This window comes from Flavobacteriales bacterium, from assembly GCA_030584065.1.
GTDB lineage: Bacteria > Bacteroidota > Bacteroidia > Flavobacteriales_F > PHOS-HE28 > PHOS-HE28.
Window position 1 is genome coordinate 3,733,656 of sequence record CP129489.1, and the last position, 112,576, is coordinate 3,846,231.

The window sequence follows — 112,576 nt, forward strand, 5'->3', positions numbered from 1 at the left end:
GGGCGAGGCACAGTCCTCGGGCAAGAAGAACGTGATCAAGACCTGGTCGCGTGCCAGCACCATCACCCCCGAGTTCGTGGGCCTCACCATCGCGGTGCACAACGGCAACAAGTTCATCCCGGTGTACGTGACCGAGAACATGGTGGGCCACAAGCTGGGCGAATTCGCCCCCACCCGCACCTTCCGCGGCCACTCCGGTAACAAGAGCAACTGAGCAAGCCCATGGGAGCCCGTAAGAAACTAGCAGCGGACAAGCGCAAGGAGGTCATGAAGACCGTGGCCATCGCGCACCTGCGCAATGTGCCCACCTCGCCGCGCCGCATGCGCCAGGTGGCGGACCTGATCCGTGGCCAGCAGGTGGACAAGGCGCTGGGCATCCTGCGCTTCAGCACCCGCCACAGCAGCCGCGACCTGGAGAAGCTGCTGATGAGCGCCATCGCGAACTGGGAGGCCAAGAACGAGGGCCGCAAGGCCGACGAGGCCGGCCTGGTGGTGAAGAGCGTGCAGGTGAACGAGGCCCGCGGCCTCAAGCGCATGCTGCCCGCGCCGCAGGGCCGTGCCTACCGCATGAAGAAGCGCAGCAACCACGTGAGCCTCATCGTCGACAGCACCCAGGCCTAAGCCGAGAACAACGCACTATGGGACAGAAAGCACATCCGATCGGAACGCGCCTCGGCTTCATCAAGGGCTGGGACAGCAACTGGTACGGCGGGAACGACTACACCGAGAAACTGGTGGAGGACGAGAAGATCCGCCAGTACCTCATGGCGCGCCTGAAGAAGGCCAGCGTGAGCAAGATCGTCATCGAGCGCACGCTGAAGCTCGTTACCGTCACCATCAATACGGCACGTCCGGGGGTGATCATCGGCAAGGGCGGCGCCGAGGTGGACAAGCTGCGCGAGGAGCTCAAGAAGCTCACGGGCAAGGACGTCCAGATCAACATCTTCGAGATCAAGCGCCCCGAGCTCGACGCCCGCCTGGTGGCCGACAGCATCGCCCGCCAGCTCGAGGGCCGCATCAGCTTCCGCCGCGCCATGAAGATGGCCGTGGCCAGCACCATGCGCATGGGCGCCGAGGGCATCAAGCTCACCGTTGCAGGACGCCTCAACGGGGCGGAGATCGCCCGAACCGAGAGCTACCGTGAGGGCCGTGTGCCCCTGCACACCCTGCGCGCCGATATCGACTTCGCGATCACCGAGGCGCACACCAAGATGGGCCGCATCGGGGTGAAGTGCTGGATCATGCGCGGCGAGGTTTACGGCAAGCGCGACCTGAGCCCCAACGTGGGCCAGCCCAAAGGCGGCCCGGCAGGTCCCCGCATGGGCGGCGACCGTCCGGAGCGCCGCGAGCGCCGCGGGCCCGGTGCCGGTGAGCGCCGTGGTGGAGGAGGAGAGCGCCGTGGCGGGGATCGCCGTGGCGGAAACAACCGTAACAGCTAAGAGCCATGTTGCAACCGAAGCGCAGCAAGCGCCGCAATATGCACAAGGGCCGCATGAAGGGCACGGCCCAGCGCGGCCACCGTGTCACCCTCGGATCCTTCGGCCTCAAGGCCATGGAGAGCGTTTGGCTCACCAGCCGCCAGATCGAGGCCGCCCGTGTGGCGCTCACCCGCCATATGAAGCGTGAAGGCCAGGTGTGGATCAAGGTGTTCCCCGATAAGCCCGTGACCAGCAAGCCCGCCGAGGTGCGAATGGGCAAGGGCAAAGGCTCGCTCGACCACTGGGTGGCGGTGTGCCATGCGGGCCGCATCATCTTCGAGGTGGACGGCGTGCCGATGGGCACCGCGCAGGAGGCCCTGCGCCTGGCGGCCCAGAAACTGCCCATCCCCACCAAGTTCGTGGTGCGCGAGGATTACGACGGCCAATAAGCGAGAGCCATGAAGAAGAAAGGACTGGAACTGAATGACCTCACCGTGCAGGAACTGCAGGACAAGCTGCAGGAGGAGCGCAGCGGATTGACCAAGCTGCGGTTCAACCACACCGTGAGCCCCATCGAGAACCCGATGCAGCTGCGCTCCAAGCGCAAGGAGGTGGCCCGCATCCTCACCGAGCTCCGCAAGCGCGAGCTCGCCAATACCGCCGGCAAATGAGCACCGAGACGAGCACCACCGACCGCAACCTGCGCAAGGAGCGCATCGGCGTGGTCACCAGCGACAAGATGAGCAAGAGCATCACCGTCACCGTTGAGCGGCGCGTGATGCACAAGAAGTACGGGAAGTTCGTGAAGCTCTCCAGCAAGTTCATGGCGCACGACGAGAAGGGCGAGGCGCATGTGGGCGACACGGTGCGCATCATGGAGACTCGCCCGGTGAGCAAGCTCAAGCGCTGGCGCCTGGTGGAGATCATCGAACGAGCCAAGTAATCCAAGCACAGCCATGATCCAACAGGAATCCCGGCTCAATGTGGCCGACAACAGCGGCGCCAAGGAGGTGCTGTGCATCCGGGTGCTCGGCGGCAGCGGCCGTCGCTACGCCCGCATCGGGGACACCATCGTGGTGAGCATCAAGGACGCCATGCCAAACGGGCAGGCCAAGAAGGGCACCGTGCACAAGGCGGTGGTGGTGCGCACCAGGAAGGAGACCCGCCGCAAGGACGGCAGCTACATCCGCTTCGACGACAACGCCGTGGTGATCCTCGACGCCGCCGGCGAGATGAAGGGCACCCGCATCTTCGGCCCCGTGGCGAAGGAGCTGCGCGAGAAGAAGTTCATGAAGATCATCTCCCTGGCCCCCGAAGTACTGTAAGCCATGCAGAAGAAGACGCACATCAAGAAGGGCGACATGGTGAAGGTGCTCGCCGGCGAGGACCGCTCCAAGCAGGGGCGCGTGCTCGAGGTGGACCGTGACCGCATGGTCGCCATCGTCGAGGGCCTCAACATCAACAAGAAGCACAGCAAGCCCACCACGGCCAACCCCCAGGGCGGCATCGTGGAGAAGGAGGGCCCCATCCACATCAGCAACCTCATGCTGATCGATGCCAAGACGGGTGAACCGGGCCGCGTAGGCCGCCGGCTCGCCAAGGAGGGCAAGCTGGAGCGCTACGTCAAGACCAAGAAATCCAAGGCCTAAGCCATGAGCTACGTTCCCAGGCTCCGCGCCAAATACACCGAAGAGGTGGCCCCCAAGCTCCAGAAGGAGTTCGGGTACAAGAGCCCCATGCAGGTGCCCCGCATCGTCAAGATCAGCCTCAACCAGGGCCTTGGCAGCGCCGTGGGCGACAAGAAGGTGGTGGAGAACGCCGTGGCCGAGATGACCACCATCGCGGGCCAGAAGGCGGTTGCCACCACCTCCAAGAAGGACATCAGCAACTTCAAGCTGCGGAAGGGCATGCCCATTGGCGCGCGCGTGACGCTGCGCGGCGATCGGATGTACGAGTTCCTGGATCGCCTGATCGCAGTGAGCCTGCCCCGTACGCGCGACTTCCGCGGAGTGAAGCCCGGAGGCTTCGACGGCCGTGGCAACTTCACCTTCGGGGTGAAGGAGCAGATCATCTTCCCGGAGATCGACATCGATAAGGTGACGAAGATCCAGGGGATGGACATCACCTTCGTGACCACCGCCAAGACCGATGAGGAGGCCAAGAGCCTGCTCACCGCCTTCGGCTTCCCCTTCGCAGACAAGAAATAACACAAGAGACCATGGCCAAGGAATCCATGAAGGCCCGCGAGCGCAAGCGCGCCAAGATGGTGGAGAAGTTCGCCGCCAAGCGCGCTGCCCTGAAGAAGGCCGGCGAGTGGGAGAAGCTGCAGCAGCTGCCCGCGAACGGCAGCAAGGTGCGCATGCACAACCGCTGCCAGATCAGCGGCCGTCCCCGGGGCTACATGCGCCTGTTCGGCATCTCCCGCAACATGTTCCGCCAGATGGCGCTGGAGGGCAAGATCCCCGGCGTGACCAAAGGCAGCTGGTAAACCTGGAACCGCATTACGACCATGACCACCGATCCCATCGCCGATTACCTCACCCGACTGCGCAACGCCATCCAGGCGCGCAAGAAGGTCGTCACGGTGCCCGCGAGCAACCTGAAGAAGGACATCACGCGCATCCTGTACGACAAGGGCTACATCCTCTCCTGGAAGGCCGAGGAGGACGGCAAGCAGGGCCTGATCAAGATCGCCCTGAAGTACGACCCGCAGACCCGCCAGAGCGCCATCCGCGAGCTGAGCCGCGTGAGCACGCCGGGCCTGCGCAAATACGCCCACGTGGAGCAGCTGCCCCGCGTGATGAACGGCCTGGGCGTGGCCATCATCTCCACCAGCAAGGGCGTGGTCACCGACAAGGAGGCGCGCGCGCTGAACGTGGGCGGTGAAGTGCTGTGCTACGTGAGCTAAGAACGAAAGGAACATGAGCCGCATCGGAAAAGCGCCGATCGAACTGCCCAAGGGGGTGGAGATCAGCATCAGCGATAAGAACCTGGTTACCGTGAAGGGCCCGAAAGGCACCTTGGAGCAGGCCGTCGACCCGGCCATCAGCCTGAAGAAGGACGGCGCCGCGGTGACCGTGGAGCGCCCCAGCGACGCCAAGCCGCACCGTGCCAAGCACGGGCTCTACCGCGCACTCATCGCCAACATGGTGAAGGGCGTGAGCGAGGGCTTCGTGATCGAGCAGGAGCTCGTGGGCGTGGGCTATCGCGCCACCGCCAAGGGCCAGCAGCTGCAGCTCGCGCTCGGCTTCTCGCACACCGTCACCCTGGTGCTTCCCCCGCAGATCAAGGTGGCGGCGGCCCAGGAGAAAGGGAAGAACCCCATCATCCGCCTGGAGAGCGCGGACAAGCAACTCATCGGCCAGGTGGCCGCCAAGCTGCGCGCGCTGCGCAAGCCGGAGCCTTACAAGGGCAAGGGCGTGCGGTTCGTGGGCGAGGCAGTGCGTCGCAAGGCCGGCAAAGCGGCAGGCAAATAATCCGAGGAGCCATGGCATTCAGCAGGGAATCACGCAGACTCAAGATCAAGCAACGGGTGCGCAAGAGCGTATCCGGAACGCCGGAGCGCCCGCGCCTCTCGGTCTACCGCAGCAACACGGGCATGTACGCCCAGATCATCGACGACGAGGCTGGCCGCACGCTGGTGAGCGCCTCCTCGCACAAGGACAAGAAGGCCCAGGGCGTGCCCAAGATCGAGCAGGCCAAGCTGGTGGGCCAGGCCATCGCCGAGAAGGCGAAGGCGGCGGGCATCGAGAAGGTGGTGTTCGACCGCAATGGCTACCTCTACCATGGCCGCGTGAAGGCGCTGGCCGAAGCCGCCCGCGAAGCAGGCCTCAACTTCTGATCACACCGAACCCATGTCCGATACGAACGTCAAGAAGGTCAAGAGCAGCGATCTGGAGCTGAAGGATAAGCTCGTCGCCCTCAACCGTGTTACCAAGGTGACCAAGGGCGGCCGCACCTTCACCTTCGCCGCCATCGTGGTGGTGGGCAATGAGAACGGTGTGGTGGGCCATGGCCTGGGCAAGGCCAAGGAGGTGCAGGAGGCCATCGCCAAGGGCATCGACGACGCCAAGAAGAACCTGGTGAAGGTGCCGGTGCTGAAGGGCACCATCCCGCACCCGCAGGAGGGCAAGTTCGCCGGGGCCCAGGTGTTCCTGAAGCCTGCCGCGCACGGCACGGGCGTGATCGCCGGCGGCGCCATGCGCGCCGTGCTCGAGAGCGTCGGGGTCACCGACGTGCTCGCCAAGAGCAAGGGCAGCAGCAACCCGCACAACGTGGTGAAGGCGACCATCGAGGCCCTTACGAGCATGCGCGACGCCAACATGGTGTCCCGCCAGCGCGGCGTGAAACTGGAGCGCGTATTCAACGGATAAAGACCCCGCCCGCCAAGGCTATGGCGGACGAACCATGAGCAAGATCATCATCACCCAGACCAGCAGCCAGATCAAGTGCCCGAAGCGCCAGAAGGCGACCCTGAAGGCCTTGGGCCTGGGCCGCATCGGCAAGAGCACCGTGCTCGAAGGCACCCCCCAGGTGCTGGGCATGGTGCGCAAGGTGGAGCACCTGGTGAACGTGAAGCAGGCCTGAACCCTTAGCACCGAACGACAATGGACCTGAGCAGACTGAAACCGGCCGAAGGGGCCACCAAGAAGAACAAGCGCCTGGGCCGTGGCCAGGGCAGCGGCCGTGGCGGCACCTCCACCAAGGGGCACAAGGGCCAGAAGGCCATCAGCGGCTACAACCGCAAGCGCGGCTTCGAGGGCGGCCAGATGCCTCTGGTGCGCCGTGTGCCGAAGTTCGGCTTCACGAACCCCACCCGCGTGGAGTACAAGGGCATCAACCTGGATGCGATCCAGGCGCTGGCCGATGCCAAGAAGCTCACGGCGATCGACCCCGAGGTGCTTCGGGCCAACGGCATCATCGCCAAGAACGACAAGCTGAAGGTGCTGGGCCGCGGCGAGCTCACCGGCGCCCTCACCATCACCGCGCACGCTTTCAGCGCCACCGCCAAGGCCGCCATCGAGGCCAAAGGCGGCAAGGCGGAGACCATCGCCACCGTAGCCCCCAAGGCCTAAGGCATGAAGAACCTGATCGAAACGGTCAAGAACATCTGGCGCATCGAGGAGCTGCGCAACCGCATCCTCATCACGCTGGGCCTGCTGCTGGTGTACCGGATCGGCAGCTTCATCGTCCTCCCCGGGGTGGACAGCACCAAGATGTCCGATGCCTCGTCGGCGGCCGGGGGTATCGCAGAGATCCTCTCGATCTTCACCGGCGGCGCCTTCACGCGCGCCAGCATCTTCGCCTTGGGCATCATGCCCTACATCTCGGCGTCCATCATCATGCAGTTGGCCGGCATCGCCATCCCGGCCGTGCAGAAGAAACAGAAGGAGGAGAGCGGCAGGCGCCAGCTGAACCAATGGACGCGCTACCTCACCATCGCCATCTGCGTGGCACAGGCGCCGGGCTACATCTACACCAGCATCGAGCCCGACGCTGCCCCGCTGGACAGCTGGGGCTGGGTCTGGTCGAGCGTCGTGATCCTCACCGCCAGCACGCTGTTCGTGATGTGGCTCGGTGAGCGGATCACGGAGCGGGGCCTTGGGAACGGCATCTCCCTCATCATCATGATCGGCATTCTGGCTCAGTTCCCGCAGAGCTTCGCCCAGGAGGTGGTGGGCCGCATGGGCCCCGGTGGCGGCGGCTTGGTGCTGCTGCTGGTGGAGGTGGTGATCTGGGTGCTCATCATCGCCGGCTGCATCCTGCTGGTGCAGGGCACGCGGCGTATCCCGGTTCAATTCGCCAAGCGCGTCGTTGGCAACAAGCAGTACGGCGGCGTTCGGAACTACATCCCGCTTAAGGTGAACGCCGCAGGGGTCATGCCGATCATCTTCGCCCAAGCCATCGTTCTGGTGCCGATGTACATCGCCCAGGCGCCCTTCCTAAGCGAGTCGGTGCGCAACTGGATGAACACGGCGGCCAGCAGCCAGGGCTGGGGCTACAACATCGCGCTCTTCCTCATGGTGGTGGCCTTCACCTATTTCTATACCGCCATCACCGTGAACCCGAACCAGCTTGCAGATGACATGAAGCGGAACGGCGGCTTCATCCCCGGCGTCAAGCCCGGGAAGGCCACGGCATCGCACATCGATGAGCTGCTCTCGCGGATCACCTTGCCCGGTGCCATCTTCCTCGGCATCGTGGCCATCCTGCCGACGTTCGCCGGCATGATGGGCATCAAGCAGGGCTTCGCTCAGTTCTTCGGCGGGACTTCATTGCTGATCATGGTGGGCGTGCTCTTGGACACGCTCCAGCAGATCGAGAGCCACCTACTGATGCGTCATTATGACGGTCTGATGAAGAGCGGGCGCATCAAGGGGCGGAGTCAGGGAGCGGCCTACGGCATGGCCGGATAGACCATGGGGAGCAAGCCCCTGGTCCATCTGAGCGATGACGAGATCGCAGTGCTGAGAGAGAGTTCTTTGCTTGTTGGGAAGACCTTGGCCGAAGTGGCGAAGCGCATCGCGCCCGGCGTCACCACCGGTGAGCTCGACCGCCTTGCGGAGGAGTTCATCCGCGACAATGGCGCGGTGCCCGGCTTCAAGGGCCTGTACGACTGCCCGAGCACGCTGTTGATCAGCGTGAACGAGGAGGTGGTGCATGGCCTCCCGGGCCAGCGCACGCTGCGCGATGGCGATGTGGCCAGCGTGGACTGCGGCGTGCTGATGAACGGGTTCTACGGCGACAGCGCCTTCACCTTCACGGTGGGCGAAGTGGCCGAGCCGGTGCGGCGCCTGTTGCAGGTGACGCGCGAGTGCCTGGAAAGGGGCATCGAGGCGGCGATCGAGAACAACCGCACGGGTGACATCGGGCACGCCATCCAGCAGCACGCGGAAGCCAATGGCTACAGCGTGGTGCGGGAGCTGGTGGGGCACGGCGTGGGCCGCAGGCTCCACGAGGCGCCGGAAGTGCCGAACTACGGCCGCCGCGGGCACGGCGTGAGGCTGCGCACCGGCATGGTGCTCGCCATCGAGCCCATGATCAACATGGGCGTGAAGGAGGTGAAGCAGCTGGGCGACGGATGGACGGTGGTGACGCGCGATGGCAAGCCCAGCGCGCACTACGAGCACAACGTGGCGGTGCGCCCGGGAAAGGCAGAGGTCTTGTCAACATTCAGCTACATCGAGGATGTGCTGAAGTCGAAAGGTGAATCGATCACCGCATAAGGGCGCAAGAAGGCGCCATGATGCGGGGAGCGGAAACGGAGAGGAAACGAACAAGAGAACGAACGGAAGGATGAGCAAGACGGGGACCATAGAGCAGGACGGCGTCATCAAGGAGGCGCTGAGCAATGCCATGTTCCGTGTCGAGCTGGAGAACGGTCACGTGATCATCGCACACATCAGCGGGAAGATGCGGATGCACTACATCCGGATCCTGCCCGGCGACAAGGTGAAGGTGGAGATGAGCCCGTATGACCTGAGCAAAGGCCGCATCACCTTCCGATACAAGAGCTAAGAACACAGGAAACCATGAAGGTCAGGGCCTCCCTCAAGAAGCGCTCGGCGGACTGCAAGATCGTCCGCCGCAAAGGGCGCCTGTACATCATCAACAAGAAGAACCCTAAGTTCAAGCAGCGTCAGGGCTGATAAACGCACGAGCATGGCACGTATCGCAGGCATCGACCTACCCAAGAGCAAACGGGGCTGCATCGGCCTCACCTACATCTACGGCATCGGCCGCAGCACAGCGCTGGACATCCTCCAGAAGAGCGGTGTGGATCCCGACACCAAGGTGGAGGACTGGACCGATGAGGAGCAGGCCCGCATCCGCCAGCACATCAACGAGCATGTGAAGGTGGAGGGCGCGCTGCGCAGCGAAGTGCAGCTCAGCATCAAGCGCTTGGTGGACATCGGCAGCTGGCGCGGCCAGCGGCACCGCAGCGGTTTGCCCGTGCGTGGACAGCGCACCCGCACCAACAGCCGGACCCGCAAGGGCAAGCGCAAGACCGTGGCCAACAAGAAGAAGGCGACCAAGTAAGAATCAGCCGCCCGTTGTCAGCCGTCGGCAGCTGCTGACCGCCGGCAACGGACACCGACAACTGAACAGACATGGCAAAGCAGCAAGAGAAAGGCGCCGCTTCCGGCAAGAAGAAGAAGAAGAACGTGGTGGTGGAGGCCTTCGGCCAGGCCCACATCCAAGCCTCGTTCAACAACCTCATCATCAGCCTCACCAACAACAAGGGCGAGGTGATCAGCTGGTCGTCCTCCGGCAAGCAGGGCTTCCGCGGCAGCAAGAAGAACACGCCGTACGCGGGCCAGGTGAGCGCCGAAGAGGCGGCACGCGAGGCCTTCGAACTGGGCCTCCGCAAGGTCAAGGTGTTCGTGAAGGGCCCCGGGAGCGGGCGCGAGAGCGCCATCCGCGCCCTGCACAACAACGGCGTGGAGGTCACCGAGATCGTCGACATAACCCCTATGCCCCACAACGGCTGCCGTCCGCCCAAGAAGCGCCGCGTTTAACCATAAATCAACCTGTAGGAGCGTGATTGACGCACGCTCCGCTGTCGGTGCGGGAAACGAAGGCCGCACCCAAAACGAAGACCATGGCACGTTACACTGGACCCAAGACCCGCATCGCCCGCAAATTCAGCGAGGCCATCCTCGGCCCCGACAAGTGGATGGAGCGCAAGCCCCATGCCCCCGGCCAGCACGGCCCGAGCAAGCGGCGCAAGAAGGACAGCGAGTACTCCACCCAGCTGCGCGAGAAGCAGAAGGCCAAGTACACCTACGGCATCCTTGAGCGGCAGTTCGAGAAGATGTTCCACACGGCCGCCAGCAAGAAGGGCATCACCGGTGAGGTGCTGCTTCAGCTCTGCGAGGCCCGGCTCGATAATACGGTGTTCCGCCTGGGGGTTGCGCCCACCCGGCGTGCTGCCCGTCAGCTGGTGAGCCATGGCCACATCACGGTGGACGGCCAGGTGGTGAACGTGCCCAGCTATACGCTCAGGCCCGGACAGAGCGTGGCCGTGCGCGAGAAGAGCCGCTCGCTTGAGACCATCACCAACAGCGTGAACGTGAGCAGCAGGCGCTTCGACTGGCTCGAGTGGAACCCTGCGAGCATGACCGGCAAGGTGATCGCCATGCCCGAGCGTGCGCAGATCCCCGAGAACATCCGCGAGCAGCTCATCGTGGAACTGTACTCGAAGTAATCCGCCCTTGGGGCACGAACGAGGCGGAGGAGCATCCACTGACGAACGAACACACGAACAACCCAACCATGCCCATTCTCGAATTCCAGCGGCCCGACAAGGTCACGATGATCGAATCCGATGACAAGCGCGGCACCTTCGAGTTCCGGCCGCTTGAGCCCGGCTATGGCATCACCATCGGCAACTCCCTGCGCCGCATCCTGCTCTCCAGCCTGGAGGGCTACGCCATCACCAGCGTGCGGATCGACGGCGTGGACCATGAGTTCACCACCATCAAGGGAGTGATCGAGGACATGACCGAGATCGTGCTCAACCTGAAGCAGGTGCGCTTCCGCCGCCAGCTGGAGGACAGCAGCACCGAGCGGGTGAGCCTCACCATCACCGGCAAGGACATCTTCACCGCCGGTGATATCGGTCGCCAGACCACCGGATTCCAAGTGCTTAACCCTGAACTGGTGATCTGCCACATGGAGCCGGGCGTGAAGCTGCACGTTGAGCTCGCCATCGGGAAGGGTCGCGGTTACGTCCCTGCTGACGAGAACAAGACCAACGCCCCGGTGGGCACCATTTTCATCGACTCCATCTTCACGCCCATCAAGAACGTGAAGTACACGGTGGAGAACACCCGCGTGGAGGAGAAGACCGACTACGAGAAGCTCACCATCGAGGTGGTCACGGACGGCAGCATCACGCCGAAGAACGCCCTGCAGGAGGCTGCCAAGATCCTGATCCATCACTTCATGCTCTTCAGCGATGAGCGCATCAGCCTTGAGGTCGAGGAGCGCGTGCAGGAGGAGGGCTTCGACGAGGACAGCTTGCACATGCGCCAGCTGCTGAAGACCAAGCTGGTGGACATGGACCTGAGCGTGCGCGCGCTGAACTGCTTGAAGGCCGCCGATATCGAGACCCTCGGCGACCTGGTGAGCTACAATAAGAACGACCTGTTGAAGTTCCGCAACTTCGGCAAGAAGAGCCTCACCGAGCTGGAGGACCTGGTGGAGAACAAAGGCCTGAGCTTCGGGATGAACCTGAGCAAGTACAAGCTGGATAAAGAGTGAGCGCAGTGGCGACGCGTGCGTCGCCACTTACGCGAGCGAAAGTCAACGACCATGAGACACGGAAACAAGAACAACGCCTTGGGCCGCAAGAAGGCCCACCGCGACGCCCTGCTGAGCAACCTGGCCGTCTCGCTGATCGAGCACAAGCGCATCGAGACCACGCTGGCCAAGGCCCGCGCGCTGCGCCGGTTCGTGGAGCCCATCATCACCCGCAGCAAGGACGACAGCACGAACAGCCGCCGCATGGTCTTCGCCGACCTGCAGAACAAGTCGGCAACGGCGGTCCTCTTCCGCGATGTGGCCCCCAAGGTGGCGGAGCGTCCCGGTGGATACACCCGCATCATCAAGCTGGGCAATCGCCTAGGCGATGCGGCTGAGATGGCCATGATCGAACTGGTGGACTTCAACACCGTTTACGTGAAGGAGAAGGCCGGCGCCGAGGCGAAGAAGACGCGCCGCAGCCGCCGCAGCACCGGCAAGAAGGCCGAGGGCGGCGCTGAGGCCAAGGCTGAGGGCGGTGCCGAGGAGGCCAAGGGCGAGTGATCGCCGCAATGAGATTCGCGGGGAGGCGCTCGAGAGGGCGCCTCTTTGCGTTGGGCTGTATTCGTTCATGGTCAACCCAAGGGAGTGTCATCCGTCCGCGTCCAGCGATGCGGCTCGGCCCTTCCATCCGGTACGCTGCACTCCTTGCGCTCGCGGCGATGTGCGCCATGCCGCTGCATGATCAGCCTGGGCGCCATCACCAGCTCATCCTGAAAGGGCGCATCACCGATGGCATCATCGGCGAGCCCGCCCCATTCACATGGATCGAAGCGGCTGGAGGCAATGCAAGTCCGCGCACCGCAGACATCATTGGGGCTGCCTGCTCCGGCCGGATCTGCCTCCTGGGCGTTGAGCGGTTCTGCGCCAAGGGCGATGGGCCCCGCACCGAAACCGTGGAGCTCCGCCGCGACCGGGCAGTGAATCTCGACAAGAGGCTTTCCCTTATCCGCGCTGACCTTTTCAACAGCTGTGGAAGATCCCTCCCGCCCGCATGCGAAGGGCCGGGTATCTTCGCGCCCGCTGCCCGTCATGCTCATCAGCCAACGCCCCGAAGCCGTCCTGCTCCTCGCCGACGGTACGCTGTTCAGGGGCCGCGCCATTGGCGCCCCTGGCATCGCGGTGGGAGAGGTCTGCTTCAATACCGGAATGACCGGCTATCAGGAGGTATTCACGGACCCCAGTTACACCGGGCAGATCATGACGATGGCCTCGCCGCACATCGGCAACTACGGGGTCAAGGCGGGCGAGGAGGAGAGCGGAAAGGTCACCATCGCGGGCCTGGTGGTGAAGAAGTTCAGCAACGTGTGGAGCCGTCCAGGTGGCACCGGGTCGCTGGATGATTACCTTAAGGCCGCAGGCGTGGTCGGAATCAGCGACATCGATACGCGCCGCCTTGTGCGCCACATCCGTGATCACGGGCACCAGAATGCCCTGATCAGCAGCAGCAGCATGGACCTCGATGCGCTCCGGCAGCGCTTGGCTGAGGCCCCCTCGATGGAGGGCCTGGAATTGAGCAGCCGGGTGAGCACGCGGGTTCCTTACGAGACTGGCCCAGCGGATGCGGAGTTCCGTGTGGCGCTTGTGGATTTCGGCGTGAAGCGCAACATCGAACGATGCCTCGGCGAGCGCAGCTGCCGGGTGCGCGTGTTCCCCATGGTGGCATCGTTGGCGGAGATGCTCGATTGGCGGCCGCATGGCTTCCTCCTGAGCAATGGCCCGGGCGATCCGGCTGCGATGCCGGCAAGCGTAGCGCTGGTTAAGGAGGTAGTGGCAACCGGCCTGCCCATCTTCGGCATCTGTCTGGGGCACCAGTTGCTTGCGGAGAGCCTGGGCATGCGCACCGGAAAGATGCACCATGGCCACAGGGGCATCAACCATCCGGTCAAGGACCTCACCACGGGACGTGACGAGATCACCTCGCAGAACCATGGTTTCGTGGTGAAGCCCTCGGATGCAGAGGCCCATGCCGATGTGCAGATCACGCATGTGCACCTGAATGATGGCAGCGTGGCGGGCATCCGGCTCAAGGGCCGCCCCGTATTCAGCGTGCAGTACCACCCGGAGGCTGGCCCGGGCCCTTACGACAGCCGTTACCTATTCGACCGCTTCGTGGAGCACATGAGGTCAAGCGTGCTCGCGGACCGGTCACCACAGAACGCCTAATCCTGCATCCATGAGCTTGATCGCCAAGATCCAGGCCCGCGAGATCCTCGACTCCCGCGGCAATCCGACCATTGAAGTGGACGTGTGGACCGATGCGGGGCACATGGGTCGCGCCGCGGTGCCAAGCGGAGCCAGCACGGGTGCCCATGAAGCCTCAGAGCTGCGGGACGGTGACAAGAAGCGGTACCTCGGCAAGGGTGTGAGGAAAGCCGTGGAGAATGTCAACGGGACGCTGAACAATGAGCTGCATGGAGCGCTGGTGACCGATCAAGCGATGATCGACCAGGCCATGATCGCGTTGGACGGCACCCCGAACAAGGGCAATCTCGGAGCCAATGCCATCCTCGGGGTCAGCCTCGCGGTGGCCAAGGCCGCCGCCAGCGAAGCCGGGCTTCCGCTCTATCGGTATGTGGGCGGGGTGAACGCCAGCCTGCTCCCTGTGCCGTTGATGAATATCCTCAACGGCGGGGCGCATGCCGACAACAAGGTGGATGTTCAGGAGTTCATGATCATGCCCGTCGGAGCCAAGCACTTCGCCGAGGGCCTCCGCATGGGGGCCGAGGTCTTTCATGCGCTGAAGGGCGTGCTGAAGAAGAAGGGGTTGAGCACCAACGTGGGCGATGAGGGCGGATTCGCGCCCGACCTGCCCAGCAACGAGGATGCGCTGAAGCTGGTGATGCAGGCCATCGAGCATGCGGGTTTCAAGCCCGGCGAGGACATCGTGCTGGCGCTGGACTGCGCGAGCACCGAGTTCTATGACGCCAAGAAGAAGCGCTACACCCTGGAAAGCACCGGGGATTCCCTGTCGAGCGCAGAGATGGCGGCCATGTGGGCCGATTGGGCGAAACGCTACCCCATCGTGAGCATCGAGGATGGCATGGCCGAGGATGACTGGGCGGGCTGGAAGTCGCTCACCGAGGCCATCGGCGACCGGGTGCAGCTGGTGGGCGATGATCTCTTCGTGACCAACACGAAGCGCCTGAGCGAAGGCATGGACAAGGGCATCGCCAACAGCATCCTGGTGAAGGTGAACCAGATCGGCACGCTGACCGAGACCATCGAAGCGGTGGAGATGGCGCATCGCGGCGGGTACACCAGCATCATGAGCCACCGCAGCGGTGAGACCGAGGACAGCACCATCGCCGACCTTGCCGTGGCCCTGAATTGCGGCATGATCAAGACGGGAAGCGCCAGCCGCAGCGATCGGATCGCCAAGTACAATCAGCTGATCCGGATCGAGGAGCAGCTCGGCACCGCTGCGCGGTATCCGGGCCGTGGACTCCGCTACGTTGGCTGAGGGCCCCGTTCTTGTCCTGCGCACGGATCACCCGGTGGCATGCGTTGTTACCGGGAATGAAGTCGCATTGGATCGTGATGGCAGGGCTTGCAGCGATGCCTGCCGGGCCTGTGAGCGGAGTCCCAAGGGAGCTGCTCGATTCCCTCCTGCGCTCGGGCCTTGTGGAGTTGCGCGCCTTCGGCTCAGGTGGCCATGCGGGCGAGGTGCTGTCGGTGGAGGCCTTCAACCCACAGGCGCGGTCCCTTCGTCTGGTGATACCGCCGGGCTGGCGCTTCGCGAGCCAGGACAGTGCCGTGCAGGACCTGCTGGTGGTGGAGGAGTCGGTGCTGGTGCTGGCCCCGCGTGCCAGCGGTGCGGTGCGGTGCCGGGTGTTCTGCTGCGAGGCTTCCAAGTCAGGCCCTCAAGCGGGGAGCGTGTATCTGGCGGGAGGCCCAGCTGATGGCCGTCTTGTGCAGCTGGCGAGGCACCTCAGCGCGCACCGTTATCCCGACCAAGCGGTGCAGCAGGCCGTTTGGTCGGTGAGCGACGGCCATCCGATCAGTGCCATCGATGGCGGGGATGCGGGCTCAACCCTTGCGCTGCGGCGCCTCGTGGCCGATGTTACCGGCCAGTCGGTGCCGTGGTACACCACAGCGTACGCTGTGCCGGAGCCGGGCAGGCTGTTCAGCAACGAGCCGGTGAGCGTGTCCGGCACGGTGGAGTTCCAGCAGCGGCATCCGGGGCTCCTGAGCATCGTTGTGAAGGATGCCGCAGGCCGCACGGTGCGCGTGATCGAGGATGGCCGCGTGCTTGAGAAGGGCCGCTTCACCATCGAGGTGGCGATGACGGTGCGCGGCTGGCCCAAGGGACGGTACAGCCTGCTCTTCGCCACGGATGGCGTTTTGCGTGAACGCCAGTCGTTCGATCTGTAGGGCCCGGCTCAGTCAACCAGCACCCTGCCCACAGCGGAGGGGGCGCCCATCGCCGGTGAGAACAGGAGCTGGTAGTTCCCGCGTGCCAGTCCCCCGAGGCCGAGCACGGCGGAGTCGCCATTCATCGGCAGCCAGCGCACAAGGCGGCCGCGTCCATCATAGAGTTCGAGGACGCCTTGCTGCTGCATCCCTCCTGTGCTTACCGTGGTAGAGTGCGCCGCAGGGTTGGGATGGATGTTCCAAGCGGTGATGCCTCCGGTCGTCTCCACGACGTTCACCGGGCTCTTGCGCCACGCCAGGCAGTACTCGCCCGCACGCAGGCCATTGATGTCGATCCGTCCGGAGCGATCGGTGGCATTGCCCACCGTATTCAGCGTCTGGTCCGGGTGCCTGACCCAGGGCCAGCGCGCATCGGGCCGGTATAGCAGCACCAGGCTGTCCTCCCGGAAGGCGAGCCCGTTGAACGGCTGCATAAGTCCGCTGTCGAACGATACCGCGGGTGCGGGCCTCCCGTCATAGGTGAAGCGAGCACTGATGCTGGCCCCCTCCGGCATGCTGCCCAGGATGCGCCAGTACCGATCGGGCGAGACCACATAGGCGAACGACTCCTCCGCCTCGGGGTCTGCGGCCACCCAGTATTCCTCCACGCGGAGCGCGAACGGGTGGGGGGTGCTGTTGACCGTTACGCGAAGGTCGGCGTTGGCATAGACCCGCGTGGCCGGCCCGGTGATGGAATCGGCATCGAAGGTCTGCGCCAGGCTGATGCGCTCATCGCCGTTGAGGATGGCCCAGCGCGGCATGAAGGGCGGTGCGGAAGCGGCCATGCTCTGCGGGCCGCCGAGCAGCTTGGGCTCAGGGTCAGTCCATGTGGTGCCATCGGCAGCCATGAAGGAGAGGGTGACGGGAACGTTCTGGTAGGGCTGGGAAGGCCCTCGTTGCTTCTGCTGCACATGGACAGTGGTGGGGAAGGTGCCGTCAGGCAGCGGTATCGCGGCCACGTCCATGGAGTCTACCTCGAAGGCGGCCCAGCCCGGTTGCAGTATCCAGTCGTTGAAGTAGTCGGTGAGGTCGAGGCCGGTGGCCTGGTTGAGATGGTCGCGCAGCATCACCGTGTTCACATGCTGCAGGGCATGGGCATCCAGGAAGCTCGTAAGGCCCCCCCGAAAGAGGCTGTCGCCCATGTAACTCCGCAGGGTATGGAGCACATCCGCGCCCTTGTTGTAGGAGTGCTCGCCGTAGGTCCATTCCTGCGGTACATCGGCCAGTGCCCACCAGCCTTCGTCGTCGAGGTGGGCGCGGAGCAGCATGGTGCGGTGGTTGGCACGCACACGGTCCCGGTAGGCGGCTTCCCCCTCCACGGCCTCGATGAAGAGGAAGCTCAGGTATTCGGCGAAGCCCTCATTGATGTACATCTCCTCGGCGCGCTCGCAGGTCACGAGGTTGCCGAACCAGCTGTGCGCCAGCTCATGGGCCATGATGTCCTGGTAGGAAAGCGACCCATTGGCGATGCTCTGCGGGTAATGGATGCTGGTGGCGTGCTCCATCGCGCCCAGCGGTGTGAGCACGTACCCGATCCGTTCCCACCTGTAGGCCCCGAACCACTCCTCGAATCGCGCCAAGGCGATGGGGAGGTTGACGAAGGAGCTCTTCATGGCGGTGGTGTCCCCGGGTTTGGCCACAAGGTCAACGGGCACCGGCTCGCCCGCAAGGCTGGGCAGGGTGTCGCGCACCACCACGTAGTCGGAGGCGGCTACTGCGGCGAGGTAAGCGGGAATCGCCGTGTCCAGCCGCCAGTGCCGCGTGCGCTTGCCGGCTGCCGGCATCCATTCGCCCAGCAGCGTTCCGTTGCACCATGCATTCCAGGCCGAGTTCGTGGTGATGATGAATTCATAGGTGCTGCGCTCCGTGAAGTTGTCGGCGCAGGGGAACCACGCTCGTCCGTAGCTGTGCGGGACGCTCTGGAAGGCCACGCCCAGGTTGTAGGTGTACTGGCTGGTGGTGTAGAGGCCACCGAATCCGCTCGGGTCCAATGCAGGGTCGCCTCGGTAATGGACTGTGACCGTGATGGTGTCCTGCATGCCGATCGGCCCCGGGAGGTCGATCATCAGGTCCTCGCCATCGTGCACGAATGGGAGCGGTATGCCTGCCAGCACCACCGAGTCGACGTTCAGCGCCAGCAGCTGAAGGGGCAACTGGGTGGCGCCTTCGGTGCGCGGGGTCGCTGTCAAGGCGCACTGGCCGGAGATCACGCTGCCCTGGCTCAGGTCCAGTTCGATTCGGTGATGAAGCAGGTCCCACGGCCATGGCGCAGGCCCGCCACCTTTCACCGCGCCGGCGTGTGCATGTCCCTTCTGCGCCTTGCAATCGTGCTGGGCGAGCGTTGCATCGGGATCGAGGAAAGCGGTGAAGAGCGCGACGAGCATAGGAATCGGCCCGATGAGCCGAATGGGAGGGCAAGCCATGTGACAAATGTACCGTTGCAAACCCTGGAGAGCGCGAAATTCGAAGGCTGTTGGGAGTCCTACATTTGGATTGTCCCTTTGGATTCGTAACCGCGTAGCCGATGAAGCCGAGCACCGAACTGCATGATCTAATCAAGTCGCTGACAAAGTCGGAGAAGCGCTTCTTCAAGCTGCACAGCGCACTCCAGAGCGGCCCGAAGAACTACCTGCGGATCTTCGACGCCATCGACAAGCAGGCCGTATACGATGAGGATGCGATCAAGAAGCAGTTCGCCAAGGAGACCTTCATCAAGCACCTGCCGTCGGAGAAGAATCACCTGTACAAGCTCATCCTCAAGGCCCTGCGGGCATTCCACGCAGAGAGCTCGGTGAGCGGCATCCTGAAGCAGGAGATCAAGAACATCGAGATCCTTTACCAGAAGGCCCTCTATTCGGAGTGCAACAAGCTGCTGCACCGTGCGAAGCGCATCGCCCGCGAGAATGAGCGGTTCTACTATTGGTTCGAGCTCCTCAGCTGGGAGAAGATGCTGCTCGAGGAGGCCTACGAGAGCGGCGAATTCACCAAGGACCTGGATGCGCTCATCGAGGAGGAGCGCGAGGTGATCGAGAAGCTCAGGAACCTTGCCGCCTACCAGATCCTCTATTCGAAGATCAACTATGTGTTCCGGAGCGGCGGCTATGTGCGCACCGAGGAGGAGCATGCGATGGTGGAGGAGATCAGCGACCACCCGCTGATCAAGGGCCGGAACACCGCCCTCAGCCGCCGTGCCGCGACCATCTGCTACTACACCCAGGGCTTCTGCCACTGGGCCAAGCGCGATTGGCGCACGAGCCTCGAGAAGTTCATGCGGGTGAAGCAGATCCTCGATGAGAATCCCTCGATCAAGGCTGATCTCGCGGAGCGCTACATCCGCACGCTGCATTACATCATCAACGCTCAGGTGGAACTGCACGACCTTGATGGTGCGCGGCAGAATACGAGGCTCATGCGGTCGCTCACGGAGGAGCCCGGCTTCGGCGGCATCAACATCGAGACGCAGGTCTTCGTGACGAGCTACCTGAGCGAGCTGCGCTTGTTGGACCGTGCCGGCGATCATGCCAAGGCCGTGGCGATGTCAGGGGAGGTCATCGAGGGCATGGAGCGCCTCGGCGACCGACTGCACAAGGAGCAGGCCCTGGAGTTCCAATGGAGCATGGCCTGCGTGCATTTCGGCGCCGGACAGATGAACAAGGCGCTGTTCTGGCTGAACAAGGTGCTCAACGACAATGAGCCCACCCTGCGCCAGGACATCTTCACCTACGCCCGCCTATTCAATCTGGTGGTGCATTATGAGCTTGGCAATTTCGACCTGCTCGGCTACATCGTCCGCTCCACGCAGCGCTTCCTTGGGAAGCGCCAGCGGGCGCACCAGGTGGAGACCCTGCTCATGGACCAGATCAAGAAGCTTGCACGCGCTGGTGAGGCAACGCAGCGGCGAGAGCTCTTCAAGTCCCTGCACGAGCAGCTGCTCGTGCAGCTCAAGGATCCGAACGAGAGCCTTGTGCTCAAGTACTTCGATGTGCTGGCTTGGGCGGAGAGCCATGTCCTCGGCCTTCCTTTCAGCGAGGTGGTGCGCCGGAGGGCCGTGCAGAAGGCCTAGTGCGCGCTGTGCTCCTCGGTGAGCATGGGCTGCACCTTCACCACCTTGAATTCGGTCCGACGGTTGGCCTGGTGCTCCTCCTCCGTGCATTCCACCCCGTCCACGCAGCGATTCACGGGCCTGCCCTCCCCATAGCCCTTCGCGCTGAGACGTTCGGGGGGCACGCCCTTGCGGATCAGGTAGTCCACGGCGCTATTGGCGCGGGCATCACTGAGCACCAGGTTGTAGGCCGTGCTCGCGCGGCTGTCGGTGTGCGACCCCAGCTCGAAGCTCAGCGACGGATTGTCGAGGAACAGACGCGCCACCTTGTCGAGCTCCTGGGCCGCATCGGGCCTGATCTCCCATCGGTCGTAATCATAGTAGATGTTCTCGATCACGATGGGCTTGTCGACCACCACGCGCCTCATGCGGAACTCCTCCTCATAGGTCCTGCTGGTGCGCTGCCCCTTGGTGCTCACCGTTCGGCTCTCCGTGAAGACGCCATCCTTGCTCGCCATCACCTCGTACAGGCGATCCACCGTCAGGGGCAGCGTGATGTGGCCGTCATCGCCGGTGAAGAGCACCACGGGCTCGGGCTCTGTGGGCTCCAGCATCCTCACCTCCACGCCAGCCATGGGCGAGCCGTCCTCCTCGTCGAGGAATGCGGCATGCAGGCTCAGTGACGGGTCATGCGAGGTGATCCGATGGATCGCATCCCTGCCGGTGCGATTGCTGCTGAGGTAGCCGCTGCGGCCGTCGCCGAGCATCACCAGCGCGAAGTCGTCGTGCTGCGTGTTGATCGGATAGTTCATGTTCTCCGGCACGGACCATTCGCCGTCCCTCAGCATGGTGCGGAAGATGTCCAGCCCGCCGATCGCACGATGGCCGTTGGAGGAGAAGTACATGGTGTCGCCCTTGATGGTGGGGAACATCTCGTTCGCTGCGGTGTTGATCGCAGGGCCCAGGTTCCGCGGATATCCCCAGCCCTCCGGCGTGCGCTGGCAGGCATAGATGTCCGTTCCGCCGAGGCCCCCGGGCATGTCGCTGATGTAGTAGAGGGTGTTCCCATCCGCACTCAGGGCGGCGTGGCCGGCGGAGAAGTCCAGGCCGTTGTAGGCGAATGAGCTCACGGCTCCCCAACTGCCATCGGGCTGTTTCTCGGCGCGGAACAGCATGAGGTGGCTGGTGCCGCTCTCGTCCTTGTTGAGCCGGAACCGGTAGTAGTCGCTTCGGGTGAAGTACATGGTGCTTCCATCAGCGCTCAGCACGGCGGGACCGTCATGGAACCGTCCGTTCACCGCTCCGGCCAGCGGAACGGCAGCGGTGGCGCCGCCGCCTGAGAGGTCTGCGGTGTACAGGTCGAGGAACGATGCACCGTTCCAGGGGTTGGCGCGGCCGGAGCCCGCTGCGCGGTCCGCGGCGAAGAGGATGCCGTTGCCGAAGGGCACTGCGCCGAACGCGCTGTGCACGCCGGGGATGTGCACCGGTGCCACGGTGAACAGCGTGGTGTCCTCGTAGAAGGCCTCCTGGTCGGCGATGGAAAGGCCCATCTCGCGCGCAACCGCGTCCTCGGGGCGCTCGGCAAGCACCTGCTCGAGGAGCCGGGCCGCCTCTCCGGTGCGGCCCAGGGACTGCAGCGCCCGGCCGAAGGCAAGGGCTTCCTCGGAGGAGAGCGGCGCCATGCGTTCCGCATACGCGTACCAATCGGCGGCCTTTGCGTACTGGTTCAGGCGGGCATAGGCATCCGCAGTTCGGAGCGCCAGCGCGCGGTCGTTGATGCGCGCAAGGGCCTTTTCATAGTGGCAGGCGGCGTCGGCATAGGCCATACGGCCATGGGCCTTGTCCCCTTGCAGGGCATGGTGCTGCGCGCACCCGGCCAAGGCGATTGCGAGGAGGGGGAGTGCGAGCTTGTTCATGGCCATGCGCTTAGAAGTACCGCGGCGACTTGATGCGGACGAGTTCCTTTCCGAAGTCGAGCCCCAGCATCACCTCGTGGCTGCCCGTGGTGTAGCTGCGCAGACGCGAAGTGGTCATGTCGTAGGCATAGCCGATGCGCAGCTGCGGGCTCACCTGGTACTCGGCCATGGCCACCAGGGCATCACCGGTCCGGTAGCCCAGGCCCAGCCAGATGCGTTCCCGGTAGAGTACGTTGCAGTTCACATCGGCCTCCATCGGTGCACCCGGTGAGTACTTGATGAGCGTGCTGGGCTTGATGTCCAGCGATTCGCCCAAGGGGAAGACCTTTCCCGCGTTCAGGTAGTAGTGCTGCGTGAAGTAGTGCTGCATGGCATGAGGCGCGTCGAGGGTGATGCGCCCGTCCGCCGCGTAGATGGTGGGTACGCTGAGGCCGACGTAGCTGCTGGCGTCATACCAGTAGATGCCGAAGCCGAACTTGCCCACGGGGGCATTCGCGATGTCGGACTGGTACATCGGGTCGTTCGCGTCCCAGTACCGCAGGTCACTGAGGCGCGCGCTGTAGAGCGAAAGGCCGCCGCGCAGCCCAAGCGCGATGCGGCTGCTCGGGCCCACGCGGAGGTGGTAGGCATAGTGCGCGCTGATGTCGAGGTCGCGGCTGATGCCGATCTGGTCATGCACCAATGAGAAGCCGACGCCCATCCGGTTGCCCATGAGCGGGCCGTCGATGGCGAGCATGCTGGTGCGCGGTGCGCCCTCCATCTGCATCCACTGGCTCCGGTGCAGCAGGCTGGAGGTGGCGTATCCGTGGCTGCCCGCATAGGCCGGATTGAGGAAGAGCCCGTTGAACATGTATTGGCTCACCATCACCTCCTGCTGCGCGGAAGCGGCCAGCCCGGCCAGGATCATCCCGGCCGATAGGATTCGCCGCACTGGATTCTTCATGTGGCTGCTGGATCAGCGGCGGAGGTCGACGTACCCCTGCAGGGTGCGCTCGCCGTTGTTGATGTTGAGGATGACGAAGTAGGTGCCGTTGGGCAGCGCATCCCCGGTGCTGCTGTCCCCGCTCCAGTCGTTGCGGTAGTTCAGCTGTTCGAAGACCACGTTGCCCCAGCGGTTGAGCACGGTGAGCAGGTTGGCCGGATGGGCATCGAGCCCTTGGACGATGAAGGCGTCGTTGAATCCGTCCTGATTCGGCGTGAATCCCGTGGGCATGATGAGGTCCTCGGGCGCAGTCAGTTCGATGGTGAGCTGCGCACTGCAGCCGTTCGCATCGGTCACCGTTACCGTGTAGATGCCGGCCCCGAGCGCGTTCGCAGCGCTCCCTGAGGCGCCATTCGACCAGCTGTACGCATAGGGCGGGGCACCACCGCTAACGGAAAGATCGATGCTGCCATCCTGGCCTTGATGCGTGCTCACCTCATATCCGCCGGAGTAGTTGCTGGTCACGGCATCGATGATCAGCTCGGGGCGCTCCTCGATGGTCCAGGCCTGGCTCCAGGTACAGCCATTGGAATCCGTGATCATGATCGCATAGGTGCCAGCGGAAAGGCCCATGGCATCGCTGGTGGCGAGCCCGTGGCTCCACGCATAGGCGAATGGAGCGGCGCCGGAGGTGACGTTCACGGTGATGCTGCCGTCGGTGCCGCCGTGGCAGATCGCGTCGGAGGCGGTCCCTTCCGCGACCAGCGGGGGAGTGGACCCAACGAGGGCCTCAGCGGTGGCGGTGCAGCCATTGGCGTCGGTGACGACCACGGAATAGGAGCCGCCCGCCAAGCCATCGAGGTTCTGCATGGTGCTGCCTTGGCTCCAGGCGTAGATGTAGGGAGCGGTACCGCCCGACACCGCCAGATCGGCCGTGCCCGTGCTTTCTCCGCACGAGGCATCGCTTGCGGTCGTTGATGCGGTGAGGGCCTCGGGGCCCGTCAGGGTTACGCACTGCTGCGCTGCGCAGCCATTGGCATCGGTTGCCGCAAGGCAATAGGCGCCGGGCGCAAGGCTGCCGATGGCGGCGCCGGAGGCCGCGAAGCCGCCTGGTCCCGACCATTGGAAGCTGATGCTGCCGGCACCGCCGCTGATTTCGGCGACGATGCTCCCATCGTCAGCGCCGGCGCAGGAGATGTTCACGCCCCCATTGAACAGCCCGGGGACCAGTTCGGTCACGATGGCGTCCGGAGCGGAGAGGAGGAGGTCATGCGTCGCCGTGCAGCCGTTGATGTCCGTGACCGTTAGCGTGTATGCACCGGGTGAGAGGCCCGCCAGCGCAGCGAGGTCGCTGCTGAAGCCTGCGGGTCCGCTCCAGTTGATGGTGTACCCTCCGCTGCCGCCGGAGAAGAGGGCCTCCAGCGTGCCGTCGGCGGCGCCCGGGCAGCTGATGCCGTAGCCATTGTAGGCACTGGCGATGGCACCTGCTTCCAGCGCACTATCGGGCTCGGTGAGGGTCACTTCCGTCGCGAACGCGCATTGGTTCGCATCGATCACGACGAGCTCGTAGGCATAGGTACCGGCAGGCAGGCCGGTGATATCCTCACTGCTGAAGGCGAGGCTGTCCGGACCGCGCCAATCGAACGTGTAGGGTCCTGAGCCGCCGCTCACGGTGGCGTCGATCCAGCCGTCACTGGCGCCATGGCAACTCACATTGGAGCCGCTGGGATAGTTGCTGACCTGCAGGCTGGCGCCGATCTGTGAGGGCGGCTCGGTGAGCGCGATCAGCGTATCCAGCTGGCAGCCATTGCCATCGGTGATGCTCACGCTGTAGGTGCCTGCAACGAGGCCATTGTTCAAGGGGGTATTCGAGGCGAATCCACCCGGCCCTGCGATCATCACCGTCCATGGCGCGGTTCCGCCCACGGGTTCCAGCTCGATGACGCCGCTGCTGTCCCCTTGACACTGCAGGTTGTAGCTGCCGTAGAAGGATACGTATGCTCCAGTGCCCAGCGGGAGCGGGCTGTCCACGGCGGCGGTGAGCGTGGCGGTGCAGCCGAGGGCGTCGGTGATGGCCACCGTATAGTCTCCGTTTGAGAGGCCTGTGATATCCTCGACCGCGCTGGCGAATCCTCCGGGACCGCTCCATGCGAAGGAGTAAGGTGCAGCGCCGCCCACCACCGTGAGGTCGATCAGTCCTGCGGCCCCTGTCGGGCAGTTGTTCGCGGTGCTTGAGAACGTCACCTCCAGCGGCGGAGGGGCGGTGAGCGTAATGGTTGCCACGGCCTGGCAGCCGTTGGCATCGTTGATGACCAGTGCATAATTTCCGGCTGCAAGCCCGCTGATCGAGGCTTGCGTGCTGGTGAATCCACCGGGGCCGCTCCAAGCGATGCCATAGGGTTGCGTTCCGCCGGCGATGTTCACCGAGGCGCTCCCATCGTTCCCTTGGCAGCTGACGCCGTACCCGTTGAGGTCGGTGACCGAGGGCGTGGCAGCCAGCGGCTGCGGCGCTTGCAGCGTGATGGAGGCAGCCCCGGTGCAGCCGTTGGAATCGGTCACGGTCACGGAGTAGTCACCGGAGGCCAAGCCGGTGATGGAGGGCGCTTGACTGCTGTATCCATCAGGGCCGCTCCATGCATAGCTGTGGCTGCCTGTTCCGCCTGTTGCATTGGCCACCGCGCTTCCATTGCTCAATCCGGCGCAGGGGATCGCATGGCCGCCGTTGTAGCTGCTGGCAGTGATGGTGACTGAGATGCCCGATGGTTCGGCGATCGACAGCTCGGCATTGCCGATGCACCCGCTGGCATCGGTCACGGTGAGCGCATAGGTGCCGGCCCCGAGCCCGTCGATGCTGGCGCTTGCCGCTGCAAAGCCATCCGGTCCGCTCCATAGCAACGTGTAAGGGGCGCTGCCGCCAGTGATTCCGGAAGCGATTGCACCGTCGGCGGCTCCGGGGCAGGTCACTGCCGCCTGTTCCGCATTGAGTGAGATGGCCAGCGCATCGGGCGCGACGAGGTCGTAGGTGGCCGTGGCGGAGCAGCCGTTGGCATCGCTCACCTGCACCGAATAGGCGCCGGCACCTATTCCGCTGAGGTCTTCCGTGGCATCACCCGTGCTCCAGTCGAAGAGATAGGGCCCGGTGCCGCCGGAAGCGGTGAGGTTGATGCTGCCATCGGTGGCATCGGAGCAGCTCACATGGCTGCCATTCGCACCGGAAAGGATGGCGGTGAGGCCGATGGGCGCGGGCGCTTCAAGCACCGCCAGCACCGAAGTGCTGCACCCGTTGGCGTCCGTAACCGTGGCTTGGTAGCCGCCCGCTTCAAGTCCGCTGATATCCTCTTCAATGCTGGCGTACCCTAGGCCATTGCTCCAGACGATGGAATAGGGAGGGGCTCCGCCGAGCACGGCAAGGTCGATGGCGCCGTCCGCAGCGCCGGCGCAGGAGATCGCTGAGCCGCCCGGGTGGAAGAAGGGTGTGGCGGTCGCGGTGAGTGCCGGGGGAGCGGTGATGGTCGCGGATGCCGTGGCGGTGCATCCGTTCGCATCCGTGGCGGTAACGGTATAGCCGCCCACTGCGAGGTCCTGGATCGTCGCTCCGCTTGCCACGAATGCATCGGGCCCGCTCCAGGCGAAGGTGATGGGCGCGATGCCGCCGGAAACGGATGCGGAAAGGACACCATCGGATGCGCCGGCGCAGCTTGTGCCATAGCCATTGTAAAGCGCTGCGGTAATCGAGGTGGTCAGCGTGTCCGGCGCCGTGACCTCGATCTGGGCCGATTCCCGGCATCCGTTGCTGTCCGTCACGGTGAGCAAGTAGGTGCCGGCCCCAAGGCCGCTGATATCCGCATCAGCGCTGGTGTACCCACCCGGTCCTGACCAGGATACCGTGAGCGGTGCCGTGCCGCCTGAGATCGTGGCATCGATCGCCCCGTCCATTGCATCGGGGCAGCTCACGCCTGCGCCGTTGTGATCGGCCACGGTGAGCGATATGACGATATCGCCCGGCTGGGTCACGGTGTAGGTGGCGGATGCGGTGCAGCCGTTGGCATCGGTGGCGACGAGCTGGTAACTCCCGCTCGCCAATGCGCTGATGTCTTCCGTCGTAGCGGCGAATCCCTCAGGCCCGCTCCATGCAAAGCTCAACGCCCCTGTGCCGCCTGAGGCTGCTGCATCGATGGCGCCGCTCGCCAGGCCGGAGCACTCGGCAGGGCTCACCGATGCGGTGACGGCGATCGCTGGGGGTTCGGTCAGCGTGAATGCGGTGTCGTAGACGCACCCGAGCGCGTCGAAGGCATGCAGGTAGTAGACGGCCGGCCCGAGGCCCGTGAGGTCCTCGATGCCGGTGGCGTTGCCGAAGCTGTCGCTCCACTGATGCGTGTAGGGCGCAAGGCCTCCGCTCATCTGCAGGTCCACGGCAGCATTCTCGGCCCCGTTGCAGCTGATCGGCGTTACCGCCAGGGTGACCGCCAGCGGACCCGCGGGACCAAGGATCGTGAGCGGCACGTACTTCGTTTCGTCACAGCCGTTGTTGTCCGACACGGCCACGAGGTAGTCGCCCGGGGCGAGCCCGGTGGCGGTGAGGCCGGTCTGTGGCGGAGCCGTGTTCCAGAGGATGCTGTAGGAGCCGCTGCCGCCGCTCACATCAAGCGTGGCGGTGCCATCGGCCTCGCCGAAGCAGGTGACGTGCGTGACGGATTCGAAGTAGGCCCAGAGCTCGGCGGAAGCGCCGCCCACGATCGCTGCCGCAGCCGTTTCGCAGCCGAGCGCATCGGTGACCGTCACGGTGTAGCTGCCCGCAAGGAGGCCTGTGGCGCTCGGACCGCCCTGTGCAGGGCTGGTGTTCCATGCAAAGGCATAAGGTGCGGTGCCTCCGGTGGCAGCAGCCTGTGCGCTGCCCGTGGCCGCATCGAAACACAGTGCATCGGTCGTGCCCGTGATTACGGCTTGGAGCGGCTGGAGCGGCTGGCCGATAACGGCTTCCGCGATTGCGGTGCAGCCATAGGCGTCCGTGATGGTGCAGGTGTAGGTGCCCGCGGCCAATCCGTCGGCCACCGTGCCGTCCTGACCGGGACTGGTGGACCATGCGTAGCTATAGGGTGCATTACCGCCCGCTGCCAGGATGGATGCCGAACCATCGTTGCCGCCATGGCAGCTGGCATCCGCAATGGAGGCCACGGTGCCCGTCAAGGGTGGTGGCTCAACCAGCATATACGTTGCCGTAGCGCTGCAGCCATGAGCGTCCGTCGCCGTCAGCTGATAGTTGCCGGCAGCGAGGCCGCTGAGGTTCTGCTGCACGGCTGAGAATCCGTTGGGGCCGGACCAGGCAAAGCCATAGGGCCCGGTCCCGCCATCGATGTTCGCACTCAGCGCACCGGTGCTTTCGCCGCCACAGGCGATGTTCTGCCCGAAAGGGAGGATGGAAGGGGTGAGTGCGATGGAGAGCGGCGCCGGGCTGCCCACGTTGAATGCCCGCGTGTGGTTGCATCCATTCGCATCGGTGATGGTTACGGCATAGTCGCCGGTTCCGATCCCCACCAGGTCCTCGGTGGCGGCGGTGAATCCGTCGGGCCCCGTCCAAGCGAAGGAGTACGGCGCTTGGCCACCACCGATCGTCAAGCCGATCGCGCCGTTGGATGCACCATGGCAGAGGGGTTGGACGATGGTGCCGGTGATCACCGGGTCGCTCACCTCCACCATGCGACTGACCGTGCGGGTGCAGGCTCCCGAGGCAACGGTGAGCGAATAGGCTGTGGTTGAGGTCGGAGAGGCGATAGGATTCGGGCAATCGCTGCAGCTGAGTCCTGCTGCCGGGCTCCAGCTGTAGGTGGACCCTCCCGTCACGCTGATTGGCACGGATCCCCCCGGGCAGATGGTGGCATCGGGCGAAACCGCTACGGTGAGCGAGTCGGAGAGCGGCACGGTCAAGGAGTCGAGCACGGCACCCGCGCAATAGGGATTGCCCAAGAGGAACAGCAGCGTCTCAGCAGGCTCTTGCAGCCCGTCCACGATTGGTGTGATGGGGACATCCGCATGCGCAGCACCCGCGGGGATGACGATGGTTTTCGCCATGTCCGGGTCGGGGTCGCCGATGACGGCATAGTCCACACCGTTGATGGCCGAGCCTTGCAGGTAATAGGTCAATGTCACCGGGGTGGGCAGCACGGGATCGCGCGTGAACCGCACGAAGCCCGGGTTGCAGCCCTCCACGAGCTCGGCCCCGCCATTGGCGGTGACTGCGCTCAAGGTGATGCTGGGACTCTGGATGCGCTCGATGAAGACCCAGCTGTCGAACTTGCGGTCGCTGGCATCCGCCACGATCAACTTGAGGTGGTAGGTCTGGCAGGGCTGAACCGGGGAGCGCGCCACCAGATTGCGCGTGAAGCCATCCATCTGCAGCTGCTGTCCGCCCGGGTTGTGCTGGAAGTGCGCGCTGTTCTGCCCTGCGTTCACATTGTTGATGGCCACGGCGGTGCTCGTGCTGGGGATGAGCGCGATGTTCCGGTCGTTGCCGATGCCCGGGTCGCCGGTGATGCCTGGCCCGCTGATGAAGAACCCGAAAACGTCGTTGTATTGCGAGCCCACCCACTCGTTGTACTCCTCGCTGCCGAAGACGAAATTGAAGCTGAGGCTGTCGCCGCTGGGAATCACGTCGAATTCGAAGCGGCATGCATCATAAGTGGTGCGGCCGGTGACGGCATTGAGGATGGAGCTGCCCGGCGTGCCTTGCTGGAAGGTGCGGTTCTCCGCGTTGTTGGGGCCGATAGCGTCCGTGATGCGGCCGCTCGTCAGCACCACCCCGGCATCGAGCCCGAGCAGTCCGCCGCTGTTGGTGAATGAGCCGTAGCCCTCCCCATGGCAGGTGATGGTCGGGTTCAGGATCTGAACGCCGTTGCCGGTGATCGTCTGGGCCAGCGCCTGCAGATCGGTCTGGGGCGCAACGCTCAGCTGAGCCCGTAGGCCTGAGGCGATGAGCACGACGCTGCTCGCCAGTGCCGCGCGGCGAAGCGCTTGGCGGATGCCGGGTTGCGCCTGCCGGATCATCGGTTGCGTTGTTGGGCGCAGGCCTCCTCGGCCTCCGACAGTCCATGGTCGACTTCGGTGATCCGTGCCGCGTGGATGCGCGCGCGCATCACCGGCAGGGAGCGTTCCTTCGCCATCGACCGGGGGCCGCCCTCGGTGGCCTCGAAGACCAGCAGCCCTGCAGGGACGCAGGCGAAGACCAGCTTCAATCCCGGCTCTGCGGCCAGTGAACGGGTCAGCGCATCGCGGTCCTGTGTCGTAAGCCCTTCCACCTGAACGGCATAGGTGCGGTGGCCTTGTGACCCGGATTGTCCTTGGGCCTCTATGGAGGAGAGCAGGATGGCGGCCGCTACTGCAAGCATCCATCCGAAGCATGTGGTCTGCTTCATCGTCCTGATGTTCGGGGCTCTGCGGGGAGTGGTCCGCCGTAGCCGGTCAGTTCTGGACGCGTTATACCGCCGGAGGACCTTTAAGGTTCCTGTGGGGGGAGCGGGTGCAGGATCGGCACCCTGTCCAACGGCCGTTGAACAGGTCAGGCAGGGCGTCGGCTGAGGGCGGCATGCAGCGCGATGCCTGCCGCCACGCTCACGTTCAAGGAGCCTATGGCTCCGGCCATGGGGATGCGGGTCAGCTCATCGGCCATGCGGAGCACCGCCTCGGAGAGCCCTTCACCCTCCGCGCCCAGCACCAGAACGAGTGGTCCGCCAAGGTCGGCTTTCTCCAGCGGAGTGGTGCCCTTCTCGGTGAGGGCGACGATCCGAAGGCCATGCGCTCGCGCGCGGTTCAGCCCGTCGGTGAGGCGTCCCACGCGGCACACGGGTTTGCGCACCAAGGCCCCTGCGCTGCTCTTCACGGCATCGCTGCCCAATCGTGCCGTGCCCTGCTTGGGCACCAGCAGGGCATGCGCGCCGAAGCACTCCGCACTGCGCGCGATGGCACCGAGGTTGCGCACATCCGTCACCTGGTCGAGCGCCACGATCAACGGGGTTTCGCCGCGCTCATAGGCCATGGCGATCACCTCGTCGAGGTCCTGTTCTTCCACCTGGCTCAGCAGGCCGATGACGCCCTGATGCTCCGTACGGGTGAGCCGATCGAGCTTCTCAACGGGCACGGGCTGCCAGGGGATGCCCCGCTCCAGGGCCAGCGCCCTGATCTCCCGTATGCCATCGCCTCCGGCTTCCCGGCGCAGGAGGATCTTCTCCACGTTCTTGCCCGCGCGGATCGCTTCGATCACGGGCCATATCCCGCAGATGAGTTCCTTGTCAGCCATGGTCGGTTTGCGCTGCCCGCATCGGTTCGGAGCCTGCCGGGCGCAGTGGATTTGGGGCGTGGGGCATGGTGCGGACGGGCTCAGTTCTGGTGGACGCGGCCGTTTCGCCAGCTCTCCACATTGCGGTACCAAGCGCCCTTGAACATCGGATCGCGGTCCAGCCGGTAATCGTTGTCGCTGAGTGCGCTCGGGCGCTTCACGAAGTTGAAGGAAAGGCTCATGATGTTGTTCTCCTCCCCGTAGGTCCAGGTCTCGCCCGTTTCGCTCCGGTAGATGGAGGTCGGCGTGCCGAAGATGATGTGCACGAGGCCACGATCGGTTCGCCAGCCCTCCACCACGGAGCTGAAATGCCGGTTGGCATTCTCCACGCGTCCGTAGTATATGCGGATGGCCTCCCTGGCGCGCTCGCGGTCACCGGCCGCGTCAAGCCAGAATCGCTCCATCGCCTTGCGTGCATCGGGTTCATTCGTCATCCGCTCGTATTCCTGTGTGCTGGTGATGTAGCGCAAGGGGCGCAGCAGGTCGTGCGGCTCATCAACGTATGGAAAGGCGGTTTCCAGCACTGTGAGGACGTAGCAGTCCCCTTGGCCGGTAGCCGAATCCGCGCAGAACCGGTAGGCCCCCGGCCGCAAGCCGCCCAGGATGGCCTTGCCGGCAGAGTCGAGCGGCACCGTGAAGGCGGAATCCGCAGCGACATCGTCGTTATTGCGCGTATCCTGGCTGAACACGGGCATCGGTAACGCGGCATCCAAGGGGTGCCGTGTGACGCTGATCGGACGCCCGGCCATCGCTTCATTCCTCAGCGCCACGGGCCTTCCGAGGGGCAGGTGGTCCTCGAAGAGCGGCAGCCCCGTCGCCGGGTCGATCGGCATGAAGTACTGCTGCGACCCGGGTGCTCCGTCGTGCACGCGCAGCATAACCACCGTTTCATTGTCTCGGTTGAGGTCGCGCGCGGCCACCTTCACCACGAAGCTGCTGCCCGGGCGCCGGCGCAGCTGCATGCTGCCGATCAGCTCGCGCTCTTCGCCAGGCGCATCGCTGCGGTCCTGTACCAGGGTGCTGGCGCTGTCGATCACCTGGCGCGACGACCATGCGGCGAAGGCCCCGTAGGTGATGCGCACGCGGGCTTTGAACGGACCGCCCTCCCCATCGCCTTTGTAGAGCAGGTCGGCGGTGTTCAACTTGAAGTAAAGGGTCGTGAGTCCGGCGTCCGAGTGATGCACGCGCGCATCCAGTCGTATGGAGGCCGGTCCCCTGCCATAGACGTGGACCAGGTTGTCGCGCTGGAGCAGGGGGGGCCGCGAGCCGCAGCCCGCTGCGAGCAGTGCCAGGAGCACGAGGATGGTCGGTGCGGTCCGCATGGCTATTCCTCCAGGGACCGGGCCAGCAACTTCTCGTTGATGCTCTTGTTGGTCTTCGCGCCGAGCTCCTTGAGCATCTCTGCCTGCCGCACAAGGTTGCCCGCGCCGGTGGAGAGCTTCTTCATGGATTCCTGGTAGGTCTGCTGTGCGCTGCCGATCGCCGCGCCTACGGCGATCAAGTCGTTCGTGAAGCCGGTGAACTTGTCGTAGAGCAGGCCCGCGCGCTCAGCGATCTCCATGTGGTTGCGCGCGATGCGCTCGTTCTTCCAGATGCCGTGGATGGTCCGCAGTGTGGCCATCAGCGTGGAGTGGGTCACCATCACCACCTGCCGGTCATAGGCTTCCTGGAAGATCTCCGGCCGCTCGCGCAAGGCGAGGAGGAAGGCTGGCTCAATGGGCACGAACATGAGCACGAAGTCCACGCTCCGAACCCCGTATAGCTTGGTGTAGTCCTTCTCGGATAGCCCCTTGGCGTGCGCGCGCAGGCTCTCCACGTGCAGCTTCAGCAGCCGGCCGCGCTCGGCCTCGTCGGAGGCCGCGGCGAACCGTTCGTAGTGCAGCAGCGAGACCTTGCTGTCGATCACCAGGTGCTTGTCCTCCGGGAGCATCACCACGGCATCGGGCCGCAGCCGCGAGCCATCGTGGAGCGTGGTGCTCTCCTGCATGCTGTACTCCTGGCCTTTCATCAGCCCTGAGGATTCGAGCAGCTTCTCCAGGATCATCTCGCCCCAAGCGCCCTGGGCCTGGGTGTCGCCCTTGAGCGCCTTGGTAAGGTCGTTGGCCTCCTGGCTCAGCTTCTGGTTCTGCTCCACCAAGCGGCCGATCTCCGCCTTCAGCGCGAATCGCTCGCGCCCCTCGGCCTCGTATGCCTTGCGAACCTGCTCCTCGAATTCTCTGATGCGCTGCTGGAGCGGCTGCAGAAGGGTGCCGAGCTTCTCCTGATGCTGGGCGTTGAGCGCTTTGCCCCGGTCCTCGAGCAACCGGTTGGCGATGAGCTCGAACTCCTTCGTCATGCGCTCCTGCAGCTGCTCGATCTCGGCCTTCTGCTCCTGGAGCCGCTGCTGGGCGTGCGCGCTGCGCTGCTGCTCGGCTGCCAGTTGGGCGCCGATGCCGGCGGCTTCACGGGCCCGCGCATCGCCGCGCTCCTGTGCTTGGGCGAGCTGCTCCTGCAGGGAGGCCTTCTCATCCTGGTGCGTCGCGCGAAGGCCGGCCACTGCCTCCTCCAGTGCCCCTTTGGAGCGCCAGGCCTGCACGCCGAATCCCGCGAGGATCCCGAGCAGGAGGCCGATGAGGATGCCGGTGAGCATGGTGCCACGAAGGTAGCGCGGGCCGGGTCCTCAATTGTCCAGCACCACCACCAGCGCGCCCACGGGCACCTCGTCGTACAGGGCGATGACATCCGTGTTGCGCATGCGGATGCAGCCCATGGAGCTGGGCGTGCCCACCGTGCACTCGCTGGCCGTGCCATGGATGTAGATGTAGCGGCCCCGGCTGTCCACGCCAGGGCCTTGGTTCACGCCGGGCTCAAGTCCGTCCAGCCAGAGGATCCGCGATGTGATCCAGTCCTTGTCCGTGCCCTCGGGGTCCGGGTCGGCCAGCCGGCCGGTGTAGACGCGGTCCTTCAGGATGCCCATGGGCGGCACATCGTCGCCGATCTTCTCCGCCACGCGGTGCAGGCCGGTCGGCGTGCGGTAGCTGTCCACGGCCGTGCCGAGGCCATTGCGGGCCGTGGCGATGGGGAAATCGGCCACCAAGCGGCCCTCGCGGACATGGAAGAGCCGCTGCCGGTGCACGGAGATGTACAGCACATCGCTGGTGGCCGGCTGTTGCGGGTAGCGCACCGACAGGTATTCGAGCAGCATATCCGCAAGGCCCTGCTGCGGGTGCGGGTCCAAGGCCCGTACCTGCCCGAGCGACCAAGCCGCTACCGCCAGGAAGGCCAGCACAAAGGCGCTCCGCATGCCTGCGAAGTTCGGCGCTATTCCAGCACCACCGGCATCTCCTTCGGGTGGCGCACGGAGTAGCTGAATCCCACCTTCCTCGTGGCCTTGGGCTCCAGGCGCAGGTTCCATGTCAGTGCGCCGCGGTTGTCGTCGCGTGCGGCTCCGGTGGCATCCTCCAGCTTCACTTCGATTTCGCTCTGCGGGCTCAGGGGCCATTGGTCGCGCAGCTCCAGGTCGACCATTGCGCCCTTGGTGTTGCGCACCGTGATGTCCCAGCCGACTGTGACCGTGCGCTTGCCGCTCACGATGGCCTTCTCGTTGGTCGATTTGCGCCGCACGCGTTCGATCGCTACGCCCTTGTCCCGGCCCAGGCTGATGTCGAGGGTGTCCTTGGGCTCGTCGAGGTTCAGGTAGCTCTCCCCCACGAAGGTGCCCTCGAAGAACACATTGGCGGCGCCGGGCAGTAGGTTGAGGTCCTCCCAGCCCGTGGTGCGCGCATAGAGGAAAGCATCCTTGTCCAGCTTGGGCGTGGCGAAGTGCTTATAGGTCGCCGCGATGCTCTGGCTCTGCACGCCCACGGTGTGCGCCCGGCCATCGCTCGGGATGGTGAAGGGGGCATCGATCACGAATTCGCGCGTGGTGGTGCGAAAGGCCACGGTGTTCGCCACGATGCTGCGGGCTTCCCTCTCCTGCAGGTCCATTTCGGCGCCGGCATGGGCGGGGGGGGCGGCCATCGGCGCTTCGGCTTTTTGCCGCGTGCGGCTCTCAATGCTCACGGTCTGCAGCCGACGGGGCTGGTAGGTGTAGAGCGTCCAAGGGTTCAGCGCGGGCATCACCCCGCCGAGGGTAGGATTGCCGCTGCTCAGGCTCAAGCTCACCTTGCTCCAATCCTCGCCGGTATTGTTGGTCACCAGCGCCTTCATCAGCAGGTCGATGGGCTGTCCCACTCCCTTGGCCCGCAGGTCGTAGGCGGGCAGCCATCCGGCGCTGCCCACGAAGTAGGTGATGGTGAACGTGGCGGTCACCTCGGCACCGCTGGTGATCTCCACGACCACCTCGCTGGTGGGGCGCGGCGCCTGCGCCTGCAGGGAATTCAGCTGCTGGCGCAGCTTGTCGGCCTCCTGCCCGATGGCGGTGAGCTTCTCCTGCTGCGCCAGCCAGTTCGCCTTGGTGATCGTGAGCCGCTGGCGCACGTAGTCGTTCACTGCAGTGAGCTGTGCGGCCGTGAGTCCGTTCTGCTGCCCGCCGATGCTGCTGTTCTTGCCCAGCAGCTGCTCCTCGTTCACCCAAACATCCTGCATGGCCTTTTCGTAGGCCCAGTCCTTCTCCAGCTTCTTGATGCGCGCCTGCAGGTCCTCGATCTCCTTCTTCTTCGGGCTCTCCGTGAGGTAGTTGATGCGGTGGTTCACGCTCAGGATCTGGTAGCCGCCCTTGCCGGTCACGTGTATGCTCTGCGGGTCGAGCTGCTCGGCCAGGCCGGTGAAGGCCAGCACGCTGGTCCCCGCCGGGATGGAGGCGGTGGCGCTCCGCGTCACCTGCGCGCCGCTCAGGAAGACCTTGGCCTCGGCGACCTTGCTGGGGATGGCTTTCTCGCCGTCGGCAGCGGACAGTGCGGTGAGGAGTGTGCAGGAGAGGAAGAGCGATGCAGTGCGCATGGCGGTCGGGTTTGCTCGGGTGAAGGTATCCGGTAGGACCGGTGCGATGCCGTACACGCGAGAAGCGTGCCGGTTCAGGGGCTCTCAGAGCCCTGCGCCCTGGTTTCGCCGCCAGAGCTGGAAGACCATCAGCGTCCAGAGCAGCTTGCGGTGGTTGGCCCGCCTGGCGAAGTGCTCCTGCTTCAGGCGCTCCACATGGGCGGGATCGAAGAGGCCGTCGCGTCGCAGCGCATCCGCGGAGAGCAGGTCCTCGCACAAAGGGCGCAGCGGCCGGCGCAGCCAGTCGCTGAGCGGGATGCCGAAGCCCTTCTTCGGCCGGTCGATGATGGCGTCGGGGATCTTGCCGCGCATGACCTGCTTCAGCAGCCATTTGCCGCCGATCCAGGGACGCTTGGCCGAAGCGGGCAGGCTGTTCAGCAGCTCCACAACCTCTACGTCCATGAAGGGCGCCCGCACCTCCAGTGACGTGTACATGCTGGCGCGGTCCACCTTCACCAGGATGTCGTCGAGCAGGTAAGTGAGCAGGTAGATGAGGATCGTGGAATCCAGCGGACCGTCCTTGCCGCCCCGTTCGCTCAGGAGCGCATCGATCGGTTCCAGCCCGGTGGCCGATCCAAGCTCAGCCCGCGCCTCGCGGGTGAACAGCTCCTGCTTCTCCTGTGGCGTGAAGCTGCCCAGCCACAGCGTATGCACATGCTGCGGCCCTTGGCCGAAGCCGCGCAGGAACTGCCTCACCTTGAAGTCGAGGCTGATGTTGCGGTCGCTCACGGGCAGCAGCCCTGAGGCGCGTTGCAGCAACCGCATCAGGCCATGGGGCAGGGCGGCCATGAGGCGGCGGTACCGGTCGGCGACGAATGTGGGGTAGCCCGCCAGCAACTCGTCGCTGCCATCGCCCCCCAGCGCCACGGTCACCTGCTGGCGGGCGAAGCGGCTGAGCAGGTGCGTGGGGATGAGCGACGCATCGGCGAAGGGCTCGTCCAGCGTGGCATAGAGCGGCGCGATAAGGTCCAGGCTGTCCTGCTCGGTGAGGACCTGTGCATGGTGCTCGGTGCCCAGGTGATCTGCCACCAGCCGGGCTTGGCTGCTCTCGTCATAACTCTTCTCCTCGAACCCGATGGAAAAGGTCTTGATGCGGCTGGTGCTGCTGCGCTGCGCGTAGTAGGCCACGGTGCTGCTGTCCAGCCCGCCGCTCAGGAAGACACCCAGCGGCACATCGCTCATGAGCCGGCGCTCGGTAGCCTTCAGCAGCGCCTCGTCCAGCCGGGCCATGGCCTCGGCCTCGGAGAGCGGAGCCTTGGTGAACCGAGGCGTCCAGTAGGGCCGCTCCCAGGCCACACGCCCCTCGAGCACTCTCATGCAATGGCCCGGCCTCAGCTTCCGCACGCCGCTCGCGATGCTGCGTGGCGTGGGCACGTACTCGAAGGTGAGGTATTGGTTCAGCGCATGCAGGTCCAAGCGGGCGTCCACCGCTGGGTGCGCGAGCACCGCCTTCAGCTCGCTTCCGAACACGAATGCGCCAGGCGCCTCGGCGTAGTGCAGGGGCTTCTTGCCCATGCGGTCCCGCGCCAGGAAGAGGCTGCCGTCCCGGGCATCATGGATGGCGAAGGCCCACATGCCATTGAGCAGGGGCAGCATCGCTTCGCCATGCTCTGCGTAGAGGTGCAGCAGCACTTCGGTGTCGGAGGCCGTGCGGAACACGCGCCCCTTCGCCGCCAGTGCATCGCGCAGCGCGCGGTAGTTGTAGATCTCGCCGTTGAAGATGATGGTGAGCCGCCCCTCGTCATCGCGCATGGGCTGGTCGGCCCCATGGCTCAGGTCGATGATGCTCAGCCTGGCATGTGCCAGACCCGTCGCGCCGACCATCACGGCCTCCTGCAGGTCCGGCCCGCGGTAGGCGATGCGCGCGATCATGCGACGGGCATCCTCCAGCCCTCCGCTGCCTTGGAATCCGGCGATGCCGCACATCCGCGTTCAGGATTGGGCGCGCCGGGCCACGGCGATGATGCTCGATCCGGCAAGGCCGCCGGGCAGCACCGCGGCTTCCAGTGCGAAGAGCCTCCCGATGGCGTTGTGCGCGGCGCTGGCCGCCCCTGGTGCCGGCGCATGGAACCGCACATTGCGCTTCCGCCCGCGCAGCGCGTTGTTCAGGGCAATGGCCGCATAGAGTCCGTGGAAGAAGTAGGCGCTCCATTCCGGCGACAGGCCCGCCGCCTCGAGTTCCTGCTGCAGCATGGGCCGGTCATAGCGGCGGAAGTGGCCGAAGTGGTCGTCGAAGGTGGTCCATAGTTCTTGGCGGGCCGGCACGGTCACCACCACGGTGCGCGCATTCGGATAGGCCGCCAGAAGCCCGCGCAGGAACCCCGGCGCATCGGCGATGTGCTCGATCACATCGAAGAGCGCCAGCACCGTGATGCCTGCCCGGAAGTCCGCCGGCAGCGCCGTGGCATCAGCGCCCAGCATCAGGTGCTCCGCCGCATGGATCCCCCGTCGGGGAGTGCCCAGCTCAACGCCCTTGGCCTCCCAGCCGCAGGCCCTCAGGTGGTGCGTGACGATGCCGGTGCCGCAGCCCACCTCCAGGATGCGCTCCGTGCGCGGCACGGAGCGCTCGAAGGCGCGGGCCACTACCGCCTTGCGCGCGATCTGCCACCAAGTGCGCTCGATGCCGGGCGGATAGGCCTCACTGAACTGGTCCTGGTCGAAGTCCGTGCCCTTCATGCACTCCTCCGTTTGCCGCCGAACTTCCAGGAGTTGCCGTTGCGGAAGATGACGTAGGTGCTGCCGGGCTCCGCATCGGCCGTGCGCAGCCACTCCTCCACGGTACCGCGCCGGATGTAGGCCGTCTGAGGCGTCACCAGCTGGTCGAAGGCCACGTGGCGGAAGAAGGCGAAGCCGCGCTGCGCGATCCACAGCGAGTAGTCATAGAGAGGAAGCCCGCGCAGGACGGGCCAGCGCAGTGCGTTCAGCGCCTTGGCATACACGTAGTAGGGGGCCACCAGCGGGGTGGCGATGCCGTACTTGGTCAACCACCATGGCAGCGCCGAGGCCACCTTGCGGATGGGGTCCACCACCAAGCGGATAAGGCCGTTGCCCTCGTGCGCATACACCCAGCAGTGGAAGCGTCCGCCCGGCTTGGTGTTCCGCAGCACCGCCTCGAACCCCTTGCGCGGGTCCTTCAGGTGGTGCAGCACACCGATGCAGTAGACCAGGTCATACCGCGCCGGATCGTCGTACGTGGTCAGGTCGTGCTTCACGATCCGCCAGGCCTTGAACCCCGTGCGCCCCATGTTGCGCTCGGCCATCGCCACGCTGTCACCCAGGTCCACGCCCACCAGTTGGGCGGGCCGCCACTCGGCCATGTGGGTGAGCAGGTTGCCGCCGCCGCAGCCAAGCTCCAGCACGCGGCGCCCCTCGGCATCGGCGCGCCCGAGCGGCGCGAACCACTCCTCGAACTGGGCCGTGCTGTACACCGACCCCTCGGGCAGGTTGTTCCACGAGGTGGCGAAGGCATCCGCCGTGCGCTGGTCGATCGGCTGCTCGCTCATGGCTTGCGGAACCGGTATTCGATCTCCTCGAAGCCGCCCACCCAGAAGCACCACAGGCGGCTGCAGGCCATCGGGCTCAGGTTGGCGAAGAAGTTCACCACTGCGTTCACCCCGCGCATCAGGGCGATGGTGGCTCTGCCCACGCCCATGTACGGCAGCAGGTGGAAGAACGCGAAGTAGTGCAGCTCCATCCGCTGCAGCTCGAAGTGCACCCCGAAGTAGCCGCTCTTGGTGAACGTGGGGTCGAAGTACTTGGGGAAGGTGACGTCGAAGCCGGCCTTGTGCTCGGCGTGCGTGAAGCCCCGGCTGAAATGCGGCACCTTCACGATCAGCGTGCCGCCCGGTTTCAGGATGCGGTGCAGCTCCTGCATCACCACGAAAGGGCGGTCGAGGTGCTCCAGCACGTGCGAGGCCAGCACATGGTCGAAGCTCGCATCCGCGAAGGGGTAGGGAAAGCTGTTCAGGTCGTGCTGCACGTCGATGTCCACGTGGCTGTGGAAATCCACATTCACGTAGCCCTCGCGGAAGTCCTCGCCGCAGCCCAGGTTCAGTTTGCGCTCCATCAGAGGTTGACCTTTCGTCGGATGGTGAAGGTGGTCTTGCCCTGGCTCTCGAAGTAGGTGCGCATCATCATCTCCGCCAGTACGCCGAGCAGGATCATGAGCAGCCCGATGATGAAGAACATGGAGGTGATCACCGGCAGCGGCGTCTGCACGAAATCCTTGCGACCGGTGAGCTTGAACCAGAGCATGAGGGCGAAGGCGAAGAACGCCACGCCGAAGGAAAGGAAGCCCGCTCCGCCGAAGAAGTGGATGGGCTTGGTCATGTGCTTGTCCAGGAACTTGATCAGCAGCAGGTCCAGCATCACCTTGTAGGTGCGGAAGAGCCCATAGTTGCTGCGGCCGAACTGGCGCGGCTGGTAGCGTACCGGCAACTCGCCCACGCGCCCCCCCTGCCAGCTGCAGTACACGGGTATGAAGCGGTGCATCTGCCCGTAGAGCACCACGTCCTTGATCACGTCGCGTCGGTAGGCCTTCAGCGTGCAGCCGTAGTCGTGCAGCTTCACCCCGCTGATGGAGCTGATCAGCCGATTGGCCATCAGCGAGGGCAGCTTCCGCGTCAGGAACTGGCCCTTCCAGCGGTCGCGCCGCCAGCCGCTGACCACGTCATAGCCCTCGTCGAGCTTGGCCAGCAGCAGCGGTATGTCCGCCGGGTCGTTCTCCAGGTCGCTGTCCATCAGCACCAGTACATCGCCCTTGGCATGCTGGATGCCCGCATTGATGGCCGCCGTCTGCCCGAAGTTGCGGCGGAAGTCGATGGCGCGCAACCGCCCATCAGCGGCGCAGGCCTCCGCCAGCACGCGGAAGGAATCGTCCTTCGACCCGTCGTTCACCAGGATCACCTCGTAATCCAGCGCATCCAGTGCGCCCTTGATGCGCTCCAGCAGCAGGGGCAGGCTCTTCGCCTCGTTGTACACCGGAATGATGAGCGAGATGTGCGGCATGGCGTCAGGGGCGGGGCGCGAAGCGACGATGCAGGCCCACGAAGGCGCATAGCAGCATCACGGGGATGAAGAGCACCAGGTAGCGGTGCTCGGCGAAGCGCAGCACCAGGGGGAATATGAGGAGGCCGAACGGAACGATCAGCGCTGGAACCGCTGCCATCGCCTGCTCCTCGGGCCGCCGCACCCAGAGCCAGGCTCCCGCAAGGCCGCACAGCAGCGTGGCCCAGTGCAGCCCGAAGTGGAACAGCTTCATCGCCTTCTGGTGTAGCGGCATCGCGCGGAAGGTGAGGTCATAAGCCACGGGGTTGCCCGTCTGCAAGACGTAGCGCCTCAGTGCGAGCAGCCTCGAGAGCACGTAATACTGGAAGGGATGCTCGTCGATGAAGGCGGCCGTCCATCGCTCGAAGCGCGCGTTCAGCGCCCGGTTGCGGGCCTCCAGATAAGCGGCGGACACCGTGTCGTGCTTCAGCGCGAGGATCTCATCGGCCGCGGCGCGCAGGCTGTCCATGGTGTACGCGCTCGTGAGGATGCGGTCGGGCAGCTGGATGGAACCGGCGTTGGTGCGCCCTGGCACCTGGTCCAGGCCGGTGTTGAAGAAGCGCATCTCCGCCTGCGGGTCGGTCCACCAGGTGATGTCGCCACCGATGGCCTGCACGAATACCATGGCCGTCAGCGCCGGGGTGGGGGAGTCCTCATCCACATAGAGCGTGCGGGTCACCGGTATGAAGGAGCCGTAGCGGATTGCGTTGCGGATGATCCAGGCTCCATCGGCCACCGCTAACGGCAGCAGGAAGAGCACCGCATGACGGAGCGCCCCGGCGCGCTGCCGGCGGCCCAGCCAGAGTGCCACCAGCACGAATGCGGGCACGGGGGCGAGCACCGGCTTCAGGAATATGCCCCACGCCAGCCAGGCGCCCGCGATCACCAGGTCCGCCGTGCGGCCCTGCCGGTTCCACGCCACCCAGCGGTCCAGGAAGAAGATCATCGCCGAGGTGCAGAAGCTCTCGGTGAGGATCACCGCATCGTACCACTGTACCGAGATGCTCACCGCATACACCGCCAGCAGGCCTGCGAACAGGGCCTTCGATCCGGTGAGCCGGTACGCCAGGCGCGCCAGCACGTACATGCTCACCGCGGCCAGCAGCGTTTGCAGCAGCACCAGCGCATCGTAGGTCAGGGGCGGCTCCGTGAAGAGGCGGACCAGCAGGTATACCGCGCCATAGCCCGGCATGCGCACGTCCGGCGTGTAGTCGCCGCCCCGCAGAAGTGATTCGATGGGCTCGAAGTACGTGGGCGCATCCGTCCACCAAACCCCCAGCCATCCCGCATTGCCCAAGCCGATTCCGCCCACCTGCATCAGGATCGTGAGCGTTGCGGCCTTGATCGCCAGGGTCACCACGAGCCATGCGCCCCAGCGCTCGGGATCGGGAAGTCGGTCGAGTAAACGGCGCATCAGGGAGGGCAGCCCGGAGCCGCCGATGGTCGATGCGCAAATAAAGGCAAAATGCCCCGCCTGCCCGGAGCCGCGCCCGGCCCACCGGTACCGCGTGGAATGGCGCTGCATACATTCGCCGGCCTCGTTCGGCATCAGCATCCGGGCTCCGGCCCAGGCGTGCATGGTGCAGCCGATCGTCGCAGCGCCGATGGCCACTGTACCCCATGCCCTTGTCACAGGCGGTGCCGGATTCATCGGCAGTCATGTCGTGGACAGGCTTCTGGCCGAGGGCTGGCGCGTCACCGCCATCGACGATTTCGACCCCTTCTATGCGGCCGCCATCAAGCGCGCCAACGTGGCCGAGCACCTGAGGCACCCCGCCTACCGCCTGGTGGAGGGAGACCTGCTCAACTCCGCCGTGCTCGCGGCCGCCGAGCCCGCCGATGCACCCTTCACCGTGGTGGTCCACTTGGCCGCCAAGGCCGGCGTCCGCCCCAGCCTCATCGACCCCATGGCCTACCACCGGGCCAACGTCACGGGCACGCTTGTTATGCTCGGCCGGGCCCTGGCTTGGGGCGCTCCGCACATCGTGCTCGCCAGCAGCAGCAGCGTCTACGGCGAGGACCCCGGGGTGCCATGGCGCGAACAGGACTGCCGGGAACGGCCCATCAGCCCCTACGCGGCTACCAAGGTGATGGCCGAGCGCTATGCGCGCGAGCATGCGCACCGCACCGGCCTGCGCACCACGGCGCTCCGCTTCTTCACGGTATACGGGCCGAGGCAGCGGCCCGACCTGGCCATCCATCAGTTCACGCGCGCCATCATCGAGGGCCGGCCCATCAAGCGTTTCGGTGATGGCGGCACGCGCCGCGACTACACCTACATCGACGACATCGTCAATGGCGTCATGGGAGCCATTCGGCGCTCCGCCGGCGAGGCATTCGAGGTCTACAACCTCGGCAACTCGGGCACCGTCACGCTCAATGAGCTCATCGCTGCCATCGAGCGCACCGTGGGACGCAAGGCCGTCATCGAGCAGCATCCTGAGCAGCCAGGCGATGTGCCACAGACCTACGCCGATGTCTCCAAGGCGGGCCTGCACCTCGGCTTCGTGCCCTCCACCCCGCTCAGCGTCGGCCTCGAGGCCTTCCACCGCTGGTTCCTGCAGGCCAAGGAACTGGGCATCCTGCCCTAGCTCCCAGCCCGCGCCTTGGGCGCTCAGGCCTCCGCCTCCACCTCGTCGAACTTCACGCCCACCCGCAACTCGTTGCGCACCACCAGGCGGCCGTTCTGCGGGCGCAGGAAGTAGAGCGCGTCCACCTCGCTCACAGGCTCCGGCGCGGCCGTGATGGCCATGAAGCCCAGGTCGCGCGCCATGCCTAGCACGGCCTTGCGGTTGATGGCATCCAGGCTGTGCACCTCGTCCAGGAAGAAGGGCACGCGGCTCAGCGGCTGGTGCGTCACCGCATCCTCCTTCAGCATGCTGCGCAGCACCAGCAGGTTGAACAGCACCTTGATGGTGATGGCCGTGCCGTGGCTCTCCACCTGCAGATTGTCGTAGTGGTGCACGCGGCCGCCCTTGATGGCCACGCTGAAGCGCAGCGTGAAGAGGTCGCCGTAGTGCAGCGTGATGCGCTCGCTGAGGCGGTTGCGGAAGCTCGCGTAGGCGGCATCCAGCTTCTTGCTGTCATCGAAGAGGCCGGTGTGGTCGGTCTCGGCCAGCTCGCGCAGCGGCTCCACCAGGTCGCTCTGCTCCATCACCTCCATGCGCAGGCTTTCGAGGTTCGAGACGCTCACCGTGCTGAAGCGGCGGTTCAGCTGCTCGGCGGCCTGCTTGATGTCGTGCAGCCCGTTCAGCACGTTGGCGAAGCTGGCGCGCAGCAGGTGCAGGTAGTTGTCCCAGTCCTTGCGCAGCGCCTCCTCGAAGGCCGGCAGGCCATCCAGCTGCTCGCGCATCAGGCGCACGGTATCGGCCTCCGTGGCGCCGATGATGTCGCCCTTCAGCACGTTCTCGATCTTGCTGCGCAGGCCATCCATCTCGCGGCTCAGGTCCTTGTGCTCCACGGTGAGCTTCAGGTACAGCGCGATGGCATCCTCCGGGTCGTTGGGCACGCTGATGGGTTCCAGCGGCTTGGCCTCCGCATCGGGCGGCGGCGCGCATTGCTCCATCAGCCGCAGCAGACGGTTGAAGCGCTCGTCCTCCTTGTTCAGCGCGTTGCGCTGCTCATAGAGCTTCACGCTCAGTTCATCCAGCTTCTGGCGGGCCTCCACGCGCTGCGTCTCCGCGCCCGACTTCTCCTTGTTCAGCTCGGCCAGGCGCTTCTTCAGCTTCGGCTCGTCCTTGCGCTCCTCCTGCAGGCGTTCCCAGCGGCCCAGCCCATCGGCGATGCGGTCCACCGCCTTCTGCGCGGCGTCGCGCTCGGCCACCAGCTTGTCGCGGTTCTCGATCGCCGCCATCAGCTGCGTCAGGCGCTCCAGCTCGTGCTTGTGGTCGGCCAGCGACTTCTTCAGCGCCTTCACGTCCACCAGGTCCTTCCACGCATGGCTGTTGTCGGGCAGCGGCAGGCTCAGCACCGCGTCGCTGTACTTGCCGTCTTTGATGTTGGCGGCCAGCTCCTTCAGCAGGGCCTCCAGCTGCTTCTTCTTCTTGATCTCCACGCCGCCCTTGGCCACCGGCAGCTTCAGCAGGTCGATGTTGAAGAGCCGCGACACATCGTGCAGGCTCTGCTCGTCGATGCTGGCGCGCAGCGTGGTGATCAGTGCATGGTCGAATCCGGCGATGGCCTTCTCGGTGCTCGCCACGCGGTGCTTCGCCTCGGCCAGCGCGCGCTCGGTGCGGGCACGGTCGGCGCTCTGCGCGTTGCCCAGGCTGCGGTCCAGCAGCGCCAGCTTCTCCTTGGCATTGGCCAGGGCCTCGCGCTCCAGCTGCTCGCTGAAGTCCTCCAGGCCCTTGCCCAATTGCACCAGCCGGGCCATGTCGCCATCCACACGGCCCTTCATCCCGGCCAGCTCGGCGATCCGGTCGTCCAGGTTCTGCAGCCCGGCCACCATGCCCTCGCGCTCGCGCTCCAGCAGCTCGGTCTTGGCCACGATGGCCTCCTTCACGTGCTTGTTGTGGTCGTGGGCCTTGCGCCGCTTCTCCATCAGGTCGGCATGCACCACGGCCAGCCGCCCTTCCAGCTCGCTGCGCAGCGTGCTGCGCTCGATGTAGGTGCGCAGCCGGTCCTGCTCCGCCTTCAGCGTGTTCAGCTTCAGGCGGCGGTCGCGGATGCGCTCGAATTCCTCCGTCATCAGCTTGTTGGCCTCCAGCGCGGGCTTGCTAGGCGGCAGGCTGGCCAGCATCAGCAGGCTCCGCTTCATCTCATGCTGGTCGATGCTGCGCAGGCTCAGCAGGTTCTTCAGCACCTCCTTGAAGTGGGCGTACCGCTCGGTCTCGGTGAGCTGCACGATGCCCAGGCCGTTGCTCTCGCCCTTCGTGGCCACCAGCAGCGCCTCGCGGTGCAGCTGCGGCTCCTTCAGCTCGCGGTACTGCTTGCCCGCCAGGCGGCTCAGCACGTGCTTGGGCTCCGCCACGCGGCCGTCCTCGGTCAGGTAGTCGGCCACATCGTAGCCGCCATCATACGTGAAGCGCACGGGGTCGCCGCTGCTGGCCTTGCTCACGCCGCGCCAGCCCAGCATGTAGGTGCCGCGCGGGCCGTTGCACTCGAACAGCAGGTAGCTGTAGTGGTCGGGGAAGTAGTACTCGCGCGTGGCCTCCATGTCGTGGTCGCCGAACACCATCTGGTTGCGGTGATCCAGGTAGAGGAACTGCAACGTGTTGATCAGCGTGGTCTTGCCCGCGTTGTTGGGGCCCACCAGCTGCAGGCTGCTGCCCAGCTCGATCTCAGCATAGTCGTAGCTGCCCGAGCGGATGGCGATGAGTTTCGAGGGTCCTAGTTGCATGTGCATCGGTTATTCACCACAGAGGCACAGAGGGCACAGAGCATGAACGGAAGGTCCATGCGTCTTAGCTGCGATCGTGCGTGTGATGTCTTGCATTCTTTGATTTCCTCCGTGTCCTCTGTGCCTCTGTGGTGAAGCGCACTAATTCATCTCCGGGTTGATCTCCCCGTCCTTCAGCGCGCTCCGGTGCTCCTGCTCGGCCACCTGGCTGATCTCCTGGCACTTGTCGAACACGCGGTGGAAGGGGCGCAGGAAGCGGAAGGTGTCATCCGGGAAGTACTCGGCCCAGCCCATGCGCGCCATGCTCTTGATCAGCTTGCGCATGCTCGCCTCATCGTCGATGCCCACGGCCTTCATGTGCGCCTTGAAGCGGTCGCTCGTCAGGTGCGGCAGGCCGGCCACGCTGAAGCGCTCGGTGAGCAGGTACTCTTCCACCGGACGGCCCTCGTTCGCGGTGGCCTCGATGAGGATGAAGCAGAACACGGCGATGGGAGGGAGGCTCGCTGGTGGTGGGGTGGCCTCGGCGGTCTCCGTGCGGAAGTAGAAGAAGTCGCGCGGGTGCCGCACCAGGTCCAGCCCCAGCGGCTTGAAGTACTCAGCGTACGCATCGTAGCGCTCGGTCAGCGGTCCATGCAGGTTGCCCTGCTCGTGCGTGATGTAGGCGCCCTGGCGCAGCTTGTCGAAGATGTCCTTGACGTAGGGAAGCTCGTTCATGGCTTGCTGATGCTGAAGGTGGTGGCCTCGATCACGCCGTCGCGCGTGCGGTAGGCCTTGGGCTTCCCGTGCTTGAAGGTCACGGTGAGCTCGGGGTCGAAGAGGATCCGGCTCAGGCCCAGCAGCGCGTCGCTGGTGCCCTTGTCCGGATAGGTCCTCACCATCCAATCGGTCAGGTCCTTAACCGGCAGCTCGGCGGCCAGGGCATCGGGCAGGGCCTTCAGCCACAGCAGGCGCACGTAGTCCGGCGGCGTCTCGGCGCTCTCCTCCATCCGCAGGCTCGGCGGCGGCTGCGGTGGGTGCGCCGCCACATGGTGTATGGTGCGCTTCAGCACCGCATCCGTGGGCGGGCACTCGATCGATGCCCGCTCGGCCTGCGGCACGTAGTGGGCCACCCAATCGTCCAGCTTCATGTGGCGCAGGCGCCCAAGCGCCAGCGTGGCCCCGTGGGCGATGGCGCTGCTGCGGCGCAGCACCTCATACAGCGGCTGCAGCTCCTTGCGGCTCTCGTTCAGCGTGTGGATGGCCCGGCGGCGCAGCGCACGGATCTGCCGCTCGTTGCGCAGCAGCGGCGCCAGCTCGGCGAACACCCCGGCCTCGCGCGCCGCGCTCAGCGCCGCATCCAGCTCGTTCAGCGTGTCCACCAGCTGGCCGTCCACGCGAACGATGTCCACCAGCGGCTGCACGTACAGGTCCATCAGCCGGACGATCCGCAGGTAGCGCTCGCGCACGCTCACGCTGCTCCGGTCCGCCTTGTACCGCGCCACCTCCGCCATCACCGCGCGGTGCGTGGCGTCCAGGTCCTCTTGCATCCGGCGCAGCGTGTGGTCCACCTCCGTGGCCGCCAGCCCCACGCTCAGCGTGTCGAAGGCCTGAGTCCCGCTCGCGATCCGCTTGCGCGCGCTCTCCAGCGCCGCCGTGTAGCCCTGGATGATCTCCGGGCTCGTTGGCAGCGCATCATCGTGCAGGTAGTTCATCAGCTGCAGCAGCGGCTGCGCCAGCACATAGTGGCTGCTGCCTTCCTCCAGCGGCACCAGGATCTGCAGCTCCAGCAGCCGTTGCCAAGTCGTTTCCGGCTGCTCGGTGGCGGTGTCGCAATGGGTGCGGATCAGCTGCCGTACCTGCGCTTCGCTCACATCGCCCGGCTTCGTGGCAATGGCGTGCAGCAGCGGCACATGGCTGGCGCAGAAGTCGAAGAAGCGTTTCGGCGCTATGGGCATCGGTGCTTGCGAAAAGGTCCGCCCTGAGTGGAACGGACCTCTATTGGCCGGTGAAAGTAGACGGGTGCCGCCGCGTGAGGAGGGGCGAGTTTTCCACGGCTGTTAGTAAACCCGTGCACCCCTGCCTTCCTCCCATGCTCCGCCTCCAGGTCTCCGGCTTCCCCAAGCATCGACCCCCGCGCCCCCCTCTTTGCGGACGCGAACTACGAGCGCAGCATGCACGTCCCGGCCAGCAGGCGTGCCACCTCCCTGAGCGGGGCCAGCGAACGGCTCGAGCGGATCATGGAGGAACGCTCCGCTGCGCGGGGCCTCAGCGGGGTCTAAGCCCTCAAGTACCTCTCCCAGGGTCGGGGGCATCGGTCTCTACCGCCTCAATTCCAAGTCCCGCGGTGTAAAGGTCGGGGGCAAACAGGTGCTGGAGCACTGGGGCAGGGGCTTGATGCGTGAGGCGCTCTGCGCGGTCATCGGGCGCACCTTGGAATCCATGAGCTCACACCGTATCGAGTCCATGGCCGACCCACGCAATACCCGCTGGCGCGCCTGCTCGCGCTTCACGGCTATGTGCTGGAGGGCATTCAGCGCGAAATCCGAAATGGGGAGGGTCGCTACACCGGCATCGCTTAGTACGCCGGGCTGGCTGGCCGTTGGGGCCGACCCTGCAAGGCGCAGGGCGAATAATCGCGTGCCTTACTGTTTCACCACCCTCCCGGTTCGCACCGAGCCGTCGGCGCTGTGCGCTTCCACGGTGTAGAGGCCGGCGGGTAGCGCACCCAGGTCGAGCATGAGCATCGAAGCGGTGAGCGCATCCTGCTGCAGGGCGCAGCGACCGGTGGCATCCAGAAGGCGCACCATGCGAAGGGGCTGCTCAGCGCTCAGTTGCACCCGGTCCAGGGTGGGGTTGGGGTAGATCGCTTCCGCTGGTAGCACCAGGGCGTTCAGGCTCGTGGAACCTCCTGTGTACTCCACGGCAGCACCGGGAATGGTGTTGTGGCCACCATTGGGTCCGGTGTTGCCGGGCTGCACCGTACCGTAGTACTGCGGCCCAAGCACATAGGGGAAGGCGGGTTCATATTGGTCGTTCAGCGTCACGAAGTAGGCGTAGGTTCCGGCCGGGTATTCGGGCGTGATGCAGAAGCGGCCGTTGTGCACGTCCAAGTCGCCGCTGCCCGCCACGTATTCATAGTCCTCCAGGAAGGCGCCCAACGCGTATTGCCCGCCGATGGCCGGTCCGTACTGGTTGGCTTGCAGCACCTTGCCGTTGGGCAATGTGGTGCGCTCGGTAATGGCGCGCAACTGATAGCTGCTGCGCATGCGGATGATGCCGCCGCTGCCATCAGGGTTCGCGTAACCATGCGCCCCGTAGATGGGGTAGCCATCGAACGCGTAGCCGATCAGGTCGCTGTGCTGCTCATCGTCCAGGTGGTCGTAGAGGCAGTTGGGGCTCACATGGTGGTGGTACTCGCCGTTGGGGGCGGGATGTCCCAGGCACGCATCGAAGCTGATGCCCTCCCACACCAGTGCATCGCGGTTCCAGATGCCCTGGTTGTTGTAGCTCATGCCGTCCTTGGCGTTGAAGATGCTCACGCCGTTGCGCCACACGCCGATGTGACCGAGCGGGGTGTTCACCAAGGTGCCCGTGTTGAGCGTGGGGTTGCGCGTGATGTGGAAGCAGAAGTCCTGGTTGGCGGGCAGGTTGGGGTTGGCCGCCCAGGGCCCGATGTCGTAGCCGGGGATGCATGTGCTGGTCACGTAGACATCGTTGGCGGTGTAGTGCACGCTGAGCACATTGGTGGCGATGCCGCCGTAGCCCGTTTCGCTGCCGGGGTTGATGATCCAGGAGGTGATCACCGGGGATTGGGCGGTGGTGCCCAGGCCCAGCAACAGGCCCAAGGTGTTCAGGAGGATTCGCATGGCGATTGGACCGATGGAAGAAGGAAAGGTTCGATTGCCCGTGGTTCAATACACCACCACGCGTCCCACCCGCGCAACCTGCCCATCGCGGCGCAGCGTGTAGAGGTAGGTGCCGGCCCCGGGCAGTTCAAGCGGCGTGTCGCAGAGCCCGGGTGGCAGCCGCAGCTGCGTCACGGGTCGGCCCACCGCATCATGGATGTTCAGCGTCCAATCGGCATCGGCATCCAGCATGCCGCGGAAGCGCACGAGGCCATCGGAGGGGTTGGGCAGGCAGGTGAATTCCGGCGCGGTCCGATCGGGCACGCCCACGCCTTGGCAGAGGCCGGGGATGTTCGCATCCAGCCAGGCCAGGCGCAGGTCGATCCAGTGCTTCAGGGTATCCAGCTCGGCGGCATAGGTGGTGGCGCAGGGCAGCACCTCGGGCGCGGGGCCGCTCACGCCGAGGATGGGCCACTTCTGGAAGTGCCGTTCCTGCGCCTCGGCCACCAGCGTGCCCACGCTGTCGATCCACGCGTGGATGGAAGCGTTGGACAGCACACCGGTGCGGTGCTCCTCGTAGGTGCAGCGCAGTTCGTTCGCGAAGGTGCTGTCCTGCATCAGACGAATGGCCCACCCGGTGGAGTAGTTGTCGGTGACGCAATCGTTGATGCGGTGCGCCCAGCCGCTACCGTCGGTGTTGCTGAAGAGCTCGCAACCCCACAGGTTCTTCCAGGCCCAGTCGAAGTCCCACACGGGCCCGGCCTTGAGCTTGCCGTCGTTGCTGTTGCGGTCCTTGTGGAAGAACACGCTCTTCTTGAAGCCATCGTTGTTGCGCGCCAGCTCGTTCACCAGGAAGTAGTTGATGAAGGAGGGCACGTCCAGGTAGGCGCGGTAGCCGGTGGCCGGGTCGGTGAATGTGCTGCTGTAGAGCGCGGTCTCCAGGGTGTCCACGAAGGAGGCGATGTAGGCCTTCTGCGCATCGGTGATCACATCGGGCTCGGGGTAGTCGTAGAGGAAGTGCACATCGAAGCCGGGATGGTCGATGGGGGAATAATTGGACTGGAAGCTGTTCTGCGGGTTCCAGAGGTTCTGCTCCAGGATGTAGCCGCCGGTGCGGGGTTCGCCGGTGTTCTCGATGCTGTCCAGGCGGGCGATGTCCACGCGGCCGTTGTCGCGCTTGATGGTCTCGGCGAGCACATAGATGCCGCGGTAGGCGCTATCGAGCAGCACTTCGCACAGGTGCATGCGCGGCGCATATTGCCCCATGGCGCGCGCCAGGTGCGTGGCCAGCGCGTTGCGCACCAGCGAGCGGTCGTTGTAATTGCTCAGGAGCGCCCAGTCGTTCTCAGCGGGCATGCCCAGCAGCGGCACGTTGTTGTTGCTGCCGTCGGCGTTGCGCGTCTCGATGCTGAAGGGCGTCTGCGGATATCCGGCGGAGGTGGCGCCCCGGATGCCGATGCCGATGGTGCCGTTGTACTCATTGCTGGGGTCGGTGACCTGCGTGAAGGTGCCGGGCCCGTTGTACATCACCTCCATCTGCGCGGTGATCTTGCCGGTGTAGGGGATCGGCTGCCCCTGAGTGTGCAGGAGCACGATGGGCAGACGTGTGCTGTCCAGTTGCACCACGCCCAGGTCCTCCACGCAGAGCTCGAAGGCGCCCGCACCGCCACCATAGCCGAACACCTGGATGAAGAGCGTCTGGCCGGCCGGGAGCTCGTTGGCCGTGAGGCGCGAGAAGTAGCCTTCGCCGCCATCGTCATCGCATCCCTGCAGCGCGAGGCTGAAGCAGCTGGGGCCGGTCCACAGCGCCACGCCGGTGTCGTTGAGGCCGCCCGTGCTGGCGGTGCTCACGAGCACATTGCCCGAGGGCGGCACGGGCATGGCGTACCAGATATCCTGTCCGTTGTAGTTGGCACACCCGGGGTTGAAGCCGCTGCCCGGGGCGCCGCTGTTGTTGGTCACCACGCAATCCACCGTGTCGATGGGCAGCGCGGTGCAGGGCACGGTGCCGGGCAGGGGCACCACGGAGCAATCCGCCGTGCCGGTGAATACCGTGCCGGTGGCGGGCTCCGGTCCATCGGCGAAGAGCACATTGCCGTAGGTGCCCACCAGCTGGTAGGTGTTCTCGTTCTCCCAGTCGCCGCTGCTGTAGATGAGCTGGATGGCATCGCCGGTGCACGCGGTGAACACGGCGGTGCTGGCTTCACCCGCAGCAGCGAACACGCCCACGGAGGTCCCGTTTATCCGTACTTCCAACTGGCCGCCGTTCCAGCCGTCGCCGTAGCTGTCCTGCATCAGCAGGTGGTGGTCGCAGCATTGGGCGTGCAGGGCGGTGGGGGCCAAGCCGGACAGGGGGAGCAACGCCCGGCATAGAAGCGCGCGCATGGAGAGGGGCATGTTGCCGTGAAAGTAGGGGAGCGGCACCATTCTCAGCCGGCCACCCCTGGCCGTTGACGCCGTGCCGCGTTCATCCAGGGTGCGTCCCCAGCTTGCGCACCATTTCCTGCGTCAGGGCCGAGGCATCAGGCCCATAGGCGTTCACCAGCGTGCCCTTGATGCGCCCGTCCTTGGAGCGGATGGCGTAGACGATGCTCTGGTCGTCGGGGTCGTTCATGCCCTCGAAGCGGTGGAACTCATCGATTTCGAACGCCGCAGGATCCAGGCTTATGCCGTGCGCGTCGCATACCAGGCAATGGCCGCCCAAGGCCAGGTCGTCCGTGTAGCCGCGGCGCTGCAGGTCGGTTACGGCTTCCGAGAGGGTGGAATAGGTGCGCATAACTGCAAGATAGGCCGCCTGGCGACGGAGCGGACCCGCGGCGGCCGCACCCAAAGCAACGGGCCCCGGCATTCACCGGGGCCCGCGCCATGAAGAGATGCGTTCGTTGGACAGGACTTACATCATGTCCATGCCGCCGCCCATTCCACCATGACTGTGCGCCGGTGCCTTCTCTTCCTTCTCCTCGCTGATGACGCACTCCGTGGTGAGCAGCATGCTCGCGATGCTGGCGGCGTTCTCCAGTGCCACGCGGGTCACCTTCGTCGGGTCGATCACGCCGGCCGCCAGCAGGTTCTCGTACTCCTCGGTGCGGGCGTTGAAGCCGTAGTCGGCCTTGCCCTCACGCACCTTCTGCACCACGATGCTGCCCTCCAGGCCTGCATTGGCCACGATCTGCCGCAGCGGCTCCTCGATGGCGCGGCGCACGATGCCGACGCCGGTGGTCTCGTCGTTGTTGGCGCCCTCCATCTTGTCCAGCGCCTTCTGCGCGCGGATGTAGGCCACGCCGCCGCCCGGCACGATGCCCTCCTCCACGGCCGCGCGGGTGGCATGCAGGGCGTCATCCACGCGGTCCTTCTTCTCCTTCATTTCCACCTCGGTGGCAGCGCCCACGTACAGCACCGCCACACCGCCGGCCAGCTTCGCCAGGCGCTCTTGCAGCTTCTCCTTGTCGTAGTCGCTCGTGGTGGTCTCGATCTGCGCCTTGATCTGGTTCACCCGCGCCACGATGTCGGCCTTCTTGCCGGCACCGTTCACGATCGTGGTGTTGTCCTTGTCGATCGTGATCTTCTCGGCCTTGCCCAGGTAGCTCAGGTCGGCGTTCTCCAGCTTGAAGCCGCGCTCCTCGCTGATCAGCGTGCCGCCCGTCAGCACTGCGATGTCCTCCAGCATGGCCTTGCGACGGTCGCCGAAGCCCGGCGCCTTCACCGCGGCCACCTTCAGCGCGCCGCGGATCTTGTTCACCACCAGGGTGGCCAGCGCCTCGCCGTCCACGTCCTCGCTGATGATCAGCAGCGGCTTGCCCGTCTGCGCGCTCTTCTCCAGGATCGGCAGCAGCTCTTTCATGCTGCTGATCTTCTTGTCGTAGATCAGGATGTAGGCATTGTCAAGCTCGGCCTCCATCTTCTCCCCGTTCGTCACGAAGTAGGGGCTCAGGTAGCCGCGGTCGAACTGCATGCCCTCCACCACTTCCACCGTGGTATCGGTGCCCTTGGCCTCCTCCACCGTGATCACGCCCTCCTTCTTCACCTTCTCCATCGCCTGGGCGATCAGCGCACCGATGGTCTCATCGTTGTTGGCGCTGATGGTGGCCACCTGCTTGATCTTGTCATTGTCGTTGCCCACCGTCTTGCTCATCTTCTTCAGCTCATCCACCACGGCGGTCACGGCCTTGTCGATGCCGCGCTTCAGGTCCATCGGGTTGGCACCGGCGGCCACGTTCTTCAGGCCGGCTGTCACGATGGCCTGCGCCAGCACCGTGGCGGTGGTGGTGCCGTCACCGGCGATATCGGCGGTCTTGCTGGCCACCTCCTTCAGCATCTGGGCGCCCATGTTCTCCACGGCGTCCTTCAGCTCGATCTCCTTGGCCACGGTCACCCCGTCCTTGGTCACGCTCGGGGCGCCGAATTTCTTGTCGATGATCACATTGCGGCCCTTGGGGCCGAGCGTCACCTTCACCGCATTGGCGAGGTGATCCACCCCGCGCTTCAGGCGGTCGCGGGCGTCGATGTCGAATTGGATGTTCTTGGCTGCCATGGCAGTTTCTTGGGTTTAGGGTTGGATGAAGGACGCTATGCTCCGGGCATGGCCCGGAATCGCGTCCGGGGCGATTCTCAGTTCAGGATGGCGTAGATGTCGCTCTCGCGCATGATCAGGTAGTCCTTGCCCTCCAGGCTGAGCTCCGTGCCGCTGTACTTGCCGTACAGGATCTCGTCGCCCACCTTCACGCTCAGCGGGGTCACCTTGCCGTCGTCGGCGACGCGGCCGCTGCCCACCGCGATGATCTTGCCGCGCTGGGGCTTCTCCTTGGCCGTATCGGGGATGATGATGCCACCCTTGGTGGTCTCTTCAGCAGCTGCGGCCTCCACGAGCACGCGGTCTGCCAACGGTTTCACTTTCGCCATTGTGGTGTGATTTGAGAGGATTGGTTGATTGTCGTTAACGACGACGCCCCGCCTGACAACGTGCGTGCCAAGCGGGGCGTCGGGTGGCCGGGCTGACAGGATCTCAGTGCCGGCCTTCGGATCGTCAGGCCCTGCTGTCAGCCTGACAAGGTGCCTAAAGGCCCTCCTCGCCCGTCTCGGGGGCTGCGCCATCGCTGGCAGCGCCTTCGCCCTCCACCTGCTCGATGGGGGTGTCCAGCTCATTCCCGCTGGCGCCGGTGCCCTGGATCCCCGCAGAGATCAGGCACAGCACCATCAGCAGGCCGCTGAGCGTCCAGGTCGACTTCTCCAGGAAGTCGGCGGTACGCTGCACGCCCCCGATCTGCTGGGCGCCGGTGAAGCCGGCCGCCAGGCCGCCGCCTTTCGGGTTCTGAGCCAGCACAACCAGGGCAAGCAGGGCACAGACGATGATGATGAGAACGGTGATGACGACCATGGCTCAGGGGTTCGGTTGCTCCTCCAGTTTTTTTTGAAGGGCCGCAAAGTAAGCGGCTTTTTCCGGGTACTTCAAGGCCAGCCTGCGGTAGGCATCGATGGCCTTGGCCATATTCCCCTGCTGCTCATAGATCCGGGCCAGCGTCTCGGTCACCAGCCCCGCCGTGTCATCGAGGCTCTTCTTGGCCGCCTGCTGGGGCGTGAAGAAGGCCGGCTTGGGGGGGATCGCGGAAGGCTCCTGCCGGATGAAACGGTCAATCAAGTCCTTGGCGTCCAGAGCCCCGGGAGGGGAGGATTCCGTGACGGGGCGAGGGGCGGCCAGGGGCGATTCCGGGGTCGGCGGGCGCCCGGGCACGCGCATCAGCGGCGCAGCGGGAGCGGACTCCTCCGCAGCCTGCAGCCACTCGGAGAATCGCAAGCGGCCGCCGGCCTCAACCCGAACAGGCTCGGGTGCCTGCGGTGCTGGCAGGGTGGCAGGGGAGGGCTGGGCGTGCGGCTCTGCCGCCGGAGCGGCCGTTGCCACCGATACCTGCCAGGTGAGGTCATAGGCCGAAGCCAAGGCGGCCTTCGTGATCACATCGTCCAGGAATTCCGCATCCGGGTCATTGCTGGCCGGGGTTTCCTGGGCTGCTGGTGCAGGCTCAGGTTCCGGAGTGGGCGAAGGCTCCCCGTCAGGCCCAGCCGGCGCCGCGGCCGGTTCAGGCACTTCCGCCACCACAGCGGAGGGCGGCGCGGTCGGCGCTTCACCCTGGGCTTCGGTTGCGGCAGGGGGCGCAGGCCCTGCAGCCGGCTCCTCGATGCGGGATTCCGGTTGGGGGGGAGGGGCCGGGTCGGTCTTCACCACGCGCAGCGGGGCGGGGCGCCGTTGACCCGGGTCCGCGATCAGGTCCGCCAGGGCGGCGCGGCTGGGGAGGTGTGCACTGGCCGACCGCAGGGTCTCGTCGGCCAGCACATCGCCATGGCTCCGCTCACCGGCGGCGCGCAGCAGTTGGGCGCCCGTGAACCACGGATAGCGCTCGGCCATGGCCTTCAGGTCGCGCAGATCCTCTCGGGCCATGCGCCCGGGCCCATCCAGCAGCCGTGTCAGTCGTTCGCGCTCCATCCTACCAGTTGCCCAAGGTGCGGTCGAAGATATCCTGCGCCAGCTGCTTGCTGATCTCGTTCACCAGCTGGGCCTCCACGGCGGTGAGGTCCTGGCCGCTGCTGTAGTCTGCGAAGCGGCTCACGGTGAACTCCGTGTTCTTCTTGGGCTCCAGTGCGTTCACGTAGGTCACGCTGGCCGTGATGGTCAGCCGGTTCAGGGCGGCGGTCTCGTTGGCCTGGATGTTCACCGGCTGCACATCGTACCCGGTGATGCTGCCGCTGTACTGCACATCGCCGCGCTCGCGCGCCAGCTTGAGCGGCGTCTGCGCCAGCAGCACATCGCGCACCGTCTCGGTCAGCAGCTGCGCGCTGCCCGGCGTGGCCAGCGGCGCGCGTGCCTGGAAGAGCTCCACCGTCAGCGTGCGGGCCTCGCCCACATCGCCGCCCGTGAAGGAGTAGTTCACGCGGCAGGAGGGGAGCAGCGCGAGCGACGCGATGGCCGCGGCCAGCCACCGGCCGCCGGCCCGCAACCGTTCATTCCCCCGCCTCATATCCCGTATTCCTTGATCTTGCGGTAGAGCGTGCGCTCGCTGATGCCCAGCTCCTTGGCGGCGCCCTTCCGCTTGTTGCGGTGCTTGATGAGGGCCTTGCGGATCAGCTCCTTCTCCTTCTCCTCCAGGCTCAGCACCTCCTCCACCTCGGTGTGCTCCACTTCCTCGTCATCGGCCTGCGCTGCGGGCACGATGCTCACCGTGCCCGGCACGGAGGCAGGGCGATGCGGCAGCAGGATCTCCTCGCGGCTCAAGGGCGGCACCATGGTCGGCAGCGGCTGACCGCTGGTCAGCGCGCTCACCTTCTCCTTCAGCGCGTTCAGGTCGCTCTTCATGTCGAAGAGGAACTTGAAGATGAGCTCGCGCTCGCTCACGCTGTCCATGCCGCCTGCCGCGCCGATCCCGCCCGCCGGCACCAGTGCGGTGCTCTCCTCGGGCAGGTAGCCGCGCAGGGTGGCAGCGGTGATCTGGCGGTCGCGCTCGATCACGCTCATCTGCTCCACGATGTTGCGCAGCTGGCGCACGTTTCCGGGCCAGCGGTAGCTCACCAGCTGCTGCTGCGCATCGTCGGCCAGGGTGATGGGCGGCGCCTTGTACTTGGTGGCCGCCTGCTGCGCGAACCAGCGGAAGAGCAGGTGGATGTCCTCCTTCCGCTCGCGCAGCGAAGGGATGTGGATGGGCACCGTGTTCAGGCGGTAGTACAGGTCCTCGCGGAAAGTGCCGCGCGCCACGGCCTGCAGCATGTTCACGTTGGTGGCGGCCACCACGCGCACGTTGGTCTTCTGGCTCTTGCTGCTGCCCACGCGGATGAATTCGCCGGTCTCCAGCACCCGAAGCAGGCGCACCTGGGTGCTCAGCGGCAGCTCGCCTACCTCGTCGAGGAAGAGCGTGCCGCCGTTGGCCGTCTCGAAATAGCCTTTACGCGCCTCATGCGCACCGGTGAAGCTGCCCTTCTCGTGGCCGAAGAGCTCGCTGTCGATGGTCCCCTCGGGGATGGCCCCGCAGTTCACCGCATGGTAGGGGCCGTGCTTGCGCGCACTGTAGGCGTGGATGATCTTGCTCATCACCTCCTTGCCGCTGCCGCTCTCGCCCTGCACCAGCACGCTCAGCTCGGTGGGCGCCACCTGCACGGCGATCTCGATGGCACGGTCCAGCAGCGGCGATGCGCCGATGATCTCGAAGCGTTGCTTGACGGCTTGCACGTTCATGCGGTCACGGGTTGAAGGTCCTTCACTTCGAGCACCTCTCCCTGCAGGCTGCCCGCTGTGGCGCTGGTGATCCGCACGTTCACGAAGTCGCCGGGCTGCAGGCTGCGGGAGCCTTCAACATTCAACCTCCAACCCTCGACCTGCCGCGGCACGATCACCACCGCATTCTGCGTGTTCCGGCCATACAGGTGCTCCGCGCTGCGCTTGCTCACGCCCTCGATCAGCACCTGGTGCACCTGGCCCACGTAGCCCGCCATGCGCTCGGCGCTCTTGCGCTTCTGCAGGTCGATGATTTCCTGCAGCCGGCGGCCCTTCACGTCATCGGGCACGTCATCGGGGTACTTGCGCGCCGCCAGGGTCTTGGGGCGCTCGCTGTACTTGAACATGAAGGCCATGTCGAAGCCCACCGCTTCCATCAGCGAAAGCGTCTGCCGGTGGTCCTCCTCGGTCTCGCCGCAATAGCCCGCGATGATGTCGGTGCTCAGCGCGCAATCGGGCATGTGGCGGCGGATGCTGGCGATGCGCTCCAGGTACCACTCGCGCGTGTAGCCGCGGTTCATGCGCTTCAGCACATCGCTGCTGCCGCTCTGCACGGGCAGGTGGATGTACTTGCAGATGTTGTCGTACCGCGCCATCACCGCCAGCACCTTGTCGGTCATGTCCTTCGGGTGACTGGTGCTGTACCGGATTCGCAGGGTGGGGCAGGCCAGGGCCACCATTTCCAGCAGGTCGGCGAAATCAACTGCGGCGCTGGCCTCGGGCTGCGGGCCTCGGGCTGCGGGCAAGGCGCCATCAGCCCGAGGCTCGAGGCCCGCAGCCCGGGGCCCTGTATCTGCCCGCCACTTGTAAGAGTCCACATTCTGCCCCAGCAGCATCACCTCGCGGTAGCCCTGCTCCACCAGCTTGCGGCATTCGTCAACGATGCTCTGCGGGTCGCGGCTGCGCTCACGCCCCCGGGTGAAGGGCACCACGCAGAAGGCGCACATGTTGTCGCAGCCCCGCATGATGGTGACGAAGGCGGTGACGCCGTTCGTATCCAAGCGCACCGGCTCGATCTCCGCGTAGGTCTCCTCGCGGCTCAGCAGCACGTTCACGGCTTTCTGACCTGTGCCCACCTTCTCCAGCAGCTCGGGCAAGGTGCGGTAGGCGTCGGGGCCCACCACCAGATCCACCACCTTCTTCTTCTCCAGCAGGTCCTCACGCATGCGTTCGGCCATGCAGCCCAGCACGCCCACCTTCAGGCCCTTGTTCCGGGCCTTCAGGTTGTTCATCTCGTTGATGCGCTGCAGCACGGTGTACTCGGCCTTCTCGCGGATGCTGCACGTGTTCAGCAGCACCAGGTCGGCCTCCTCAGCGCGCTCTACCGGGGTGTAGCCGTCCTTGGCCAGGATGCTCGCCACGACCTCGCTGTCGCTCACGTTCATCTGGCAGCCGTAGCTCTCGATATAGACCTTCTTGGGCACCGTGTTGCGGGAAAGGCCCGCAAAGATACCCGGAAAGCGGCAGGACTGACAGGGTGGCAGGCGTCGCTCAGCTCCCCTTCTTCTCCTTCTTCTCCTTCACCTCCTCCTTCAGCAGTTTCCCATCCGGCAGGAAGAAGAGCTCGGCCTTCTCCTTCTCCGATTCCAGCTTCACCTTGAAGAGACTCGCATGCTCCGTCGTGGTGTGCTCCTCGGCGTCATCGATCTTCCAGCCGCTGTATTTGCCGGCGATCAGCGCCACATGCACGGCCTTGGGCAGCTCCTCCTTCCGTATGTCGTGCTCCGTGCGCACCCAGGCGCCTTCGGTGGTGTACACGGCGGTGTGCTTCTCGCCCTTCAGCGTGAACTCGGCGCGGAAGAGCTTGGTGCCCTGCTTCCACTCCTTCACGGTGGCCTTGGGGTAGGTCTGCGCGAGATGCGCCTTCGCGGAAGCGGGTGGAACGACGGACTGCGGCTTCTGGGCAAGCAGCGGCGCGCTGATGAGAAGGGCTGTGGCTAGGATGGTACTGCGCATAGTGAGCGTGAAGCTAGATGAACTGGGATGTATCCCTGTGGTATTGATTCGCACCAACGCGAAGACCGCGAAGCGGTTCAGGGGTTCAACGTGCCGACCTGACCAGGCTCACTTCTTCCCGATGAACTCCAGGCTCACACTGTTGATGCAATAGCGAAGGCCCGTCGGCTCCGGACCATCATCGAATACATGGCCGAGGTGCGCGCCGCAGCGGCCGCAGGTGGTCTCGGTGCGCACCATGCCCCAGCTGCGGTCCTCGTGGTAGAGGATGGCGTCCTTGCGCGCGGGTTGGAAGAAGCTGGGCCAGCCGCAGCTGCTGGCGAACTTGCTGTCGGCCTGGAAGAGCACGTTGCCGCACACCGCACAGGCATAGGTGCCGATGCCCTCGAAGTCCCAGTACTTGCCGGTGAAGGCGCGCTCGGTGCCCTTTTCGAAGGCGATGTAATAAAGCTCCGCCGGGAGCAGCTTCTTCCACTCGCTCAGCGGCACGTTCAGCTTGGCGGTGTCGATGTGCGAGTAGTACGGATTGCCGCTATGGTCGTATTGGCTCATGTCGTTCAGGCTCATGGCAGGTGCTTTCGGTGCTTGGCCGTTGCTGCTTCCGCAGGCCATGAGGAGCAGCGAGGCGAACAGGGTGGGGGTGATGCTTCGCGAGTTCATGCCCGTTGGTCGGATGCGTGCGGCACGCAGTACAAAGGTTGCACCGTCAACTCACGAGAGTGGGGTTCGGTTCGGTTTCCTTTGGATCGGTTGAAGGTTCTGGCTAGCGCATGGGCCGCAGCCGAGTGTGGAGGGTTGCAGGTTGATTCAACCCTCAACTTCCACCAACTCCCAACCATCTTCAACCTCCAGCCTCGACCCCCAACCCTGTTGAAATTTTCCTTCCCCTTTAGGGGAAGAGCGCCCGGCCTCGGAAATGGGCGATCCGAATCCGCCGGACCTGACCTTTTATTTGCCGCCCTGAAATCTTCGGGGAAGCATGGCCAAGAAGAGCGCAAGCGGTGATCTGGTGATCGTGGAGTCGCCCGCCAAGGCGAAGACCATCGAGAAGTACCTGGGCGAAGGATTCAAGGTGCTCAGCAGCTACGGCCATGTGCGCGACCTGCCCGAGCGCGACCTGAGCGTGGACATCGAGAACGGATTCGAGCCCACCTACATCATCCCCGATGACAAGAAAGGCCGCCTGGCCGAGCTGAAGAAGGCCAGCGACAGCGCCGCCACCGTATGGCTCGCGACTGATGAAGACCGCGAAGGGGAGGCCATCAGCTGGCACCTGAAGGAGGCGCTGAAGCTCCCCGACGACAAGGTGAAGCGCATCACCTTCAACGAGATCACCAAGCAGGCCGTGACCAAGGCCATGGAGCGGCCGCGCACCATCGATATCCACTTGGTGGATGCCCAGCAGGCCCGCCGCGTGCTCGACCGCTTGGTGGGCTACGAGCTCAGCCCCGTGCTCTGGCGCAAGGTGAAGCCCAGCCTCAGCGCGGGCCGTGTGCAGAGCGTGGCGGTGCGCCTCATCGTGGAGCGCGAGCGCGAGATCCTGGGTTTCGATAGCAAGAGCGCGTTCAAGGTCACGGCGGTGCTGCTGAATGAGAAAGGGCAGCTGGTCAAGGCAGAATTGCCGCAGCGCTTCGCCACCGAGGCCGAGGCGCTGGGCTTCCTGCAGGGCTGCATCGGCGCCGGCTACACGGTGAGCGCCATCGAGAAGAAGCCCGGCAAGCGCACGCCCGCCGCGCCCTTCACCACCAGCACCCTGCAGCAGGAGGCCAGCCGCAAGCTCGGCTATGGCGTGGACCGCACCATGCGCATCGCGCAGGGCCTCTACGAGCAAGGGCACATCACCTACATGCGTACCGACTCGGTGAACCTGAGCGAGCAGGCCGTCGCAGCGGCCGCCGCGCAGATCGGCGCGCAGTACGGCGAGCGCTACAGCAAGCCGCGCCGCTTCGCCACCAAGAGCAAGGGCGCGCAGGAGGCGCACGAGGCCATCCGTCCCACCGACATGGCCGTGCGCAATGCCGGCAGCGACACCGACGCCGAGCGCCTCTACGACCTGATCTGGAAGCGCACCCTCGCCAGCCAGATGGCCGATGCGGAATTGGAGAAGACCGTGGTGGACATTGCCATCAGCACGCGTCCCGGCGAGCAGCTGCGCGCGCAGGGCGAGGTGATCCTCTTCGATGGCTTCCTCAAGGTGTACATGGAAGGCCGTGACGATGAAGGCGACGAGGAGCAAGAAGGTCTCCTGCCTGAGATGCGCCAAGGCGAAGCGCTGCAACTCCGCGAGATGACCGCCACGCAGCGCTATGAGCGGCCCGCGCCACGCTACACCGAAGCCAGCCTGGTGAAGAAGCTCGAGGAGCTCGGCATCGGCCGCCCGAGCACCTACGCGCCCACCATCAGCACCGTGCAGAAGCGCGGCTACGTGGTGAAGGAGAGCCGCGAGGGTACCCCGCGCGCCTACCGCATCCTCACACTGGCCGAGGGCGAGATCGCCGAGCGCACCGCCACCGAGAACGCCGGCGCCGAGAAGCAGAAGCTCTTCCCCACGGACATCGGCATGGTGGTGAACGACTTCCTCGTGGAGCACTTCCCCAGCATCGTGGACCTCAACTTCACGGCGAAGGTGGAGGAGGAGTTCGACGTGATCGCCGAGGGCAAGGAGAACTGGCGCGAGATGATCGCCCGCTTCTACAAGCCCTTCCACGCCACGCTGGGCACTGTGAAGGACACGGCCGACCGCGCCACCGGCGCTCGAGTGCTGGGCAAGGACCCCGTGAGCGGCAAGGACGTGGTGGCCCGCATCGGCCGCTTCGGTCCCATGATCCAGATCGGCAGCGCCGACGACGAGGACAAGCCGCGCTTCGCCAGCCTGCGCAAGGACCAGAGCATCCAGACCATCACCTTCGAGGAGGCCATGAACCTCTTCAAGCTGCCGCGCACCCTGGGCGAGCGCGACGGCGAGGTCTGCTCCGTGGGCATCGGCCGCTTCGGGCCCTACGTGCGCCTGGGCAGCACCTATGCCAGCCTTACGCCCGACGATGACCCCTTGGAGATCACGCTGCAGCGGGCCATCGAGCTCATCGACCTGAAGAAGGCCGCTAGCGCCACCCGTGACTTGGGCGAGTACAAGGGCGAGATGATCGTGCAGGGCCGCGGCCGTTTCGGGCCCTTCGTGAAGTTCGGGAAGACCTACGCCAACATCCCGAAAGGGGAGGAGCCATCAACTGTGACGCTTGAGCGTGGCATTGAGCTCATCGAGGCCAAGCTGGCCGGCGCGCGCCAGAACATCCTGAAGGAGTTCGAGGGCTCGGCCATCCAGGTGCTGGCCGGTCGTTACGGCCCGTACATCACCGATGGCGGCAAGAACGCCAACGTGCCCAAGGACAAGCAGCCCGAGGAGCTGACCCTGGAGGAGGCCACGGCCCTGCTAGCGGCGGCGCCGGAGAAGAAGGGCGGCAAGAAGGGGGGGCGCGCCACGAAGGCCCCGGCGAAGAAGGCGGCCCCGAAGAAGGCGGCAGCGAAGAAGGCGGCGAAGCGGAAAGCCTGAGCAGCACGCTGCCAACAGTGGCCTGTGGGCAGTTCGCCTGCAGGAGTCGGGCAGACCGGGCACGTGCCGCTGCACCTTCGTCGGCAGGCGCCTGGCCGTGCGGCGCGCTTCGCATGGATATCAGCATCTATTTCCAGCCTTCAGAGGCTTTCGGACGCCATCGGCCCGAGTGGAATGCCCACACGCTGGGGGATACGACCACCTTTCACACGCAGGGCAGGGGCTTCCCCGCGCTGGAGGGCTTCCAGGTCGCGCTGTTCGGAGTGCTGGATGATCCCGGCCATGCCCGTCCGCGCGCCTGCGTTTCCGCACCCGACGCCATCCGGGCGGAGCTCTATGCGCTGCATCACACGGCCGCGCCCGTGCCCGTGGTCGACCTCGGCGATATCCGGCCCGGCGCCACGTCGGCGGACACCCAGCATGCCGTGGCCGAGACCCTCGCCGAGCTCATGCGCATGAACATCGTGCCCATCCTGCTCGGCGGCGGGCAGGGACATACCTTTTCGCAGTACCTGGCCTACGAGAAGCTCGAGCGCACGGCGAACCTGGTGTGCGTGGATGCCCGGTTCGACCTTGGGGAGCCCGGCCAGGCCCTGGCCGATACCAGCTACCTCAGCCACATCGTGCTCCGCCAGCCGAACTACCTGTTCAACTACAGCAACCTCGGCTACCAGACCTACCTCGTGGACCAGCCCGGCATCGAGCTCATGGAGCGCCTGCTCTTCGATGCGCACCGGCTGGGAGAGCTGCGCAGCAACATCGCCGATGCGGAGCCCGTGCTCCGGAATGCCGACACCCTGAGCGTGGATATGTCCGCGATCCGACGTAGCGATGCACCCGGCACCACGCGCCCCGGCCCCAACGGGTTCCACGGCGAGGAGGTCTGCCAGCTCATGCGCTATGCCGGCGTGAGCGAGAAGATCACGTCGCTGGGCATCTACGAGCTGGATCCGGAACGGGACGAGGAGCAGGTGACGGCGCAGCTCGCCGCGCAGATGGTCTGGTGCTTCCTCGATGGCTTCCGCAGCCGAACCAATGACCTGCCGTGGCTGGACCGCAAGCGCTTCACGCGGTTCCGCATCCCCATCCGCGGCCACGAGCAGGAACTGGTGTTCTACAAGAGTTCCGTAAGCGACCGCTGGTGGATGGATGTGCCCTACAAGGCCGAGCAGGAGGCCCGCTTCGAGCGCCACCACTTGGTGCCCTGCTCCTACAGCGACTACCAGGCCGCCTGCCGCGAGGAGGTGCCGGACCGCTGGTGGCGCACCTTCCAGAAACTGGCCTGACCCCCAGGGGCCAAGCCGGATGCGGCCGGATTTGGTGGGTAAGGGGATTTGCTATATTGGCGCCGGTTCCGGGGGCAGGCCCTGCCTTGTTCCCGGCTTTCGTCAGGCACCACCACCGAACGGAACAACAGCATGAGGGGGATAGTTACCGCAGCTTTTTGCGTGGCATTGGCGGGCGTGTCGTTCGCTCAGCAGGACCCGCAGTTCACGCAGTACATGTTCGACCGGCTGTCCATCAACCCGGCCGTTGCCGGCACCACGGGCGAACTCTGCGGCACCCTGCTGCTTCGCCAGCAATGGACCGGTTTCGATGGCGCCCCGAAGACCGCCCTGCTCAACGTTCACGGCAACGTGAAGAAGATCAGCTCCGGCCTCGGCCTATCGGTGTTCCTCGATGAGCTCGGCCAGCAGAAGAGCACCTATGCCCGCTTCCACTATTCCTTCCATCGCAAGCTGGGTCCCGGGACTTTCGGCATCGGTCTCTCAGCCGGCATGATGAGCCATACCCTCGGCAATAAATGGCAGGCCACCGACGGGGTGGCCAATGATGAGTTCATCCCCGCCAACGGGAACTCCGATATGGGCTGGGACCTCGCCGCAGGCCTGTATTACGTGAGCCCCACCCTGTGGGCCGGCATCTCCAGCACCCACCTCACCGAAGTGGAGCTCCGCAACGTGAGCATCCAGCAGCGCCGCCACTACTTCGTGCAGGCCGGCTACAACTGGAAGATCAAGGGCGACCAGAAGTACATCCTTCAGCCCAGCGTGCTCATGAAGAGCGACGGCACCTCCACGCAGTTCGACATCACGGGCACCTTCCTCTATAATAACATGGTCTGGCTGGGCGTTTCGTACCGTACGGAGGACGCCATCGCCCCCCTGATCGGTTACCAGTTCAAGCCCACCGCGAAGTCCATGCTCCGCATCGGGTACAGCTACGATGTGACGACCTCCCAGCTCAGGAACTACAGCAGCGGCAGCCACGAGATCATGGCGAACTTCTGTGTGCTCCTGGTGAAACCGCCTGATGTGCACAGGCATAGCAGCGTCCGCTTCCTCTGATACCCGTAACCTCAGAACCCCAACTGCCGTAAAGTGCCTCGTCCTAGGTGTTCGCTTACCCGTAGCACTTTAGGACAAGGGTCCCTGCAAGGAAGAACCGATCGGCAAAACAGGAAGAACATGCAACGTCCCATCATGTATCTCGGCGCCATCGGCTTGCTGGCGAGCTGTGGCGGTGGCGGGCAAGGGCAGCTCACCGGCGTTCTGGGAAGGCCGGAGTGGTACCAGGTAGACCCCTATGGGATGAACTACATCCCCATGGGCAGCTATGTCATGGGCCCCAGCGACCAGGATGTCCCCTATGCCCTGGTCACCAAGAGCAAGACCGTTTCGGTGCAGGCATTCTACATCGACCAGACGGAGATCACCAACAACGAGTACCGCCAGTTCGTGTATTATGTGCGCGACTCGATCGCCAAGCGCATCCTCGGCGATGAGGATATCGGCGACCACGTGATCGCGGAAGACGAATACGGCGAGGAGCTGGATCCCCCGGTGCTGAACTGGCGGACCCGGATCGACTGGTACGGCGACGAGGAGCGGGAGGCCTTGGCGGACATGTTCCTCAGCGAGAGCGAGCGTTTCTACCGCCGGAAGGAGATCGATACGCGGAAGCTCATGTTCGAGTACTACTGGATCGACCTCAAGGAGGCGGCCCGGAAAGGCACCCCGAGCAACTGGGCCCGCGACCTCGACCTCAGTTACACCAACAGCAAGGGCCAGAACAACGCCATCCGCGGCCATAGCGACCGCAGCAAGTTCATCATCAAGGAGGTGATCAACGTCTACCCCGACACGCTCGTGTGGGTGCATGACTTCACCTACTCCTTCAATGAGCCGATGACGGAGAACTACTTCTGGCACCCGGCCTACGATGATTATCCGGTGGTGGGTGTCACCTGGGTGCAGGCCACGGCGTTCAACGTCTGGCGCACGCAGCTCATGAACAGCTGGCTGGAGAGCAATGGCGAGGCATTCGTCAACCGCTTCCGGTTGCCCACCGAGGCCGAGTGGGAATACGCATCGCGCGGCGGCCTCGACCTGGCTCCGTTCCCTTGGGGCGGCCCCTACGTCCGTAACCGCCAGGGCTGTTTCCTGGGCAACTTCAAGCCCCTGCATGGCAACTATGTGGACGATGGCGGCTTCCACACCGTGCCCGTTGACAGCTACACCCCGAACGACTACGGCCTGTACCAGATGGCCGGCAACGTGAGCGAGTGGACGAGCACGGCCTTCGACGAGAGCGTGTACGACTTCGACCACGACCTGAACCCGGAGTACAGCTACGATGCCCTGGCCACCGATGCCCCTTCGCTGAAGCGCAAGGTGATTCGCGGCGGCTCATGGAAGGACATCGGCTACTACATGCAGACCGGTACCCGCAGCTACGAGTACCAGGATACCACCAAGGCCTACATCGGGTTCCGCTCGGTGATGACCTTCCTGGGCCGCGGTAAAGCCGTGAACGCCGAGGACCTCTAGACCTGGAATCAGCGACCGTTACCGAACCAGCGCGGCCGCATTCATAGACCATTCCCCCAACCTTCAGACGAACCCTAAACGCAAGGACGAACGATGAAACCCGGCAGCAAGAAGTGGAAGAACTTCATGGCCAAACTGTACGGTATCGGTGCAGCGGTCGTGATTGTGGGCGCGCTCTTCAAGATTCAGCACTGGCCGCTGGCCAGTCTATTCCTCATCCTCGGCCTCAGTACCGAGGCGATCATCTTCTTCTTCTCCGCGTTCGAGCCTCCCCATGAGGATCCGGACTGGAGCCTGGTCTACCCCGAGCTGGCGACGGGCGAGAAGGCCGAAGGCGATGAGTTCAGGAAAGAGGACCAGCGCTCGATCACCGAGCAGCTGGACGACATGCTGGAGAGCGCCAAGATCGAGCCCGAGCTCATCGCCAGCCTGGGCGAGGGCATGCGTTCGCTGAGCGACCAGGCCCGGCAGATGGGCCAGGTGACCGGTGCCGCCTCCGCCACCAACGAGTACGCAAACAGCCTGAAGGACGCGGCCACCAAGGTGAGCAGCCTGAGCGACACCTATGCCAAGGCCAGCGAGAGCCTGGTGGGGCTGACCACCAACGTGGACGCAGGCCGCACCGCCGGCGCCAGCCTGCAGAAGATGAGCGAGAACCTCTCCGCGCTCAACGAGATGTACGAATTCCAGTTGCGCACCAGCCGGGAGAAGCTGGAGGCCGCCAACCAGATGTTCGAGGGTATGGGCGAGATGCTCACCAACCTCCGCAACTCGGTTGATGATACCAAGCGCTACAAGGAGAACATCGCGGAGCTGAGCGACAACCTGCAGAAGCTCAACACCGTGTACGGCAACATGCTTGCCGCGATGACCGTGCGCTGACCGTCCTTGACCCACCAGGAACCATAACCCAAACCCGGTCAAGAGATGGCAAGTGGCAAGCAGACGCCCAGGCAGAAGATGATCAACATGATGTACCTCGTGTTGACCGCTCTGCTGGCGATGAACGTGTCGAAGGAGATCCTGGACAGCTTCATCACCGTGAACAACGGACTGGAGAACACCAAGCTCTCGCTCAACGACAAGATGACGGCCCAGTACACCAGCTTCGAGGCCTTCGCCAAGGAGAATCCGGCCAAGTACGGGGCTGCCTGGGAGGAGGCCAAGAGGATCAAGACCGCTGGCGCGGACCTGGTCGCCTACATCGATTCCATCAAGGCCAAGGCCATCATCACGGCCGAGGGCTGGCCGCGTGACAGCGTGGTGCTCGGCGACGGCCGCATCGTGGATCTGGCCAAGGTGACCAAGAAGGACAGCCATGACGAGCTGACCAACCTGCTCATCGGCGGGGAGCCGGCTAACCCGAAGGACGGGCCCTTCAGCGCGAAGGAGCTCAGGGCCAAGCTCGAGGCCTTCCGCGACCAGGTGAAGAGCAGCCGCAAGGAGGACGCCGACCTGGCAGCCGCCATGGACCGCATCTTCAACTTCGAGGACCGCAAGGACGCCTCGGGCACCATGAACAATTGGGAGAGCATCAACTTCTACCACGTTCCCCTCGCTGCAGGCATCACGATCCTCAGCAAGATCCAGAGCGACGTGCGCAACGCCGAAGGCGAGGTGGTGAAGCGGATGATGGACGCAGTGGAGGGCCAGAGCTTCAAGTTCAACAAGCTCACCGCCATCGTGAAGCCTCAGAGCAGCTACGTGACGGTTGGGGCGAAGTACACGGCCGAGATCTTCCTGGGCGCCTATGACGACCAGAACGCCCCGGAGGTGTACATCTGCGGCCCTGGGGCCCGGGTGGACACGGCGAAGAAGGAGATCATCGGGGAGGCCATCAAGCTGCCCATGAACGGCGCAAAGGCCATCTTGGAGCGGACTGCGGGAAGCGCTGGCCTTAACACCGTCAGCGGGATCATCAAGTACAAGCCGGTGGGCGGGGAGCTCCAGACCGAGGTCTTCAGCACCGAATACGAGGTGGCCGCGCCGAACCTGGTGGTGAGCCCGACGAAGATGAACGTGTTCTACCGCGGGGTGGACAACCCGGTCTCCATCAGCGTATCCGGCTACAGCGACAAGAACATCGCGCCCAGCATGACCAACGGCTCCCTTGCCCGCGGCGGCGACGGTTGGATCGTGAAGCCGGGGAAGGAGAGCGAGGCCGTGATCAGCGCCACCGTGACCAACCCCGATGGTTCCAAGAAGCCGATGCCGGGCATGAAGTTCCGCGTGAAGAACGTTCCGAACCCCACGCCCTACTTCGCCGGCAAGAGCGTGAACGACGAGAACATCAAGAAGGCGGAGCTCACGGCCGCGGCCGGTGTCATCGCCAAGATGGTGGACTTCGACTTCGACCTGAAGTTCGAGGTGGTGGAGTTCAAGGTGACGATGATCGTGGGCGGAACGCCCATCGAGAAGCTCGCCAAGGGCGCCGCCGTATCGGGCGACATGAAGGAGATGTTCCAGAAGGCCAAGCCAGGCCAGAAGATCTACATCGAGGGCATCAAGGCCAGGGGGCCGGACGGCACCGTAAGGAACCTGGGCTCGCTCTCGTTCAAGGTGGTGTAACCAACGCTGATCCACGATGAGGACCATGAGGAACCTGCTGCTGTCGATGGCCATGGCTGCCGTCGCACTCTGCGCCGCGCTGCCCGCGGCCGCCCAGACGGTGCTGGATGGCGCCTACATCAAGGAGCACACCAAGACCAAGCGCGTGGTGCCCTACACCCATATCCGCGAAGCGGATGTGATGTGGGCCCGCCGCGTATGGCGCACCATCGACCTGCGCGAGAAGGTGAACCATCCGCTGTACTACCCCACCGAGCCCATCAACGACCGCAAGAGCCTCTTCGATGTCATCCGGCAGGGCCTGCTCGTGGACGGCTCCATCACCGCCTATGACCCCGGTCCGCTCCTCACGGATGACGAGTTCAAGAAGCCGCTGCTGGCACCCGAGCTGAAGGATCTCTTCACCCGGATGGACACGCAGTACACCGAGTCGCTCACCACCGGCGATATGGAAATGGTGGTGCAGCCCATCAACCTGGAGAGCCGGGATATCAAGATGTACAAGATCAAGGAGGACTGGATCTTCGACAAGCAGCGGAGCACCATGGACATCCGCATCATCGGCATCGCGCCCATGAAGGAGGTGCGCGGCGAGGACGGCGAGGTCCGGGGCTATGCGCCGATCTTCTGGCTCTATTACCCGGAATGCCGGTACGTCTTCGCCAACTGGGACGCCTTCAATCGCGAGAACGATGCTGAGCGCCGCAGCTACGAGGACATCTTCTGGAAGCGCCAGTTCAGCAGTTACATCACCAAGTGGAGCAACGTCTACGACCGCCAGCTGAACGACTACAAGACGGGGCTCGATGCCCTGCTCGAAGGCGAGGAGATCAAGCAGGCGCTGTTCGAGTTCGAGCACGACCTCTGGAACTTCTGAGCGCAACGGATCCATGAGAGGGCCCCTGCATCGCTGCAGGGGCTTTCTTTTTCCGTTCCGGCATATGCTGGCGGAGGGCGACGGCGTTCGATGGTGGATGATGCGAACGACCAGCCATTCGGGGTCAGCCATCCCCCTGGCCTTGATGCTCGCGGCCTTGGCGGGGCAGGCCCAGCCGGTTCTGGAGCCCCCCGACTGCGGGGCCGATGGACGGTTTGAGCCCTACCATCCGTTGCGGGAGGCGGATGTGGCCTGGGAGCGGCGTGTATGGCGCGTCCTCGATATCGCCGACCCGGCGAATGCAGCGCTGAGACGGCCGGTGGGTGACCTTCCGGGATGCAGCGGGCTGTTCGACCTGGTGCGGCAGGCAGCCCAGGGCGGCCGGTTGACCGTCTATGCCCCGGCGGATGATGGATTCGACGATGCCTTCCGTGCACCGATGACCCCGCAGGCGATGGAGTCCCGCATCACTGCGTTGGGCGTAGCGGAGGAGGCCATCGCCCGCTGGATGCTGAAGGAGGACTGGCTCTTCGACCGGGCGCGGTCCACCATGGAGGCACGTATCATCGCCCTTGCACCGATGGCCGAGGTCCGCGGCACCGAAGGGGAGCTGCGCGGCTACGCGCCCATCCTCTGGGTCCACTACCCGTCGAGCAGGGCCCTCTTGGCACGCCATGCCGCCATGCGCCGAACCGACGGTGAAAGGCTTTCCTATGAGGCCTGGTTCGCTGAGCGCTTCTTCAGCGGCGCGATCCTCAAGGTGGCGGGCATGCATGATGCTGCGATTCCAGCGGTCTCCACTGGCCTCGACGCGCTCATCCGAAGTGAGGCCGAGCGTGAGCGGCTCCAGCGGATGGGATTCGATCTCTGGAACCATTGAACAGCAGCTTCGGGCGAGGGCAGGCCGCCATGAAGCGCTAATTTCGCGCGCTTTTCCGCAGCGATGATCACCGTCCAGGGCCTCACCCTCCACTTCGGCCAGCGGCCCATGTTCGATGGCGTCTCGTTCTTCATCGGGACCGACGATCGCATCGGCCTGGTGGGCCGCAACGGCGCCGGCAAGAGCACCCTCCTGAAGATCCTCGCCGGCAAGCAGCCCTTCGACAAGGGCACCATCGGCAAGCCCAAGGAGCTCACCCTCGGCTACCTGCCGCAGGAGATGGCACACAACCTGGAGCTCACGCCCTGGCAGGTGGCCGAGAAGGCCTTCGAGGAGGCCCTCACCCTGCAGGCCTCGCTGGAGCGCATCGAGAAGGACCTGGAGAAGGCCACCACCGACGAGGAGGCCATGGAGCTGGCCACGCTGCTCGCCCATGCGCACGAGCGGCTCAACACCATCGGCGCGGCCGACCACGACATGCAGATCGAGCGGATGCTGAAGGGCATCGGCTTCGTGGGCGCCGACATGCACCGCCTGATGAGCGAGCTGAGCGGCGGCTGGCGGATGCGTGCCGAGCTCGCCCGCATCCTGCTGATGCAGCCCGACCTGCTGCTGCTGGACGAACCCACCAACCACCTCGACCTGCCCGCCATCCAGTGGCTGGAGGATTTGCTGCGCACCTATCCGTCCGCGCTGGTGCTCATCTCGCACGACAAGACCTTCCTCGACCGCCTCACCAAGCGCACCATCGAGGTCACCGGCGGCCGCATCATCGACCGCAAGGCCTCCTGGAGCCAGTACGTGGAGCTGCGCAAGGTGGAACGTGAGCAGCAGTCCGCCGCCGCCAAGGACCAGCAGCGCTACATCAAGGAGACCGAGGCGCTCATCAACAAGTTCCGTGCGAAGGCCAGCAAGGCCGCGTTCGCCCAGAGCCTCATCACCAAGCTGGAGAAGCTGGAGCGCATCGAGGAGGAGGACGAGGACCTGCGCAAGATGCTGGTGAAGTTCCCGCCCGCGCCCAGTTCCGGCAAGATCGTGTGCGAGGTGAAGGACGTGAGCAAGGCCTATGGGGCGAAGACGATCTTCAGCCACGCCGAGCTCACCATCGCCAAGGGCGAGCACCTGGCCCTGGTGGGCGCCAACGGCACCGGCAAGTCCACGCTGGTGCGGATGATCATGGGCGAGGAGCCCTTCGACGGCGAGATCCGCCTGGGTCACAACGTGATCGTGGGCTACTATGCGCAGGACATGCCCGAGCGCATGAGCCCGCAACGCACCGTGCTGGAGACCGCCGAGGATGCGGCCAGCGAGGAGAACCGGGTGCGTGTGCGCGCCATGCTCGGCGCCTTCATGTTCAGCGGCGAGGACGTGGACAAGAAGGTGAAGGTGCTGAGCGGCGGTGAACGCGCACGCCTGGCGCTGTGCTGCATGCTGCTGAAGCCGCTCAACTTCCTCATCCTCGACGAACCCACGCACCACCTGGACATCCAGAGCAAGGACGTGCTGAAGGAGGCGCTGAAGAACTACGACGGCACCTTCCTGCTCGTGAGCCATGACCGGGATTTCCTCACCGGCCTCACCAACCGCATCCTCGAGCTCGACGAGTTCCGCATTCGCGACCAGCACATGGACATCCTGGAGCTGATCGAGAGGCGCAAGGCCCTGCAGAGCGCGGACATCGGCCGTTCATCGGCGCGCGTGAAGGAGGAGAAGGCGGCGCGCAACAGCGATCAGCGCGACAAGCGCGACCGCGACAGGGAGCGTCGTCGCGTGCAGAGCCAGGTGCTCCGCCTGGAGGAACAGCTGGCCGCGCTGGAGCAGGAGGAGAAGCAGCTCCAGGCCGAGGTGATGAGGAGCGGCCTTTCCGCCGAAGCCTTGCAGAACGGCTACGATCGCCTGGGCAAGTTGGCCGAACGCATCGCCGCGGTGATGGGCGATTGGGAGCGGGCCTCCGCACAGCTGCAGGAGCTCGGCGAGGGCGTGTGAGCGCGCGTCACGGCGTTACCCTTCCGAGGTCGCGGCATTCGTGTTGTTGGCGGAGCGCATGGAGCGTTCCCTCTCCAACACCGAGCAGCCATGGCCAGCATGAAGATGCCTCCCCGGCAGAAGATGATCAACATGATGTACCTCGTGCTCACCGCCATGTTGGCGATGAATGTGAGCAAGGAGGTGCTGGACGCGTTCGCCATCATGGACGCCGAACTGGTGCGCAGCGAGCGGGCGCACGAGCAGCGTTCGCGGGTGGAGTACACCGTGTTCGCGGAGGCGGCCCAGCGCTTCCCGGACAAGTTCGGTGCTTCGCACCAGCGGGCCTTGCGCGTGCAGGCCATGGCCGATTCGCTGGTGCGTCACATCCAAGGCATGAAGCTGCAGGCCTTGGCCTCCGCCGATGGGCTGGAAGTGAACGCGCTGCAGGGACGCGATGCCGACGGCCGGGATACCCTGCGCGCCCTGCTGGCCCTGGAAGCGAAGGACGACCGCGATGTGCTGACGCGCGAGCTGGTGGGCAGCGAGCCCGCCACGCCGAAGCAGGGGCCCGGCACGGCGCATGACCTGCGCTTGCGCATCGCCGCCTTCCGCGACAGCCTGAAGGCGATGGCCGGTGAGCGCGGCCAGGCCCTCGCCTCGGCGCTGGACCAGCTCTTCGACCAGGGCGACCGGCGCGATGCCTCGGGCACCTGGAACAACTGGGAGAGCACCAACTTCTACGATGTGCCGCTGGCGGCCGGGGTTGCCACGCTGAGCAAGCTGCAGGCCGACATACGCGCGGCGGAGAACGACATGGTGAAGTGGCTCTACCGCAGCGCCGAGATGGACGATTACCGGTTCGGCACGCTCACCGGTGCCGTGGTGCCGCAGAGCAACCTCGTCATGGCCGGCGATTCCTTCCGCGCCGATGTGTTCCTGGCGGCCTACGATCCGGAGAATCCGGCCCGCGTGCTGCTGAAGGACGGCCGTGCGCTTCCCGTGGGGACCGATGGCAAGGCCAAGCTGCGCGTGCGTGCCGATGCCGTCGGTGAGCAGCGCGTGGAGGGTGTGATGCACTTCGAGGGCCCCAACGGTGCGGTGGAGGTGCCCTATGCCACCACCTACCAGGTGATGGCGCCGCTTCTGGTGGCCTCGCCCACCAAGATGAACGTGCTTTACCGCGGGGTGGACAATCCCATCGAGCTGTCCGTACCGGGCGTGCCGGCCGAGCGGGTCCAGGCGGGCATCAGCACGGGGCGCATCGTGCGCAGTGGTCAGGGCTGGGTGGCCAGTGGCATGAGCGGGAGCACGGCCGAGGTGTTCGCCACAGTGACCCTGCCCGATGGCAGCACCCGGCGGGTGGGCCCCATGCGGTTCCGGGTGAAGGACCTGCCACCACCGATGGCGTTCGTCGCCGGCAAGAGCGCTCTGGATGCCCGCATCAAGAAGGCCGAGCTGCAAGCCGCCCGGGCCGTTTTCGCCAAGCTGCCCGACAGCGAGTTCGGCGCCAAGTACGAGGTGCTTCGCTTCAGGATGATCGTGGAGCGCGGCTCCCAGCCGATCGACCGGCAAGTGACGGGCGCCGCCTTCGATGCCAACCTGCAGACCGTGCTCGGCAAGCTGCGGAACGGCGACCGGGTGATCTTCGAGGACATCAAGGCCCGGCTGGAGGGTGCTCCGGCAGGGACACGCACCTACGATCTGGCTCCCATTTCCTGGAAAGTCGTGGATTAGGCGGAGGATGAGCCGCCGATGCCTATATTTGCGGTCCATTGCGGGGTGGAGCAGATGGTAGCTCGTCGGGCTCATAACCCGAAGGCCGCAGGTTCGAGTCCTGCCCCCGCTACGAAGGAAGGCCCGGTCAACCCCGGGCCTTCGCTTTTCCATCCGCACGCTCCATGAGCCAAGGCGGCGATATTCGCGAAGGCATGCCGCACAAGGCTGGATACGTCAACATCATCGGGGAGCCCAATGTGGGGAAGAGCACCCTGCTCAACGCTCTACTCGGCGAGCAGCTGGTGATCGCCAACCCCAAGGCGCAGACCACGCGGCACCGCATCCTGGGCATCCTCAATGGCGATGACTACCAACTGGTGCTGAGCGATACCCCGGGCATCCTCGACCCCCAGTACAAGATGCACGAGCGCATGATGAGCGTCGTGGACGAGGCCCTCATCGATGCTGATATCCTTGTCGTGCTGGTGGAGGTGGGGCAGAAGCCCGAGAAGGCCGAGAACGTGCTCAAGCGCGCGCGCCGCTTCAAGGGCCGCAAGGTGCTGCTGGTGAACAAGGTGGACGCCGCTAAGGAGGAGCTGGTGCTGCCTGCGCTGGAGGCATGGCAGGCGGCTCTGCCCGAGTCGAAAGTGGTGCCCTTGAGCGCGCTGCATGGCCTCAATGTGGCGGAGCTGAAGGCCTGGCTCATCGCGCACCTGCCGGAGCATCCCGCCTACTTTCCGAAGGATGAGCTGAGCGACCGCAACATGCGCTTCTTCGTGAGCGAGATCATCCGGGAGAAGATGCTCACCTTCTACAAGCAGGAGATCCCATACAGCTCCCAAGTGGTGGTGAACAGCTATGAGGAAGGGGGGGCGCTGGTGCGCATCCAGGCCGATGTGATCGTGATGCGCGAGAGCCAGAAGGGGATCGTGATCGGCGAGGGCGGCAGGGCTTTGCGCAGATTGGGCACCGAGGCGCGCCTGGCCATCGAGCGCTTCATCGGCACCAAGGTCTTCCTGGACCTGAAGGTGAAGGTGGACCCCGACTGGCGGGAAGATGAAGCGAAACTGAAGCGATACGGATATTGATAATGCAGGGTGAATGGTCAATGGCGATATGCGAATGGAGGCTCTTGCCCAAGTGATGCCTCTGTCCATTCACCAATGACCATCCGCCATTCACCCTGAGCTGAACCATGGGAAACATCGTCGCCATCGTAGGCCGCCCCAACGTGGGCAAGAGCACGCTCTTCAACCGCTTGATCGAGCGGCGCGAAGCCATCACCGACCCCACGGCCGGCACCACGCGCGACCGCCACTACGGCAAAAGCGAATGGAACGGCATCGTCTTCAGCGTCATCGATACGGGGGGGTACATCAGCGGAACCGATGACCTATTCGAGTCCGAGATCCGCAAGCAGGTCAGGCTCGCCATCGAGGAGTCCGATACCATCCTCTTCATGGTCGATGTCAATGGCGGCATCACCGGCGCGGATGAGGCCATCGCGGAGATGCTCCGGAAGGCGAAGAAACCGGTGATCCTCGCAGCCAACAAGGTGGACACCCATGACCGCCAATACCTGGCAGCCGATTTCTACGCCTTGGGCCTGGGCGAGGTGCATGCGATCGCAGCTGCCAGCGGCGCAGGCACAGGCGATCTCCTCGATGAGCTGCTGAAGACCTTCAAGAAGCCCAGCGAGGAGGCCGATCCGGACATCCCCAAGCTGGCGATCGTGGGCCGCCCCAATGTGGGCAAGTCATCCCTGGTGAACGCCCTGCTGGGCCGGGAGCAGAGCATCGTCACCCCGGTGGCGGGCACCACGCGCGACCCCATCAACACGCGCTGGAGCGTCTTCGGCCATGACCTCATCCTGCTCGACACCGCCGGTATCCGCAGGAAGGCCAAGGTGGATGAGGACATCGAGTTCTACAGCGTGATGCGCTCCATCCGCGCCATCGAGGAGAGCGATGTATGCCTGCTCATGCTCGATGCGCGCGAAGCCATGCAGCAGCAGGACCTCCACATCCTCTCCATCATCCAGAAGAACGGCAAGGGGCTGGTGGTGGTGGTGAACAAGTGGGACCTTGTAGAAAAGGAGACCAACACCATGCGCGACTTCGAGGCGGAGGTGAAGCGGCGTATGGAGCCCTTCACCGACGTGCCCGTGGTATTCACCAGCGTGCTGGAGAAGCAGCGCCTGCTGAAGGTGATGGAGGTGGCCATGCAGGTCTATGAGGACCGCAAGCGCCGAATCCCCACGCGCAAGCTGAACGATGCCCTGCTGCCCGAGATCGAGCGCCAGCCGCCGCCGATGTACAAGGCCAAGGAGGTGAGCATCAAGTTCGTGCAGCAGCTGCCGGTGCATGTGCCCACCTTCGTCTTCTACTGCAATCTGCCGCAGTACATCAAGCCCAGCTACGAGCGATTCCTCGAGAACCGCCTGCGCGAGCATTGGCGCTTCACGGGGGTGCCGATACGGCTCTTCTTCCGGAAGAAGTAGGGAAGCCGGCCGTCACCGCTTAGCTTCGGGTGGCTGTTCCACCCATGAGCGCTCGATCGCTACGGTTCGTCATCGTGCTCACCACATGCTGCGCGGCCGTATCGGTCCGCGCGCAGCTCCCATTCACCTGGGGTGACACGGCCGTTTGGGACACCACTTGGGAGCAAGGCCGCACCCTCGCCTCGGAGGTCCTCGACGATGAGTTCTCCATCCGTATCCGGAATGTGAAGCCGGAGTTCCTGGCGCTCTTCTTCGAGCGGCGCCGGGTGGTCCGCTTCGCCAGCCAGGAGGACATCAAGCGCTACGCCCCCGTTGTTCTCCCCGAGAGCCTCGACCCGCCCTACGATGAGCATGGAAAGCCCTACGAGCGCCTGGAGACGCGCCCCTATCCGCTGCTCTTCAACCTGCGCGTCGATCATTTCGCGGCGCGCGTGATCCGGCCTGATGGCTCTTGGACTGAGCTGCCGGTTGACACCCGCGCCGCGAAGGGCTTCCTGGGCAATCCCCTGTCGCTGCAGGCCACCATGGCCATCACGCATTACCCCGTTGGCATCATGCCCGGCGATGTGGTGGAGTACCGGTGGAAGTACATGCTGCCCTATGACAGCAATGCGCCGCACACCTACGGCATGCGTGGCCTGCTCTGGATGGACAACTGGGCACGGCTCACCAATTGGCGTGTGTTCTTCAACGGTCCGCTGCCGGTGCGCGAGCAGCGCATGGAGCTGCGCTACCACGCGAAGCACGGCATTGAGCTGGGCGGTGCCCCACCGGATGGCGTGGAGCGCAGCGGCGATGAGCGGACCGCTCGCTGGCATCGCACCGATCTGTCCGGATGCATGGACGAGGTGAATGGCGACCAGGGGCGCGGGCTGCCGCATATCGTGGTCACCTGGATGCCCGATGACCTGCGCTACTGGCGCCGCGAGCGCCTCAGCGGCCTGCCCATCCCGCAGCAGCCCTGGCTGCAGGTGGTGCGCCTGCGCGAGGCCAAGGCCGAATGGTGGCGGCGCGTGGCGCTGAAGCGCATCCCCGACCGGCAGAGCACCTTGATGAAGCGCTTCATCGAGCGCACCTGCTCAGGCATTTCAGACAGCCTGAGGGCGCGGCGCGTGGAGGCCCTGCACGAGCGCATCGCACGTGATTTCGACTATGCCAGCGACCGAGGGTGGTACCTGGATGCCGATCGTGACCTGGAACGCATGGGCGACCAGGTGGAGGCGATGCGCCTGCGCGACATCAGCCGCTACAACCTCTACAGCAAGCTGATCCAGATGGAGCGGCTGCCCTATGTCACGGCCTATGTGCTCGACAGGCGCTCCGGCGCGCTCAACGAGCGCTTCACCACGCCCATGTGGGATGCCGAGTGGCTCTTCGGCGTGAGGGACGGCGAGGGGATGCTCTGGATGCACCCGAAGCGGCAGCGGCACGGCTGGTTCGCCAACGAGCTGCCCTTCTATTGGGAGGGCACCATGGCCCTGCTCATCGACCGTCAGCGCCTGATCGAGGACGACCCGCGGCCACCGCTCTACGTCGAGCTTCCGGTGAGCGACGGATCGGCCAACGTGCGTGCCATCGAGCATCGGATCCGCATCGGTCTGGGGGAGCCCGACGCGGAAAGCGAAGCGCGGATCTTCCTGAGCGGGCAGTTCAGCACCTTGGGACGCGCGGCCTTCCTCGGCGACCGCAGCGACAGCACCGTGCATCCGAACTATGGCCACCTGCCCGCGCGCATGCCCGGAGCGGATGCGCATCGCCTTGGCGAGCATGAGCTGAGCAGCGATCCGCCCTTCCGCTACCGTGAGCAGCAGGCGCTGCGCCTCTCCGGGTTCCGCCGCGATGAGGGCGATGGATGGTTCGCTTTCGACCTGAGGCCCTTCCTGGCGCATGCCGTTCCTGGCCGCTTCAGCGGCGAGGGTCGCCACCTCCCGTTCTGGTGGGACTTCGCGCAGACGGACCGCTTCATCCTCGACATCGAGTTCGCCGAGCCGGTGGAGGTGATGGACCTCACGCGCCTGCAGGAAAGCTTCAGCACGCCGGGAGCCCGCTACACGTTGGAGGCCACCCGTATCGATGCGCGCAACGTTCGGGTCGAAAGCCGTTTCGAGGTGCTGCGCGAGCAGGAGGAGGCCGATGCTGCCATGGCCATCGAGGCGCTCCTGCGCGCAATGAATGACCCGGGCCGGCTGCTGCGCGTGCGTCCCGGGCCGATGCCCTGACCGGCTCAGATGCGCTCCAGCGCCTGGGCCAGGTCGGCGATCAAGGCATCCGCATCCTCCAGCCCGATGTAGAGACGCACCATGGTGAACGGCAGGTCGGTGTAATAGCCGCTGGGCCCCTGCAATGCGCACACCGGCCATTGCAGGCTCTCGTAGCCGCCCCAGCTCACGGCGATCAGGAAGCGCTCGAGGCTGTCGCAGAAGCGCTCCACGGCGGGCACGTCGGGCGCATCCAGCTCGATGGTCATCAAGCCCGCCACGCGCTTCATCTGCTTCAGGGCCAGCGCATGCTGCGGATGCGAGGGCAAGCCCGGCCAATGCACACGCTTCACCTTCGGGTGCGCCTCGAGGAAGCGCGCCACCTTCTCGGCGCTGTCGGCGCTGCGGTTCACGCGCAGCTCCAAGGTGCGCAGGCCGCGCATCAGCAGCCAGGCATCGTGCGGTGAGGGCGCCGCGCCCAGCGTCATGAGCTCCCGGCTCATGACCTGACGCATGTGCGTCTTCGACCCGGCGAGCACGCCCGCCACCACATCGCTGTGCCCGTTCAGGTACTTGGTGGCGCTGTGCGCGACCATGTCGCAGCCCAGTTCGATCGGGTTCTGGAAGAGCGGGCTGCTGAAGCTGTTGTCGCAGAGCGTGATGATGCCGCGCTCCTTCGCGATGGCGCACACGGCGGCGATGTCCTGCAGCTCGAAGGTGAGCGAGTTGGGGCTCTCCAGGATGAAGAAGGTCGTATTCGGACGGATGGCTTTCCGGTAGTTCTCCGCATCGGTGCCGTCCACGAAGGTGTGCTCCACGCCGAAGCGCGCGAGCAGGTCAACGAGCAGCTTGCGGGTCCAGCTGTAGGGCTTGTGCACGCAGACGATGTGGTCGCCGGCCTTGGTGAAGGCGATCACCGCCGCCGCGATGGCCGCGCTGCCGCTGCTGAAGACGAGCGCGTCCTCGGCCCCTTCGAGCGCCGCGACCTTCCGCCGCAGCATGGCCACCGTGGGATTGAAGCCGCGCGTGTACAGCGGCCGGTCGAATTCATGCTGCACCACGGCGCGCATCGCGGCCACGGTCGCGTAGGTGAAATTGCCGCTCTGCACGATGGGCGGCACCACGGCATCGAGGCCGCGCTCGCGGTCTTCGCCGAGGTGGGTGAGGATGTCGCTCAGGTCCATGCAGCGAATGTGCGGAAAGAAGGAGGGCGCCGAACGGGCGCCCTCCTGGGAAATGATGGTGCGTGGTCAGCGCTGGATGACGAAGCGCGCCCAGGCCTCGGTGGCGCCGCTGAGCCTTGCCACGTAGCTTCCTGCGGGCAGGATGCTGAGGTCAAGGCTGAGCGAATTCGTGCTCGTGGTCATGGATGTGGTGTGCACCACGCGGCCCAAGGCGTCGGTCACGGTCAGGCGCGCGTTGTTCAGCCGGGCATCGTTCCAGCAGAGGTTCACCAGGCCGCTGCTGGGCGAGGGCGATACCGCCAGGCCATGACGCGCCGGGCCTTCCGCGATCGCCGTGCTCAGCTCAACGGTGGTCACGGTGGTGTTGGTGAGCACGGGCGCATTGTAGTCGAAGTAGATGTCCGCGCGGTTCGTGAGCTGGTCCCCGAGCATCAAGGTGGTCTTGGGCGCCATGCGGTAGTGGATGCTGCCGTGGCTTTCGGGCTCGTTGGTGCTGCTGTCGGGCAGCATGATGTTGGCGAAGGTCCAAATGGCGACCTCTTCATTGATCGTGAGCGTGTACGGGTGCGTGGCGCCGATCATCTCGAAGGTGCTGAGGTCCCAATCGGCGTCGAGGCTGTCCTTGATCACGATGTTCACGGCCGGGGCGGTGCCGGTATTCTGGAAGTTGATCGTGTAAGCGAGCTTCTCCTGCGCGATCACCTCATCCGGGGTGATGCTCACGGCGCTCACGTGCTTGTCATTCGGGTCGATGGCCGTGACGGCGGTCGCGTGCTGGTCGTCCACGTTGTTCGTCGGGTCGATGTCGTCCTCCACGGCTGTGAGCACCACGTAATTGAGCACGGGGGCCTGCGGGGCGGTGGTGATGGACGTGAACACGGTGACGTTGATGACGCCTTGGCTGAAGGGGGCCAGGGTGGGCAAGGCCCAGATGATGGTCTGTCCATTCACGCTCGTGGGCGCCACGCTCGCCGAGACGAAGCTCAGCGCCAGGTCCAGGGTCAGGCTGACGGTGGCATTCACAGGCTCGCTCCCGAGGTTCTGGTAGCCTACATGCAACTGGGTGTTGTTGCCGATCCAGGCGTTCTGGCCCCAGAGGTTCACGGCAGCATCATAGATGCCGGGTATGGGCTGGAAGCCGAAGTCCATCCCAACGACCTGCGTGCCTTGCACGGGCACCGAGTAGCTCTGCGAGGCCGGGGTGACCGTGTGGTATTGCGGTGGGATGGCGGTGATGGTGTAGTTGCCCAATGCGCTGCAGAAGGAGTAGGGGTCATCGCCGGAATAGCTGTTGAGGCCGCCGGGGTTGATGGTGAGCATGGCGTCCACCTGCGGCTCGCCGCTGTCGCGCATGCCATTGCTGTTCAGGTCGCGGTAGGTAACGCCTGTCACCGTGCCGGCGCACTCGCGCAGCTCCCACCAGAACGAATCGCCGTCGAACGTGTCGGTCCACACGATGAAATAGTCCTGACCGGAAGTCACACTCACAACCATCTGCGAGGCGAAACTGTAGCCCGGGCAGGCCTGGGAGCCCATGTCATCATTGAACCCGATGCACGTCAGGTTGCCGCATGTGCCCGTGAACACCTTCAAGTAGGTGTCATCATCCTGTTGGTTGTTCAGTGGATGACAGCTTGTGATGACGATGGTTCCAGTGAAATTCGGCGTGTACCGGTACCAATCGCCGTCCTGGCCACCACCGCAGTTAACGCCGCCTTGGCCGTCCCCGGTGGCTGGCCCATCAGCGAGATGAAGTCCATTCCCCACGATCAGCGCCGTGGTGCACGTGTCGCCCTGCGCCAGCCCGCGGAAGGGGATGGCTAGCAGGATCGCGATCGCGAGGAGCTTGAACGGGGTCAAGTGGATCATGAGGCGTGCGGTTTGGCCATCGAAGGTACCCGCGCTGCCCGGAATTCCTAGGGAATCCGCTCCCAGAATATGAACCCGTTCTTCCGGTAGAGCTCTGTGAAGGTCCCTAGCTGCTCCACCTCCTCCGCGTGCGTCACCTTGCAGGCCAGGTACACCGGGCGGTCGATCGGGCCGCGCCAGAGCGTGGCCTCATCTGGCTGCGCCTCCTTCACCCGGCCGTAGAACTCGGGCACATAGCTCTTGTAGCCCTTGGTGATCAACCAGCAGCGATCGTCGGCCTTGCCAGCGAAGAACTCCACCGCGGCGCGCTGCGAGTAGCCCTCGATGTTCCGGATGAAGAAGAAGAGCGTGGTGGTGACGAAGAGCGCCCCGCCTGCGAAGACGCTGAGCACGGCCGCACGGAACTTCCTGCGCCCATGGAGCGCATGCCCGGTGAGCAGGCCGGCCAACAGCACGAGCCCGGCAATCGCTTCGAGTCCCGTCCACTTCACCTCCGCATCGAGGTTCGCGATCGCGAAGGGGTCCTGCGCGAAGAGGGGCTTGATCGCATCGATGCTCATGCCGGCGAACGGGACCGCGATCACGAGCAGGGCGATCGCCGTGCCCAGGCCGCCGAGCAGGAAGCGGCTCCAGCCGAAGCCCTCCTGCTTCCTCCAGATGCGCTCCAGCTGCAGCGCGGCGAGGTAGGTGAGCGGGAAGTAGCACAGGCTGCTGTAGTGCACGATCTTGGTCTTCACGATGCTGAAGAGGATGAGCACCACCCAGAAGAGGATCACCATCCAGTGGCGGTGGTCACTTACATGGGCGTCGTTGCTTCGTGTGGGCCTCAGCAGTTCCTGCAAGGCGAACACCGAGGCCGGGAAGCAACCGAGCAGCAGCACTACGAAGTGGTAGCCCACGAACCCGCCGTGGCCGGCATCCTCGGTGGTGAGCATGGCCACCTGGCGCCAGAAGAAGGCGATCATGAACTCGGGGCCGTTGCGCAGCAGGTCGATTAGCGCCCAAGTGGAAACAGTTAGGGCAGTGGCGAGCGCGACGATGCCGATGCGGCGCAGGCTGAGCACGAAGCGGAAGCGCTTCCAGGCCCAGAACGCGCCCACCACCAGCCCGGGCACCAGCACACCCACGGGCCCCTTGGTGAGCACGGCCAGGCCCAGGAAGAAACCCCCGATCCAGGCGTGGCGGTCGCTGCGCGCGTTCATGGCGTTGGGGTCGCGCTTGGGGTCGCGTTGCACCAGCGTGATGATGGCGTGCAGCCCGAGGAAGATGAGCAGATTGAACCACGGGTCGATGATGCCGCTCCGGAAGTAGAGGTGGGGCAGGATGGATCCGATGTAGGCCAGCGCCCACAGCATGCCGAAGACGCGTCCTTGTGTTTGCTCGCCGATTCGGTAGAGCAGCCACAGCGTGAGGACGCCGCAGATGGCGTTGGGGAATCGCGCGGCGAATTCGCCCACGCCGAAGGCCTTCATGCTGAGGGCCTGCAGCCACATGAACAGGGGCGGCTTCTCGTGGAAGGCCTCGAAGTGCATCTGCGGGCGCAGCCAATCGCCGCTCGCGACCATCTCGCGCGCGATCTCCGCGAAGTTGATCTCGTCCCAGTCGAAGAGGTGGACAGCGCCCAGGCCGGGGATGAGGAGCAGCGCGGCGACCGCGATGATCAGTAGCTGCAGGCGGCCATGGGTCGGCATGGCGCCAAGGTAGAAGCCGTGCGGCCAGCGGTCGCGGTCGGGCGGTCAGGCCTGCGGCCGCCGGGCACCCAGCAGCTTCCAGCCCATGATTCCCGTGCGCGCCAGGAAGTAGCGCCAGCTCACGTTGAGCACGCCGAAGCCGTAGGTCATGCTGCGGCTGAAGTTGATGCTGCTGGCCTCATCGAAGTATTTCGTGGGGCAGGTGATCTCGGCGATGTCGAAGCCCTGCCAGAAGATCTGGCCGATCATTTGGTTGTCGAAGACGAAGTCGTCCGAGCACAGGTGGTAGGGGCAGGCATCGAGCACCTTGCGGTGGAAGGCGCGGTAGCCCGTGTGATACTCGCTCAGCTTCTGGCCGCAGAGCAGGTTCTGCGTGAAGGTGAGCCAGCGGTTGGCGATGTACTTGTACATGGGCATGCCGCCCTTCAGCGCGCCTTTGCCCAGGATGCGCGACCCGAAGACCACCGGGTACACGCCGTTGCCGATCAGCGCGATCATGCTGGTCAGCAGCTTCGGGGTGTACTGGTAGTCGGGATGCAGCATCACCACGATGTCGGCGCCCAGCTTCTTCGCGGTGTCGTAGCAGGTCTTCTGGTTGCCGCCGTAGCCGCGGTTCACCTCGTGCTGAACCACATGCCTGATGCCCAGCTTCCGGGCCACTTCCACGGTGTTGTCCGGGCTTTTATCGTCCACGAGCACCACCTCGTCCACGATGTCGAAGGGGATTTCCCGATAGGTCTGCTCCAGGGTGAGGGCCGCCCGGTAGGCGGGGAGCACCACTACGACTTTCTGTCCGAGGTACATGGGTCCAAAATTGGTCGGGTTCTTACGCCATCAGGGGGCGCCCTGTTTCGTTCCTTCCATACGGCGCGGTTGATAAGGGTCCTTCCGGGCCCCGCGGGGGCGCTATCCTGATCGTTCGGCGCTGCTCACCAGGTAAACCGCTGCGAGCACCAGCCCGATGAGGGCCAAGCGGCTCCAGCCGATGGCTTCTCCATCCAGCAGCCCCCAGCCGATGGCCACCACGGGCATCAGGTAGGTCACCGTGCTCGCGCGCAAGGCGGTGGTGCGCTGCAGGAGCATGTTCCACAGGATCAGCGCCACAGCGGAGCTCATCACCGCCAGGACAGCCACATACCCCAATGCTGTCGCAGCGCGCGGATCCGTCGCCAATTTCTCGGGCAGCCCGCTGGCCAGGGCTAGGCCAATGGCCGGCGGCCCCACCCAAGTGAGTGCCAGCGCCGAGGTGGCCGCAGGCGGCAGGCCGTAGAGGTGCCGTTTCACGATGTTGCCGCTGAATCCGTAGCCCAGTGTGCCCAGCACCGGCAGCAGCGCGAACCACGACCAGCCGTGCCCTGTACCCGAGCCGGTATAGACCAGGCCTGCGGCACCGAACAAGCCCAGGAGGATGGCCGCCAGGTGCACGCCGCGCACGCGAAGGGCGAAGAAGAGCGCACCGGTGACCATGGTCATCAGGGGCGTCAGGCTGTTCAGCATCCCGCTGAGGGCGCTGTCGATGCGCGTCTGTGCCGTGGCGAAGAGCAGGGCCGGCAGCCCGTTGCCCAGCAGCCCCGACCCCAGGAGCGGCAACCAGTGGCGGCGGAGCAGGCCGGCGTGGCGCAGCAGGATCGGGCTCAGCGCCAGCCAGGCCATGGCGATGCGGGCGGTGGCCATCTGCCATGGGGTGAGCACCGGCACCCCTTCGTGGTAGAGGCCCCGCTTCATGAGAATGAAGCTGCTGCCCCAGATGAGCGCAAGGGCACCCAGCAGGAGCCAGGTGCGCTGGCTGCGGTCGGTCCTCATCGGAATGGCGGCGCGAAGCTATCTTCCCGGTTGAGCATCATACATTTGTAACCTCCCGGCAGGGCTGTGCGTCCCATCATCGAGTCAACCCCCATCGTGCCATGAAAGCGCTCCTCCTTCCCGCCTTGGTCGCCTTCCTCCTCACCTTCGTCGCGTGCAGCGGCCCGGCGGTTCAGGACAAGGCGGTTGCCGGCATCGAGCGCGTGGAGATGGAGGAGGTCGTCACCAGCGGCGAGCCTTTGGCCACTGCGGACTTCGCCATAGAGGGCATGAGCTGCGAGATGATGTGCGGCGGCTCCATCAAGAAGGCTCTGGCCGGCCTCGGCGCCGTGAGCACGGAGATCAAGATGGATGAGGAGGGCCCGGATCACGCCATCGTCACCTACGATGCCGCGAAGCTCAATGATGCCCAGATGGTAGAGGCCATTCAGGCGCTCTATGACGGCCAGTACAAGGTGATCTCCATTGCGGTCACCAAGCGGGTGAAGGGCGAGGGTTCTGTGACCGGAAGCGAGGGTGCCTCGTCGGCCCAAGCGCGTTCCGACCTTGGCCGCATCTCGGCCCGGGAGGTGGTGCTTCCCAGCGTGCTGGCCATTCTTTCCCGGCTCCTGCGCTTCTGAGCGCCCTTGCAGCCTGCATATCTGTTCAGCGCGTGTTGGAGTGCTGGTACCCGCCCGCACCTTTCACGGCCAGTGGTGTTGATAGCTTCGCAGGCTCATGATGGATGAGGAGCGTAGGCGATTGCGGCCCGTGACGGCCTGGCTGGCAACCGGGTGCGTGCTTATCGCGCTCATGGTTGTGATCGGCGGCATCACTCGCCTTACCGGCAGTGGCCTTAGCATCACCGAATGGGACCCCATCATGGGCGCGCTGCCGCCCCTTGACGAGGCCGCCTGGCAAGAAGCCTTCGAGAAGTACAAGCGCATCCCCGAGTACAGGTTGGTGAACAGCCATATGGACCTGGAGGGCTTCAAGCGGATCTTCTTCTGGGAGTGGATGCACCGCAACTGGGGCCGCCTCATGGGCATCATCTTCATCGTCCCCTTCGCACTGTTCTGGCGCCGTGGACTTCTCAAGGGCTGGCTGCTGCGGCGTGCCATGTGGATCATGCTCGGCGGAGCCATCGTGGCCAGCCTAGGCTGGTTCATGGTGCTGAGCGGCCTGGTGGACCTTCGCGATGCCAACGGGCAGCTGCTGGTGAACGTGAGCCATTTCCGGCTCGCCATCCACCTCTGCGGGGCCTTCACGGTGTTCTGCATGGTGCTCTGGACGGTCTTCGACATCCGGCTGGGGCGCAAGGGCTTCGCTCCGGAGCGGAGCCCTGCGGGCGGCTGGGCACGTGGGCTGCTCGCATTGCTGGCGCTGCAGATCGTGTGGGGCGCCTTCACCGCCGGGCTCGATGCGGGCCGCATCTACAACACCTGGCCGCTGATGAACGGCGCGTTCATGCCCGAGAACATCACGGCCTTCAGCTCACTCTGGCAGAACCTTGCCGACCACCGGGACGGGGTGCAATTCGTGCATCGCAACCTGGCCTGGCTGGTGGCCGCCGCCTTCGTGGGCTTTGCCTGGCGCTTCCGCACCGTGCCCGGCCTGCACTGGCGCTGGCTGATCGCCGCCGTCGCCATGCAGTTCGTGCTGGGCGTACTCACCGTGCTCACCCATGTCAGCCTCGCCCTGGGCGTGCTGCACCAGTTCGGTGCACTCTTCCTGCTGGCGGTCCTGGTCAGCGTGCTGCACGCTACCGGCCGGCCTGCGCCCAGCGCAACGTAGCTGCGAAGTGGCGCATGTCAGCGCGCAGGCGCTCGGTCACCGGTGCCAGGGAATCGGCGTTCGGCCGCGCATCGAAGTAGAGCGCCCCGTAGAGGAAGTGCTGCGCGCTGTCGGTGAGGTAGAACACGAAGGGGCTGGCCACATCGCCCTCCACATCGAAGAGGGTGCCGAAGACGCGTTCATCGTGCCGCAGCACGCGCTCGCTCCGGATGCGGACGGCCTTCGCCTCGTGCTTGCGCTTGAAGTCGTGGGCATCCTCGATCAGTGCGGGCAGGTCGCCGCGAACAGGGCTGTAGGTGAGGTGCACCGTTGCGCGCTGGCCCTTGAAGCGCAGGTCGTACCAGCGGGCACTGTCCTGCCGGGGGCGCTCCACGAGGCTGGCATAGGCCGGTCGTTCGGCCGTAAAGGCCGCTTCCGCCTGTTCCGCGTAGGCCACGGGAGGCAGGTCGATGCGCGGCCAGCCCTTGGGCTTGGGCACCGGATCCTCGCCGCAGCCGATCAGCAGCGCCGCGAACAGCACCGGCAGGCTAGGAGCGGGCCTCATCGTTCATGGTCAGCTTCACGCGGCGGATGCGCTTGTTGTCCGAGGCCTCGATGGCAAAGGTGAAGTTGCGCAGCGATACCACCTCGCCCTTCTTGGGGATGCGGCCCGTGAGCTCCAGCACGAAGCCCCCGAGGGTGCCGCTGTCGCCCTTGTGGTCCTCGAAGACCTGCCCGTCGATGCCCAGCACGCGGTACACATCGGTGAGGGGCGCCCTGCCCTCGAACACCCAGGTGCGGTCGTCGAGCTTGCTGTAGATGAGGTCCTCCTCATCGAACTCGTCGGTGATCTCGCCCACGATCTCCTCGATCACGTCCTCCAAGGTGATGATGCCGCTGGTGCCCCCGTGCTCGTCCACCACCACGGCAAGGTGCACCTGCTCGGTCTGGAAATCCTTCAGCAGGTCGTCCAGCTTCTTGTTCTCCGGCACGAAGTAGGGCTCGCGCAGCAGCGCGTGCCAGTCGAAGTCCTCCTTGGCGATGTGGGGCAGCACGTCCTTGATGTAGAGGATGCCGCTCACGCGGTCCAGGGTCTCCTCGTACACGGGCACGCGCGAGAAGCCGCTGTCCACGATGGCGGCCAGGAGCTGCTTGAAGGTGAGGTCGCGCTCGAATCCCACCACTTCGGTGCGCGGCCGCATGATCTGGCGCGCCTCGAAGTTGCCGAACTTCACGATGCCCCGCAGGATGCGCTGTTCCTCGGCGGTGGTGCTGGCATCCTTGGTGAGCTCCAGTGCATGGCCGAGGGCGTCGACTGAGATGCCCTGCGAAGCGCGCTTGCGGTAGCGCTTCTCGATCCAGGTGGTGCTGCGCACGAGTGTCTCGCTCACGGGCTTCAATGCCCAGCGCAGGGCGGTGAGGGGGCCGGCCATGTGCTGGGCCACGCGCATGGCGTTCGCTGTTGCATAGACCTTGGGGAGCACCTCGCCCAGCAGCAGCAGCACGAAGGTGACCGCCAGCACCTGGATGATGAAGACCATGTAGCCGGGCATCCGGTCGATTTCCAGCAGCGAGGTGACGGCCACCGTGCTCAGGATGACGATGCCTACGTTGACGAAGTTGTTGGCGATGAGGATGGTGGCCAGCAGCCTGCGCGGCTTCGCGAGCAGGTCGAGCACGCGTTGGCCCCAAGCGCCGCCGCGCTCCTTCAAGTCGCGCAGCTGGGTGGGCGAGAGGGAGAACAGGGCCACCTCACTGGCGCTGAAGGCGGCGCTGCACACAAGCAGCAGCCCGATCACCACCAGGATGAGGGCCGTGGGGCCATCCAGGGGGCGCCAGTAGAGGGCGACGGTGAGCGGGAGGAAGGAGGGGGGCTCCAACGGGGACGCGATGGGTTCTGCGCTGCGGGTGCCGGGCTAGAAGGGCAGGTCGTCCACTTCCATCTCCTGGGCGCCACCAGCCGCAGGGGCGGGCTGCGCCGCGGCAACGGATGCCGCCTGCTGCACCGGGGCGCCGGTGGAGGGCCGGTCCAGCATGGTCATCTCATCGGCGTGGATCTCGGTGGTGTAGCGGGTGTTGCCATCCTTGTCCTGCCACTGGCGGGTGCGGAGCTTGCCTTCCACGTACACCTTGCTGCCCTTGCGCAGGTAACGCTCGGTGATCTCGGCCAGCCCGCGCCAGGCCACGATATTGTGCCACTCGGTCTGCTCGCGCTTCTCGCCGGTCTGGCGGTCCTTGTAGGTCTCGCTGGTGGCAATGCGGAAGTTGGCCACGGCTGCGCCGTTCTGCAGGTGCCGCACTTCGGGGTCGGCGCCGAGGTTGCCGATGAGGATCACTTTGTTCACGCCGGACATGGCTTGCTTCAGGATTGGAGGGTCGAAGATAGCGGTTCCTCAGGGGTGGTTTTCCCCGTCGTCGGTCCGCAGGTAGCGCTCCACGAGCCGCGGCAGGGCATGCGTATCGAGGGCCGCCCAAGAGACCTGCTTCCAGTCCGTGGGCGGCGTGAAGCCCTTCGGAGGGGAGGCCTTCCAGAGCAGGGCGTGGATCACCTGATGGCTGAGCACGTGCTTCACCGGACCCTGCATGGAGCCGATCGCCCATCCATGGCCAAGGACCGTACGCAGCCGGGCATGGAAGCTCCGCCGTGTCATGGGTGCCGTCGTCTCCACCATGGGCAGCTCCCACAGGCCCTGCCAGATGTCCTTGTCCCTGCGCTGTCGGAGGTAGATGCCTCCCTGCGCCTCGATCAGCAGGTAATTGAAATGACGGGTGCGCGTCTTTGTCTTGCCCGCCTTCACAGGCAGCTCCCCGATGCGCCCTTCTGCCTTCGCGATGCATTTGCGCGCCAAGGGGCACTCGCCGCAGCGCGGGTTCCTGGGCGTACAGATTGTGGCGCCGAGCTCCATCACCGCCTGATTGTGGTCGCCGGGGTGCTCGCGGGAGATCAGTTCGCCGGCCAGCGCCCGGAACTCCTTCTTCCCGGCGGTGCTGTCGATGGGCGTGGCGATGCCGAAGACCCTGGCCAGTACCCGAAAGACATTGCCATCCACCACGGGCTCCGGGATGCCGAAGCAGATGCTGGCGATGGCCGAGGCGGTGTAATCCCCTATGCCCTTGAGCTTCAGCAGGGCGGCATGGTCGGCCGGGAACTGTCCGCCGTGCTCTTTCACCACTTGCTGGGCGGCCGTGCGCAGGTTACGGGCGCGGCTGTAATAGCCCAGCCCTTGCCAGAGCCGAAGCACCTGGTCCTCAGAGGCCTTGGCCAGATGCGCCACGCTGGGATAGCGCTCCACGAAGCGGTGCCAATAGGCGGTCCCTTGGTCCACCCGGGTCTGCTGGAGGATGACCTCGCTGAGCCAGATGCGGTACGGATCAAGCGTTTTGCGCCACGGCAAAGGGCGCTGATTCTCGCGGTACCAGGGCAGCAGGGCCTGGCTGAACCATGAACGGCTTGACATACAGGCACAAAGATGGGTTGCGAGTGCCGTTGATCCGGCTATATTTGCGCCCCCAAATCAATCGGGCTATGACGAAGGCAGAGCTGGTGGGCATCATCTCCAAGAAGACCGGAATCGAGCGCATGGTGGTGCTCGCCACGGTGGAAGCGTTCATGGATGAGGTGAAGAACCAGCTGGCCCACGGCGAGGCGGTCCACCTGCGCGGCTTCGGCAGCTTCGTGGTGAAGCACCGGGCGCAGAAGACCGGCCGCCTGCTGGCCAAGAACACCACCATCATCATCCCGGCGCACGACATCCCGGCCTTCAAGCCCGCCGATGTATTCGTGGACCAGGTGAAGAACCGGTCGCAGAAGCCTGAAGGCCAATGATGGGTTTGGGCAAGCCGCAGTGGCTGGCTCTGGCCGGCGCCGCGGCGGTAGTCGTTCTTTTGGTACTGGTACCCCGGACACCTTCGGGGAAGCGCGAGGAAGCGGCGGCCATCACCCCCGCCAAGGCCCGCACCATGGAGGCGGTGGCCCTGGTGCAGGGTCAGGACCCCATGCGCGGCATCATGATGCTGCGCGAGATCGCCGAGCAGGAGCCCGACAATGCCGAGGCGCATTGGCACCTGGGGCTGTTCTCGGTGCAGAGCGGACAGATGGAGAAGGCGCTGGAGCGCTTCAAGAAGGTGCGCGACCTGGACGCCGAGGGCTTCCCCGATGTCTGGTTCTACCTGGGGCGCACCTATGCCACCTTGGACAGTACCGACCAGGCCATCGCCTGCCTGCACCGGTACCGCGAATTGGTTGACGATACGGCCATCACCCGCGTGGTGGATGGCTTCTTGTTGGAATTGGAAGGACACGTACACGAACACTGAGCACACATGCCCTGCGGAAAGAAGCGGAAGCGCCACAAGATGGCCACCCACAAGCGCAAGAAGCGCCTGCGGAAGAACCGCCACAAGAAGAAGATCCGGTAGTAGCCGGTGACGCTGCTGCTGCCTGAGGGCCTTGGGTCCTCAGGGGCCGCTGTCGTGCGCACCCGCGTGCCTGCTTCCATGCATCATCACATCGCCATCGCGTGAGCGTAGACCTCGTCATCCGTTCGGCCGGGGGGGAGGTGGCCATTGCCCTGTTGAAGGACAGGGTGCTGAGCGAGCTCCACCGCGAGAGGACCGAGCGCGGCTTCGCCGTGGGCGATGTGTACCTGGCCAAGGTGCGCAAGGTGGCGCCCGGCCTCAACGCGGCGTTCGTGGATGTTGGGCACGAGAAGGACGCCTTCCTCCACTACTTCGACCTGGGCCCCCAGTACCGCAACAGCTACAAGTTCGCCAAGGGCGCGGTGGCGGGCACCGTCGCCAGCAGCCTGCTGGAGGACTGGAAGCTCGACCCCGACATCCCCAAGGACGGAAAGCTCTCCGACATCGTCAGCGCCAGCCAGAGCATCCTGGTGCAGATCGCCAAAGAGCCCATCAGCACCAAGGGCCCGCGCCTCACGGCCGAGGTCACCCTGGCAGGCCGCTACATGGTGCTGGTGCCCTTCATCAACAAGGTGAGCATCAGCAGCCGCATCACCGACGAGGCGGAGCGCAAGCGGCTGAAGGAATTGATGCAGGCCATCCGCCCGAAGAACTTCGGCGTGATCATCCGCACCAACGCCGCCGAGAAGGACAGCGCCGACCTGGAGAATGACCTCAAGAACCTGCTCCAGCGCTGGGACGTGATGTTCAGCAACCTGCGCAGCGCCCAGCCGCCCAAGAAGGTGCTCGGCGAGGTGGACCGCACCAACGCCGTGCTGCGCGACGTGCTCAACAAGAGCTTCACCGGGATCCACGTGGATGATGAGCTCCTCGCCGAGGACATCCGCACGACGCTGCAGAGCATCGCACCGGAGAAGGCGGGCATCGTCAAGCACTACAAAGGGAAGATCGACATCTTCGACAGCTTCGGGATCAACAAGCAGATCAAGCAGGCCTTCGGTAAGCAGGTGATGCTGCCCAGCGGCGCCTACCTGATCATCGAGAAGACCGAGGCCATGCACGTCATCGACGTGAACAGCGGGAGCCGCAAAGGCGGCAGCCAGGCCCAGGAGAAGAACGCCCTCGACATCAACGTGGAGGCGGCCAAGGAGATCGCCCGCCTGCTGCGGCTGCGCGACATGGGTGGCATCATCTGCGTGGATTTCATCGACCTCTATGAGCCCGAGAACCGCCGCCTGCTGCACAAGGCGCTGAAGGATGCCATGGAGGACGACAAGGCGAAGCACAACGTGCTGCCGCCCTCGCGCTTCGGCGTCATCGAGATGACCCGCCAGCGCGTGCGCCCCGAGACCGAGATCGAGACCGCCGAGAGCTGCCCCACCTGCAAGGGCACCGGCGAGGTGCAGGCGCCCGTGCTCATCATCGACGAGATCGAGAACGCGCTCAACTACCTGCACGGCGAGAAGGGCATGACCGGCCTCACGCTCTGCGTGCACCCCTTCATCCACGCCTTCCTCACCAAAGGCCTGCCCAGCATCCAGCACAAGTGGTACCTGCGTTGGAGGAAATGGGTGAAGGTGAAGCCCGAGGGCGCCCTGCAGTACCTGGCGTACACCGTGCAGGATGACGCGGGGAACGAGGTGCCGGTGTGAGGCGTTTGCAGGTTCGGCAGGCTCCCCATGCCGAAGAAGCCAACCATCTCCGACGCCCTTGCTAAAGCCCGCGCCTACTGCGCCCGGCAGGAGCGCGCCCAGCAGGAGGTGCGCGACAAGCTCTACGCATGGGAGGTGCCCGCCAAGGACATCGAGTCCATCATCAGCCAACTCATCGGTGAAGGCTTCCTCAACGAGGCGCGCTTCGCCGAGCACTTCGCGGTGAGCAAGCTGCGGCAGAAGGGCTGGGGGCTCCGCAAGATCGAGGCGGCCCTGAGGCAGCGGCAGGTGAGCGAGCCCTGCATCCGGGTGGCGCTCAAGGCCATCGACCGAGAGGAGCAGAGCGGAAAGCTGCGTGAGCTGGTGGTCAAGCGCTGGGCCAGGGAGAAGGAGCCCGATGCCTTCAGGAAGCGGCAGAAGGTGATGGCGTACTTCCTGCGACGCGGCTTTGCGTCGGAAGAGGTGAAGCGGGCGCTCGAGGGGCTGGCCTAGGTGCCGCCCGCCCGCTGCCAAGGGCTGACAGCCAGCAACATGCAACGGACAGCCCCGCCCCAGCTACTTTCGCGCCCGGAATGATCACCATCGACAAGATCGGCGGCCTCGGTGAACGCCTGGAAGCGCTCAAGGGCTACCTCGAGATCGAGGACAAGCGCGGGCGTATCCTCGAGGAGGAGAAATACACCCACGACCCCGACTTCTGGAACGACCAGAAGAAGGCGCAGGCCACCATGAAGAAGATCCGCGAGCTGAAGCGCTGGGTGGCGCTCTGGGAAGATGTGAAGCGCGAGATAGACGATGTGGGCGTGATGTTCGACTTCTGGAAGGCGAAGGAGGTGAGCGAAGAGGAAGTGGAAGCGCAATTCGGCAAGGCGGAGAAGGCCTTGGAGGAGCTGGAGTTCAAGAATATGCTCAGCGCCGAGGAGGACCCCCTGAGCGCGGTGGTGCAGATCACCAGCGGTGCGGGCGGCACCGAGAGCAACGACTGGGCCTTGATGCTGCTGCGGATGTACCGCATGTGGGCGGAGAAGAGCGGCTACGCGGTGAAGGTGCTGGACTACCAGGACGGGGAAGCGGCGGGCATCAAGCAGGCCACGTTGGAGGTGGATGGCGAGTTCGCCTTCGGCATGCTGAAGGGCGAGAACGGCGTCCACCGGCTGGTGCGCATCAGCCCCTTCGACAGCAATGCGCGCCGCCACACGAGCTTCGTGAGCGTGTACGTGTATCCGCTGGTGGACGAGAGCATCGAGATCGACATCAACCCGGCGGACATCACGTGGGACACCTTCCGCAGCGGCGGTGCCGGCGGGCAGAACGTGAACAAGGTGGAGACCGGCGTGCGCCTGCGCCACGCGCCCACGGGCATCATCATCGAGAATACCGAGACGCGCAGCCAGCTGGAGAACAAGAACAAGGCGCTGCAGCTGCTGAAGTCGCAGCTGTACGAGGCCGAGCTGGAGCGCCGCCGCAGCAAGCGCAGCGAGATCGAGGCCGGCAAGAAGAAGATCGAGTGGGGCAGCCAGATCCGCAACTACGTGCTGCAGCCCTACAAGCTGGTGAAGGACGTGCGCACCGAGCACGAGACGAGCAGCGTGGATGATGTGCTGAACGGCGGGATCGATGAGTTCCTGAAGGCCTATCTGATGATGCACGGGCAGAGCCAGAAGGTCTGAGAATGATGAACACAGAACATTGAATACCGAATGTCGAAGGGAGGTAGACCCCGCTTCGATGTTGATAATGCGGTGTTCGATGTCAGAAATTGAAGCGAAGCCATGAGCGACTACCGCATCGAGAAGGACACCATGGGCGAGGTGAGGGTGCCCGCCGACAAGTACTGGGGCGCGCAGACCGAGCGCAGCCGCAATAACTTCCGCATCGGCCCGCCGGGCAGCATGCCGCGCGAGATCGTGCATGCCTTCGCCTACCTGAAGAAGGCCGCCGCGCTCACCAACCTGGAGCTGGGCAAGCTGCCGAAGGAGAAGTGCGACCTCATCGGCCGCGTGTGCGACGAGATCCTCACCGGGGCGCTGGATGACCAGTTCCCGCTGGTGATCTGGCAGACCGGCAGCGGCACCCAGAGCAACATGAACGTGAACGAGGTGATCGCCTACCGCGCGCACGTGCTCAACGGCGGCCAGCTCACAGACGAACAGAAGGTGCTCAACCCCAACGATGATGTGAACAAGAGCCAGAGCAGCAACGACACCTATCCCACGGCCATGCACATCGCGGCCTACAAGCTGACGGTGGAGGTGACCATCCCGGGCGTGAAGAAACTGCGCGACACGCTGGCGAAGAAGGCTGAGGCCTTCAAGGGCGTGGTGAAGACCGGCCGCACGCACTTCATGGACGCCACGCCGCTAACGCTGGGCCAGGAGTTCAGCGGCTACGTGCAACAGCTCGACAACGGCCTCCGCGCCGTGAACAACGCACTGGAGATGGTGCGTGAGCTGGCGCTCGGCGGCACCGCCGTGGGCACCGGCCTCAACGCGCCGAAGGGCTACAGCGCGCTGGTGGCGAAGAAGATCGCCGAGCTCACGGGCCTGCCCTTCGTCACCGCGCCCAACAAGTTCGAGGCGCTGGCCGCCCACGATGCCATGGTGGAACTGAGCGGCGCGCTGAAGCGTCTCGCGGTCTCGCTCATGAAGATCGGCAACGACATCCGCATGCTCAGCAGCGGTCCCCGCAGCGGCATCGGCGAGATCGTGATCCCGGACAATGAGCCCGGTTCCAGCATCATGCCCGGCAAGGTGAACCCCACGCAGCCCGAGGCGCTCACCATGGTGGCCGCACAGGTGATGGGTAATGATGTGGCCGTGAGCATCGGGGCCAGCAACGGTCATTTCGAGCTCAACGTGTTCAAGCCGCTCATCGCTGCGAACGTGCTGCAAAGCGCCCGCCTGATCGGCGATGCCTGCGTGAGCTTCAACGACAAGTGCGCCGAGGGCATCGAGCCGAACCGCCCGGTGATCAAGCGTCACCTGGAGAATTCGCTGATGCTCGTGACCAGCCTCAACCCGCACATCGGCTACTACAAGGCGGCCGAGATCGCGAAGAAGGCGCACAAGGAAGGCACCACGCTGAAGGAGGCCGCCATCGCGCTCGGCCACGTGAGCGCCGAGGATTTCGACAAGTGGGTGGACCCGGCCAAGATGACGAGCGAGGGATGAGGCGTATCGCCCCTCTAGCGGTCGCTGTTTTCCTCGGTTTCCCCGGCAGCGCCCAAGTGATCGCCACGGGGGCGCTCAAGCGCACCATGTGGGATGGCCAATGCAGCGGACTCATCGCCATGGACACGCTGGGCCTGCCTGGCGTATATGGCATGGGACCGCTTGAGCATATGCGCGGCGAGATCACCTTGGTGGATGGCCGTTGCCATGTGGCGCGCGTCGACGGTGACAGCTTGGTGGTGCAGGTGGACAGCACCGTCAAGGCGCCCTTCTTCGTGCATGCGCGGGTGGCGAGGTGGGAGGACGTGAAGCTGCCCCGTGAGGTGGCGGATGATCGGCACCTGGATGCCTATCTCGATCAGCGGAGCGGGGATGAGCCCTTCTTTTTCCGGTTGGCCGGACGGTTCGATGCGGTGGATCTGCACGTCTGGGACCTGCCCGCTGATTCATCGTTCAGAGGGCCAGCGGAAGGCGCGCGCTACAAGCGCCAATTCAGCTTCAAGGACATTGAGGGCGAAGTGCTCGCTGTGTTCTCACGCCACCATCGCACGGTGTTCACGCACCACGATTCCTTCATCCATCTGCATTTCCTCGGCACCGATGGCCGCACGATGGGCCATGTGGATGGGCTCCGGTTCATCCCGGGCCGTGCCGGGCTTCAGGTGGGCAGGCCCTGACGTCACGAGAAGAGAAGCCCGGAGCTTTCGCCCCGGGCCCCCTCCTTGGGCAATACCCGTGTGCCTACCTCACGACGGGCTTGCCATTGGCTGTCCAGGCCTGTATGCCTCCGGCCATATCCGTTACGTCCTTGAAACCGGCTTGCAGAAGCGCCTCACGCGCGGCGGCGCTCCTGCGGCCTGAGGCGCAGTACACCAGCACCGGTGCCTGCTTGTCGAGCGTGGCCATCCCGGCCTGCAGCTGGCCGTTCGTCCAATCAAGGTTCCGTGCGCCATCCAGGTGGCCCGAGGCGTATTCACTCGCGGTGCGGACATCGATGAGCTGGGCTTTCGGTGTGCCAAGGGCCTTCTCGAAGGCATCGGGACCGACGGCTGTTGCATTTCCGGCTTGGCCGGCCTGGCCGCAGGCAGTGAGCACCAGGATGCTCAGCAGGGGGATGATGGCAATGGTTCGCATGCTATGGGTGTTCTTTGGCAGGTTCAGGCGAGCTGCTTCTTCGCCAGGTAGAAATCAACCTTCTCCAGCTTGTTGTCCGCATTGCGGGCATCGAGCTCGGCCAGCGTCTTGGGCGGGGGCACGATGACCTTCTCGCCCTTCTTCCAGTTCACCGGTATCGCGCATGCATGTGCATCGGTGGTCTGCATGGCCTCCAGCACGCGCATGATCTCCTCCATGTTGCGGCCCACGTTCAGCGGGTAGTACATGATGAGGCGGATGACGCCCTTGGGGTCGATGAAGAAGACAGCGCGCACGGCGGCGGTATTGCTCGTGTTCTCGTGCAGCATGCCGTAGAGCTTCGCCACCTTCATGTCGATGTCCGCGATGATCGGGAAGTCCATGTATACACCGGTCTTCTCGCGCACGTTCTGCACCCAGGCCACGTGGCTGTGGATGCTGTCGATGCTCTCGCCCATGAGCTTCGTCTTCCGGGTGGCGAACCATTCCTTGTTGCGCGCGAACTCGGTGAGCTCTGTGGTGCATACGGGGGTGAAGTCAGCCGGATGGCTGAAGAGGATCACCCAATGGTCCTTGGCGAAGTCGCTGAAGCGGAGCACGCCGTGGGTGGTGTTGGCCTCGAAATCGGGCGCCTTGTCGCCGATGCGGGGCATCATGACTGGTTCCATGCTGTTGGTGGTTTCGTGGTAGATGAAGGTTGGAGTCGCTCACATGAATGGTGCGATGACCTCCTGCAGCTGATCGGCGCTCATCACGCCGCTGCGCCGCCAAACGGGCTGCCCGTTCTTGAAGACGATGAGCGTGGGCACGCCTTGGATGCGGTAGGCCTGCGCCGCCGCCGGGTTGCGGTCCACATCGATCTTGAGCACGGTGGCGTTCTCGCCTACACGGCGCTTGAAGTCCTCCAGGATGGGGCCCATCACGCGGCAAGGGCCGCACCATTCGGCGGAGAAGTCGACCAGCACCGGCTTGTCGCCGGCGATGATATCCTTGAAGCTCGTGGCTTTCTCTGAGGTTGTCATTTGATCTCTTGGTAGGTGGGTTCGTCGTCTTTGCCGGCTGCCCGCGCAGGTGTCGGGGCGCAGGTGCCGGCGAAGCAGCCGGTGTTCAGGATGGCCTGCAGGCTGAAGAAGGCCCCGGCTCCGTAGGCGAAGGCATCACCGCTGGCGAAGCCTTGTCCCAGGAATGCCATGCCTGCGAGCAGGCGCAGCCAGCGGGACCAGTGCCATTGGAGCAGCGCGCTCAACGCAGCAGGGCTTGCACGTTCTGCCAAGGGCCGCCATTGTAGGCCTCATAGCCGGCGCTCTTCAGCGCATCGGCGGCCATGCCGCTGCGGGCGCCGCTGCGGCAGCAGGTGATCACGGGCTTGTCCTTGCTGATCTTGCCCAGCTGCGATTGCAGGCGGTCGAGCGGGATGTTCACCGCGCCCTTGGGGTGACCGGCGCGGAACTCGTCGGGTGTGCGCACATCGATGATCTGCGCGCCTTCCTTGATTTTCTGGCCGAGGTCCACCTTGGTGCCGAGGCCGAAGAGATTGCCGAACATGGGAGGGATGTTGTTTGTGCCACAAAGGTCCGTATCCGCGGGACCGGCGTGGGTGACGCGCATCACCAAGGGCGCTCAGAAGGCGTAGTTCACGATGAGGTTCACGTGGTGCATGTCCACCTTGTTGAAGGCCTGGCGCTCATTAAGGTTCTGCTCATAGAGCGGCATCTTGTACAGATAGAGCAGCTGCACGGCCAATCCTTTCCAACCGCCACTGAACTGGTATTGGGTGTTCAGGGCGTAATGGGCGTAAGAGGGGAACGCGTACTTGTTCAATCGGACGTCGGAGATCGCCGGTAGCCAGTATGCGCCGCCATCAAGCTCTATGCGGAGACCCTTGACCGCATCGCGCAGGATGAGGTTGACGGTGGTGGCATGCACGTCGCCGAGGCCTTCGTTCCGTTCACGCGGGAGGAAGGTGAAGAATGGGTCGCGTCCCCATTCACGGGGCATCAGATACCTGCCGCCGGCCGTGATCCGCGTATAGTTGAGCTGCCAGCGGAACTTGCCGGGCACGTGGCGGAGCCGGGCGCTGAAGGCCATGCTCTCCTCGCCTTCGGGCATGTAGGCCCGCTCGGGGTCGGCCAGGGAGCCTTGTGCTGCCGGGCTCTGTGCAAGGCCGAGCATGGAGAGGCTCCATCGGTCATCGCGCCTGCCCAGGTCGAACTGGAGCATCGCCGTGTTGAACATGTTCTCCACGTACACATCCCACAGGGTGACCGACATGTGCCGGCCGATCTGCTCTTTCGCCGACAGGGCGAAGATGCCCAGACTGTTCTGGTGATCGCCATGGGAGGATGGTTCACCCATGATGTTGCGGCCTGCGGGGTACAAGTGGGTGCTCTCCTCCACATGGTACCACTTGCTCGTGCTTCGCGGTGCCACCCGGTACAGCCAGCCGCCCTGCACCGTGGTGCCATGTTTCAATTTGTGGCGCGCCCAGATGCCCTCGAACAAGGTGGGGTGCATGCGCCCGTCCTGTGGGTTCAGGAAGGGGGTGTTGAGCTCCTGCTTGCCGAACACCGCTTCGGTGCGACGGTCGCGACTGACGTAGTTCAACTGGAACTCGTGCAGGTAGGCGAGGTCCTCCACGTTCTTCGGGTCGGTCACATCGAACAGGCCGATCTCGTAACGGCTGGTGCCTCCTGTCACCGGATCGATCTCCTCGAAGTCACTGGACGCGAGGTCGAACGTGAAGCCACCTGCCATCTTGAACTGAAGGCCATGCCACCGGTCCGAGGCGTAGCCCAGCACGCCGCCGAAGGCGACGACACAGTAATCCGCCGGAGCGCCTTCATTGACCGTGACCATGTTGTACTGGCGGAAGCGTCCTTCCAAGGTGCCGCGTTGCATGATCTCGAACAGCTGGCTGTTCTGGCGCAGGCTGTCGGAATGCGGCAGGTCGTGCTCCTCGTGCTGAGCGGTGGCACCCATGGCCAGATGGGCCAGGAGTGCAACAGCGGCCATCCGGCTCCCTCGTGAAGCCTGGTGCAGTTCGTTATGATGCATGACCTAGAAGCCTGCCTTGATGTAGCTCCAGCCCTGTTCCTGGCGTTCCACGATGTGGATGATTCCGGCCTTCACGAAGCCTGCATCCGGAAGCACCTTCGCGCGGTCCAGGTTCCGCTCCTTGATGGTGTTCTCACAGGCCAGGAACACGATGCCCTGCGCGGCGAACTCCTTCACCTTCGCCTGCACGATGCTGCGGTCGCCCATCAGCAGGTCCATGCCCGGGCCGTGGCACACGACCTCCAGCTCCATCTTGGGCGCGGCCTCCTTCATGTTGCGCAGCTGGCGCATCAGCCCCTTGTGCACCAATGTGTCGCCGCTCACGAGCTGCATCACGATGCGGTGCTTCATTGGCGTGTCCTGGGCCTTGAGGGAACCCAGTACGGAGAGAGCGAGGAGCAGGAGAAGAATGAGCTTTTTCATGATCGAGGACAAAGGTGCCGCGGATGCCCGCAGTGCTTCAGTGACTCTGCTCACCGGAACTCATAATCGTACCCTTCCAGCTGGCTCAGCAGGGTCTGCGGCGCATCGGTTGCCGTGATGCGGCCTTCCACCTTCGGTGCCACCGGGCTGAACTTGCCGAAGTACTCGCGCAGGATGGTGTGCATCGTGACGTTCGCACGGCGCGGGTTCTTCACCTTCTCCAGTCGGCACAGGGTGTCATCGGGATCGCCCTCGCGCTCGCACGCGGCGATCAGGTAGGTTTTGTTGCGGTCAATGGGCTTGCCGCCGATTTTGATCCAGTTGACGCGCTTGCCGAGGTCGTTGTGCATGGTGAAGTTGGCCGTCATGCCCTTGAAGCGCACCACCCAGCCGCCGAAGCGCTTGGCAGGATCCTTCGCGAACACGTTGTGCAGTTCCTTCTCCAGCCAGTTCCAGAGCTGTTCCCCCGTGGCCTCGCCGTACTTGGCCTCGCTGTCCACGGGGATCATGCTCCACAGGTCGTCGTTGGTGATGGGCGTAGGGTTCTTGCCGTCGGCCACGATCGGCGGGCAGAAGCGGAAGCCGTTGCTGATGGCCACATCGGGCTTCAGTTTCCACATGATGGCGTCCGTGATCAGGTTGTCCATCGGGTTCTCGATCACGTAGTAGCGCACCAGTGTGTTCTTCGTGCTGCCCACCACCGTGCTGAGCTCCTCCTGGTAGGGCGCGCTCACTTCGTCCACGAGCTGCAGCATGCCCTTGTCGGCCGGGTACTTCTCGGGGTCCACATCGAGAAGTTCGTAGTGGCTGTCCTTCACCTGGCCGTTCTCCACCACCACGTCCAGCCGCGCCACGAACGAGCCGAAGGCACCGGGCTCCACCACCTTGCTGTACTTCGCTTCGATGGGCTTGCGCACGCGTTCGTGCGTGTCGGCGCCCAGGATGAGGTCGGCGCCCTCCACCTCGGGCTTGTTGGCCAGATCCACCTGCTGGGCCAGTCCCATGTGGGTGACGAGGAAGACCATGGCGCAGCCCTCGTAATCGCGCAGGATGCGGATGTAGCGCGCCACGTTCTGCTCGGGCTTGGTGAATTTGATGCCGCAGCTGTACGCCGGCGACTGGCGTTTGGGCGTGAGGGGATCGTTGTAGCCGATGAAGCCGATCTTGACACCGGCCACAACCTTGGTCCAGTAAGGCTGGAAGATCATCTCGCCCGCCATGTCGGCGGTGGGGTCCACCATGTCGCCGCAGTAGTCGGCCAGGGGCTCGTGCCACATGTTGGCGCAGATCTTCGCGCCCCGGTAGCCGCCCAGGTCCTTCAGCATGTTCTCCTTGCCGTACACCACCTCCCAGTTGCCGGGCAGGAGCAGGTCGTAGCCCACCTTGTTCATCAGGGGCACGATGGCGCGCCCCTCGCTCTTGGCCGCCACACCGCCGCCCTGGAAGCAGTCGCCACCGTCGATCACGATGGTGTTGGCCGGGTCCTCGTTGCGCAGCGTGTCGATCATGCTCTTCAGCACACCGTAGCCGCCGCGCTTCTTGTACACGGGCTTGCCGTTCTCCAGGAAGAACTCGTCATGCGTGTGCAGCTGCGAGTGGATGTCGCTGGTGAAGAGGATGGTGAACTTGCCGGCCTTGCCGCTCTGCACAGCGCGGCTGCCCACGAGCTCTTCGCGGCGTTGCGCATCGCCCATGGAGCCGAGCGCCACCGTGGGGCCGAGCGTGAGCCCCGCACCCAGCGCGCCGAGCGATCTCAGGGCCTGCCTTCGGCTGACCCCGTATGCCTTCTCATTGTGGGCGCCGCAGGTGCAGCCAGGGGGGTGGATGATCTCGCTCATGGTTTCTTGTAGTAGGAGGCGATGGGTCCGAACGGGCCGTATTTGTGCTGCTTCTCGGGGAACTTGTCGGCGTAGGGCCCGAACGGGTGGTCCACGGGTTTCTTGCTGATGTCGGGCCAATCACCGGTGAGGTCCTTGGCGGGTCGGGGCTGGGAGTTCACATAGGCGGCCACATCCCAGGCCTCCTCGTCGGTGAGCTGCGGGGTCTCCCACGTGGCGCCCTGGGGCATGTTGGCCTTCACGTAGCCGGCGAACCGGCTCATTCGGAAAAGGCCGGCGCCCTGGTTGTAGCTGCCGTCGCCCCAGAGCGGCGGGTAGATGTGCGTGACGCCATCGGCCTTCAGCATGCCCTGGCCATCCTTGCCGTGGCACGACATGCACTTGGCCTCGAACACGGCCTGCCCGCGCTTGGGGTCGGCCGGGCGGTCCAAGAAGGCCAGCTCCACGATGCCGCTGCCTTTGGGCTTCTTCTCCTTGGCGATGCCCGTGCCCAGCCATTGCATGTAGGCGAGGATAGCCTGCATCTCGCGGCCGGTGCTGTCCAGCGCGGTTCCGTTGAGGCTGCGCTCCACGCAATCGTTCACGCGCTTCACCACCGTCTCGGTGGCTCCGCTGCGCGCCCTGAACTTCGGGTAGGTGCTCCAGACCGCGCCGTAATTGTTGCCCCACGGGCGCGTTCCGGCGTCGAGGTGGCAGTTCTGGCAATTGAGCGCGTTCGTGTTCCGCATCACCGTGCCATTGGGGCCGATGTAGTGCGCGGTGTTCGCGATGAGCTCCCGCCCGTAACGGATCAGCTCCTCCTGGGCATCATCCAGGAAGGCCAGCCGGCTGGTATCGGCGCCAGCCCAGAGGCTGTCTGCCGCGTAGATGGCTGTTTGCGGCAAGGGCTCGGGCGGCGGCGGCTTGGGCTCGAACGCTCCCGGGGGGATGAAGAACTGCGCGACCACCAGCACGAGCAGCACCCAGGTGATGCGCTTGCTCCAGCTCAGGCCCGTTCTGCGCGGGTTCCCCATGCGCTCCTGGAGCGTGGCCACGGCATCGTCGAGCACGTGCAGCACGACGAGCACGAGCAGCGTGGCGATGAGGACGACGACCGGGATGAGCATGGCGCGGTGTTCAGTGGGGGAGCTTGTCGCGGATGACACCATACACGTACGTGCCCGCCCAAGCGCTGAGGAAGGTGACGATGATGACCGAGTAGCCTGCGCCGATTTGCGCGAACAGCGGCCCTGGGCAGGCACCGGTGATGGCCCAGCCCAGACCGAACAGCAGGCCGCCGTAGATCTGGCCCTTGTTGAAGGTCTTGTTGGGGATCACCACGGCTTCGCCCTGCACGGTCTTGATGCCGAAGCGCTTGATCAGCTGCACGCTGATCAGCCCCACCACCACGGCGGTGCCGATCACGCCGTACATGTGGAAGCTCTCGAAGCGGAACATCTCCTGGATGCGGAACCAGCTGATGATCTCGGCCTTGAAGAAGACGATGCCGAAGAGCACGCCCCAGGCGCTGTACTTCAGGTTATCCCACCAGGGCCGCTCCACCTGGCTCTCGTTCACGCACATGGTGTCCAGCGAGCGTACCTCGAAGTCGGTGTTCGTTTCCACCGCCGGGGTCTTGTTTATGGTCTTTTCCATGGGGCGTCAGAGGGTCAGGAGGTAGGGGAGGATGAACCACGTCATGAGGATGCCGCCGACCATGAACATCACGGTGGCGATGAGGCTGGGCCACTGCAGGCTGCTGAGGCCCATGATGGCGTGGCCGCTGGTGCAGCCGCCGGCGTAGCGGGTGCCGAAGCCGACCATGAAGCCGCCGACCACGAAGAAGATCAGGCCGCGCAGCGTGAAGAGCTGTTCCCAGCTGAAGATCTCGGCGGGCAGCAGGTGACTGGTATCCGTGATGCCTTTGCTCGCGAGGTATTCCTGCGTGCCTTCAGCCAGCATGATCGGGTTGGGGTCGCTGAGGAAAGTGGCGGCCAGGAAGGCGCCCACGGCGATGCCACCCACGAAGAACAGGTTCCAGGCCTCCTTCTTCCAGTCATACTTGAAGAACTTCACATCGCCGGGGATGCAGGCGGCGCAGAGGTGGCGCAGCGAGCTGCTGATGCCGAAGGTCTTGTTGCCCACGAGCAGCAGGTAGGGCACGGTGAGGCCGATGAGGGCGCCGGCCAAGTACCACGGCCACGGTTGTTTCAGGGTCTCGAGCATGATGTTGGGGGATCTTGGTGAATGGTCGTTGGCGAATGGTGAATGGGAATGCCTGTTCGGCGCCCCATTCACCATTGACCATTCACCATTCGCTTCGGTTTACTTCTTCAAGGTGCTCGGGCAGACGTAGTCCGTCACCTTCACGTCCGTGTTGTTCTTGATGGCGTTGAAGCCACCCGCCACATCCACGATGTTGTGCCAGCCGCGGGCCTTCAGCAGGCTTGCCGCGATCATGCTGCGGTAGCCGCCGGCGCAGTGGATGTAGTTGGTCTCCTCCTTGCTGAAGGCGGCCAGGTTCTGGTTGATGTACTGCAGCGAGGCATGCCAGGCGCCGTCCACGTGCTCGGCCTCGTATTCGCCGTCCTTGCGCACGTCCACCACGCGCAGCTTGTTCGCGTGGAAGCGCTTCGCGAACTCCTCGGCGGGGATGCTCTCGATGGTGTCCACGTCCTTGCCGCTCGCCTTCCAAGCGCTGATGCCGCCCTTCAGGTAACCGAACACGTTGTCGTAGCCCACGCGGGCCAGACGCGTCACTACCTCGTCCTCCATGCCTTCATCGGTCACCAGCAGCAGCGGGTGCTTCACATCGGGGATCATGGCGCCCACCCAGGGAGCGAAGTCGCCCTTGATGCCGATGTTGATGCTACGGGGCACGAAGCCGTCCTTGAAGGTCTGCGCACCGCGCGTGTCGAGCACCAGGGCCCCTTCGGTCTCGGCTACCAGCTCGAACTGGTCGGGGGTGAGGGCACGCATGCCGCGCTCCTTCACGCTGTCCACGCTCTCGATCACGCCCTTGTTCATGGCCACGTTCTGGGGGAAGTAGGCGGGCGGCGGCAGCAGGCCATCGGTCACCTCCTTGATGAACTGCTCCTTGGTCGCGGCCTTCAGCGCGTAGTTGGTCTGCTTCTGGTTGCCCAGCGTGTCCCAGGTCTCCTTGCTCATGTTCTTGCCGCAGGCGCTGCCGGCCCCGTGCGCGGGGTACACCAGCACGTCATCGGGCAGGGACATGATCTTGGTGTGCAGGCTCTCGTACAGGTAGCCGGCCAGGTCCTCCTGCGTCAGCGAGCCCATCTTCTGCGCGAGGTCGGGGCGGCCCACATCGCCGATGAAGAGGGTATCACCGGTGAAGATGGCGTGCGGCTTGCCGCTCTCATCCTTCAGCAGGTAGGTGGTGCTCTCCATGGTGTGGCCCGGCGTGTGCAGCACGGTGATGGTCACCTTGCCCACCTTCAGCACCTCACCATCGGTGGCGATGTGCGCATCGAACTGCGGGTTCGCATTGGGGCCGTACACGATGGGTGCACCGGTCTTCTTGGAGAGGTCCAGGTGGCCGCTCACGAAGTCGGCGTGGAAGTGCGTCTCGAGCACGTACTTGATGCGCGCTCCGCTTTGCTTGGCGCGGTCCAGATAAGGCTGGGTCTCCCGCAGCGGGTCGATGATGACGGCCTCGCCGTCGCTCTCGATGTAGTAGGCGCCTTGCGCCAGGCAGCCGGTGTAGATCTGTTCGATCTTCATGATGGGGGTTGTTTTGCGTGTTGGGTGGGTCCGGGCGATGGGAGGATGCCCGTGAGTTAGCTGAGGTTGGAGAGTTCGCGGGCGATGATATACACGCCCATGACCAGCACGAACCAGCCGAAGGCGGGCTTGAGCTTCTCGTTCGGTATGCGTTTGCTGAGCAGGCTGCCGGCGATGATGCCCACCACCGCGATAGCGGAGAACACCAGCAGGAAGTTCCAGTCGATGAGCTCGTCGCCGCCCAGGTCGCCGGTGAAGCCGATGAGGCTCTTGGCGGCGATGATGATGAGGGAGGTGCCCACCGCCTGCTTCATCGGCAGCTTGGCCAGCAGCACCAAGGCGGGGATGATGAGGAAGCCGCCGCCTGCGCCTACCAGCCCGGTGATGGTGCCCACCACCGCGCCTTCCACCAGGATGAGTGGGTAGTTGAAGCTCACCTTGCCGCCTTCAATGCCGTTCGCCTTGGCCCTTGGCTTGCGGATCATGCTGTAGGCCGCGGACACCATCAGCAGCGCGAACAGGATGAGCATGCCGAGCGCCTTGCTCACCGCCAGGTCGCCTAATGTGAGGAGGGGGTCGGGGAGGGCTGGCACCAGGAATGCCCGGGTGGCGTAAACGGCCAGGATGCTCGGGATGCCGAACACAATGGCCGTGCGCCAATGGATGTTGCCCAAGCGCATGTGGCTGAAGGAGCCGATGAGGCTGGTGAGCCCCACGATGAAGAGCGAATAGGCCGTGGCCAGCACCGCATCGATGCTGAACAGGTAGACGAGGATGGGCACGGTGAGGATGCTGCCGCCGCCGCCGATGAGGCCGAGGGACAAGCCCATGAGGATGGCGCCGATGTAACCGAGGATCTCCATGTGCATCAGAGCTTATCGCAGCAGTTCTCGAGGCAGTTGACGATGCGCAGGAATTCCGGCCGGCGCAGGGTCCAGTGGGTGAACTTGCCTTCCTTCCGGCAATCCAGAAGGCCTTTATCGCGCATGAGGGTGAGGTGCTGGCTCAGGATGGCCTGTTCGATCCCCAGCATGACCTGAAGCTCCCTGTTGCACAGATGGGTGTGCTGCCCCAGCGCATCCAGGATGGCCAAGCGCTGCGGGTGGGCTGCTGCACGCAGCAGTTCGCTTGCCCGATTGAGCTTGTCCGAGCCGATGCGCTCGTCTAGCGTTGTTGCGGCCATGATGTTGGTCATCGATGGCACAAACGTATAGCTATATAGCTATGCGAAGGGTGACTTTGCTCACATCTGGACCTACCCTCGGCTCTTTCAGAGCGCCTGCAACAGCGCCTCGCCGAATAGCCGGGTTTGATATCGGCGCATGCCGGGCAGGCGTGACAGGGCCTCCAAATCACCCGGCAGGGTGCGGGCGATTTCCGTGAGCATCTGGTTGCTGGCCACGATGCCCAGTCTCAGGTCATGCTCAGCCGTGAGCCGGTCGCGTACTTGCTTCAATCGCTTGAGCCGCTCGTCGAAATCTGGGTCGCGGGGCCAGCGCTTGGGGCGGGGAACCTGCGGCCATTGGTCCTTGGGCAGCTCCAGGCCGCGCTGGATGGCTTTCATCAGGTCCCGCCCATGGCGCTCGAGGAAGCGGTCACCGACGCCTTTGCGTCGCCCGAGCTCCTGCAGGCTGCCGGGCGGGTCGGTGGCCAGCTGCAGCAGAACCTCGTTGCCCACCACCATGAAGGGCGCGCGGTCCATGCGCTCGGCTATCTGCTCGCGCAGCGCGTGCACCTCGCGAAGGATGGCCAATTGGTGCGGCTTCAGGAGTTTCGCGGTCTTCAGCTTGAGGTAGGCCGGTTCATCATCGGCAGCCAGGTTGAAAGGCGCATCGGTAAGGAGGGCGAATTCCTCCTCGGCCCAGGGCCAACGCCCCTTCTCGGTCAGCAGGTCTTTCAACTGGTCGCGCAGCGCGATCAGATGGCTGGTGTCGCCGGCGGCGTAGGCGAGCATGTCAGCCGGCAGCGGCCGCTTGCTCCAGTCCGCTTTCTGGAACCTCTTGTCCACCTGTACGCCTTGATACTTCTTCAGCAGTGAGGCCAGGCCGATTTCCGGCTCGTTGAGCAGTTCGGCGGCGACCAGGGTGTCGAAGACGTTCTCCACCCGGATGCCATGGTACTTGGCCAGGATCCGCAGGTCATAGTCCGCATCGTGTATGACCACTTCCATGGAGGGATCGGCGAGCAGTCTGCCCAAGGGGGCCAGGTCGGGCACGGCCAGCGGGTCCACGAGCAAGGTGGAGGCGCGGGTGCTGAGCTGCACCAGGCACACCCGTTCCCGGTAGCGGTGGAAGCTGCTGGCCTCGGTATCGAGTGCGATGACCTGTGCACCCGCGAGCCCTGCGCAATGCGCGGCCAGGGCTTCCTGGCCGGTGATCAGTTCGAATGCGCTCACGGATGCGGGCTGGCAGGCGCCAAAATAAACCTGATCATGGGGCGGTTCCGCGCATCCTATCAGATGTAGCGCTCGCCACTCTCGGCGGTGAGGTCGGTCACGAACTGCTTGATCTGCTGCTCGTCCCGCTTCCGGCACACCAGCAGCGCGTCGTGGGTGCTCACCACGATGTAGTCATCCAGCCCCTGAAGCACCAGCAGCCGGCCATCGTGCGCATGCACCACATTGCCGCTGCAGCCGTAGAGCTTCACAGCGCTGCCGATGGCGGCATTCCCGCTGTCATCCTTCGGCAGGTGGGTGTACAGGCTGCCCCAAGTGCCCAGGTCGCTCCAGCCGAAGTCGCCTGCCACGGTGTAGACGTTGTCCGCCTTCTCCATGATTCCGTAATCGATGCTCTCGCTCTCGCATTCGGCATAGACGGCCGCCACGGCTTCCGTGAACCGGTCACCGGCCAGGTCCTTCTCCCTGTCGGTGAAGGCCTTTGCCAAGGCCGGCAGGTGGCGCTTCATGGCGCGGTCGATGCTCTTCAGCGTCCAGATGAAGATCCCGGCGTTCCAGAGGAAATCTCCGCTCTCCAGGAACCGGAGCGCGGTTTCGTGGTCGGGCTTCTCGGTGAAGGTGCGCACCTTCTTCACCCTGGGGTGGCTCGATGCGCCGTCCTCGGCGAACTGGATGTAGCCGTACCCGGTGTCGGGCCGGCTCGGGAGTATCCCGAGCGTCACCAGGCAATCGGCGGAGACGGCTTGGTCAAGGGCGGTTCGGAGGGTGCCGAGGAAGGCCTCCTCCTTCAGCACGAGGTGGTCGCTGGGGGCGACGATGATGGCGGCTTCGGGGTCGCGCCGTGCGATGACGGCATTGGCAAACGCCACGCAAGGTGCCGTGTTGCGGCGACCGGGCTCCTCCAGCACCTGCCATGGCTCAAGGTCGGGCAGCTGCTCGCGCACGATGGCGGCGTAGCGCGCATTGGTCACCACCAGGATGCGTTCCTTGCCGCAGAGCGGAAGGAAGCGGTCGTAGGTCTGCTGCAGAAGCGTGCGGCCCAGCCCGAGGAAATCGAGGAACTGCTTCGGATAGGCGCTCCGGCTCATCGGCCAGAATCGGCTCCCCACGCCACCGGCCATGATTACGCACCAAGTGTGTTCGGTCTTCATCCGTGGCGCAAGGTACTGGGGTTGGCCCAAGCGGCATCCAACCGCGCGGGGGACGCGGCATCCACCTCGATGAGCGGGTGCATGAGGTAGTTGCGGCGGTTGCTGAGGCAGGCGCAGCGGAACCGTTTCCGCAGCCGAGGGCCCTTCACGTACACGGCTCCGTTGAACCGGAACACGGCGCGTTCGGGCAGCCGCTCCAGCAGGAGCCCGGGGGCGGGGTCGTGCCGGTGCAGCGCACGCATGAGCTGGGGGTCGGCGCAGCTGCTGGCCGGTGCCTTCCTGAGGTGGGTATGCAGCGCGGCCAGCACGTCTGCGGGCAGCACCGCAGGGGACAGGTAGGGGCGCATGAGCCGCTGGTAGGCAGCCCGCCATTCCGGCCCATGCGGTTCCGCCCGCCTGGCGCGGAGGAAGGTGTCGTGATGGGCGAATTCATGCACCAGCGTCACCAGGAACGCGAAGGGGTTGAGATTGCCGTTCACGGTGATCCTGGGCAAGCCGCCATCAGCGGTGTT

Annotated in this window: 110 protein-coding genes and 1 tRNA gene (2 of these 111 only partly in view); 53 read left to right on the forward strand and 58 right to left on the reverse strand. The window is 64.9% G+C overall.

Translation table 11 applies throughout. The features are described 5' to 3' along the window. The 25 genes from rpsS to rplQ form a co-directional block, all read left to right on the forward strand. A protein-coding gene (gene rpsS, locus QY325_15540; GenBank protein WKZ66163.1) for a 30S ribosomal protein S19 crosses the window boundary here: on the forward strand, window positions 1-214 show its 3' portion. It extends 56 nt beyond the left edge of the window; the window shows 214 of its 270 coding nt (coding positions 57-270); its start codon lies beyond the left edge, outside the window; it ends in the stop codon at window positions 212-214. A gap of 8 nt (window positions 215-222) precedes the next feature. Further along, window positions 223-621, forward strand: coding sequence for a 50S ribosomal protein L22 (gene rplV, locus QY325_15545; GenBank protein ID WKZ66164.1), 399 nt, complete (start codon window positions 223-225; stop codon window positions 619-621). 17 nt (window positions 622-638) lie between these two features. Beyond that, complete coding sequence (gene rpsC / locus QY325_15550) at window positions 639-1,439, forward strand: 30S ribosomal protein S3 (protein WKZ66165.1); 801 nt, start codon at window positions 639-641, stop codon at window positions 1,437-1,439. Window positions 1,440-1,444: 5 nt separating this feature from the next. Continuing rightward, window positions 1,445-1,867, forward strand: coding sequence for a 50S ribosomal protein L16 (rplP, locus tag QY325_15555; protein ID WKZ66166.1), 423 nt, complete (start codon window positions 1,445-1,447; stop codon window positions 1,865-1,867). A 9-nt stretch (window positions 1,868-1,876) separates the two neighbouring features. Then, window positions 1,877-2,089 (forward strand): 50S ribosomal protein L29, encoded by a 213-nt coding sequence (gene rpmC / locus QY325_15560; GenBank protein ID WKZ66167.1) that lies wholly within the window; start codon window positions 1,877-1,879, stop codon window positions 2,087-2,089. Continuing rightward, window positions 2,086-2,361 carry a 30S ribosomal protein S17 gene (gene rpsQ, locus QY325_15565; GenBank protein WKZ66168.1) on the forward strand — a complete coding sequence of 92 codons (276 nt, stop codon included), beginning with the start codon at window positions 2,086-2,088 and terminating at the stop codon, window positions 2,359-2,361. The genes rpmC and rpsQ overlap by 4 nt, the downstream gene beginning before the upstream one ends. Window positions 2,362-2,374: 13 nt before the next feature. Next, on the forward strand, window positions 2,375-2,743 hold the full coding sequence (rplN, locus tag QY325_15570; GenBank protein WKZ66169.1) for a 50S ribosomal protein L14: 369 nt from the start codon (window positions 2,375-2,377) through the stop codon (window positions 2,741-2,743). A gap of 3 nt (window positions 2,744-2,746) precedes the next feature. After that, on the forward strand, window positions 2,747-3,067 hold the full coding sequence (gene rplX / locus QY325_15575) for a 50S ribosomal protein L24 (GenBank protein ID WKZ66170.1): 321 nt from the start codon (window positions 2,747-2,749) through the stop codon (window positions 3,065-3,067). Between the two features lie 3 nt (window positions 3,068-3,070). Continuing rightward, entirely contained in the window at window positions 3,071-3,625 is a 555-nt protein-coding gene (gene rplE, locus QY325_15580; GenBank protein WKZ66171.1) for a 50S ribosomal protein L5, read from the forward strand. An 11-nt stretch (window positions 3,626-3,636) separates the two neighbouring features. Further along, window positions 3,637-3,906, forward strand: a complete 270-nt coding sequence (rpsN, locus tag QY325_15585; GenBank protein WKZ66172.1) for a 30S ribosomal protein S14 — start codon at window positions 3,637-3,639, stop codon at window positions 3,904-3,906. Between the two features lie 21 nt (window positions 3,907-3,927). After that, window positions 3,928-4,326, forward strand: coding sequence for a 30S ribosomal protein S8 (gene rpsH, locus QY325_15590; protein ID WKZ66173.1), 399 nt, complete (start codon window positions 3,928-3,930; stop codon window positions 4,324-4,326). Between the two features lie 13 nt (window positions 4,327-4,339). Continuing rightward, window positions 4,340-4,894, forward strand: a complete 555-nt coding sequence (gene rplF / locus QY325_15595; GenBank protein ID WKZ66174.1) for a 50S ribosomal protein L6 — start codon at window positions 4,340-4,342, stop codon at window positions 4,892-4,894. Window positions 4,895-4,905: 11 nt separating this feature from the next. Continuing rightward, window positions 4,906-5,259, forward strand: a complete 354-nt coding sequence (rplR, locus tag QY325_15600) for a 50S ribosomal protein L18 (protein ID WKZ66175.1) — start codon at window positions 4,906-4,908, stop codon at window positions 5,257-5,259. A gap of 13 nt (window positions 5,260-5,272) precedes the next feature. Further along, a complete protein-coding gene (rpsE, locus tag QY325_15605; protein WKZ66176.1) occupies window positions 5,273-5,791 on the forward strand; it encodes a 30S ribosomal protein S5 in 519 nt (172 codons plus the stop codon). 34 nt (window positions 5,792-5,825) lie between these two features. Beyond that, window positions 5,826-6,005, forward strand: coding sequence for a 50S ribosomal protein L30 (rpmD, locus tag QY325_15610; GenBank protein ID WKZ66177.1), 180 nt, complete (start codon window positions 5,826-5,828; stop codon window positions 6,003-6,005). 20 nt (window positions 6,006-6,025) lie between these two features. Beyond that, on the forward strand, window positions 6,026-6,493 hold the full coding sequence (gene rplO / locus QY325_15615) for a 50S ribosomal protein L15 (protein ID WKZ66178.1): 468 nt from the start codon (window positions 6,026-6,028) through the stop codon (window positions 6,491-6,493). A 3-nt stretch (window positions 6,494-6,496) separates the two neighbouring features. After that, a complete protein-coding gene (secY, locus tag QY325_15620) occupies window positions 6,497-7,834 on the forward strand; it encodes a preprotein translocase subunit SecY (GenBank protein ID WKZ66179.1) in 1,338 nt (445 codons plus the stop codon). An 18-nt stretch (window positions 7,835-7,852) separates the two neighbouring features. Continuing rightward, window positions 7,853-8,644, forward strand: coding sequence for a type I methionyl aminopeptidase (gene map / locus QY325_15625; GenBank protein WKZ67998.1), 792 nt, complete (start codon window positions 7,853-7,855; stop codon window positions 8,642-8,644). A gap of 70 nt (window positions 8,645-8,714) precedes the next feature. After that, window positions 8,715-8,936 carry a translation initiation factor IF-1 gene (gene infA / locus QY325_15630; GenBank protein ID WKZ66180.1) on the forward strand — a complete coding sequence of 74 codons (222 nt, stop codon included), beginning with the start codon at window positions 8,715-8,717 and terminating at the stop codon, window positions 8,934-8,936. A gap of 14 nt (window positions 8,937-8,950) precedes the next feature. Next, window positions 8,951-9,067 carry a type B 50S ribosomal protein L36 gene (ykgO, locus tag QY325_15635; GenBank protein ID WKZ66181.1) on the forward strand — a complete coding sequence of 39 codons (117 nt, stop codon included), beginning with the start codon at window positions 8,951-8,953 and terminating at the stop codon, window positions 9,065-9,067. Window positions 9,068-9,080: 13 nt separating this feature from the next. Next, window positions 9,081-9,458 (forward strand): 30S ribosomal protein S13, encoded by a 378-nt coding sequence (gene rpsM / locus QY325_15640; GenBank protein ID WKZ66182.1) that lies wholly within the window; start codon window positions 9,081-9,083, stop codon window positions 9,456-9,458. Between the two features lie 71 nt (window positions 9,459-9,529). After that, on the forward strand, window positions 9,530-9,937 hold the full coding sequence (gene rpsK, locus QY325_15645; GenBank protein ID WKZ66183.1) for a 30S ribosomal protein S11: 408 nt from the start codon (window positions 9,530-9,532) through the stop codon (window positions 9,935-9,937). Between the two features lie 83 nt (window positions 9,938-10,020). Then, window positions 10,021-10,626, forward strand: coding sequence for a 30S ribosomal protein S4 (gene rpsD / locus QY325_15650; GenBank protein ID WKZ66184.1), 606 nt, complete (start codon window positions 10,021-10,023; stop codon window positions 10,624-10,626). A gap of 68 nt (window positions 10,627-10,694) precedes the next feature. Further along, window positions 10,695-11,684, forward strand: a complete 990-nt coding sequence (locus QY325_15655; protein WKZ66185.1) for a DNA-directed RNA polymerase subunit alpha — start codon at window positions 10,695-10,697, stop codon at window positions 11,682-11,684. A 51-nt stretch (window positions 11,685-11,735) separates the two neighbouring features. Continuing rightward, window positions 11,736-12,227 (forward strand): 50S ribosomal protein L17, encoded by a 492-nt coding sequence (gene rplQ, locus QY325_15660; GenBank protein WKZ66186.1) that lies wholly within the window; start codon window positions 11,736-11,738, stop codon window positions 12,225-12,227. 71 nt (window positions 12,228-12,298) lie between these two features. On the opposite strand, the gene QY325_15665 is transcribed toward rplQ, so the two are convergent. Beyond that, window positions 12,299-12,763, reverse strand: coding sequence for a hypothetical protein (locus tag QY325_15665; GenBank protein WKZ66187.1), 465 nt, complete (start codon window positions 12,761-12,763; stop codon window positions 12,299-12,301). Between QY325_15665 and carA the strand changes: the two genes are divergently transcribed. The 3 genes from carA to QY325_15680 are packed head-to-tail and all read left to right on the forward strand — an operon-like array spanning window position 12,756 to window position 16,097. Beyond that, complete coding sequence (gene carA / locus QY325_15670; protein WKZ66188.1) at window positions 12,756-13,889, forward strand: glutamine-hydrolyzing carbamoyl-phosphate synthase small subunit; 1,134 nt, start codon at window positions 12,756-12,758, stop codon at window positions 13,887-13,889. The two genes, QY325_15665 and carA, sit on opposite strands and share 8 nt — an antisense overlap. 10 nt (window positions 13,890-13,899) lie before the next feature. Then, entirely contained in the window at window positions 13,900-15,186 is a 1,287-nt protein-coding gene (gene eno / locus QY325_15675) for a phosphopyruvate hydratase (GenBank protein ID WKZ66189.1), read from the forward strand. Between the two features lie 56 nt (window positions 15,187-15,242). Further along, entirely contained in the window at window positions 15,243-16,097 is an 855-nt protein-coding gene (locus QY325_15680; GenBank protein WKZ66190.1) for a hypothetical protein, read from the forward strand. Between the two features lie 8 nt (window positions 16,098-16,105). On the opposite strand, the gene QY325_15685 is transcribed toward QY325_15680, so the two are convergent. Then, window positions 16,106-18,559, reverse strand: coding sequence for a M1 family metallopeptidase (locus tag QY325_15685; protein WKZ66191.1), 2,454 nt, complete (start codon window positions 18,557-18,559; stop codon window positions 16,106-16,108). A gap of 101 nt (window positions 18,560-18,660) precedes the next feature. Between QY325_15685 and QY325_15690 the strand changes: the two genes are divergently transcribed. After that, complete coding sequence (locus QY325_15690; GenBank protein ID WKZ66192.1) at window positions 18,661-20,199, forward strand: hypothetical protein; 1,539 nt, start codon at window positions 18,661-18,663, stop codon at window positions 20,197-20,199. Here QY325_15690 and QY325_15695 read toward each other — a convergent pair. The 15 genes from QY325_15695 to QY325_15765 form a co-directional block, all read right to left on the reverse strand. Next, the gene (locus QY325_15695; protein ID WKZ66193.1) at window positions 20,196-22,094 is read right to left on the reverse strand and encodes an OmpA family protein; all 1,899 of its coding nucleotides are present in this window, start codon (window positions 22,092-22,094) and stop codon (window positions 20,196-20,198) included. The two genes, QY325_15690 and QY325_15695, sit on opposite strands and share 4 nt — an antisense overlap. A 10-nt stretch (window positions 22,095-22,104) precedes the next feature. Continuing rightward, a complete protein-coding gene (locus QY325_15700; GenBank protein ID WKZ66194.1) occupies window positions 22,105-23,037 on the reverse strand; it encodes a type IX secretion system membrane protein PorP/SprF in 933 nt (310 codons plus the stop codon). 12 nt (window positions 23,038-23,049) lie between these two features. Continuing rightward, window positions 23,050-30,057, reverse strand: a complete 7,008-nt coding sequence (locus QY325_15705; GenBank protein ID WKZ66195.1) for a choice-of-anchor L domain-containing protein — start codon at window positions 30,055-30,057, stop codon at window positions 23,050-23,052. Then, window positions 30,054-30,425, reverse strand: a complete 372-nt coding sequence (locus QY325_15710) for a hypothetical protein (GenBank protein WKZ66196.1) — start codon at window positions 30,423-30,425, stop codon at window positions 30,054-30,056. The genes QY325_15705 and QY325_15710 overlap by 4 nt, the downstream gene beginning before the upstream one ends. A gap of 143 nt (window positions 30,426-30,568) precedes the next feature. Beyond that, window positions 30,569-31,306, reverse strand: coding sequence for a 23S rRNA (guanosine(2251)-2'-O)-methyltransferase RlmB (rlmB, locus tag QY325_15715; protein ID WKZ66197.1), 738 nt, complete (start codon window positions 31,304-31,306; stop codon window positions 30,569-30,571). Window positions 31,307-31,386: 80 nt separating this feature from the next. Beyond that, the gene (locus tag QY325_15720; GenBank protein WKZ66198.1) at window positions 31,387-32,667 is read right to left on the reverse strand and encodes a GWxTD domain-containing protein; all 1,281 of its coding nucleotides are present in this window, start codon (window positions 32,665-32,667) and stop codon (window positions 31,387-31,389) included. Between the two features lie 2 nt (window positions 32,668-32,669). Further along, on the reverse strand, window positions 32,670-33,974 hold the full coding sequence (rmuC, locus tag QY325_15725) for a DNA recombination protein RmuC (protein WKZ66199.1): 1,305 nt from the start codon (window positions 33,972-33,974) through the stop codon (window positions 32,670-32,672). Between the two features lie 30 nt (window positions 33,975-34,004). Next, complete coding sequence (locus tag QY325_15730) at window positions 34,005-34,628, reverse strand: L,D-transpeptidase (protein WKZ66200.1); 624 nt, start codon at window positions 34,626-34,628, stop codon at window positions 34,005-34,007. 17 nt (window positions 34,629-34,645) lie between these two features. After that, on the reverse strand, window positions 34,646-36,265 hold the full coding sequence (locus tag QY325_15735) for a DUF4139 domain-containing protein (protein ID WKZ66201.1): 1,620 nt from the start codon (window positions 36,263-36,265) through the stop codon (window positions 34,646-34,648). An 84-nt stretch (window positions 36,266-36,349) separates the two neighbouring features. Beyond that, window positions 36,350-38,230 (reverse strand): asparagine synthase (glutamine-hydrolyzing), encoded by a 1,881-nt coding sequence (gene asnB / locus QY325_15740; GenBank protein WKZ66202.1) that lies wholly within the window; start codon window positions 38,228-38,230, stop codon window positions 36,350-36,352. Between the two features lie 6 nt (window positions 38,231-38,236). Continuing rightward, a complete protein-coding gene (locus QY325_15745) occupies window positions 38,237-38,980 on the reverse strand; it encodes a methyltransferase domain-containing protein (protein WKZ66203.1) in 744 nt (247 codons plus the stop codon). After that, window positions 38,977-39,807, reverse strand: a complete 831-nt coding sequence (locus QY325_15750) for a class I SAM-dependent methyltransferase (GenBank protein WKZ66204.1) — start codon at window positions 39,805-39,807, stop codon at window positions 38,977-38,979. The genes QY325_15745 and QY325_15750 overlap by 4 nt, the downstream gene beginning before the upstream one ends. Continuing rightward, window positions 39,804-40,370 (reverse strand): class I SAM-dependent methyltransferase, encoded by a 567-nt coding sequence (locus tag QY325_15755; protein ID WKZ66205.1) that lies wholly within the window; start codon window positions 40,368-40,370, stop codon window positions 39,804-39,806. Before QY325_15755 ends, QY325_15750 begins: the two co-directional genes overlap by 4 nt. Further along, window positions 40,370-41,311: a glycosyltransferase gene (locus tag QY325_15760; GenBank protein ID WKZ66206.1), complete on the reverse strand. Its 942-nt coding sequence runs from the start codon at window positions 41,309-41,311 to the stop codon at window positions 40,370-40,372. Before QY325_15760 ends, QY325_15755 begins: the two co-directional genes overlap by 1 nt. Window positions 41,312-41,315: 4 nt before the next feature. Continuing rightward, on the reverse strand, window positions 41,316-42,764 hold the full coding sequence (locus QY325_15765; GenBank protein WKZ66207.1) for a hypothetical protein: 1,449 nt from the start codon (window positions 42,762-42,764) through the stop codon (window positions 41,316-41,318). A 190-nt stretch (window positions 42,765-42,954) separates the two neighbouring features. Between QY325_15765 and QY325_15770 the strand changes: the two genes are divergently transcribed. Then, window positions 42,955-43,941: an NAD-dependent epimerase/dehydratase family protein gene (locus QY325_15770; GenBank protein ID WKZ66208.1), complete on the forward strand. Its 987-nt coding sequence runs from the start codon at window positions 42,955-42,957 to the stop codon at window positions 43,939-43,941. Window positions 43,942-43,964: 23 nt separating this feature from the next. Here the strand turns inward: QY325_15770 and QY325_15775 are convergent, their stop codons facing one another. The 15 genes from QY325_15775 to msrB form a co-directional block, all read right to left on the reverse strand. Beyond that, complete coding sequence (locus tag QY325_15775) at window positions 43,965-46,688, reverse strand: hypothetical protein (GenBank protein WKZ66209.1); 2,724 nt, start codon at window positions 46,686-46,688, stop codon at window positions 43,965-43,967. A 141-nt stretch (window positions 46,689-46,829) separates the two neighbouring features. Then, complete coding sequence (locus QY325_15780; protein WKZ66210.1) at window positions 46,830-47,402, reverse strand: hypothetical protein; 573 nt, start codon at window positions 47,400-47,402, stop codon at window positions 46,830-46,832. Further along, window positions 47,399-48,622 carry a hypothetical protein gene (locus tag QY325_15785; protein WKZ66211.1) on the reverse strand — a complete coding sequence of 408 codons (1,224 nt, stop codon included), beginning with the start codon at window positions 48,620-48,622 and terminating at the stop codon, window positions 47,399-47,401. The genes QY325_15780 and QY325_15785 overlap by 4 nt, the downstream gene beginning before the upstream one ends. A 687-nt stretch (window positions 48,623-49,309) precedes the next feature. Beyond that, entirely contained in the window at window positions 49,310-50,533 is a 1,224-nt protein-coding gene (locus QY325_15790) for a YHYH protein (GenBank protein WKZ66212.1), read from the reverse strand. Between the two features lie 45 nt (window positions 50,534-50,578). Further along, window positions 50,579-52,897: a CotH kinase family protein gene (locus QY325_15795; protein ID WKZ66213.1), complete on the reverse strand. Its 2,319-nt coding sequence runs from the start codon at window positions 52,895-52,897 to the stop codon at window positions 50,579-50,581. An 82-nt stretch (window positions 52,898-52,979) separates the two neighbouring features. Beyond that, window positions 52,980-53,288, reverse strand: a complete 309-nt coding sequence (locus tag QY325_15800) for a phosphoribosylpyrophosphate synthetase (protein WKZ66214.1) — start codon at window positions 53,286-53,288, stop codon at window positions 52,980-52,982. A gap of 117 nt (window positions 53,289-53,405) precedes the next feature. After that, complete coding sequence (gene groL / locus QY325_15805) at window positions 53,406-55,043, reverse strand: chaperonin GroEL (protein WKZ66215.1); 1,638 nt, start codon at window positions 55,041-55,043, stop codon at window positions 53,406-53,408. Between the two features lie 77 nt (window positions 55,044-55,120). Then, entirely contained in the window at window positions 55,121-55,411 is a 291-nt protein-coding gene (groES, locus tag QY325_15810) for a co-chaperone GroES (protein WKZ66216.1), read from the reverse strand. Window positions 55,412-55,565: 154 nt separating this feature from the next. Next, a complete protein-coding gene (gene secG, locus QY325_15815; protein WKZ66217.1) occupies window positions 55,566-55,886 on the reverse strand; it encodes a preprotein translocase subunit SecG in 321 nt (106 codons plus the stop codon). A gap of 3 nt (window positions 55,887-55,889) precedes the next feature. Further along, the gene (locus tag QY325_15820) at window positions 55,890-56,987 is read right to left on the reverse strand and encodes a tetratricopeptide repeat protein (GenBank protein WKZ66218.1); all 1,098 of its coding nucleotides are present in this window, start codon (window positions 56,985-56,987) and stop codon (window positions 55,890-55,892) included. A 1-nt stretch (window position 56,988) separates the two neighbouring features. Next, entirely contained in the window at window positions 56,989-57,519 is a 531-nt protein-coding gene (locus QY325_15825; GenBank protein WKZ66219.1) for an LptE family protein, read from the reverse strand. Further along, on the reverse strand, window positions 57,516-58,727 hold the full coding sequence (locus QY325_15830) for a sigma-54 dependent transcriptional regulator (protein ID WKZ66220.1): 1,212 nt from the start codon (window positions 58,725-58,727) through the stop codon (window positions 57,516-57,518). The genes QY325_15825 and QY325_15830 overlap by 4 nt, the downstream gene beginning before the upstream one ends. Then, window positions 58,724-60,190 carry a MiaB/RimO family radical SAM methylthiotransferase gene (locus QY325_15835; GenBank protein ID WKZ66221.1) on the reverse strand — a complete coding sequence of 489 codons (1,467 nt, stop codon included), beginning with the start codon at window positions 60,188-60,190 and terminating at the stop codon, window positions 58,724-58,726. Before QY325_15835 ends, QY325_15830 begins: the two co-directional genes overlap by 4 nt. 67 nt (window positions 60,191-60,257) lie before the next feature. Further along, a complete protein-coding gene (locus QY325_15840; GenBank protein WKZ66222.1) occupies window positions 60,258-60,722 on the reverse strand; it encodes a PepSY-like domain-containing protein in 465 nt (154 codons plus the stop codon). A gap of 108 nt (window positions 60,723-60,830) precedes the next feature. After that, window positions 60,831-61,289: a peptide-methionine (R)-S-oxide reductase MsrB gene (gene msrB, locus QY325_15845; protein WKZ67999.1), complete on the reverse strand. Its 459-nt coding sequence runs from the start codon at window positions 61,287-61,289 to the stop codon at window positions 60,831-60,833. 412 nt (window positions 61,290-61,701) lie between these two features. Between msrB and topA the strand changes: the two genes are divergently transcribed. From topA to QY325_15915, 14 genes are all read left to right on the forward strand, one after another. Beyond that, window positions 61,702-64,272: a type I DNA topoisomerase gene (gene topA / locus QY325_15850; protein ID WKZ66223.1), complete on the forward strand. Its 2,571-nt coding sequence runs from the start codon at window positions 61,702-61,704 to the stop codon at window positions 64,270-64,272. 113 nt (window positions 64,273-64,385) lie between these two features. Further along, window positions 64,386-65,558 (forward strand): formimidoylglutamase, encoded by a 1,173-nt coding sequence (locus QY325_15855; GenBank protein ID WKZ66224.1) that lies wholly within the window; start codon window positions 64,386-64,388, stop codon window positions 65,556-65,558. Between the two features lie 162 nt (window positions 65,559-65,720). Continuing rightward, window positions 65,721-66,620 carry a type IX secretion system membrane protein PorP/SprF gene (locus QY325_15860; GenBank protein ID WKZ66225.1) on the forward strand — a complete coding sequence of 300 codons (900 nt, stop codon included), beginning with the start codon at window positions 65,721-65,723 and terminating at the stop codon, window positions 66,618-66,620. A gap of 120 nt (window positions 66,621-66,740) precedes the next feature. Beyond that, on the forward strand, window positions 66,741-68,102 hold the full coding sequence (locus QY325_15865) for an SUMF1/EgtB/PvdO family nonheme iron enzyme (GenBank protein WKZ66226.1): 1,362 nt from the start codon (window positions 66,741-66,743) through the stop codon (window positions 68,100-68,102). 93 nt (window positions 68,103-68,195) lie between these two features. Beyond that, on the forward strand, window positions 68,196-68,984 hold the full coding sequence (gldL, locus tag QY325_15870) for a gliding motility protein GldL (GenBank protein ID WKZ66227.1): 789 nt from the start codon (window positions 68,196-68,198) through the stop codon (window positions 68,982-68,984). Between the two features lie 45 nt (window positions 68,985-69,029). Next, on the forward strand, window positions 69,030-70,670 hold the full coding sequence (gldM, locus tag QY325_15875; GenBank protein WKZ66228.1) for a gliding motility protein GldM: 1,641 nt from the start codon (window positions 69,030-69,032) through the stop codon (window positions 70,668-70,670). Between the two features lie 25 nt (window positions 70,671-70,695). Further along, window positions 70,696-71,547 carry a gliding motility protein GldN gene (gldN, locus tag QY325_15880; protein ID WKZ66229.1) on the forward strand — a complete coding sequence of 284 codons (852 nt, stop codon included), beginning with the start codon at window positions 70,696-70,698 and terminating at the stop codon, window positions 71,545-71,547. Between the two features lie 97 nt (window positions 71,548-71,644). After that, complete coding sequence (gene gldN, locus QY325_15885) at window positions 71,645-72,427, forward strand: gliding motility protein GldN (GenBank protein ID WKZ66230.1); 783 nt, start codon at window positions 71,645-71,647, stop codon at window positions 72,425-72,427. A 63-nt stretch (window positions 72,428-72,490) separates the two neighbouring features. Continuing rightward, window positions 72,491-74,413 carry an ABC-F family ATP-binding cassette domain-containing protein gene (locus QY325_15890; GenBank protein WKZ66231.1) on the forward strand — a complete coding sequence of 641 codons (1,923 nt, stop codon included), beginning with the start codon at window positions 72,491-72,493 and terminating at the stop codon, window positions 74,411-74,413. Between the two features lie 90 nt (window positions 74,414-74,503). Continuing rightward, entirely contained in the window at window positions 74,504-76,129 is a 1,626-nt protein-coding gene (gene gldM, locus QY325_15895) for a gliding motility protein GldM (GenBank protein ID WKZ66232.1), read from the forward strand. Between the two features lie 39 nt (window positions 76,130-76,168). Then, window positions 76,169-76,241 (forward strand) — tRNA-Met (locus QY325_15900). An 82-nt stretch (window positions 76,242-76,323) separates the two neighbouring features. Next, window positions 76,324-77,199 carry a GTPase Era gene (gene era / locus QY325_15905; GenBank protein WKZ66233.1) on the forward strand — a complete coding sequence of 292 codons (876 nt, stop codon included), beginning with the start codon at window positions 76,324-76,326 and terminating at the stop codon, window positions 77,197-77,199. Between the two features lie 107 nt (window positions 77,200-77,306). Then, on the forward strand, window positions 77,307-78,611 hold the full coding sequence (der, locus tag QY325_15910; protein WKZ66234.1) for a ribosome biogenesis GTPase Der: 1,305 nt from the start codon (window positions 77,307-77,309) through the stop codon (window positions 78,609-78,611). A 44-nt stretch (window positions 78,612-78,655) separates the two neighbouring features. Next, window positions 78,656-80,830, forward strand: coding sequence for a hypothetical protein (locus tag QY325_15915; protein WKZ66235.1), 2,175 nt, complete (start codon window positions 78,656-78,658; stop codon window positions 80,828-80,830). A gap of 5 nt (window positions 80,831-80,835) precedes the next feature. Here QY325_15915 and QY325_15920 read toward each other — a convergent pair whose 3' ends face one another. The 5 genes from QY325_15920 to QY325_15940 all read right to left on the reverse strand — a co-directional run bounded on the left by QY325_15920 (window position 80,836) and on the right by QY325_15940 (window position 87,356). After that, window positions 80,836-81,993: an aminotransferase class I/II-fold pyridoxal phosphate-dependent enzyme gene (locus QY325_15920; GenBank protein WKZ66236.1), complete on the reverse strand. Its 1,158-nt coding sequence runs from the start codon at window positions 81,991-81,993 to the stop codon at window positions 80,836-80,838. Window positions 81,994-82,059: 66 nt separating this feature from the next. Next, a complete protein-coding gene (locus QY325_15925) occupies window positions 82,060-83,862 on the reverse strand; it encodes a T9SS type A sorting domain-containing protein (protein WKZ66237.1) in 1,803 nt (600 codons plus the stop codon). 47 nt (window positions 83,863-83,909) lie between these two features. Further along, window positions 83,910-85,553: a glycosyltransferase family 39 protein gene (locus tag QY325_15930; GenBank protein ID WKZ66238.1), complete on the reverse strand. Its 1,644-nt coding sequence runs from the start codon at window positions 85,551-85,553 to the stop codon at window positions 83,910-83,912. A 45-nt stretch (window positions 85,554-85,598) separates the two neighbouring features. After that, complete coding sequence (locus QY325_15935) at window positions 85,599-86,357, reverse strand: glycosyltransferase family 2 protein (protein ID WKZ66239.1); 759 nt, start codon at window positions 86,355-86,357, stop codon at window positions 85,599-85,601. 102 nt (window positions 86,358-86,459) lie between these two features. Then, the gene (locus tag QY325_15940; GenBank protein ID WKZ66240.1) at window positions 86,460-87,356 is read right to left on the reverse strand and encodes a DMT family transporter; all 897 of its coding nucleotides are present in this window, start codon (window positions 87,354-87,356) and stop codon (window positions 86,460-86,462) included. 101 nt (window positions 87,357-87,457) lie between these two features. Between QY325_15940 and QY325_15945 the strand changes: the two genes are divergently transcribed. Both QY325_15945 and QY325_15950 read left to right on the forward strand, forming a co-directional pair. After that, complete coding sequence (locus QY325_15945) at window positions 87,458-87,976, forward strand: heavy-metal-associated domain-containing protein (GenBank protein WKZ66241.1); 519 nt, start codon at window positions 87,458-87,460, stop codon at window positions 87,974-87,976. A gap of 97 nt (window positions 87,977-88,073) precedes the next feature. Then, on the forward strand, window positions 88,074-89,129 hold the full coding sequence (locus QY325_15950; protein ID WKZ66242.1) for a COX15/CtaA family protein: 1,056 nt from the start codon (window positions 88,074-88,076) through the stop codon (window positions 89,127-89,129). Here the strand turns inward: QY325_15950 and QY325_15955 are convergent. The 4 genes from QY325_15955 to mutY are packed head-to-tail and all read right to left on the reverse strand — an operon-like array spanning window position 89,098 to window position 92,566. Next, the gene (locus tag QY325_15955; GenBank protein WKZ66243.1) at window positions 89,098-89,673 is read right to left on the reverse strand and encodes a hypothetical protein; all 576 of its coding nucleotides are present in this window, start codon (window positions 89,671-89,673) and stop codon (window positions 89,098-89,100) included. The genes QY325_15950 and QY325_15955 overlap by 32 nt on opposite strands. Further along, on the reverse strand, window positions 89,657-90,988 hold the full coding sequence (gene gldE, locus QY325_15960; GenBank protein WKZ66244.1) for a gliding motility-associated protein GldE: 1,332 nt from the start codon (window positions 90,986-90,988) through the stop codon (window positions 89,657-89,659). The genes QY325_15955 and gldE overlap by 17 nt, the downstream gene beginning before the upstream one ends. Before the next feature lie 36 nt (window positions 90,989-91,024). Beyond that, complete coding sequence (gene ssb, locus QY325_15965; protein ID WKZ66245.1) at window positions 91,025-91,462, reverse strand: single-stranded DNA-binding protein; 438 nt, start codon at window positions 91,460-91,462, stop codon at window positions 91,025-91,027. A gap of 39 nt (window positions 91,463-91,501) precedes the next feature. Next, window positions 91,502-92,566, reverse strand: coding sequence for an A/G-specific adenine glycosylase (gene mutY, locus QY325_15970; GenBank protein WKZ66246.1), 1,065 nt, complete (start codon window positions 92,564-92,566; stop codon window positions 91,502-91,504). On the opposite strand from mutY, the gene QY325_15975 reads away from it, so the two are divergent. The 7 genes from QY325_15975 to QY325_16005 all read left to right on the forward strand — a co-directional run bounded on the left by QY325_15975 (window position 92,551) and on the right by QY325_16005 (window position 99,026). Beyond that, entirely contained in the window at window positions 92,551-92,934 is a 384-nt protein-coding gene (locus QY325_15975) for an HU family DNA-binding protein (GenBank protein WKZ66247.1), read from the forward strand. The genes mutY and QY325_15975 overlap by 16 nt on opposite strands. Next, window positions 92,931-93,425 carry a tetratricopeptide repeat protein gene (locus QY325_15980; GenBank protein WKZ66248.1) on the forward strand — a complete coding sequence of 165 codons (495 nt, stop codon included), beginning with the start codon at window positions 92,931-92,933 and terminating at the stop codon, window positions 93,423-93,425. The genes QY325_15975 and QY325_15980 overlap by 4 nt, the downstream gene beginning before the upstream one ends. Window positions 93,426-93,628: 203 nt before the next feature. Then, window positions 93,629-95,179, forward strand: coding sequence for an Rne/Rng family ribonuclease (locus QY325_15985; GenBank protein WKZ66249.1), 1,551 nt, complete (start codon window positions 93,629-93,631; stop codon window positions 95,177-95,179). A 27-nt stretch (window positions 95,180-95,206) separates the two neighbouring features. Then, window positions 95,207-95,671 carry a RecX family transcriptional regulator gene (locus QY325_15990; protein WKZ66250.1) on the forward strand — a complete coding sequence of 155 codons (465 nt, stop codon included), beginning with the start codon at window positions 95,207-95,209 and terminating at the stop codon, window positions 95,669-95,671. Between the two features lie 80 nt (window positions 95,672-95,751). After that, window positions 95,752-96,849, forward strand: a complete 1,098-nt coding sequence (gene prfB / locus QY325_15995; GenBank protein ID WKZ66251.1) for a peptide chain release factor 2 — start codon at window positions 95,752-95,754, stop codon at window positions 96,847-96,849. A gap of 102 nt (window positions 96,850-96,951) precedes the next feature. After that, window positions 96,952-98,349, forward strand: coding sequence for a class II fumarate hydratase (fumC, locus tag QY325_16000; GenBank protein WKZ66252.1), 1,398 nt, complete (start codon window positions 96,952-96,954; stop codon window positions 98,347-98,349). After that, window positions 98,346-99,026 (forward strand): acetolactate decarboxylase, encoded by a 681-nt coding sequence (locus QY325_16005; protein ID WKZ66253.1) that lies wholly within the window; start codon window positions 98,346-98,348, stop codon window positions 99,024-99,026. The genes fumC and QY325_16005 overlap by 4 nt, the downstream gene beginning before the upstream one ends. A 64-nt stretch (window positions 99,027-99,090) precedes the next feature. Here the strand turns inward: QY325_16005 and QY325_16010 are convergent, their stop codons facing one another. The 17 genes from QY325_16010 to QY325_16090 all read right to left on the reverse strand — a co-directional run. After that, window positions 99,091-99,483 carry a rhodanese-like domain-containing protein gene (locus QY325_16010; protein WKZ66254.1) on the reverse strand — a complete coding sequence of 131 codons (393 nt, stop codon included), beginning with the start codon at window positions 99,481-99,483 and terminating at the stop codon, window positions 99,091-99,093. Window positions 99,484-99,506: 23 nt separating this feature from the next. After that, a complete protein-coding gene (locus QY325_16015; GenBank protein WKZ66255.1) occupies window positions 99,507-100,151 on the reverse strand; it encodes a peroxiredoxin in 645 nt (214 codons plus the stop codon). A gap of 39 nt (window positions 100,152-100,190) precedes the next feature. Continuing rightward, window positions 100,191-100,505 (reverse strand): thioredoxin, encoded by a 315-nt coding sequence (gene trxA / locus QY325_16020; GenBank protein WKZ66256.1) that lies wholly within the window; start codon window positions 100,503-100,505, stop codon window positions 100,191-100,193. Beyond that, window positions 100,502-100,729 carry a hypothetical protein gene (locus tag QY325_16025; GenBank protein WKZ66257.1) on the reverse strand — a complete coding sequence of 76 codons (228 nt, stop codon included), beginning with the start codon at window positions 100,727-100,729 and terminating at the stop codon, window positions 100,502-100,504. The genes trxA and QY325_16025 overlap by 4 nt, the downstream gene beginning before the upstream one ends. After that, on the reverse strand, window positions 100,726-101,028 hold the full coding sequence (locus QY325_16030) for a rhodanese-like domain-containing protein (GenBank protein ID WKZ66258.1): 303 nt from the start codon (window positions 101,026-101,028) through the stop codon (window positions 100,726-100,728). Before QY325_16030 ends, QY325_16025 begins: the two co-directional genes overlap by 4 nt. A 75-nt stretch (window positions 101,029-101,103) precedes the next feature. Then, window positions 101,104-102,495 carry a hypothetical protein gene (locus QY325_16035; protein WKZ66259.1) on the reverse strand — a complete coding sequence of 464 codons (1,392 nt, stop codon included), beginning with the start codon at window positions 102,493-102,495 and terminating at the stop codon, window positions 101,104-101,106. A 45-nt stretch (window positions 102,496-102,540) separates the two neighbouring features. Next, window positions 102,541-102,960 carry a DsrE family protein gene (locus QY325_16040; GenBank protein ID WKZ66260.1) on the reverse strand — a complete coding sequence of 140 codons (420 nt, stop codon included), beginning with the start codon at window positions 102,958-102,960 and terminating at the stop codon, window positions 102,541-102,543. Window positions 102,961-103,010: 50 nt separating this feature from the next. Continuing rightward, window positions 103,011-104,798, reverse strand: coding sequence for a bifunctional metallophosphatase/5'-nucleotidase (locus QY325_16045; GenBank protein ID WKZ66261.1), 1,788 nt, complete (start codon window positions 104,796-104,798; stop codon window positions 103,011-103,013). Then, window positions 104,795-105,904, reverse strand: coding sequence for a c-type cytochrome (locus QY325_16050; GenBank protein ID WKZ66262.1), 1,110 nt, complete (start codon window positions 105,902-105,904; stop codon window positions 104,795-104,797). The genes QY325_16045 and QY325_16050 overlap by 4 nt, the downstream gene beginning before the upstream one ends. Window positions 105,905-105,914: 10 nt before the next feature. Beyond that, window positions 105,915-106,433, reverse strand: coding sequence for a YeeE/YedE thiosulfate transporter family protein (locus QY325_16055; protein WKZ66263.1), 519 nt, complete (start codon window positions 106,431-106,433; stop codon window positions 105,915-105,917). 6 nt (window positions 106,434-106,439) lie between these two features. Then, window positions 106,440-107,078 carry a YeeE/YedE thiosulfate transporter family protein gene (locus tag QY325_16060; protein WKZ66264.1) on the reverse strand — a complete coding sequence of 213 codons (639 nt, stop codon included), beginning with the start codon at window positions 107,076-107,078 and terminating at the stop codon, window positions 106,440-106,442. 24 nt (window positions 107,079-107,102) lie between these two features. Beyond that, a complete protein-coding gene (locus tag QY325_16065) occupies window positions 107,103-108,518 on the reverse strand; it encodes an MBL fold metallo-hydrolase (GenBank protein ID WKZ66265.1) in 1,416 nt (471 codons plus the stop codon). A gap of 56 nt (window positions 108,519-108,574) precedes the next feature. Then, window positions 108,575-109,381, reverse strand: coding sequence for a sulfite exporter TauE/SafE family protein (locus QY325_16070; protein WKZ66266.1), 807 nt, complete (start codon window positions 109,379-109,381; stop codon window positions 108,575-108,577). A 5-nt stretch (window positions 109,382-109,386) separates the two neighbouring features. After that, a complete protein-coding gene (locus tag QY325_16075; GenBank protein WKZ66267.1) occupies window positions 109,387-109,713 on the reverse strand; it encodes a metalloregulator ArsR/SmtB family transcription factor in 327 nt (108 codons plus the stop codon). Between the two features lie 75 nt (window positions 109,714-109,788). Beyond that, complete coding sequence (locus QY325_16080) at window positions 109,789-110,913, reverse strand: ribonuclease D (GenBank protein ID WKZ66268.1); 1,125 nt, start codon at window positions 110,911-110,913, stop codon at window positions 109,789-109,791. Between the two features lie 59 nt (window positions 110,914-110,972). Next, window positions 110,973-112,064 carry a mannose-1-phosphate guanylyltransferase gene (locus tag QY325_16085; protein WKZ66269.1) on the reverse strand — a complete coding sequence of 364 codons (1,092 nt, stop codon included), beginning with the start codon at window positions 112,062-112,064 and terminating at the stop codon, window positions 110,973-110,975. Continuing rightward, window positions 112,061-112,576 carry the 3' portion of a sprT domain-containing protein gene (locus QY325_16090; GenBank protein ID WKZ66270.1) on the reverse strand. It continues 138 nt past the right edge of the window, so the window shows 516 of its 654 coding nt (coding positions 139-654); the start codon falls outside the window, past its right edge — the gene reads right to left on this strand; its stop codon occupies window positions 112,061-112,063. Before QY325_16090 ends, QY325_16085 begins: the two co-directional genes overlap by 4 nt.

Coding starts and splice junctions, on each gene's coding strand:
- rplV (WKZ66164.1), top strand. CDS start 223: ATGGGAGCCCGTAAGAAACTAGCAGCGGACAAGCGCAAGGAGGTCATG.
- rpsC (WKZ66165.1), top strand. CDS start 639: ATGGGACAGAAAGCACATCCGATCGGAACGCGCCTCGGCTTCATCAAG.
- rplP (WKZ66166.1), top strand. CDS start 1,445: ATGTTGCAACCGAAGCGCAGCAAGCGCCGCAATATGCACAAGGGCCGC.
- rpmC (WKZ66167.1), top strand. CDS start 1,877: ATGAAGAAGAAAGGACTGGAACTGAATGACCTCACCGTGCAGGAACTG.
- rpsQ (WKZ66168.1), top strand. CDS start 2,086: ATGAGCACCGAGACGAGCACCACCGACCGCAACCTGCGCAAGGAGCGC.
- rplN (WKZ66169.1), top strand. CDS start 2,375: ATGATCCAACAGGAATCCCGGCTCAATGTGGCCGACAACAGCGGCGCC.
- rplX (WKZ66170.1), top strand. CDS start 2,747: ATGCAGAAGAAGACGCACATCAAGAAGGGCGACATGGTGAAGGTGCTC.
- rplE (WKZ66171.1), top strand. CDS start 3,071: ATGAGCTACGTTCCCAGGCTCCGCGCCAAATACACCGAAGAGGTGGCC.
- rpsN (WKZ66172.1), top strand. CDS start 3,637: ATGGCCAAGGAATCCATGAAGGCCCGCGAGCGCAAGCGCGCCAAGATG.
- rpsH (WKZ66173.1), top strand. CDS start 3,928: ATGACCACCGATCCCATCGCCGATTACCTCACCCGACTGCGCAACGCC.
- rplF (WKZ66174.1), top strand. CDS start 4,340: ATGAGCCGCATCGGAAAAGCGCCGATCGAACTGCCCAAGGGGGTGGAG.
- rplR (WKZ66175.1), top strand. CDS start 4,906: ATGGCATTCAGCAGGGAATCACGCAGACTCAAGATCAAGCAACGGGTG.
- rpsE (WKZ66176.1), top strand. CDS start 5,273: ATGTCCGATACGAACGTCAAGAAGGTCAAGAGCAGCGATCTGGAGCTG.
- rpmD (WKZ66177.1), top strand. CDS start 5,826: ATGAGCAAGATCATCATCACCCAGACCAGCAGCCAGATCAAGTGCCCG.
- rplO (WKZ66178.1), top strand. CDS start 6,026: ATGGACCTGAGCAGACTGAAACCGGCCGAAGGGGCCACCAAGAAGAAC.
- secY (WKZ66179.1), top strand. CDS start 6,497: ATGAAGAACCTGATCGAAACGGTCAAGAACATCTGGCGCATCGAGGAG.
- infA (WKZ66180.1), top strand. CDS start 8,715: ATGAGCAAGACGGGGACCATAGAGCAGGACGGCGTCATCAAGGAGGCG.
- ykgO (WKZ66181.1), top strand. CDS start 8,951: ATGAAGGTCAGGGCCTCCCTCAAGAAGCGCTCGGCGGACTGCAAGATC.
- rpsM (WKZ66182.1), top strand. CDS start 9,081: ATGGCACGTATCGCAGGCATCGACCTACCCAAGAGCAAACGGGGCTGC.
- rpsK (WKZ66183.1), top strand. CDS start 9,530: ATGGCAAAGCAGCAAGAGAAAGGCGCCGCTTCCGGCAAGAAGAAGAAG.
- rpsD (WKZ66184.1), top strand. CDS start 10,021: ATGGCACGTTACACTGGACCCAAGACCCGCATCGCCCGCAAATTCAGC.
- QY325_15655 (WKZ66185.1), top strand. CDS start 10,695: ATGCCCATTCTCGAATTCCAGCGGCCCGACAAGGTCACGATGATCGAA.
- rplQ (WKZ66186.1), top strand. CDS start 11,736: ATGAGACACGGAAACAAGAACAACGCCTTGGGCCGCAAGAAGGCCCAC.
- carA (WKZ66188.1), top strand. CDS start 12,756: ATGCTCATCAGCCAACGCCCCGAAGCCGTCCTGCTCCTCGCCGACGGT.
- QY325_15665 (WKZ66187.1), bottom strand. CDS start 12,763: ATGAGCATGACGGGCAGCGGGCGCGAAGATACCCGGCCCTTCGCATGC.
- eno (WKZ66189.1), top strand. CDS start 13,900: ATGAGCTTGATCGCCAAGATCCAGGCCCGCGAGATCCTCGACTCCCGC.
- QY325_15680 (WKZ66190.1), top strand. CDS start 15,243: ATGAAGTCGCATTGGATCGTGATGGCAGGGCTTGCAGCGATGCCTGCC.
- QY325_15685 (WKZ66191.1), bottom strand. CDS start 18,559: ATGGCTTGCCCTCCCATTCGGCTCATCGGGCCGATTCCTATGCTCGTC.
- QY325_15690 (WKZ66192.1), top strand. CDS start 18,661: ATGAAGCCGAGCACCGAACTGCATGATCTAATCAAGTCGCTGACAAAG.
- QY325_15695 (WKZ66193.1), bottom strand. CDS start 22,094: ATGAACAAGCTCGCACTCCCCCTCCTCGCAATCGCCTTGGCCGGGTGC.
- QY325_15700 (WKZ66194.1), bottom strand. CDS start 23,037: ATGAAGAATCCAGTGCGGCGAATCCTATCGGCCGGGATGATCCTGGCC.
- QY325_15705 (WKZ66195.1), bottom strand. CDS start 30,057: ATGATCCGGCAGGCGCAACCCGGCATCCGCCAAGCGCTTCGCCGCGCG.
- QY325_15710 (WKZ66196.1), bottom strand. CDS start 30,425: ATGAAGCAGACCACATGCTTCGGATGGATGCTTGCAGTAGCGGCCGCC.
- rlmB (WKZ66197.1), bottom strand. CDS start 31,306: ATGGCTGACAAGGAACTCATCTGCGGGATATGGCCCGTGATCGAAGCG.
- QY325_15720 (WKZ66198.1), bottom strand. CDS start 32,667: ATGCGGACCGCACCGACCATCCTCGTGCTCCTGGCACTGCTCGCAGCG.
- rmuC (WKZ66199.1), bottom strand. CDS start 33,974: ATGCTCACCGGCATCCTCATCGGCCTCCTGCTCGGGATCCTCGCGGGA.
- QY325_15730 (WKZ66200.1), bottom strand. CDS start 34,628: ATGCGGAGCGCCTTTGTGCTGGCCTTCCTGGCGGTAGCGGCTTGGTCG.
- QY325_15735 (WKZ66201.1), bottom strand. CDS start 36,265: ATGCGCACTGCATCGCTCTTCCTCTCCTGCACACTCCTCACCGCACTG.
- asnB (WKZ66202.1), bottom strand. CDS start 38,230: ATGTGCGGCATCGCCGGATTCCAAGGCAGCGGAGGGCTGGAGGATGCC.
- QY325_15745 (WKZ66203.1), bottom strand. CDS start 38,980: ATGAAGGGCACGGACTTCGACCAGGACCAGTTCAGTGAGGCCTATCCG.
- QY325_15750 (WKZ66204.1), bottom strand. CDS start 39,807: ATGAGCGAGCAGCCGATCGACCAGCGCACGGCGGATGCCTTCGCCACC.
- QY325_15755 (WKZ66205.1), bottom strand. CDS start 40,370: ATGGAGCGCAAACTGAACCTGGGCTGCGGCGAGGACTTCCGCGAGGGC.
- QY325_15760 (WKZ66206.1), bottom strand. CDS start 41,311: ATGCCGCACATCTCGCTCATCATTCCGGTGTACAACGAGGCGAAGAGC.
- QY325_15765 (WKZ66207.1), bottom strand. CDS start 42,764: ATGCGCCGTTTACTCGACCGACTTCCCGATCCCGAGCGCTGGGGCGCA.
- QY325_15770 (WKZ66208.1), top strand. CDS start 42,955: ATGGCCACTGTACCCCATGCCCTTGTCACAGGCGGTGCCGGATTCATC.
- QY325_15775 (WKZ66209.1), bottom strand. CDS start 46,688: ATGCAACTAGGACCCTCGAAACTCATCGCCATCCGCTCGGGCAGCTAC.
- QY325_15780 (WKZ66210.1), bottom strand. CDS start 47,402: ATGAACGAGCTTCCCTACGTCAAGGACATCTTCGACAAGCTGCGCCAG.
- QY325_15785 (WKZ66211.1), bottom strand. CDS start 48,622: ATGCCCATAGCGCCGAAACGCTTCTTCGACTTCTGCGCCAGCCATGTG.
- QY325_15790 (WKZ66212.1), bottom strand. CDS start 50,533: ATGCGAATCCTCCTGAACACCTTGGGCCTGTTGCTGGGCCTGGGCACC.
- QY325_15795 (WKZ66213.1), bottom strand. CDS start 52,897: ATGCGCGCGCTTCTATGCCGGGCGTTGCTCCCCCTGTCCGGCTTGGCC.
- QY325_15800 (WKZ66214.1), bottom strand. CDS start 53,288: ATGCGCACCTATTCCACCCTCTCGGAAGCCGTAACCGACCTGCAGCGC.
- groL (WKZ66215.1), bottom strand. CDS start 55,043: ATGGCAGCCAAGAACATCCAATTCGACATCGACGCCCGCGACCGCCTG.
- groES (WKZ66216.1), bottom strand. CDS start 55,411: ATGGCGAAAGTGAAACCGTTGGCAGACCGCGTGCTCGTGGAGGCCGCA.
- secG (WKZ66217.1), bottom strand. CDS start 55,886: ATGGTCGTCATCACCGTTCTCATCATCATCGTCTGTGCCCTGCTTGCC.
- QY325_15820 (WKZ66218.1), bottom strand. CDS start 56,987: ATGGAGCGCGAACGACTGACACGGCTGCTGGATGGGCCCGGGCGCATG.
- QY325_15825 (WKZ66219.1), bottom strand. CDS start 57,519: ATGAGGCGGGGGAATGAACGGTTGCGGGCCGGCGGCCGGTGGCTGGCC.
- QY325_15830 (WKZ66220.1), bottom strand. CDS start 58,727: ATGAACGTGCAAGCCGTCAAGCAACGCTTCGAGATCATCGGCGCATCG.
- QY325_15840 (WKZ66222.1), bottom strand. CDS start 60,722: ATGCGCAGTACCATCCTAGCCACAGCCCTTCTCATCAGCGCGCCGCTG.
- msrB (WKZ67999.1), bottom strand. CDS start 61,289: ATGAGCCTGAACGACATGAGCCAATACGACCATAGCGGCAATCCGTAC.
- topA (WKZ66223.1), top strand. CDS start 61,702: ATGGCCAAGAAGAGCGCAAGCGGTGATCTGGTGATCGTGGAGTCGCCC.
- QY325_15855 (WKZ66224.1), top strand. CDS start 64,386: ATGGATATCAGCATCTATTTCCAGCCTTCAGAGGCTTTCGGACGCCAT.
- QY325_15865 (WKZ66226.1), top strand. CDS start 66,741: ATGCAACGTCCCATCATGTATCTCGGCGCCATCGGCTTGCTGGCGAGC.
- gldL (WKZ66227.1), top strand. CDS start 68,196: ATGAAACCCGGCAGCAAGAAGTGGAAGAACTTCATGGCCAAACTGTAC.
- gldM (WKZ66228.1), top strand. CDS start 69,030: ATGGCAAGTGGCAAGCAGACGCCCAGGCAGAAGATGATCAACATGATG.
- gldN (WKZ66229.1), top strand. CDS start 70,696: ATGAGGAACCTGCTGCTGTCGATGGCCATGGCTGCCGTCGCACTCTGC.
- gldN (WKZ66230.1), top strand. CDS start 71,645: ATGATGCGAACGACCAGCCATTCGGGGTCAGCCATCCCCCTGGCCTTG.
- QY325_15890 (WKZ66231.1), top strand. CDS start 72,491: ATGATCACCGTCCAGGGCCTCACCCTCCACTTCGGCCAGCGGCCCATG.
- gldM (WKZ66232.1), top strand. CDS start 74,504: ATGGCCAGCATGAAGATGCCTCCCCGGCAGAAGATGATCAACATGATG.
- era (WKZ66233.1), top strand. CDS start 76,324: ATGCCGCACAAGGCTGGATACGTCAACATCATCGGGGAGCCCAATGTG.
- der (WKZ66234.1), top strand. CDS start 77,307: ATGGGAAACATCGTCGCCATCGTAGGCCGCCCCAACGTGGGCAAGAGC.
- QY325_15915 (WKZ66235.1), top strand. CDS start 78,656: ATGAGCGCTCGATCGCTACGGTTCGTCATCGTGCTCACCACATGCTGC.
- QY325_15920 (WKZ66236.1), bottom strand. CDS start 81,993: ATGGACCTGAGCGACATCCTCACCCACCTCGGCGAAGACCGCGAGCGC.
- QY325_15925 (WKZ66237.1), bottom strand. CDS start 83,862: ATGATCCACTTGACCCCGTTCAAGCTCCTCGCGATCGCGATCCTGCTA.
- QY325_15930 (WKZ66238.1), bottom strand. CDS start 85,553: ATGCCGACCCATGGCCGCCTGCAGCTACTGATCATCGCGGTCGCCGCG.
- QY325_15935 (WKZ66239.1), bottom strand. CDS start 86,357: ATGTACCTCGGACAGAAAGTCGTAGTGGTGCTCCCCGCCTACCGGGCG.
- QY325_15940 (WKZ66240.1), bottom strand. CDS start 87,356: ATGAGGACCGACCGCAGCCAGCGCACCTGGCTCCTGCTGGGTGCCCTT.
- QY325_15945 (WKZ66241.1), top strand. CDS start 87,458: ATGAAAGCGCTCCTCCTTCCCGCCTTGGTCGCCTTCCTCCTCACCTTC.
- QY325_15950 (WKZ66242.1), top strand. CDS start 88,074: ATGATGGATGAGGAGCGTAGGCGATTGCGGCCCGTGACGGCCTGGCTG.
- QY325_15955 (WKZ66243.1), bottom strand. CDS start 89,673: ATGAGGCCCGCTCCTAGCCTGCCGGTGCTGTTCGCGGCGCTGCTGATC.
- ssb (WKZ66245.1), bottom strand. CDS start 91,462: ATGTCCGGCGTGAACAAAGTGATCCTCATCGGCAACCTCGGCGCCGAC.
- QY325_15975 (WKZ66247.1), top strand. CDS start 92,551: ATGAACGGCTTGACATACAGGCACAAAGATGGGTTGCGAGTGCCGTTG.
- mutY (WKZ66246.1), bottom strand. CDS start 92,566: ATGTCAAGCCGTTCATGGTTCAGCCAGGCCCTGCTGCCCTGGTACCGC.
- QY325_15980 (WKZ66248.1), top strand. CDS start 92,931: ATGATGGGTTTGGGCAAGCCGCAGTGGCTGGCTCTGGCCGGCGCCGCG.
- QY325_15990 (WKZ66250.1), top strand. CDS start 95,207: ATGCCGAAGAAGCCAACCATCTCCGACGCCCTTGCTAAAGCCCGCGCC.
- prfB (WKZ66251.1), top strand. CDS start 95,752: ATGATCACCATCGACAAGATCGGCGGCCTCGGTGAACGCCTGGAAGCG.
- fumC (WKZ66252.1), top strand. CDS start 96,952: ATGAGCGACTACCGCATCGAGAAGGACACCATGGGCGAGGTGAGGGTG.
- QY325_16005 (WKZ66253.1), top strand. CDS start 98,346: ATGAGGCGTATCGCCCCTCTAGCGGTCGCTGTTTTCCTCGGTTTCCCC.
- QY325_16010 (WKZ66254.1), bottom strand. CDS start 99,483: ATGCGAACCATTGCCATCATCCCCCTGCTGAGCATCCTGGTGCTCACT.
- QY325_16015 (WKZ66255.1), bottom strand. CDS start 100,151: ATGGAACCAGTCATGATGCCCCGCATCGGCGACAAGGCGCCCGATTTC.
- trxA (WKZ66256.1), bottom strand. CDS start 100,505: ATGACAACCTCAGAGAAAGCCACGAGCTTCAAGGATATCATCGCCGGC.
- QY325_16030 (WKZ66258.1), bottom strand. CDS start 101,028: ATGTTCGGCAATCTCTTCGGCCTCGGCACCAAGGTGGACCTCGGCCAG.
- QY325_16035 (WKZ66259.1), bottom strand. CDS start 102,495: ATGGCCGCTGTTGCACTCCTGGCCCATCTGGCCATGGGTGCCACCGCT.
- QY325_16040 (WKZ66260.1), bottom strand. CDS start 102,960: ATGAAAAAGCTCATTCTTCTCCTGCTCCTCGCTCTCTCCGTACTGGGT.
- QY325_16045 (WKZ66261.1), bottom strand. CDS start 104,798: ATGAGCGAGATCATCCACCCCCCTGGCTGCACCTGCGGCGCCCACAAT.
- QY325_16050 (WKZ66262.1), bottom strand. CDS start 105,904: ATGCTCATCCCGGTCGTCGTCCTCATCGCCACGCTGCTCGTGCTCGTC.
- QY325_16055 (WKZ66263.1), bottom strand. CDS start 106,433: ATGGAAAAGACCATAAACAAGACCCCGGCGGTGGAAACGAACACCGAC.
- QY325_16060 (WKZ66264.1), bottom strand. CDS start 107,078: ATGGTGAATGGGGCGCCGAACAGGCATTCCCATTCACCATTCGCCAAC.
- QY325_16065 (WKZ66265.1), bottom strand. CDS start 108,518: ATGAAGATCGAACAGATCTACACCGGCTGCCTGGCGCAAGGCGCCTAC.
- QY325_16070 (WKZ66266.1), bottom strand. CDS start 109,381: ATGGAGATCCTCGGTTACATCGGCGCCATCCTCATGGGCTTGTCCCTC.
- QY325_16075 (WKZ66267.1), bottom strand. CDS start 109,713: ATGACCAACATCATGGCCGCAACAACGCTAGACGAGCGCATCGGCTCG.
- QY325_16085 (WKZ66269.1), bottom strand. CDS start 112,064: ATGAAGACCGAACACACTTGGTGCGTAATCATGGCCGGTGGCGTGGGG.